This window comes from Micromonospora rhizosphaerae (assembly GCF_900091465.1).
Classification (GTDB): Bacteria; Actinomycetota; Actinomycetes; order Mycobacteriales; family Micromonosporaceae; genus Micromonospora; species Micromonospora rhizosphaerae.
The window spans coordinates 3,206,766-3,322,108 of record NZ_FMHV01000002.1 but is presented as its reverse complement, the minus strand read 5'-3'; the positions used below and the strand labels follow the sequence as shown (position 1 = coordinate 3,322,108).

The 115,343-nt window shown below is 70.7% G+C and carries 99 protein-coding genes, 1 tRNA gene, 3 rRNA genes and 2 pseudogenes (2 of these 105 cut by a window edge); 38 read left to right on the top strand and 67 right to left on the bottom strand.

Annotation, left to right across the window (positions count from 1 at the left end):
* The 13 genes and pseudogenes from GA0070624_RS34005 to GA0070624_RS36840 all read left to right on the top strand — a co-directional run.
* Nucleotides 1-824, top strand: partial view of a hypothetical protein gene (locus tag GA0070624_RS34005; RefSeq protein WP_141715033.1) — the 3' portion only. The gene continues 73 nt to the left of window position 1, outside the view; the window shows 824 of its 897 coding nt (coding positions 74-897); its start codon lies off the left edge, out of view; its stop codon occupies nucleotides 822-824.
* A gap of 13 nt (nucleotides 825-837) precedes the next feature.
* Nucleotides 838-1,494, top strand: a complete 657-nt coding sequence (locus GA0070624_RS15895) for an SAF domain-containing protein (RefSeq protein WP_091341898.1) — start codon at nucleotides 838-840, stop codon at nucleotides 1,492-1,494.
* Between the two features lie 67 nt (nucleotides 1,495-1,561).
* Entirely contained in the window at nucleotides 1,562-2,326 is a 765-nt protein-coding gene (locus GA0070624_RS34760) for a P-loop NTPase family protein (RefSeq protein ID WP_176731712.1), read from the top strand.
* A gap of 11 nt (nucleotides 2,327-2,337) precedes the next feature.
* Complete coding sequence (locus tag GA0070624_RS15890; protein ID WP_176731711.1) at nucleotides 2,338-3,615, top strand: TadA family conjugal transfer-associated ATPase; 1,278 nt, start codon at nucleotides 2,338-2,340, stop codon at nucleotides 3,613-3,615.
* A gap of 3 nt (nucleotides 3,616-3,618) precedes the next feature.
* Nucleotides 3,619-4,476, top strand: coding sequence for a type II secretion system F family protein (locus tag GA0070624_RS15885; protein ID WP_091341894.1), 858 nt, complete (start codon nucleotides 3,619-3,621; stop codon nucleotides 4,474-4,476).
* Entirely contained in the window at nucleotides 4,473-5,357 is an 885-nt protein-coding gene (locus tag GA0070624_RS15880; protein ID WP_091341891.1) for a type II secretion system F family protein, read from the top strand. The genes GA0070624_RS15885 and GA0070624_RS15880 overlap by 4 nt, the downstream gene beginning before the upstream one ends.
* 14 nt (nucleotides 5,358-5,371) lie before the next feature.
* Nucleotides 5,372-5,575 carry a hypothetical protein gene (locus tag GA0070624_RS15875; RefSeq protein WP_091341889.1) on the top strand — a complete coding sequence of 68 codons (204 nt, stop codon included), beginning with the start codon at nucleotides 5,372-5,374 and terminating at the stop codon, nucleotides 5,573-5,575.
* A gap of 77 nt (nucleotides 5,576-5,652) precedes the next feature.
* Nucleotides 5,653-5,964 (top strand): TadE family protein, encoded by a 312-nt coding sequence (locus tag GA0070624_RS15870; protein WP_245718809.1) that lies wholly within the window; start codon nucleotides 5,653-5,655, stop codon nucleotides 5,962-5,964.
* A complete protein-coding gene (locus GA0070624_RS15865) occupies nucleotides 5,965-6,471 on the top strand; it encodes a hypothetical protein (protein WP_091341883.1) in 507 nt (168 codons plus the stop codon).
* A complete protein-coding gene (locus tag GA0070624_RS15860) occupies nucleotides 6,468-8,255 on the top strand; it encodes an AfsR/SARP family transcriptional regulator (protein WP_091341881.1) in 1,788 nt (595 codons plus the stop codon). The genes GA0070624_RS15865 and GA0070624_RS15860 overlap by 4 nt, the downstream gene beginning before the upstream one ends.
* Complete coding sequence (locus GA0070624_RS15855) at nucleotides 8,252-8,683, top strand: pilus assembly protein TadG-related protein (protein WP_091341879.1); 432 nt, start codon at nucleotides 8,252-8,254, stop codon at nucleotides 8,681-8,683. The genes GA0070624_RS15860 and GA0070624_RS15855 overlap by 4 nt, the downstream gene beginning before the upstream one ends.
* A 14-nt stretch (nucleotides 8,684-8,697) precedes the next feature.
* Nucleotides 8,698-11,658 carry a LysM peptidoglycan-binding domain-containing protein gene (locus GA0070624_RS15850; protein WP_091341877.1) on the top strand — a complete coding sequence of 987 codons (2,961 nt, stop codon included), beginning with the start codon at nucleotides 8,698-8,700 and terminating at the stop codon, nucleotides 11,656-11,658.
* A 61-nt stretch (nucleotides 11,659-11,719) separates the two neighbouring features.
* A pseudogene (locus GA0070624_RS36840) lies at nucleotides 11,720-11,929 on the top strand (prepilin peptidase); the annotation flags it as partial.
* Here GA0070624_RS36840 and GA0070624_RS35745 read toward each other — a convergent pair.
* The gene (locus GA0070624_RS35745) at nucleotides 11,891-12,202 is read right to left on the bottom strand and encodes a hypothetical protein (RefSeq protein ID WP_245718807.1); all 312 of its coding nucleotides are present in this window, start codon (nucleotides 12,200-12,202) and stop codon (nucleotides 11,891-11,893) included. The pseudogene GA0070624_RS36840 and the gene GA0070624_RS35745 overlap by 39 nt on opposite strands.
* A 124-nt stretch (nucleotides 12,203-12,326) precedes the next feature.
* Here GA0070624_RS35745 and GA0070624_RS36415 point away from each other — a divergent pair, with 124 nt between their 5' ends.
* Complete coding sequence (locus GA0070624_RS36415; RefSeq protein WP_281180980.1) at nucleotides 12,327-12,458, top strand: hypothetical protein; 132 nt, start codon at nucleotides 12,327-12,329, stop codon at nucleotides 12,456-12,458.
* 717 nt (nucleotides 12,459-13,175) lie between these two features.
* Here the strand turns inward: GA0070624_RS36415 and GA0070624_RS15840 are convergent.
* Entirely contained in the window at nucleotides 13,176-14,021 is an 846-nt protein-coding gene (locus GA0070624_RS15840; protein ID WP_091341873.1) for an NYN domain-containing protein, read from the bottom strand.
* A gap of 110 nt (nucleotides 14,022-14,131) precedes the next feature.
* Between GA0070624_RS15840 and GA0070624_RS15835 the strand changes: the two genes are divergently transcribed.
* Nucleotides 14,132-18,712 carry an ATP-binding protein gene (locus GA0070624_RS15835; RefSeq protein ID WP_091341870.1) on the top strand — a complete coding sequence of 1,527 codons (4,581 nt, stop codon included), beginning with the start codon at nucleotides 14,132-14,134 and terminating at the stop codon, nucleotides 18,710-18,712.
* A 51-nt stretch (nucleotides 18,713-18,763) separates the two neighbouring features.
* Here the strand turns inward: GA0070624_RS15835 and GA0070624_RS15830 are convergent, their stop codons facing one another.
* The 10 genes from GA0070624_RS15830 to GA0070624_RS15785 all read right to left on the bottom strand — a co-directional run bounded on the left by GA0070624_RS15830 (nucleotide 18,764) and on the right by GA0070624_RS15785 (nucleotide 27,600).
* Nucleotides 18,764-19,804: a M23 family metallopeptidase gene (locus tag GA0070624_RS15830; protein ID WP_091341868.1), complete on the bottom strand. Its 1,041-nt coding sequence runs from the start codon at nucleotides 19,802-19,804 to the stop codon at nucleotides 18,764-18,766.
* A gap of 159 nt (nucleotides 19,805-19,963) precedes the next feature.
* Complete coding sequence (locus tag GA0070624_RS15825) at nucleotides 19,964-21,067, bottom strand: hypothetical protein (protein ID WP_091341866.1); 1,104 nt, start codon at nucleotides 21,065-21,067, stop codon at nucleotides 19,964-19,966.
* A 245-nt stretch (nucleotides 21,068-21,312) separates the two neighbouring features.
* Nucleotides 21,313-21,582 (bottom strand): hypothetical protein, encoded by a 270-nt coding sequence (locus GA0070624_RS15820; protein ID WP_141715032.1) that lies wholly within the window; start codon nucleotides 21,580-21,582, stop codon nucleotides 21,313-21,315.
* A complete protein-coding gene (locus tag GA0070624_RS15815) occupies nucleotides 21,582-22,100 on the bottom strand; it encodes a hypothetical protein (protein ID WP_091341861.1) in 519 nt (172 codons plus the stop codon). The genes GA0070624_RS15820 and GA0070624_RS15815 overlap by 1 nt, the downstream gene beginning before the upstream one ends.
* On the bottom strand, nucleotides 22,097-22,693 hold the full coding sequence (locus GA0070624_RS15810) for an RNA polymerase sigma factor (RefSeq protein WP_091341859.1): 597 nt from the start codon (nucleotides 22,691-22,693) through the stop codon (nucleotides 22,097-22,099). Before GA0070624_RS15810 ends, GA0070624_RS15815 begins: the two co-directional genes overlap by 4 nt.
* A gap of 418 nt (nucleotides 22,694-23,111) precedes the next feature.
* On the bottom strand, nucleotides 23,112-24,461 hold the full coding sequence (locus GA0070624_RS15805) for an FAD/NAD(P)-binding protein (protein ID WP_141715031.1): 1,350 nt from the start codon (nucleotides 24,459-24,461) through the stop codon (nucleotides 23,112-23,114).
* Nucleotides 24,462-24,595: 134 nt separating this feature from the next.
* On the bottom strand, nucleotides 24,596-25,117 hold the full coding sequence (locus GA0070624_RS15800; RefSeq protein ID WP_141715030.1) for a hypothetical protein: 522 nt from the start codon (nucleotides 25,115-25,117) through the stop codon (nucleotides 24,596-24,598).
* Nucleotides 25,101-26,036, bottom strand: a complete 936-nt coding sequence (locus GA0070624_RS15795; RefSeq protein WP_091341853.1) for a DNA-processing protein DprA — start codon at nucleotides 26,034-26,036, stop codon at nucleotides 25,101-25,103. Before GA0070624_RS15795 ends, GA0070624_RS15800 begins: the two co-directional genes overlap by 17 nt.
* A complete protein-coding gene (locus GA0070624_RS15790; protein ID WP_091341851.1) occupies nucleotides 26,036-27,166 on the bottom strand; it encodes an ArdC family protein in 1,131 nt (376 codons plus the stop codon). Before GA0070624_RS15790 ends, GA0070624_RS15795 begins: the two co-directional genes overlap by 1 nt.
* Nucleotides 27,167-27,297: 131 nt before the next feature.
* A complete protein-coding gene (locus tag GA0070624_RS15785; RefSeq protein ID WP_091341850.1) occupies nucleotides 27,298-27,600 on the bottom strand; it encodes a hypothetical protein in 303 nt (100 codons plus the stop codon).
* Nucleotides 27,601-27,904: 304 nt separating this feature from the next.
* Here GA0070624_RS15785 and GA0070624_RS15780 point away from each other — a divergent pair, with 304 nt between their 5' ends.
* Together GA0070624_RS15780 and GA0070624_RS34000 are read left to right on the top strand one after the other, a co-directional pair.
* Nucleotides 27,905-28,861: a gamma-glutamylcyclotransferase family protein gene (locus GA0070624_RS15780; protein ID WP_141715029.1), complete on the top strand. Its 957-nt coding sequence runs from the start codon at nucleotides 27,905-27,907 to the stop codon at nucleotides 28,859-28,861.
* The gene (locus GA0070624_RS34000; protein WP_141715028.1) at nucleotides 28,858-29,136 is read left to right on the top strand and encodes a hypothetical protein; all 279 of its coding nucleotides are present in this window, start codon (nucleotides 28,858-28,860) and stop codon (nucleotides 29,134-29,136) included. Before GA0070624_RS15780 ends, GA0070624_RS34000 begins: the two co-directional genes overlap by 4 nt.
* 18 nt (nucleotides 29,137-29,154) lie before the next feature.
* Here the strand turns inward: GA0070624_RS34000 and GA0070624_RS15770 are convergent, their stop codons facing one another.
* The 11 genes from GA0070624_RS15770 to GA0070624_RS15725 all read right to left on the bottom strand — a co-directional run bounded on the left by GA0070624_RS15770 (nucleotide 29,155) and on the right by GA0070624_RS15725 (nucleotide 38,001).
* Nucleotides 29,155-29,847, bottom strand: a complete 693-nt coding sequence (locus tag GA0070624_RS15770; RefSeq protein ID WP_176731710.1) for a GGDEF domain-containing protein — start codon at nucleotides 29,845-29,847, stop codon at nucleotides 29,155-29,157.
* A gap of 138 nt (nucleotides 29,848-29,985) precedes the next feature.
* Nucleotides 29,986-30,999, bottom strand: a complete 1,014-nt coding sequence (locus GA0070624_RS15765) for a DUF4192 domain-containing protein (protein WP_176731709.1) — start codon at nucleotides 30,997-30,999, stop codon at nucleotides 29,986-29,988.
* Between the two features lie 272 nt (nucleotides 31,000-31,271).
* A complete protein-coding gene (locus tag GA0070624_RS34755; protein WP_091341839.1) occupies nucleotides 31,272-31,961 on the bottom strand; it encodes a hypothetical protein in 690 nt (229 codons plus the stop codon).
* 164 nt (nucleotides 31,962-32,125) lie between these two features.
* A complete protein-coding gene (locus GA0070624_RS15755; RefSeq protein WP_091341837.1) occupies nucleotides 32,126-32,554 on the bottom strand; it encodes a hypothetical protein in 429 nt (142 codons plus the stop codon).
* A 132-nt stretch (nucleotides 32,555-32,686) separates the two neighbouring features.
* The gene (locus GA0070624_RS15750) at nucleotides 32,687-33,229 is read right to left on the bottom strand and encodes a hypothetical protein (protein WP_141715027.1); all 543 of its coding nucleotides are present in this window, start codon (nucleotides 33,227-33,229) and stop codon (nucleotides 32,687-32,689) included.
* Nucleotides 33,226-33,546 (bottom strand): hypothetical protein, encoded by a 321-nt coding sequence (locus GA0070624_RS15745; RefSeq protein WP_091341832.1) that lies wholly within the window; start codon nucleotides 33,544-33,546, stop codon nucleotides 33,226-33,228. Before GA0070624_RS15745 ends, GA0070624_RS15750 begins: the two co-directional genes overlap by 4 nt.
* A gap of 37 nt (nucleotides 33,547-33,583) precedes the next feature.
* Nucleotides 33,584-33,835: a hypothetical protein gene (locus GA0070624_RS15740; RefSeq protein WP_091341829.1), complete on the bottom strand. Its 252-nt coding sequence runs from the start codon at nucleotides 33,833-33,835 to the stop codon at nucleotides 33,584-33,586.
* Nucleotides 33,829-34,622 (bottom strand): IS5 family transposase gene (locus GA0070624_RS15735; RefSeq protein WP_218105384.1). Its coding sequence is split into 2 segments (ribosomal slippage): nucleotides 33,829-34,286 and nucleotides 34,286-34,622, totalling 795 coding nucleotides; the frame shifts between segments, so codons are not numbered across the junction. Before GA0070624_RS15735 ends, GA0070624_RS15740 begins: the two co-directional genes overlap by 7 nt.
* Before the next feature lie 93 nt (nucleotides 34,623-34,715).
* Nucleotides 34,716-35,483 carry a GGDEF domain-containing protein gene (locus GA0070624_RS34750; RefSeq protein WP_176731708.1) on the bottom strand — a complete coding sequence of 256 codons (768 nt, stop codon included), beginning with the start codon at nucleotides 35,481-35,483 and terminating at the stop codon, nucleotides 34,716-34,718.
* 107 nt (nucleotides 35,484-35,590) lie between these two features.
* Nucleotides 35,591-36,253 carry a hypothetical protein gene (locus tag GA0070624_RS34745; RefSeq protein WP_176731707.1) on the bottom strand — a complete coding sequence of 221 codons (663 nt, stop codon included), beginning with the start codon at nucleotides 36,251-36,253 and terminating at the stop codon, nucleotides 35,591-35,593.
* Nucleotides 36,254-37,023: 770 nt separating this feature from the next.
* Nucleotides 37,024-38,001 (bottom strand): replication-relaxation family protein, encoded by a 978-nt coding sequence (locus GA0070624_RS15725; protein ID WP_091341824.1) that lies wholly within the window; start codon nucleotides 37,999-38,001, stop codon nucleotides 37,024-37,026.
* 454 nt (nucleotides 38,002-38,455) lie between these two features.
* Here GA0070624_RS15725 and GA0070624_RS35740 point away from each other — a divergent pair.
* Nucleotides 38,456-38,536, top strand: a pseudogene (locus GA0070624_RS35740) (helix-turn-helix domain-containing protein); the annotation flags it as partial.
* 323 nt (nucleotides 38,537-38,859) lie between these two features.
* The gene (locus GA0070624_RS15715; protein WP_091341821.1) at nucleotides 38,860-42,222 is read left to right on the top strand and encodes a hypothetical protein; all 3,363 of its coding nucleotides are present in this window, start codon (nucleotides 38,860-38,862) and stop codon (nucleotides 42,220-42,222) included.
* A 649-nt stretch (nucleotides 42,223-42,871) separates the two neighbouring features.
* On the opposite strand, the gene GA0070624_RS15705 is transcribed toward GA0070624_RS15715, so the two are convergent.
* Complete coding sequence (locus GA0070624_RS15705) at nucleotides 42,872-44,170, bottom strand: IS701 family transposase (protein WP_091341815.1); 1,299 nt, start codon at nucleotides 44,168-44,170, stop codon at nucleotides 42,872-42,874.
* Between the two features lie 32 nt (nucleotides 44,171-44,202).
* Here GA0070624_RS15705 and GA0070624_RS15700 point away from each other — a divergent pair, with 32 nt between their 5' ends.
* The 5 genes from GA0070624_RS15700 (at nucleotide 44,203) to GA0070624_RS15680 (ending at nucleotide 51,151) form a co-directional block, all read left to right on the top strand.
* The gene (locus GA0070624_RS15700) at nucleotides 44,203-45,102 is read left to right on the top strand and encodes a Shedu anti-phage system protein SduA domain-containing protein (protein ID WP_091341813.1); all 900 of its coding nucleotides are present in this window, start codon (nucleotides 44,203-44,205) and stop codon (nucleotides 45,100-45,102) included.
* Nucleotides 45,103-45,182: 80 nt separating this feature from the next.
* On the top strand, nucleotides 45,183-46,046 hold the full coding sequence (locus tag GA0070624_RS15695) for an abortive infection family protein (RefSeq protein ID WP_218105157.1): 864 nt from the start codon (nucleotides 45,183-45,185) through the stop codon (nucleotides 46,044-46,046).
* Between the two features lie 198 nt (nucleotides 46,047-46,244).
* Nucleotides 46,245-49,262 carry a hypothetical protein gene (locus tag GA0070624_RS15690; RefSeq protein WP_141715025.1) on the top strand — a complete coding sequence of 1,006 codons (3,018 nt, stop codon included), beginning with the start codon at nucleotides 46,245-46,247 and terminating at the stop codon, nucleotides 49,260-49,262.
* A gap of 2 nt (nucleotides 49,263-49,264) precedes the next feature.
* On the top strand, nucleotides 49,265-49,636 hold the full coding sequence (locus GA0070624_RS36410; protein ID WP_176731705.1) for a VOC family protein: 372 nt from the start codon (nucleotides 49,265-49,267) through the stop codon (nucleotides 49,634-49,636).
* 507 nt (nucleotides 49,637-50,143) lie between these two features.
* Entirely contained in the window at nucleotides 50,144-51,151 is a 1,008-nt protein-coding gene (locus tag GA0070624_RS15680; RefSeq protein WP_176731704.1) for a hypothetical protein, read from the top strand.
* A gap of 225 nt (nucleotides 51,152-51,376) precedes the next feature.
* Here the strand turns inward: GA0070624_RS15680 and GA0070624_RS15675 are convergent, their stop codons facing one another.
* The 6 genes from GA0070624_RS15675 to GA0070624_RS15650 all read right to left on the bottom strand — a co-directional run bounded on the left by GA0070624_RS15675 (nucleotide 51,377) and on the right by GA0070624_RS15650 (nucleotide 59,240).
* Nucleotides 51,377-53,932: a type IV secretion system DNA-binding domain-containing protein gene (locus GA0070624_RS15675; protein WP_245718805.1), complete on the bottom strand. Its 2,556-nt coding sequence runs from the start codon at nucleotides 53,930-53,932 to the stop codon at nucleotides 51,377-51,379.
* Between the two features lie 119 nt (nucleotides 53,933-54,051).
* Nucleotides 54,052-55,836, bottom strand: a complete 1,785-nt coding sequence (locus GA0070624_RS15670; protein ID WP_091341803.1) for a VirB4 family type IV secretion system protein — start codon at nucleotides 55,834-55,836, stop codon at nucleotides 54,052-54,054.
* A 1-nt stretch (nucleotide 55,837) separates the two neighbouring features.
* Nucleotides 55,838-56,776 (bottom strand): PrgI family protein, encoded by a 939-nt coding sequence (locus tag GA0070624_RS15665; RefSeq protein WP_091341800.1) that lies wholly within the window; start codon nucleotides 56,774-56,776, stop codon nucleotides 55,838-55,840.
* A gap of 9 nt (nucleotides 56,777-56,785) precedes the next feature.
* Entirely contained in the window at nucleotides 56,786-57,787 is a 1,002-nt protein-coding gene (locus GA0070624_RS15660; RefSeq protein WP_091341798.1) for a hypothetical protein, read from the bottom strand.
* 1 nt (nucleotide 57,788) lies between these two features.
* Entirely contained in the window at nucleotides 57,789-58,127 is a 339-nt protein-coding gene (locus GA0070624_RS15655) for a pilin (RefSeq protein WP_245718804.1), read from the bottom strand.
* 126 nt (nucleotides 58,128-58,253) lie between these two features.
* Nucleotides 58,254-59,240 (bottom strand): sigma-70 RNA polymerase sigma factor region 4 domain-containing protein, encoded by a 987-nt coding sequence (locus tag GA0070624_RS15650; protein ID WP_091341796.1) that lies wholly within the window; start codon nucleotides 59,238-59,240, stop codon nucleotides 58,254-58,256.
* 1,013 nt (nucleotides 59,241-60,253) lie between these two features.
* Here GA0070624_RS15650 and GA0070624_RS15645 point away from each other — a divergent pair.
* The 3 genes from GA0070624_RS15645 to GA0070624_RS15640 all read left to right on the top strand — a co-directional run bounded on the left by GA0070624_RS15645 (nucleotide 60,254) and on the right by GA0070624_RS15640 (nucleotide 62,371).
* Nucleotides 60,254-60,667 carry a hypothetical protein gene (locus GA0070624_RS15645; protein ID WP_091341794.1) on the top strand — a complete coding sequence of 138 codons (414 nt, stop codon included), beginning with the start codon at nucleotides 60,254-60,256 and terminating at the stop codon, nucleotides 60,665-60,667.
* Between the two features lie 226 nt (nucleotides 60,668-60,893).
* A complete protein-coding gene (locus tag GA0070624_RS33985) occupies nucleotides 60,894-61,277 on the top strand; it encodes an AbrB/MazE/SpoVT family DNA-binding domain-containing protein (RefSeq protein ID WP_141715022.1) in 384 nt (127 codons plus the stop codon).
* Nucleotides 61,274-62,371: a tyrosine-type recombinase/integrase gene (locus tag GA0070624_RS15640; RefSeq protein ID WP_091341793.1), complete on the top strand. Its 1,098-nt coding sequence runs from the start codon at nucleotides 61,274-61,276 to the stop codon at nucleotides 62,369-62,371. Before GA0070624_RS33985 ends, GA0070624_RS15640 begins: the two co-directional genes overlap by 4 nt.
* 122 nt (nucleotides 62,372-62,493) lie before the next feature.
* Here the strand turns inward: GA0070624_RS15640 and GA0070624_RS15635 are convergent, their stop codons facing one another.
* The 13 genes from GA0070624_RS15635 to ald all read right to left on the bottom strand — a co-directional run bounded on the left by GA0070624_RS15635 (nucleotide 62,494) and on the right by ald (nucleotide 75,251).
* Nucleotides 62,494-63,519, bottom strand: coding sequence for a tyrosine-type recombinase/integrase (locus GA0070624_RS15635; RefSeq protein WP_091341790.1), 1,026 nt, complete (start codon nucleotides 63,517-63,519; stop codon nucleotides 62,494-62,496).
* Nucleotides 63,516-63,977 (bottom strand): AbrB/MazE/SpoVT family DNA-binding domain-containing protein, encoded by a 462-nt coding sequence (locus tag GA0070624_RS35730; protein WP_245718803.1) that lies wholly within the window; start codon nucleotides 63,975-63,977, stop codon nucleotides 63,516-63,518. The genes GA0070624_RS15635 and GA0070624_RS35730 overlap by 4 nt, the downstream gene beginning before the upstream one ends.
* Before the next feature lie 225 nt (nucleotides 63,978-64,202).
* Nucleotides 64,203-65,351 carry a hypothetical protein gene (locus GA0070624_RS15625; RefSeq protein ID WP_218105156.1) on the bottom strand — a complete coding sequence of 383 codons (1,149 nt, stop codon included), beginning with the start codon at nucleotides 65,349-65,351 and terminating at the stop codon, nucleotides 64,203-64,205.
* A 75-nt stretch (nucleotides 65,352-65,426) separates the two neighbouring features.
* On the bottom strand, nucleotides 65,427-66,398 hold the full coding sequence (locus tag GA0070624_RS15620; protein WP_245718802.1) for a tyrosine-type recombinase/integrase: 972 nt from the start codon (nucleotides 66,396-66,398) through the stop codon (nucleotides 65,427-65,429).
* A gap of 114 nt (nucleotides 66,399-66,512) precedes the next feature.
* Nucleotides 66,513-66,586: transfer RNA gene (locus GA0070624_RS15615), tRNA-Pro, on the bottom strand.
* Between the two features lie 163 nt (nucleotides 66,587-66,749).
* Nucleotides 66,750-68,153, bottom strand: coding sequence for a ribosome biogenesis GTPase Der (gene der, locus GA0070624_RS15610; RefSeq protein ID WP_091341786.1), 1,404 nt, complete (start codon nucleotides 68,151-68,153; stop codon nucleotides 66,750-66,752).
* Nucleotides 68,150-68,830, bottom strand: a complete 681-nt coding sequence (gene cmk, locus GA0070624_RS15605; protein WP_091341784.1) for a (d)CMP kinase — start codon at nucleotides 68,828-68,830, stop codon at nucleotides 68,150-68,152. Before cmk ends, der begins: the two co-directional genes overlap by 4 nt.
* Before the next feature lie 189 nt (nucleotides 68,831-69,019).
* Nucleotides 69,020-69,781 carry a pseudouridine synthase gene (locus GA0070624_RS15600; RefSeq protein WP_091341781.1) on the bottom strand — a complete coding sequence of 254 codons (762 nt, stop codon included), beginning with the start codon at nucleotides 69,779-69,781 and terminating at the stop codon, nucleotides 69,020-69,022.
* Nucleotides 69,768-70,640, bottom strand: coding sequence for an SMC-Scp complex subunit ScpB (gene scpB, locus GA0070624_RS15595; protein ID WP_091348907.1), 873 nt, complete (start codon nucleotides 70,638-70,640; stop codon nucleotides 69,768-69,770). Before scpB ends, GA0070624_RS15600 begins: the two co-directional genes overlap by 14 nt.
* A gap of 263 nt (nucleotides 70,641-70,903) precedes the next feature.
* Nucleotides 70,904-71,980, bottom strand: a complete 1,077-nt coding sequence (locus tag GA0070624_RS15590; protein WP_091341779.1) for a segregation and condensation protein A — start codon at nucleotides 71,978-71,980, stop codon at nucleotides 70,904-70,906.
* 52 nt (nucleotides 71,981-72,032) lie between these two features.
* Nucleotides 72,033-72,956 (bottom strand): ParA family protein, encoded by a 924-nt coding sequence (locus GA0070624_RS15585; RefSeq protein ID WP_091341776.1) that lies wholly within the window; start codon nucleotides 72,954-72,956, stop codon nucleotides 72,033-72,035.
* A 175-nt stretch (nucleotides 72,957-73,131) separates the two neighbouring features.
* Complete coding sequence (locus GA0070624_RS15580; protein ID WP_091341774.1) at nucleotides 73,132-74,124, bottom strand: site-specific tyrosine recombinase XerD; 993 nt, start codon at nucleotides 74,122-74,124, stop codon at nucleotides 73,132-73,134.
* Between the two features lie 11 nt (nucleotides 74,125-74,135).
* Nucleotides 74,136-75,251 (bottom strand): alanine dehydrogenase, encoded by a 1,116-nt coding sequence (gene ald, locus GA0070624_RS15575; RefSeq protein ID WP_091341772.1) that lies wholly within the window; start codon nucleotides 75,249-75,251, stop codon nucleotides 74,136-74,138.
* 290 nt (nucleotides 75,252-75,541) lie between these two features.
* Here ald and GA0070624_RS15570 point away from each other — a divergent pair, with 290 nt between their 5' ends.
* Entirely contained in the window at nucleotides 75,542-75,796 is a 255-nt protein-coding gene (locus tag GA0070624_RS15570; protein ID WP_091341770.1) for a TM2 domain-containing protein, read from the top strand.
* Nucleotides 75,797-75,859: 63 nt separating this feature from the next.
* Here GA0070624_RS15570 and GA0070624_RS15565 read toward each other — a convergent pair whose 3' ends face one another.
* The 9 genes from GA0070624_RS15565 to recN form a co-directional block, all read right to left on the bottom strand.
* Nucleotides 75,860-76,465, bottom strand: a complete 606-nt coding sequence (locus tag GA0070624_RS15565) for an NUDIX domain-containing protein (protein ID WP_091341768.1) — start codon at nucleotides 76,463-76,465, stop codon at nucleotides 75,860-75,862.
* Nucleotides 76,466-76,621: 156 nt separating this feature from the next.
* Nucleotides 76,622-78,379: a CTP synthase gene (locus GA0070624_RS15560; RefSeq protein WP_091341766.1), complete on the bottom strand. Its 1,758-nt coding sequence runs from the start codon at nucleotides 78,377-78,379 to the stop codon at nucleotides 76,622-76,624.
* A 150-nt stretch (nucleotides 78,380-78,529) separates the two neighbouring features.
* Entirely contained in the window at nucleotides 78,530-80,938 is a 2,409-nt protein-coding gene (locus GA0070624_RS15555; RefSeq protein ID WP_091341764.1) for a hypothetical protein, read from the bottom strand.
* Nucleotides 80,938-82,095, bottom strand: a complete 1,158-nt coding sequence (locus GA0070624_RS15550) for a glycosyltransferase family 4 protein (protein WP_091341762.1) — start codon at nucleotides 82,093-82,095, stop codon at nucleotides 80,938-80,940. The genes GA0070624_RS15555 and GA0070624_RS15550 overlap by 1 nt, the downstream gene beginning before the upstream one ends.
* Nucleotides 82,092-83,789, bottom strand: coding sequence for a murein biosynthesis integral membrane protein MurJ (gene murJ / locus GA0070624_RS15545; protein WP_091341760.1), 1,698 nt, complete (start codon nucleotides 83,787-83,789; stop codon nucleotides 82,092-82,094). The genes GA0070624_RS15550 and murJ overlap by 4 nt, the downstream gene beginning before the upstream one ends.
* A 1-nt stretch (nucleotide 83,790) precedes the next feature.
* Nucleotides 83,791-84,657 (bottom strand): hypothetical protein, encoded by an 867-nt coding sequence (locus tag GA0070624_RS15540; protein ID WP_091341758.1) that lies wholly within the window; start codon nucleotides 84,655-84,657, stop codon nucleotides 83,791-83,793.
* Between the two features lie 141 nt (nucleotides 84,658-84,798).
* Entirely contained in the window at nucleotides 84,799-85,740 is a 942-nt protein-coding gene (locus GA0070624_RS15535; protein WP_091341756.1) for a copper transporter, read from the bottom strand.
* A gap of 28 nt (nucleotides 85,741-85,768) precedes the next feature.
* Nucleotides 85,769-86,947, bottom strand: a complete 1,179-nt coding sequence (gene steA / locus GA0070624_RS15530) for a putative cytokinetic ring protein SteA (protein WP_091341754.1) — start codon at nucleotides 86,945-86,947, stop codon at nucleotides 85,769-85,771.
* Nucleotides 86,948-87,065: 118 nt separating this feature from the next.
* The gene (gene recN, locus GA0070624_RS15525; RefSeq protein ID WP_091341752.1) at nucleotides 87,066-88,823 is read right to left on the bottom strand and encodes a DNA repair protein RecN; all 1,758 of its coding nucleotides are present in this window, start codon (nucleotides 88,821-88,823) and stop codon (nucleotides 87,066-87,068) included.
* Between the two features lie 70 nt (nucleotides 88,824-88,893).
* Here recN and GA0070624_RS15520 point away from each other — a divergent pair, with 70 nt between their 5' ends.
* Complete coding sequence (locus GA0070624_RS15520; protein WP_091341750.1) at nucleotides 88,894-89,877, top strand: helix-turn-helix domain-containing protein; 984 nt, start codon at nucleotides 88,894-88,896, stop codon at nucleotides 89,875-89,877.
* Between the two features lie 100 nt (nucleotides 89,878-89,977).
* Here the strand turns inward: GA0070624_RS15520 and GA0070624_RS15515 are convergent, their stop codons facing one another.
* The 5 genes from GA0070624_RS15515 to GA0070624_RS15495 all read right to left on the bottom strand — a co-directional run bounded on the left by GA0070624_RS15515 (nucleotide 89,978) and on the right by GA0070624_RS15495 (nucleotide 96,690).
* Nucleotides 89,978-93,706, bottom strand: coding sequence for a S8 family serine peptidase (locus GA0070624_RS15515; RefSeq protein WP_091341748.1), 3,729 nt, complete (start codon nucleotides 93,704-93,706; stop codon nucleotides 89,978-89,980).
* Between the two features lie 285 nt (nucleotides 93,707-93,991).
* On the bottom strand, nucleotides 93,992-94,876 hold the full coding sequence (locus tag GA0070624_RS15510; RefSeq protein ID WP_091341746.1) for an NAD kinase: 885 nt from the start codon (nucleotides 94,874-94,876) through the stop codon (nucleotides 93,992-93,994).
* A 55-nt stretch (nucleotides 94,877-94,931) separates the two neighbouring features.
* Complete coding sequence (locus tag GA0070624_RS15505) at nucleotides 94,932-95,786, bottom strand: TlyA family RNA methyltransferase (RefSeq protein WP_091341744.1); 855 nt, start codon at nucleotides 95,784-95,786, stop codon at nucleotides 94,932-94,934.
* A 21-nt stretch (nucleotides 95,787-95,807) separates the two neighbouring features.
* The gene (locus GA0070624_RS15500; protein ID WP_245718800.1) at nucleotides 95,808-96,095 is read right to left on the bottom strand and encodes a hypothetical protein; all 288 of its coding nucleotides are present in this window, start codon (nucleotides 96,093-96,095) and stop codon (nucleotides 95,808-95,810) included.
* Between the two features lie 28 nt (nucleotides 96,096-96,123).
* Entirely contained in the window at nucleotides 96,124-96,690 is a 567-nt protein-coding gene (locus tag GA0070624_RS15495) for a phasin family protein (RefSeq protein WP_091341742.1), read from the bottom strand.
* A gap of 115 nt (nucleotides 96,691-96,805) precedes the next feature.
* On the opposite strand from GA0070624_RS15495, the gene GA0070624_RS15490 reads away from it, so the two are divergent.
* Entirely contained in the window at nucleotides 96,806-97,141 is a 336-nt protein-coding gene (locus GA0070624_RS15490) for an SCP2 sterol-binding domain-containing protein (RefSeq protein WP_091341739.1), read from the top strand.
* Nucleotides 97,142-97,159: 18 nt separating this feature from the next.
* On the opposite strand, the gene GA0070624_RS15485 is transcribed toward GA0070624_RS15490, so the two are convergent.
* Complete coding sequence (locus GA0070624_RS15485) at nucleotides 97,160-98,179, bottom strand: HAD-IIA family hydrolase (RefSeq protein ID WP_091341736.1); 1,020 nt, start codon at nucleotides 98,177-98,179, stop codon at nucleotides 97,160-97,162.
* Nucleotides 98,176-99,105 (bottom strand): tetratricopeptide repeat protein, encoded by a 930-nt coding sequence (locus GA0070624_RS15480; RefSeq protein WP_425413508.1) that lies wholly within the window; start codon nucleotides 99,103-99,105, stop codon nucleotides 98,176-98,178. Before GA0070624_RS15480 ends, GA0070624_RS15485 begins: the two co-directional genes overlap by 4 nt.
* On the opposite strand from GA0070624_RS15480, the gene GA0070624_RS15475 reads away from it, so the two are divergent.
* Nucleotides 99,064-100,503: a hypothetical protein gene (locus GA0070624_RS15475; protein ID WP_141715021.1), complete on the top strand. Its 1,440-nt coding sequence runs from the start codon at nucleotides 99,064-99,066 to the stop codon at nucleotides 100,501-100,503. The genes GA0070624_RS15480 and GA0070624_RS15475 overlap by 42 nt on opposite strands.
* Before the next feature lie 90 nt (nucleotides 100,504-100,593).
* Here GA0070624_RS15475 and rrf read toward each other — a convergent pair.
* From rrf to tyrS, 4 genes are all read right to left on the bottom strand, one after another.
* Nucleotides 100,594-100,710, bottom strand: a 5S ribosomal RNA gene (gene rrf / locus GA0070624_RS15470).
* An 84-nt stretch (nucleotides 100,711-100,794) separates the two neighbouring features.
* Nucleotides 100,795-103,902, bottom strand: a 23S ribosomal RNA gene (locus tag GA0070624_RS15465).
* A 370-nt stretch (nucleotides 103,903-104,272) separates the two neighbouring features.
* Nucleotides 104,273-105,788 (bottom strand): 16S ribosomal RNA (locus GA0070624_RS15460).
* Together the 16S, 23S and 5S rRNA genes form the textbook arrangement of a ribosomal RNA operon.
* Before the next feature lie 726 nt (nucleotides 105,789-106,514).
* The gene (tyrS, locus tag GA0070624_RS15455) at nucleotides 106,515-107,798 is read right to left on the bottom strand and encodes a tyrosine--tRNA ligase (RefSeq protein ID WP_091348904.1); all 1,284 of its coding nucleotides are present in this window, start codon (nucleotides 107,796-107,798) and stop codon (nucleotides 106,515-106,517) included.
* A gap of 107 nt (nucleotides 107,799-107,905) precedes the next feature.
* On the opposite strand from tyrS, the gene GA0070624_RS15450 reads away from it, so the two are divergent.
* The 4 genes from GA0070624_RS15450 (at nucleotide 107,906) to GA0070624_RS15435 (ending at nucleotide 110,298) form a co-directional block, all read left to right on the top strand.
* Nucleotides 107,906-108,289 carry a PaaI family thioesterase gene (locus GA0070624_RS15450; protein WP_176732023.1) on the top strand — a complete coding sequence of 128 codons (384 nt, stop codon included), beginning with the start codon at nucleotides 107,906-107,908 and terminating at the stop codon, nucleotides 108,287-108,289.
* Between the two features lie 101 nt (nucleotides 108,290-108,390).
* Nucleotides 108,391-109,617: an NRAMP family divalent metal transporter gene (locus tag GA0070624_RS15445; RefSeq protein ID WP_091341728.1), complete on the top strand. Its 1,227-nt coding sequence runs from the start codon at nucleotides 108,391-108,393 to the stop codon at nucleotides 109,615-109,617.
* Entirely contained in the window at nucleotides 109,614-109,994 is a 381-nt protein-coding gene (locus GA0070624_RS15440) for a hypothetical protein (RefSeq protein ID WP_091341725.1), read from the top strand. Before GA0070624_RS15445 ends, GA0070624_RS15440 begins: the two co-directional genes overlap by 4 nt.
* Nucleotides 109,981-110,298 (top strand): hypothetical protein, encoded by a 318-nt coding sequence (locus GA0070624_RS15435; RefSeq protein ID WP_091341722.1) that lies wholly within the window; start codon nucleotides 109,981-109,983, stop codon nucleotides 110,296-110,298. Before GA0070624_RS15440 ends, GA0070624_RS15435 begins: the two co-directional genes overlap by 14 nt.
* Nucleotides 110,299-110,306: 8 nt before the next feature.
* Here the strand turns inward: GA0070624_RS15435 and GA0070624_RS15430 are convergent, their stop codons facing one another.
* The 3 genes from GA0070624_RS15430 to GA0070624_RS15420 all read right to left on the bottom strand — a co-directional run bounded on the left by GA0070624_RS15430 (nucleotide 110,307) and on the right by GA0070624_RS15420 (nucleotide 112,971).
* Nucleotides 110,307-111,641, bottom strand: a complete 1,335-nt coding sequence (locus GA0070624_RS15430) for a hemolysin family protein (RefSeq protein WP_091341720.1) — start codon at nucleotides 111,639-111,641, stop codon at nucleotides 110,307-110,309.
* Between the two features lie 174 nt (nucleotides 111,642-111,815).
* Nucleotides 111,816-112,442 (bottom strand): hypothetical protein, encoded by a 627-nt coding sequence (locus GA0070624_RS15425; protein WP_091341718.1) that lies wholly within the window; start codon nucleotides 112,440-112,442, stop codon nucleotides 111,816-111,818.
* Nucleotides 112,443-112,452: 10 nt separating this feature from the next.
* On the bottom strand, nucleotides 112,453-112,971 hold the full coding sequence (locus GA0070624_RS15420; protein ID WP_091348902.1) for a GNAT family N-acetyltransferase: 519 nt from the start codon (nucleotides 112,969-112,971) through the stop codon (nucleotides 112,453-112,455).
* Between the two features lie 189 nt (nucleotides 112,972-113,160).
* Between GA0070624_RS15420 and GA0070624_RS15415 the strand changes: the two genes are divergently transcribed.
* The 3 genes from GA0070624_RS15415 to GA0070624_RS15410 are packed head-to-tail and all read left to right on the top strand — an operon-like array spanning nucleotide 113,161 to nucleotide 114,661.
* Nucleotides 113,161-113,469: a hypothetical protein gene (locus GA0070624_RS15415; RefSeq protein ID WP_245718799.1), complete on the top strand. Its 309-nt coding sequence runs from the start codon at nucleotides 113,161-113,163 to the stop codon at nucleotides 113,467-113,469.
* A gap of 4 nt (nucleotides 113,470-113,473) precedes the next feature.
* On the top strand, nucleotides 113,474-113,755 hold the full coding sequence (locus GA0070624_RS36835; protein WP_425413551.1) for a universal stress protein: 282 nt from the start codon (nucleotides 113,474-113,476) through the stop codon (nucleotides 113,753-113,755).
* 24 nt (nucleotides 113,756-113,779) lie between these two features.
* On the top strand, nucleotides 113,780-114,661 hold the full coding sequence (locus GA0070624_RS15410) for a universal stress protein (RefSeq protein WP_091341716.1): 882 nt from the start codon (nucleotides 113,780-113,782) through the stop codon (nucleotides 114,659-114,661).
* Between the two features lie 96 nt (nucleotides 114,662-114,757).
* On the opposite strand, the gene GA0070624_RS15405 is transcribed toward GA0070624_RS15410, so the two are convergent.
* On the bottom strand, nucleotides 114,758-115,343 hold the 3' portion of the coding sequence (locus GA0070624_RS15405) for an FMN reductase (protein ID WP_091341714.1). 41 nt of this gene lie beyond the right edge of the window; only the last 586 of its 627 coding nucleotides appear in the window; its start codon lies off the right edge, out of view; its stop codon occupies nucleotides 114,758-114,760.

The window sequence follows — 115,343 nt, the reverse complement described above, 5'->3', positions numbered from 1 at the left end:
CCGGTCTGGGCGATCCGGTGAACTGCACAGCGAATCCCACCAACCCGGCTTGCGTGATCCAGATCGGGACGCCGGGAGGGTCGGAAGGAGGCGGTGGCAGCGGGTCCTCGGGCTGCCGTAATGGGGCCGGTGAGACAATCCCCTGCTACGTCGAGGGCAAGGGCTGGCTGGGCGAGAGCTACTGCTATTGGCAGAAGGCTACCGGCGACGACCTGAAGTTCGCCGAGGCGTTGGGCGGCAAGGTCGATCCACCCGGGTACTGGTACGTCGGTTCCTGCGGTGATCCGATCACCAACTTCTGGCCGCCGGGGCTGATCCTTTACCGGGTCTACGACTCAAACCCCGGTTTACAGCGGCTTGCCCAGGAGGCGATCCGTCACCTGAACCTGCCGGCGCCGCGGATCCGGTTGAATCCGGCGCCGCCGGCCCCCCAGGTCGTGTACGTGCCGACGTGGCTGTGGATCGACGATGCGGTGTGGTCGCCGCGGTCCGCCACGGCGAGCCTGGCCGGTCTGTCGGTGACGGCGGTTGGCACGCCGACGACGGTGACCTGGTCCACCGGCGACGGCGGCACCAAGGAATGCGGCCAGGGAACTGCATGGAAGGCGGGCACGGACCCGAGGAAGGCGTCGCCGGATTGCGGCCACACCTACACCTCGCCGTCGCGGCGCAGTAGCGGCGGCACGTACACGGTGACCGCGACGATCACGTGGCGGATCACCTGGTCCGGCGGCGGCACGTCGGGCAGCGAACCGAATCTCACCTCGACCACAAGCGTCTCTGTCCAGGTGCTCGAGGCCTCGGCCGTCAATACGAAGTCATGAGGAGCGCGCGGCGATGAGCACAGCGACGTCTGCCAGGCCCACGGCCCGCAGGACACCACTCGAGACACGCACCGTCGTAGACGCACCCGGTACGCGCCGCCGGCGCTCGGTTCCCCGCCTGCTGGGCGGCGCGTTGCTGGTGGTGCTGGGCGCCGTGGCGTTCGGGGCGGTCGGGCTGCGCGTCGATCCGGGCATCGACGTCCTCGCCATGGCACGCCCGGTCGCGGCGGGGACGCAACTCAGCGACGAGGACATCCGGGTGGTGCACATCGTTCCCGATCAGGCGCTGCACGTGGTGCGCGTGAGCGAGCGGAGTGCGGTGGTGGGGCGAACCGCGGCTGTCCCGCTCGCCGCCGGCGCGCTGTTGACCTCCGATCAGCTCGGCGCGGTGACCGACCCACCGCCGGGCCAGTCGGTCATCGCCGTCGGGGTCAAGACGGGGCGGGCGCCGTCAGGGCTGACACCTGGCGCGTCGGTTCTCGTCGTCATCGTGCCCCAGGGCGGCGCGGTTGACCCGCCTCCGCAAGCGCCCGCGGTCGTCAGGGCCGTCGACCTGACCGACAGCTCCGGAATCACCGTGGTGTCGCTGCAGATGTCGGCCGAGTCGGCGGTGCGGATCGCCTCCGCGACCGGAGACGTCGCGCTGATCCTGCAGAGCCCAGGACGGTGAGCGCGGGATGCTGCTTTGTTTCGGGTCTGCGAAAGGGTCTCCCGGCGCGACCACGTTGGCGGTGGCGATGGCAGCCCGCTGGCCACACCCGGCGCCCCCGCCAGTGGTGGTGGAGGTCGACGCGGCCGGCGGGGATCTGGGCAGCCGCTGGGACACCTACGACGAGCCCGGGTTGGCGAGCCTGGCATCGAGCGTTCGTGGCGGCCCGATCGGTGACGGCGCCGACTTCGTGCAGCACCTGCGGGTCGGCGCCGATGTGATCGTGGCACCACCGAGCGATGCCGCGGCGGCGACGGTCGAGGAGCTGCGGATCAAGGGACCAAGCGTTCTGCGCGAGCTCGCTGCGGTCCGGCCGGTGTTCGCCGATCTTGGCCGCCTCGACCCGCAGTCGCGGGTGCTGACCTACCTCGACAAGGCCGACGAACTGCTGCTGGTCGGGCGGCCCGTGTCGGCGGAGCTGCGGCATCTACGGATGCGGGTACCGAGCCTGCGGCGGCGATGCCCCGTCGTGCGCCTGGTGCTTGTCGGCGACGGACCACACCAGCCCGAAGAGATCGCCGACTACCTGCAGATCGAGATCGCGGCCACGGTCCCGCACGACCCGGTGGCGGCCGACATCCTCGCCGGACGCAAGCGGCCCCGCCGGTGGCGACAGCCCGGAGCACGACGGGATGCGGGCTGGACCCGCCGTCCGCTGCTCGCCGCGGCCCGCAGCTTCGCGCTCACCTACCGTCCGCCCGCCGACCCTGCGGCGGATCCTGCCGAGGCCTTCGACGCCGGGCGGAACACCGCCGCGGAACCCGCGCGGGAGAGGCTGGAGGCCACGCCATGACAACGGGCCTCATGTCCGCACAGGTTGCCGTGCTGCGCGACGAACTGCACGCCGAGGTGTCCGATCGGCTGGCCGCCGCGGTGCGCCGCAGCGAGGTCGACGACCGGGCGGCATTCGTCGAGGACCTAGTGACCGACGTCGTGCGCGAGTACAACGTGAGGGCGCTGCGGCGCGGCCAGCAGGCCGTCCCGGACGAGGTTCGCGAGCAGCTGCGCCGGTCGCTGATGGACGCATTCACCGGTTTGGGCGACCTGCAGCCGTTGATCGACGACCCGGACATCGAGAACATCGACGTCAACGGGGCAGAGAACGTGTTCATCACCCATGCCGGCGGCAAGCGAGTCAGGGTCGGCCCCGTCGCGTCGTCGGATGAGGAGCTGGCCGACATGCTGCGCAAGGTCGCCGCGTCACTGGGGGTCCAAGAGCGGCGGTTCGATCCGGGCCTGCCCCGGCTGAACCTGCGCCTACCAGGCGGGGCGCGGCTGTTCGCGGTGATGTCGGTGACCGAGCGGGTGTGCGTGTCGATCCGCCGGCACCGGTTCATGCAGCTGACCCTGGCCGAGCTGGCCCGTCTGGGCACCATGACGCCGGCGATGGCGCAGCTGTTCGAGGCGATGGTCGCCGCTCGGCTCAACATCGTCGTGTCGGGCGGTATGGACACCGGCAAGACCACGATGGTGCGGGCGTTGTGCTCGGCGATCCGCCCGGACGAACGGATCATCACGATCGAAGACCCGTACGAGCTAAGCCTTGACACCGATCCCGCCCATCCGGACGTGGTGCCAATGCAGCCCCGCGACCCCAACATCGAGGGCTCCGGCGGCATCGACATGGTCGAGCTGGTCCGCTGGGCGACCCGGATGAACCCAAGCCGGGTGATCGTCGGCGAGGTCCGAGGGCCGGAGGTCATCCCGCTGCTCAACGCGCTGAACCAGGGCACCGACGGGTCGATGACCACCATTCACGCGTCCAGCACTCAGGAGGCGTTCAAAAAGATCGCCGGATACGCCCGCCAGTCCAAGGAACAGCTGCCGTTCGACGTCACCTACCAGCTCATCGGCGGCGGCGTGCACGTCGTGGTGCAGCTGGGCAAGACCGCCGACGGCGCCCGAGTGGTCACCGGTGTCCGGGAGGTCGTCGACGCCGATGCGACCCAGGTCCGCTCGAACGAGATCTACAGGCCCGGCCCGGACCGCCGCGCGGTACCGGCCAGCCGGTTCAGTGACATCACCATCGACAAGCTGCTCGACGTCGGATTCGACGCCACGCTGCTGGGCGGAGGGCGTTAGGGCATGACCGGCGTCAACGTCCTGTGTGGGCTCGCGGTGGGCTTCGGCGTGTGGCTGGTGGCCACCGGGATCCGCCGTACCGAACGCCCGGACCGGTCCGGCACCTCGGCGCGGCTGCGGAATCTCGTCACCGGCCGCAACGGCTACCGGCTGGCCGCGGCGGTCGCGGTCGGCGCGCTGGTCGCGGGGTTCACCCGCTGGCCGGTGGCCGCGCTGCTGGCGGCCATGTTCACCTACGCAGCTCCGTCGATGCTCGGCGGCGGCCGGGCCGAGGCGGCCTCACTGGCGAAGCTCGACGCGATCGCGTCGTGGACGGAGGCACTGCGCGGCAGCCTGCGCTCATACGCCGGAATCGAGCAGGCGATCCGGGACACCGCCGACCTGGCCAAGCCCTCGATCTACGCCCAGGCGACCGGTCTGGCTGCCGCGCTCGACGCGGGCATGCGGCTGCCGATGGCGATGACCGGGTTCAAACGCGACGTCGACAATCACGCCGCCGACCTGGTCGCGACGGCGCTGCGGAAGGCGTCCGGCAGCCACACCGGAAACCTCGCGGCCCAACTCGGTTGGCTAGCCCACGCCGTCCGCGAACGGGCCGCCGCGGTGCAGCGGGTCGAGACCGCCCGGACTGAGGCCAAGGCCAGTGCCCGCCTGGTGATCATAATCGTGGTCATCGTCGGTGTCGGCCTGTACCTGTTCAACCGGCCGCTGCTGGAACCGTTCGAGAGCCCCACCGGCCAGGTCGTCCTGCTCATCGTCGGCGCGATCTGGACGCTCGCGGCCGTGTGGCTGCAACGGCTGACCCGCATGCCGGAGGCCGTCCGGGTCCTGTGGGACGATCCGGAGGCGAGGACGCCATGAGCGACGCGCTGACCGTCATGGTCACCGCCGGTGGTTTGGTCGGCGCGGGCGTGGCCGTGTTCGCATCTGGGCTCAACCCGCCCCGCCCGGCGCTCGTGGATGCCCTGGACCGGCTGTCCCGGCCGCCGGTTGCCCCGCTCGGTCGACGCCGCCGGCTCGACGTCGCGCTCGCCGCGCCGCTGCGCCACCTCGGACTGCCCCGCGACCGCACACTGCGCGATCTCGCGATCCTCGACCGCGATTCCGCCGAATACCTGGCCCAGCAGATAGTCATCGCCGTCGCCGGCATGCTGGTCCTCGGCGCGCTGCCGGTGTTGTGGGGACTCGGCGGGCAACTGCCGCTGTGGCTGGCGTTGCTGGGTGCCGCGATCGCGGTGCGGCTGGCCCACAGCCGGCTGCACGCGGCGGCCGAGGTCCGCCGCGCCGAGATGCGCGAGACCCTGTCGACGCTGCTGGACCTCGTCGGCGGTGGCCTCTCGGGCGGGGCCGGCGTCGAGCAGGCCCTCGACGAAACCATGGACGAGCTGTCCGGCTGGGCCGCCACCCGGATCCGCCGCGAACTGGCCGCCGCGGCGCAGACGCGCGGCCGGCAGCGCATCCATGCCTGGACCGCGTTGCGGGACCTGGGCGCGCAGATCGGCGTCGACGAGCTCGCCGAGCTCGCCACCGCGATGGAACAGGCCGCGGCCGGGGCACCGGTCGCCGAGACCATGTCCGTCGTCGCCCAGACGATGCGGGCGCGGACGACCGCCGACATGGAACGCCGGGCACACGCTAACAGCGCCCAAATGGCCATCCCGATCATGCTGTTCGGCCTCGGCTACCTGATCTTTTTGTTGTACGCGGCGATGGGCGCGATCAGCGCCAGCCTGACCCGGTAAAGGAGGCACTTCCGATGAACCACGCCATCATCCGTCTGCTGGCCAAAGGCAGCGCAGCCATGCGTACCAGGCCCGAACGCGGTGCCCAGACCGTCGAGGTAATGCTCTGTATCGCGGCGGTCATCGTCATCGTCGGCGCGGTCGGTCTGATCCTGCGCGATGACCTCAAGGCGTTCTTCAACAACCTCTCGTACACCATCGGCTTCACCGGCAGCTGATGAAACGGCCACGCCTACGACGGCTCGGCGGTGACCGTGGTGCGGTCACCCCCGAGGTCGCCGGTTACACCGTGCTGATGCTGCTGGCGCTGATGATCGGCGTCCAGGCGGTCACATGGGGCCTGGCGGCCCTCGGCGCCCGCTACACCGCCAACCACGCCGCGCAGCAGACCCGCGTGCACGGTGGCACCGTCGCCGCCGGCGAGGCCGACGCTAACGCCATCCTGGCCTCAGCGGTCGGCAATGCTCTCAACGACCCCAGCGTCGATATCGATCGCAGCGCGACCGAGGTCACCGTCACCGTGCACGGCAGAGCCACCTCGATCATTCCCGGATTCCGTCCCCCGGTCACCGTCACCGTCCACGCGCCCGTCGAGAGGCTCAACTAGATGTCCAACCGGCCAACCACCGTCCGACGCCGCCGCAGCCTCGCGTCCGCAGTGCGCGGCGACCGCGGCGCGTGGTCGGTGGAGGTGGCCGGCTTCTTCCTCCCGTGCATGCTGCTGGCGATCGTCGTTGTCGCGGCAGCCTTCCAGCTGGCAATCTCGCGCCTGGACCTGGAATCCGCCTCAGCCGCGGCTGCCCGCGCCGCGTCCCTGCAACGCAGCTCCACCGCGGCGACCGCAGCCGCCCGGCAGGCCGCCGAGAACGACCTGGCCGGACGGTCGATCACCTGCGCCAGGCTTGTCGTGGCGGTCGACACCAGCCGGTGGCAGCGCGGCGGCTCGGTCACCGTCACCGTCACCTGCACCGTCAACCTCTCGACGCTGGCGATGATGAACGCCATCCCCGGGCAGATGACCGCCTCATCGACCTCCACCGCCCCCATCGACACCTACCGGTCAGTTGCGCTGGGAGCCGTCGGCGACCGTCCTGCGGCCGGAGCGCCGGCATGATCGTCTCGCTGGAGCCGGAGCTGCTGGAACTGCTTACCCGGCTCGACGACCCGCAGGCCACCGCTGTCGCGGAGGAGCTGGATGACAACCTTGCTGCGGCGGTGCGGCGCGCCGCGTTCATGCGTCGCCTCTTCTATGCCGCGGTCCTGATCGTTGCGCTGTATGGGACGGCCACCGGAGCGGTGGCCGCGTTCGACCTGCCGTGGTGGATCGCGATCGGCGGCATCTTCGCGTTGGAGCTCGGCGGTGTGACGTTCCTGTCCAACGCCGACGTGCGTCGCCGTCTCGGCGAGCACGCCGCCGCGTCGCGGCTGCTCGGCGGGATCATCGCCGCCGCTGCCGCCACGTTTAACGTCGTGACGCACGCCAACCGCCTGCTTGGCGGCTTCTACGCCCTGATGAGCGTGCTCGGGTTCGTCAGCTGGTGGGTCGACGTGGAGAACAAGCGCCGCGACCGGCTGCGCGCCCGAGGACTGCTGCCCGCACCAACACCGCGATACGAGCTGTGGGGCCACTGGATCCGCCACCCGATGATCACCGCGCAAGCCCGCGGCTTCGCCAAGGCGTACCCGCAGCTGGGCCTTTACGGCTCGCTGCAAGCCGCGCTCATCGTCCGCCGCCGGGAACGGCGCGACGCCGCCCTCGCCGATGTCCTGCGCGCCCGCATCCGCGCAGCGGCCGGCAAGAAGATGGCCGACATCGCCGTGCTCACCTACGACATGGACGAGGTCGCCCGCAGGCTGCGGGCCAACGCCGACTACGAAGGCCTGACCGCGCTGCTCGGTAGCGAACTGACCGCCGAGCACGTACTCCACGGCCGCGACGACGAGGCCGCAGTCGCGGCCCGCGCCTTCCTCGCCCGGCAGGCCCAGACTCGGCTGCCGCTCACCGGGACCGGCGCGGGCCCCGACGAGCCCGCACCGTCGGCCGACCACGCCGAGATCGCCGAAACCGACAACCCCTCGCCGCACAGCGTGCCCGACCGCCACACTATGGCTCCGGATGAAGCGTCGTGGCGGGCGCCCTTCACCGTCGAGGACCGGTTACCGGCGGAGGGCACAGCGGTCAACGGGCAAGCCGTACTCCCGCCCGCCGGCGCACGGCCAGGCGTGCTGCCGGCGCGGCCGACGACGGCCGGAGGCATCACCGTCACGCTCGCGGAGCCCGACGACAGCCGCGACCCCGACCAGGTGGACGCCCCGCCGCCTGATCCGCCGGCCAGCACCACAACCCGGTCATCCGGAGGTTCCGGTCCGCCGTCGGGTGGCCCGGTCCGCATCACCGTGATCGGCGAGCCAGCGGTGCTGGACGCCACCGGCCAGCCGATCCGTGGCCTGCGCGCGAAGAGCATGGAACTGCTGGTGTTCCTGGTCGTCCGCCGCAATGGTGCCCCGTTGACCGAGATCCTCCACACGGTGTGGCCGGACGTCACCATGCAGAAGGCGAACCAGCGGCTGTCAACCTGCCTGAGCAACCTACGCGGCATCATCCGCGGCGCGCTGGAAGCCATCGACCCGGCCGACCGCGACGAGACTGCCGACGGCCCACGACCAGAGCCCATCGTCAACACCGGCGGTCATTACCACCTCGACCCCGCCATTGTCACCGTCGACTGGTGGCAGCTGCTCGACGAGCGGCGAGCCTGCACACCGTCAGCCACCGACGCGGTCGTCAGCGCGGCACGTGCCCGGATCGCCGACGGCTACGACTATCCCTGGCTGGACATCGACCCAGACGGGCCACCCGCCGACCGGCACGACCCGCAGCCCTGGGAGGGCCGATGACCTCTCGTCGACTACGGACAGCGCTGCGACCTGCAGCGGGTAGAGACCGTGGCTCCGCCACCGCCTTCGGTCTTTTCCTCATCCTCGTCGTACTCGTCCTCGCCGGAGCCATCCTCGAAGGCGGCAACGCCATGAGCGCACGGGGCCACGCCACCGACATCGCCCAGCAGGCCGCCCGCGCCGGCGCCAACCAGCTCAACCTCGGCGCGCTGCGCCAGAACGGCGTGGTCCAGATCGACCCCGCCGCCGCACAGGCCGCAGCCACCGCCTTCCTCAACCAAATGGGCGAGCAGGGCAGCGTCACCGCAACCGCAGAGGAGGTCCGCGTCACTGTCACCGTCACCCGACCCGGGATCCTCGTGCCGATCCTCGGCCTCGACACACTCACCGTCCACGCCACCGCCACCGCCGCACCCATCACCGGATAGCCCAGGAGCGCGCCATGTGGACAGCAGCCGCCCGCGCCGGTCAGCGGCTCATCAACGCCGTCGGCCTGCTCGCCCTGCTGTTCGGCGTCCCCCTCGCGCAGCTGCGCTACATCGGCTCGCCCCTGCCCGACCATATGCCCACCCTGGCCGACGTCCGCACGGCCTTGACCAGCCGGGAGTGGCTCACCGACGCCACCTACCTCAACGGGCTCTCCGTCCTGCTGTGGCTGCTGTGGCTGTTGTTCGCGATGTCCGTCGTCATCGAAATCTGGGCCGCTGCCCGTGGCGTACGGGCACCCCGTTACCGGCTCCTCGCACCCACCCAGGGCCTGGCCGCCGCGCTCATCGCCGGGATCACCGCCAGCATCGTCGTCGCCGCACCCGCAGCATCACTGACCGCCTCGCTCACCAGCCCGCCCGCCCACGCCTCACCGGCCGCGGCGCTCGTCGTACACGCCGACACCCCGCACCACACCACTGCGCCGACGACCTCGGTTGCGGGTTCGGTCGGCGTGTCGGCCACGCCCGCGTTCAGACCGGTCGGCACGGTCACATTGCTGATCGCCGGCAAACCGGTCGAGCACACGGTTACCCGCGGCGAGTCGCTGTGGCGCATCGCCGACAAGTACCTCGGCGACGGCAACCGATGGACCGAGATCTGGCAACTGAACAAGGGCCGGTACTGGCCCCACATCTCCGGCCGCACCACCTTCAACGACCCCGACCTGATCTTCCCCGGGTGGGTGCTGACCATGCCGTCCACCAGCACACCGACTGCGACCGCACTACCGGACAACCCGGTTACCCAGAACCCGCCCAGCACATCCACCGCGCCACCGACGATAGATCCAACGACCGGACCGACAACGACCGCACCCACTCCACCAGCGGCGGCGCCGGGTGCGTCGGCCGCCGCCGGGCCCGAGACTTCGGTGAGCTCACCTGCACGCGGCGACGATGGGGTCTTCGTACCGCCCTCGGCGACGGTGACCGCCTCGCCGTCAGCCGCCGCACCTGGGCCGGTGGTCCCGACGACCACACCGGGCCCGTCCACCGTCCGCACCAGCGACGCGACACCCCGGCCGGGTATCCGCGACGACAGATCCTCGAACTCGTCGCCGGAATGGGTCATCATCGCCGGCGGCGCGATGGGTGCTGGGCTCGCCGCCGGGCTGATCTACGCCGTGGCGATGGTGTGGAAGCGACGCCGTCACCGGTACCGACCCACACCCATCACCAGTCCCGACCTGCGCGATGCGGACCTGACGCCACCCCTCGCGGCGCTGACCCGGCTACGGCAAGGCGTGCGCCGCGCCGCACCGCACCTCCTAGACCGCAGCCCCGACCGCGGTCCAACCGTCCGCGAGTACATCGCGGCGGAGGTCAAGCCGCCATTGCCGCCTAGCGGCCCCAGCGGCACCGAACTGGCCGGCGTCGGCGCACTCCCGGTCACCACCGGGCTCGGCCTGGACGGCCCCGCCGCTCTGGACGCCGCCCGCGCCCTGCTCGTGGCCACCCTCACCTCCGGAAGCGCCGACGACCCGGACGCGCAAGGCTGCGCCATCACCCCGGCCTCGACCCTGGCCACCCTGCTCGGCGTTGCCGCGGTCGACCTCAACGCGATGCACCGACTCACCGTCGCCCCGACCTTCGCGGCGGCGCTCACCCTGCTCGAAGAGGAGATCATCCGCCGCAGCCGGATCATCGCCGACCAAGAGGCCGCTACCGTCTTCGCAGTACGCGAGGAGTGCACGTTCGGCGAACCGCTGCCGCAACTGCTGCTCATCGCCGACGTCCCCGACGAGAGCTGGCACACCCGGCTGGCCACTGCGATCCGACTCGGCAAGAACGTCGACATCGGCACCGCCCTCATCGGCGTCTGGCCCGAAGGCACCACGCTGACCGTCGCCTCCGACGGCACCACCGAGGGCGGCGATGGCGAACGCGTCGCCGTGCTCGACACCGCCGCGACCACCGACATCATGACCATGCTCGCCGAAGCGCACGGCGATGCCGAACCCCCTACCGGCCGGCCCGTGCCCGCACCCGCCCGAACGCAACGGGTGACCGCCACGCCAGTCTCCGACGACGGCGCATCGGCCGAGACCGAACGCCTCGGCACCGCCCCCCAGCCCGCCGAGCCGCGAACCGAGTCAGGTACGGCCCCGAACGACGCAGCAGAGCCGACGCAGGGCGGCGCCGGTAGGCGCGTTCACGCCCGCGTGCTCGGCGTACCCGCGATCCTCGGCACCGACGGCAAGCCCGTACGCGGCCTGCGCGCCAAGAGCCTGGAACTGTTCGTGTACCTGGTCGTCCACCGCGGCGGCGCCGGCCTCGACGACATCATGGAGGCGATCTGGCCGGACGTGACCGTCTCCCGCGCCGCGGACCGCCTCTCCACCTGCGTGGCCAACCTCCGCACCACCATCCGCTCGGTCGCCCAAACCGGCACCGAACCCAGCGACGACGCACCCAAGATCGAACCAGTGGTCAATACTGGTGGCCACTACCACCTCAACTCGAACCTGCTGCAGGTCGACTGGTGGACCATCCAAGACGCCTACGCCCGAGTCGCCACCGCGGCCGACGACGACACCCGTCTCGCCCACCTGCGTACCGCGATCGCCGCCGCCAGCGGCGGGCTGGCCGACGGCAGCGGCTACGAGTGGATCGACACCGACCGCGAGAATGCTCGACGCCGCCTCGTGAAGATCTATGCCCAGGCCGCGGGCCTGCAGGCCGACAGCGACCCGGCCGCCGCGCTCGCCCTCTACGACACCGCCCGCGCGCTCGACCCGCTCTCCGACGAACTAGCCCGCCGGGCGATGCGTACCGCCGCGCGGCTCGGCGACGCCGCCGGCGTACGGGAACGCCTCACCGCGCTGCACCGCGAACTCGACGACGCCGGCATCGACATCGACCCGGACACCGAGGAACTCGCCACCAGCCTGCTCCGCGATCTGGCGAACCCATGAACGACCCATACCCGACGCAACTGCTGCCCCGCTCGCGAGCCCGCGCCCATCTGAGACGGGCATGAGCACCGGGTGGGCCATCGTCGCCGCGGCAGCCGCCGTCGCACTTGCCGGCACCGTCCGGACATGGATCCTGGCCTTCAGCGTCCCGTACGGCCACCCACCACAATCGGCCTGCCCCAACTGCCAGACCGCAGTCATCCCACCCGAAAGGATGGGGCTGCTCGGATGGTTACCGCCGAACGGCCGATGCCGCACCTGCACGTCGCGGATCGGGCCGGCGCCCGGAACCGTCGAAGCCGTCCTCGCCGCCGCAGCCGGCACGCTCGTACACACCACCACCACGCCGGCCGCGACGCCCGTCCTGGTCTGCCTCGCCGCGGCGGGCGTCACGCTCGCGTTCGTCGACCTGGCCGCTCGGCGTCTCCCCGACCCGTTCACCGCGGCGGCGTTCGCCACCGCCGTAGTTGTCATCCTGCTGCAGATGCTGACCGGCGGAGGCTGGAGCCAAGGGGCTGCGCGCCGCAACAGCTGCGGGAATCACCGGCGGCTGCTACTTCCTGCTGACCCTCATCGCCAACGGCGGCCTGGGCGACGTGAAACTCGGACTCACCACCGGCCTTCTGCTCGGCGCACACAGCTGGACAGCAGTCCTGATCGGAGGACTCGTGAGCGTGCTGATCACCGCTGTGATCGGCTCGACGCTGCGAGCCGCCGGACGTCGGAAACCAGGCGACGACATCGCGCACGGACCCTCGATGCTGGCCGGAGCGGTGATCGCCCTCGCCATGATCACTTAGCCGGTGTCTCTCAATATGCCAGCCACCCGCCGCACACCATCAGCAAGGCACTCGATACGAAGAGTAGCCGTACGGGTTACAGAAAAAGGACTGTCGCGCCTTGCGGGCGCGTCGGCGGGCCAGATGCCCGGGTTGGCTAGCTGCGGAATCCAGGAACAGGCTTAACTTTTGGGGCAGTGGGACAAGGGGTCTGTACCGCCGTGCCGACGCCATGATGCGGCGGTCTCGCTACCGGCCCTCGCGATCGAGTTAACAGCCCTCGCGACCGTGTTCACGGTCGTCGCGACCGAGTCGATGGCCCTTGAGCAGTCGCCGGCCGCCTCGCGCCAGGATTTGTGTACCGCAGGGTCCTGCAGAATACGGATTGCCAGGTTCCCGAGGGTGACGAGCGTGGTTGCGTTGAGCACCCGCCGAGCAGTGTTGATGTGAGTCATGGTGGACCTTTCTTCAGATGAGTAGCCGAGCCCGGTTAGTCGGCTTGAGCGAACGAGAATCGACCTTTGGTGTATCCGCCGAACTCATTGCTGGAGTCGGAGTTCTGGCGCAGTCGAGCAGAGCTCACGCCGCCAGAGTCCGATCCGGACTTGCCGGAGTTTCCGCAGCAGTTGTTCTTGGCCATGTCTTCACCTCGTTCTGTGCTCGTCTCGGGATGAGAGCCAGGGCGAAGTCGCCCGGCGGTTCCAGGGGACGGGTGCCGGGTGGGCTCCGCCTTGGCGCTCAGGCCGCGGCGGGCAGATCGTGGACGTGCTGACTGCTGAGACGCGCGGTGCGCCTGTTCGGCGTGACGTTTTCCGGCTTGGGCGTGCGGGGCTGGAGCCGGACGAGGGTGTGGGTGTCTGCGGCGGCAGCCAGTTCGCGCGAGAGCACTGAGCGCTGCTTTGGGTGCTCGGCCGTCACGACCTGGACGCTGAGGCCGGCCCACTTCGCCTGGCGGGCGAGATCGGCGAACGCGTGGTCGCCAGAAATGATGACCAGTTCGTCGTACTCGGCTGCCACGCGACGGAGGTCGATCGCGGCCAGGAGTGCACGATCGGCCCCGTCAGGGGCGTCGGCCCCAACGACCCACTTGACGTTTGCACCATGGATCGCGGCGCGGTACTTGCGGACGACGAGGCGGCTGGCGCCGACCACGACGTGGTCGTGTGGAGCGATGCCCGGGGCCTGCAGCTTCAGGATGTTCCAGAGACCGGCGGCCTCTTCGCGGGTGGCCCTCGCGCCGCGGGTCGGGTTCTCGATGTCGAGCAACACGTAGCGGCGCTTGCGTGAGGTCAGCGACGCGGTGAAGGCCTCGGCCGGTTCGATTGCGCCACCAACATTGATCGGCTGCCGCGCGTAGGTCTTCTCCAGGTGGTACCCGCGGCAGTCGGGGCACGCGAACGTGCTGCCCTCGAACTGGTGGGAGCCGGCGAGCATCGCCTTGGCGCCCTGCCGGGCCTGGTGGCGATCGCGGTAGCGCGCGAGCCCGGTGGCCTGGCAGAGCGCCAGCTTGTGCCGACGAGATTCTCCGCCGTGGCGGTGCGAGCGGGTGGTGAGTTCGGAGTTGATCCGGGTGTTGGTTTTCACTGTTACCTCCTTTGAGGTGATGCCGGTGTGGCGATGCCTCAAGCAAACCGCTAGGCACGCGAGGCATCACGCGGCCCCTTGCCTCGCCCTGCCTGACCGATCCCGCTGGCATGATGATCGCCATGGCGCACGAACCCGGACTTGAGCTCACGAAGGATCTCTCCGATGCGCTCAGCTCGGTCCTGGGTGCCGCGCCCACAACACCCGCGCCGGTCGTTGTCCTGGCGGCGTACCTGGACTCGCTGGCGAAGGGTTACGGGCTGTCGGAGAGCCTGGAGCTTGATGTGGGCCTACTTGAGCGGGTCGACCTTCCAGCGTCGGCTGTCGCGCTGATCAACCACTACCTGGCAAGCGGCGGTGCTTCCCTCGACGAGGACTCCCTGCGAGACCGGCTCTACTCCGTCTTCGCGGATCTCTCCCAGGACCGGCGCGCCCGCAGCATTCTCAACAAGAGCCAGCCCTTGAGCGAGTTGGGCCTGCTCCACTTGGGTCAGATCTACTGGAATCTCGAAGCTACCCAGGCACGGCCCAAGCTGCCGATCCGGCCGGGGCAGGTCGTCACTGTTGCGGGAAAGCAGGTTCGTGCTGACATCAAGGCTCCGAACGCGAACAAGGACTTCGCCACAATGAAGTGGGCGGCCCGCGTCAACGAGCAGGGGCCGTACAAGTCGTCAGGACAAGGGTTCCGAAAGCAGGGAGCCCGCCTGGCCGTACTGGCTGCAGAACACATCATCAAGTGCAACCCGCAGCGCCCGCCCACCCTGGTAGGCGCAGCCCTCCAGCTCACCCCATCCGATCGCGGCGAACATCGGATTTCGTCGATCATCTGGCGTGAAGACGAACCAGGCTTGGCGACACCCGCCACGATCGGTGCCGACCGTCATCGGCGTGGGCTCGACGCCGGGAAGCAGGGTGCGCCGGATCATCGATCGGTCGTCGAGCACAGCTTCGCTCGATTGAAGCTGGCTAGCGCGTTCGAGGGCCGCGAACCCGAGTTGGACGAGCTGGTGGAGTTCTGCACTACCGATGACGAGCAACGCTTGCTTGTCGTCGGTGAGCGCTACTCCGGCAAGTCAGCGCTGATGGCGGAGTTCTTCGTGAATGCCGAAGCTTCCGACGCCGTTCGGTTGGGCTACTTCGTGCCGCCAAATCAGCGGCAGGATGCACGATCCGAAGCGATGGTGCGCCACCTGGTCCGCCAGGCCTACCTGCTGACGACAGGCGAGGAGTTGCACACCGACTCCAGCAACCCGGGCAGGCTGAGGGAGCTGCTCGCCACGTGCGTCGGCCAAGCGAGACAGGATGGACGCAACGTTGTCCTGATCGTCGACGGCATCGACGAGGACGTATCGAATCGCCTGCAGGAGCAGACGATGATGAGCGTCCTGGGCGAGCTCTCGGTTCCCAGGCTCAAGGTGATCGTCTCGGCCTGGTCAGACCGGATTCCCGAGGCCGCCGCCGGCTGGCGGCAGCTGCCTGTTCGGCGTACCGAGTACGTCGCCGAATGCCTCAAACAGATGGAGGCCGAACTCGAGAGTCTGTTCGACCAGGCTCCCACCCGGGGGATCCTGCAGTACCTGACGTTCGGATTCGGCGCCTTCCAGGCCGACGAGCTGGCGCAACTCACCGGCGGCAGTGTCCGAGCCATCCGCAAGACGCTGACCGGTTCCGAAGAGCGCGTGTTCAGCGCGGTACGCGAACCCGGCGAAGCAGACGGCTGGGCCTTCGCGCATCCCAAATACGCCGAAGTGGCCCGAGCCTTGTTCGACGAGTCCGCGGGTGGCTGGCCGGCTGGAGAACTGACGTCGGCCGCTGCCGTATCGGCGGAGACTGAGACCGAGATTCGCGTTGAGGCCTGGGCAGGGTCGTTCCGAAACGCCGGGTGGCCAACCGAAACCCCCCGCTACCTGCTCACCAGCTACCCGGAGTCCTTGGCCGAGCGGGGCGACCTGGCCAGACTTTGCGGACTCTTGTTCGACCCTGGCTACCTCCGGGCTGTCGCTGGCAGGTTCGGCCCCGCCAACCCCATCCCCTTCCTCGTTGATCAGGCAATGCCGCTGGCGCTTCGCGCTGCGGAGACCGGCGGGTCCACGGCCAGCCTGGAGAGCATCGCGAAACTGGTAACGGTCCGCGACAACTACCAGGTGACCGCCGACACCCTCCCGCTGGTCCTTCTGGAAGCTGTCGGACGCGTGGAAGGGCCGGTCGCCGCGAAAGGACTCGCCACCCACATCGTCGGACGCAACATCGACTACGACCCCGGCGAGGTGAGCGGCCGATCCGGCCCGTTCGAGCCATTGAGCAGCTCCGCCGCCCAGACCATCAGCGCCCTCGTCGGTGCCGGGTTGACGGACATGGCGAAGGAGTACACCGTCACACGGGATGACCCGGACGTCCGCCGGGCGTACGTCCGAGCGCTCCTCCACCAAGGCGACCAAGCTGGTGCGACCGAGGCGGCCCGCGCCTGGCAAAGCTCGATGGAGGATGCAGCCAAAGACCACCAATCCGCGCTAGGCGACCTCTCCGCACTCATGGAGCGCGCGCTAGGACGCCTGGTGGAAGGCGAGATGGAGGACGCAGCCAAAGACGACCCGTCCACGCTAGGCGCACTCATGGAAAGCGTGCTAGCACTCCTGGCGGAAGGCGGGGACGAGACCCGGGCACTGGCACCCTCCCTAGTGGGTGTGCGCGATGGCTTCCGGAACCGATCCAGATGCGTGAGGCTATTCCGGGAGGCAGGCGATCATGTCGGCGCGTCCGGACTGGCGATGCGGCTTCTCGGGGAGTACCGCACGGTCGAGCACGTCGGCGGGGTTGTGGCGCTGGACGTCGCTGAAGCGCTGGTGTGGGGCGGTCATGTCCAGGAGGCTTGGGAACTGATCCGTACCATCCCGGAGGTTGTCGGCGAGCTGGCCACCACCCTTCTAGGCCGACCGGGCATCGCCGAGCACCCTTTCTTATTTCCGGGACCGAGAATCCTTGACTTGCTCAAGATGGTCCCAACGCTGCCCCTCATCGAAGCCTTCCTCGCCACCGGAAACCACGCCAGCGCGCGCCAGTTCCTGGCGGAGCACGTCCAGGGGAAGGAGTACGTGCAGATTCATGCCGCGCTCATGGTGAAAGCCGGCATGCCAGACGAAGCATTCACTGCCATCGACACCCTCGACACACTTCCAGACAACACCCGCGGACTTGAAGTGTCGCGGCCCTTCATGGTCACGCAGCACAAAGTCGTGCTGTTGGCCCTCCTCGCCTGCGAGCATCCCGAATCGGGAGCGGCTTCCCGAGCAGTGGACCAAATCAAGAAGCTGGTTGCCGACTCCCACCCGGAGGCCCAGCCCGTGCTGCTGAGCCAGCTTGCACTGGCCATGATTGCACTACGCCGCGATGATGAATTCGATTCGATCGCGGAGCAACTGGAAGACCCGGGCGATGTGCTTCTTCACGGAGTGGAAACCGCGGCCCGGCGTGGCGACCTCCAGGCCGTGCTGCGTTACGTCCACCACCAGCAATGGATGAACCCACGCACCTCTGTGAAGAACCGGATACCGGCGCTTGCCCTCGCGGCGATCTGTCACCTCGAGGCCAACGACCCGCAACAGGCCCGAAAGGCACTGGGCCAAGCCCTCACCCTCGCCGCAAGCCCGGCAGTGGCGACGAGGGTACGCCGTCAGGGAATCGTGGATGCAGGGGTGGGTCGTGAGTTCGACTGGGAGCACATGCTCCGCCAAGGCATCAAGACGGGACTGGAAACCGTGCGGGCCGCCGCGTACTGGCTAGAGAACCCGGAGGAACACCTCGACGCGCTAGCGGCTGCAATCGTTGCCGCGATGAAGCTCTGGAAAAGCTCGCAGGGAATTGGTGACCGCGATGAGGACGGCCAGAATGGCCCACCGGGCGAACTGCCGGAATCCGGTCTTGACCCGCTAGAGGCGGCCATAGGCGGCCGTGCGCCAGTCAGTTGGGGGGGCTGGCCGCAGGTCTTCGCGGCGCTGGCCGACGCCACGAACAGAGCTGGCGATGAGGGGGCCGCGGCAGGACTTGCCACCCTTGCTCTTCGCGCGGCGCTCGTGCAAAGACAGCACGACGACCCGGGAAGGCCAAGTCCCCCGGTTGTGCTTGGTTACCTGCTCATCGATCTCGTGCGCTTGGTAGGGGAACTAGAACCGGACGGGATACGCCAGACTCAGAAAGCCCTCGAGGACTCCCCCCAACGCCTGCGGCTGGCCTTCGCCCCTTTCGCGCCACCTCGTGAGTTTTCCGCCCTGTGGGCTGCCGCGGAATCAATGTCGCGGGCGGCGATCGGCCAGCGAGACGACGCCCGCGCGCTCGTCACCGAGGCCAGCAGCGCAGTCGCGACAGCCAAGTCGACAGATGCTCTTTCCAAGGCGCACGAGGGCGCTCTTGCGCTCTGTGTGGAGACCCTGGCGTTCTTGGGCGAGCCAGACCTAGCCGCCCCACTACTGGGCTACATCTCGGACGCCTCGGTCGCGGCCCAGGCAAATCTCTGCCTCGCCGATGGCTATCTTGACAAGGGCGACACCGTGGCGGCTTTCCAGTACGCCTCCCGTGGGCTTAGCGACTGCCTCGATCCGAGGATTCTGCGCCGTGTCGACCCAGATCTCGTCCCCAAGATCGCCGGATTCGAGGACCAGCTCTGGAAAGCCAACTCCGGCCGGTCCCTCGACTGACCTCAATCTTTCATGGCGCTGGTGAGGGCACTGCCCAAAAGACGACGCGCTTCATTCGGGTTGGGGTAGATCGGTGCCGCGCAGCGCGAAGAACCCAACGGGGTCGACGGCGTTGGACTCGGTCGCGGGATGGCTGGTGTGGGTTTCCAGGTGCAGGTGTGGTCCGGATGAGTGGCCGCTGCTGCCGACCTGGCCGATGATCTGGCCGACGGCCACCTGTTGGCCTACCTCGACGGACGGGCGGCGGACCATGTGGCAGTAGCGGGTGACGCTCGAGTCGGGGTGCAGGAGTTCGATGTACCAGCCGCAGCCGCGGACGGTGACCGGGTCGCCGTCCACGTCGCAGGAGTAGGGGTCTCCGTTGACCAGGTGGGCGTTGCAGACGACGCGGATGACCAGGCCGGACGCGGCGGCGTGGATCGGGGTTCTTTTGGGTGCGGCGATGTCGACGCCGTCGTGGCCGGGCCGGCTGTCGGTCCGGAACCTGGATACGAGGGGCCCCTGGACCGGTTTCATCCAGCCGCCGATACTGATGCACTGCTCACCAGTACCGTTAGAACCGACCGGTTGGCCGGAGACGAGCCCGACGAGGACGTTCGCGTCGCCCTCCCAGTTGGCGTAGGCGTCGGGGTAGGCGGAGCGCTGCACGGCTTGCGCGGCAACGGTCAGCGGCATGGTTTGCCAGCCCGGGATGGTGACGAGCTTGCGGTAGAACGCTCCCGCCGCGTACTCGGGGTCCATGATTTGCGCGGGGGTGCCCCAGCCCTGGCTGGGCCGTTGCTGGAACAGGCCGAGTGAGTCGTGGTCGTTGTTCTCGCCGAGGTGGCCGAGGTTGCGCAGTCCGGATTCCTGCAGTGCGGTGGCGACGGCGATGATCTGTCCGCGGACGGGGATGTCGTTCTGGACGCCGACGGTGACGATGACCTTGGCGTGGTGGAGTTGCTCGGCGTCGTATCGGCCGGTGGTGCCGCTCGGGGTGGTGATGACCGAGCAGGCCGACGCGGCGCCGGTGAGGGTGGCTACGCCGGCGATGCACAGGAAGGCGACGGCGAGGACGACGGCGCCGATGGTGGCGATGGCGCGCGTGGTCATGGCTGGCGCCGGAGGGTGAGTGCGGACATAGCGGTTTCCCTTCGAGGTGGTGCGCCGGCGGCGATCTGCCGCGGGTGCCGGATGGTTCCGGCACGGGCCTCGAAGGGGGTGCGCCGGTGGCGGGACATGGATGTGTCCCGCCACCGGCGGTGGATGGGTCTACGAGGCGGATGCCGGGTGGTGCGGTACGTGGCCGTTGGTGGTCGCCAGCTGGGCGATCCGGTCGATCAAGGTCAGCGGCGAGTCGAGCAGGCCGCTCATCCCGGTGCGGCGGATCCACTGGACCTGCCGCAGGGAGATGCCGTGCCGTTGCGCGAACTCGGCCGGCTCGATGGCGGGGTCGGCCTTGAGTTCGGCCCACAGTTGCCGCCACCGGTCGTAGGACGCCTGGTCTTGCGGCACGCGGCGGAGTACGTCGGCGGGCGGCATCGGCCCGGCCAAGGCACGCGGCGCCGCGGGTTCCCGTGCGGTGTCCGAGTCGGCTCCGCTGTCCGGTGGGGCCGGGGGTAGTAGGTCGGCGCCGATGACGCGGGCCCAGCCAGGCACGTCGGCCTGGGCTTCGAGGGCGGCGGCGACCGCGTCGAGGTCGAGGGTGGTGGCGGCGATGTCGGCGCGGACCGGGTCGTCGTGCCGGGACCGGATCAGCGTCTCGACGTGGGTGGCGAGGGCGGCGCGGCGCTTCTCGTCGCGTAGTTGCTGACGGGCGGCGTCGAGGGAGTCGTGCAGCGGGAGTCGGTGTGCGAGGGCGAGGGAGCGGGCGCGGCGGGTGGCGGCCGGCTCGCGCCACCATTGGGCGAGGCCGTAGACCGGCGCGGTGTCGGCGAGTTTCCCGGCGGCCCTCAGCGCGTCGCGGCGGCGGGCGGCGCTGTGCATCAGCCACACCGAGTAGGCGAAGACGCCGAGGCCGCCGAAGACGGCGGCCAGGTAGGGCACATCGTGGTGGCCGATGACGTTGATAGCGACACCGACGGTCACCGACACGGCGGACAGGACTCGCCACCCGTAGGCGGCCTCGCCGAGGCGCTGCCGCCAGTCGGCGAACGCGGCCGTGACGACACCGCCAAGGTCGATCACGGCGGCGAACGGGGCAACGAGGGCGGCTCGCCACCACCAATCGAGGCCGTCCGGCCAGGGCGGGGCCTGCACGCCGACCCAGATCTGGCCGATGGTGGAGCCGAGGGCGGCGATGACGTAGAAGATCCACGCGGCGTGCTCGGCGGCCCGGCCGTGCGGGCCGTCGCCGAGCTTGGCGGTGAGGTTCATCGCTCGCCCGCCGCCGGCGGGGTCGTCGTGGACGTGAGGGCCATGGGTTCCTCCTGCGTATGCGAAGTGGCCCAGCGCCACGGTGCGGGACGCTGGGCCACGTGGGCGTGTGCGTCCCGCCGGGGACGGTCACCAGCAGCCGGTGTCCGTCGACGAGCGGGGACGGTGGATCAGGTGTCCTTCGCTGGCCCGCATCGCGTCGATGTTGGCGATGACGGCGTCGTCGGACATGAAGGTGTGGGCGGTCACGACGGGTCCCGCCACGTCCAGTGCTCGCCGGTGCCGTTGTAGCCGCTGCGGAACCCGCGGCGCACCACCGTGCCGGCCTCGTCGACGATCTGGACCTGCCAGTACACGCCGAGACCGCGTAGTTCCCGAAGCACGAGTCGCTCGATCTGGTCAACGCTGATGAACGGGATGCCCACCCCGGCAGGGACGTCCGCGTCCGCGTCGAGACTCGGCCCGCCGTGCAGGCACTTGTGGCCCCGAACCGAGACGTACAGCAGGCGCAGCATCACGCCTCCCCTCGTGTCGGGCCGGGCTGTGACCTGCCGGCCGGGCACCGTTGGCGCCTCGGCGGTTCGTCGTGGGTGGTGCCGGTGGCGTGGTGGATGGTGTGGACATCGGCAGGGTCGACGACGTCCCACCTCCAGCCGAAGCCGACGCGGTAGCGGCCGTCCTCGTCCGGGGCGGTGACATCGACGAGCGCGGGGTCGCTGTGCAGGACGCGGCTGTCGACCACGACCAGGCTGCCCAGCCACGACACCGACGCCATGTCCTGTAGCGCGTCGAGCCACGCCTCGTCGAGATGGGCGCCGGCGGCACCCGACGCGGTGATCGCCGCCGTCATCTCGGCGTGGTGGCTGTCGACGATCGCGCGCATCACCTGCGGGGTCACCGTGAAGACCTTCCAGCCGTTCCACGTCCCGGCCGGGATGCCGGCGAACCCTTTGCGGTAGCGGTGCTGGCAGGACAGGTCGGTGTTCTCCAACCAGTCACCGCTGAAAATGTGCGTGGGGCGGCTCGTGCTCATCGCGCCACCGCCGTGGCTCCGGCCGACGAACGGGTCAGTGCGGCGTTGAGCCGGCGCAGCCCGCGCCGTTCCAAGTCCCGGATGGTCTGCGAGCTGCAGCCCATGACCGCGGCGGCGAGATCGCGGGGGTAGCCGTCGAGGTAGCGCAGCCGGATCGCCGTTCGCTGGTTGTTAGTCAGGCGGGCAATGCCGGCTACGAACGCCATCCTCCTGCCGACGGTGAGCGTGCGAGGCGCCGACGCCGGGGCGATGGCGGCTCGGTGGTGGATCTCGTGGGCGGCGCGCAGGTAGCGGCGGGCGGCCCAGCCGTGCCGGGTGCTGGCGCGAGCGGCCAGCCGGAGGATCCAGCCGGTCACGTCGTGCGGCGCGGACGCCAGTTCGGTGAGCGCGTCGGCGAACGCCTCGTGCACGGCGTCGGGGATCGCGTCGCGGTCACGCAGCCGGACGGCCACGTAGCGGGTGATCAGATCGAGGTGCTCGGCGTAGAGCCGCGCGAACGCGTCGCGGTCGCCGTTCTGGGCGCGGCGTAGCAGGTCGAGGGTGGCCGACGAGGTCTCGCGGCGGCGCCGCGTGGGGCGGCGGCTGTGTGCCATGACGGAGCTCCATTTCTCACGATCCAAGATTGGAGTCCGGGCACGGCCTGTTGGCCGTGCCCGGAGGTGGTGCCGGTGGCCGGGCGACGGCCAGGTGAAGCGGTGTCGAGATGACGGTGGGTGCCAGGGGCTCGGCGAGCCGACTGGTCGGGCCCCGGTTAGGTCCGCTGGGTGCGGTGGCCCGCATCAAGCGAGTGCCCGTTCGGCCTCGGCGGAGGTCGTCGGCGTTGACGGCGACGGCCCACCAGGCGCGTTGCTGGGTCACGGCTGTGCTGACGCCGGGTAGTCGGCGACCACGACCGCGACCGGCTGCGGGCTGATCGTTGTGCCAGTGGCGATGACGGCGTAGCCGTGAGGGCGAGCTGGTCTCCCTATCCGCGGCGAGTTCGGCGTTGGCGAGCCGGACGATGTCAGTGCGTTAGTCCCTCGTCACGGCAGGAAGCGTTGCCGCCAATGCGGCTGTCTTGGTCGCCGTTCGGAAGATCGAGACGGCGTTGGCGGCGATGTTCGCGACGCCGTCTACCCGCTCCCGCTGATTAAAGGGCAATCTTGCGTGCGGACCGACGCGGAACGCGGGCAGGTTGTAGTGCTCACGAGCAACGACGTTCCCGTCGGCAGTGGCGTACTCGTCGAAGGACCCGAGGTCGAGCCCGTCGATGTTCGTCTCCCGGTTGCCGGTGCAGACGACGACGAGGTCGTACGTGCGGCCATCGATGAGTCCTGCGCCGGGCAGCGCGACGGGCCGTGCCCGGCGACCCAGCACGTTGAGTCGCCGGACGCCGAACCCGTCCGGGCGCAGGTAGCGACCGATGGCCTGGTACCTGCCGCGGATGTCTTCCTGCCACTGGTCGCACGTCGTCGGCAGGTCGTCGGCGTACCAGTCGATCCGGTCCACTCGGTCCAGCGCGGCAGCGGCCATGAACGGCTGCGGCGCGATGCCCAGGCACGACTCGACGGCGCACTTGGCGGAGTCACCGCCACCGACAACCGCGACACGACGCACACCGCGCAGCGGCCACATGCCGGCCATGCGCTGCATGAATTGCGGGAAGGTGAGGATCGTGGTGCCGTTGGCGACGTCCTGGTCGTCAGGGTCACCCACGCCTCGGGCGTCGACGACCCGCCCGGCGGGCAGCGGGTCGCGATCCTCAATCTCGATCTGCACTCCTGTTCCGTCACGGGCGATCGACAGGACCTTGGCGTTGGTCACCACGTCGGCGAACTGCGCCAACGCGAGGCGAATCACGAACGCCATGTCCGTGTTCGTCTGGTACTCGATCATCGACACATTCGCTGCCTGGATCGGTGCGCCCGGCAGGTAGTTCAAGCTTGCCCCCTGGTCGCCTGCCAGTCCGGCGCTTCCCGGGCGGTTGCGGGAGTTGAGGTAGAACGTCGGCCGCTCGGTCGTGGCGAACGTGCCACCGACCCGCTCGTTGCGCTCCAGCACCAGTGGCTTCGGGTATCCACTGAGGACGCGTACGGCAGCGTACGTCGCTGCGTGGAATCCACTACCGATGATGACCTCACGGTCGGTGCTGCTGGAGCTCAGCGTGTCCTGCTGACGCGGCTCGTCTGACCAGTAAGCGTCCAAGACCTGGTCAGCGAAGCCGCGACCGTAGGGGTCCAGGGCAACACCGGTGAGCTTCGCCTGCCACGGGCTCGGGAACTCCGACTCCCGTTGCGTCATCGCCCGCATTCCCTCAGCGGCAGATTGCCTCAAGGCGACGGCGGTGAGAAGGGACTCGATCTGCGCGGATGGCTCGAACATGGCCCCGCATCCTTTCCTCGGTCACCGGGGAACCGCGCCGGGCCGCGTACCCACCCCGGGGCGTCCCCGGGGTTGCGGCACGCGGCCGGCACGATCCCCGGAACGGTCAAACGGGCGGGTAGCTGGGTCTGGCGTTACCAGTCCAGGGTGGGCAGGGGTCGGATGCGCAGTGGCGGGATCCGCCGCCACGACGCGGCGAGCGTGGTGGCCTGCGCCGGGTGCCGGATCACGTCGTAGTCGCGGACCCAGACCGCGTACCAGGGCTCCGCCGGTGCGGCATGCCGCAGCAGCTGATCGGCGCTGAGCGAGATCCCGGCCAGGACCGGGTGTTCGCTGGCCCGGTATCGAGAACGCCGGCCGGCGAGCATCGGGCAGGCCCGGCGGCTGTACGTCGCGCACGGCGGGCAGACCGCCGGCTCGGCCGTGCACTCGTAAAAGAGGTCCGATTCCCGGGCGAACAGCACCGCCCGCTCGCCCAGCCGATGGCCGCAGACCTGGCACAGGGTCCGGGTCAGGCACCGGTACTGCGACACGTCGGTGAGCTTGCCGAACAGATGCAGCCCAGTCGCGGTGGCCGGGGTGATCCACGGGGCGACGAGTCCGCCGGAGCGGGGCCGGTCGACCAGGTGCACCGGGATGCTAGGCGTCGCCGTCACCGGCACCACCACCTTCGTCCGGCTCGCTTCCGGGGTGCGGTGTGAGGTCGGCCAGGACATGGTCAACATGGGCGACCGGTCGGACTCGCGGATCGGTGCGCAGCAGCTCGTGGCAGCCGGCCGACACGGCGGACGTGACCGGACCAGGCACGACCATGCCGACGCGGCCCACGTCGACGGCCTGCCGGACCACCTGCAACGCCCGGCTGCGTAGCGACGCTTCGACCACGACCGTGCCGGCCGTGAGCGCCGCCAGCAGCATCTGGTTGGCCGCCGCACGCTGCAGGTGCGGCCGGGCGCCTGGGGGCCACGCGCTGAGCAGCAGGCCGTCCCCGGCGAGGCGTTCGAACAGCCCGCGATGCTGGTGGGGGTGGAGCTGGTTGAGGCCGCAGGGCAGGACCGCGACCGCGTCACCACTGACGGCCAGCGCGGCCCGCAGGACTGCGCCGTCGATCCCGAGCGCGCCGGAGGACACCACCGTCCAGCCTCTGCCCGCAAGCTGAGCGGCGAGGTCGGCTGCCACGTGGTTGCCGTAGTTGCTGCTGGCCCGCGACCCGACAATGGTGACCGAGGCCGCCTGCCGCGGGATCGGGGCCGGCCCGCGCGCCCACAGGCACACCGGCTCCCCGCCGTCCAGGTCACGCAGTCCGGTCGGCCAGTCGGGGTCGGTCGGGATCACCACCCGGCCGGCGCCGCGCTGGGCCTCCTCGACGGCGACGGCAGCCTCAGCCCACAGCCGTGACGCGGGCAGTTGCCGGATCTCCGACCGGGGAACGAACGGCACACCGCGCACCGAGAGCATGTCGAACGTCTCGACCGGGCCGTGCTCGGCCAGCAGCTTGCGCAGGCGGGAATCGCCCGGCTCACACAGCCATCCGAGCTTGGCCCGCGCGCTCCGCTCGTCGGAGTAGGTATCCATCACGCGGCCACCTGCTCGATAGCCGCAGCGCCAGCCAGGTCGATCATGGCCGGATCAAATTCGTCGGGTCCGGCCTGCGTCGGATCGGACTCATCAGTGCCGTCGGCCGGGGTGAGGTCGGTCAGGATCTGCTTGGCCACCCGCAGCACCGTTTCGGCGCATTCCTTGAGCAGGTCCATGTCGCCGCCTGCCCACCCGAACACGTAGGCATCGCTGTAGGCCGCACTGTCCATGCCCAGCGCCCGCAGCACGATGTGCGCGACACTCTCGGCCTCGGTCTCGTTGCGGCCGCGGTGCACGTTCTCGCCGACCGCGGCGGCGTCGAGGTGCCCGCAGCGGATGTGCGCCAGCTCGTGCAGGGTGGTCTTGGTCCGCTGGGCCGGGTCGACATCGTCGCGGACCTGCACGACCTGGACGCCCGGGCCGCGGACCGTGACCCCGTTCGCGCCGCCCAGGTAGCCGGTGCGCGGTGCGGCGAGTTCGAAGGTGTACCCCTCGTCCTTGATGAGCTTGACCAGGTCGTCGAAGACACCGGTCGGGTCGCCGCCGACGAGCAACTGCGGGCCGTTCCCGCGCCTCTGGACCCGTCGACGGGCCAACACGGTCGGCGGCTCGAACGGTTCACCGTCGGTCTGCGACAACTCGAAGGTGTTGGCCAGCCCGAAGCCGACCACCTGCACGGCGGGACGACCGGACGGCTCCCGCTTGACCGTGCGTCCGGCCGCCTCCCACTCGGCCGCCTGTTCCTCGGTCGGCCGCCGCTTGATCGGCGCCCAGATCTTGAACGCCTTCTCCCCGGCACGCACGTACCGCTTGTGAGCCTTCCATCCGGTCGACCCGTCCTTGCGTCCGTACGGCAGGAAGTAGCGGGGTTCGATGCCGCGCTCCTCGGCCTGGACCAGCAGCAGGATCTGGTTACCGAGGCTGTACCGGGCGCCGAACGTGGCCACATGGTCGATGAACTCGACCCACTGCGCCGGTTCGGCAGCCATCCGGGCCAGCCGGTCGTCGAAGTCGGCTTTGATCTTCGCCAGCAGTTCGGCGCGATCGTCGCCGCCGCGGCCAGGCCGCCCAGCCGTCGGGTTGTTCTTGGCCTTCGGCTTCTTGGCCCTTGGGTTGTTCTTGGCCATCAGTGTGGCTCTCCTATCCCCGCCTCGTGGCGGCGGACAGGTTGGGACCCCTGCGGCCCCAGCCTGCCCGTAGGCACGAGGTGAGGCCGCCGCCCGGCAAGGGCGGTCAGGCTTGTGGGAATGCGTTGGGGCTACGCGGTGCGCGTGTCGGGATCGGCGAGGAGTTCGGGGTGGCGGGCCGAGCCCGGCTCGACGATGTCGGGGCCGTGGGGTGCCTCGCCGGCCTGGAACTGCTCGGCGGGCCGCTGGCAGTACGCCGCGCGTTGGTCGGCGTCGTACACGTCGCCGAGTTGGCCGCAGTCGGATGCCCGGCAGGCGGTGAAGTCTTGGCATAGCGGCTCGCCGACGATCGCGCATTGGCCGTAGTAGACGAGGACGGCGACCGCCGGTACCTGCTCGTGGCCGTCGGTGACGCAGGAGGCAGCGGCGGTCATGGCTGCACCTCCTTGCGCAGTGCGGTGTGCACCCGGCCCTGCGTTGTGCGGTGTGGTGTCGGCATGCGGCTGATGGTTCATGCGCCGGCTTCGTCCTTGTGGACCAGGCGGGCGATCGCACCCTCCATGCGCGAGAACCGGGAGATCCCACGCTCGCCCATCAAGTTGATCAGTGGGCGGGCCGCTTGGGGAACACGACTGGCCGTGAATATCTTGAGCGCCATCCGGGCGCACGTGGTCAGAGGTTGGGTGAACCTGGGATTTGCGGGTTGACGGAAGTATCGGCGTCGGGATACTCGGTGCCGTGGGCGGAGACCATTGGTGGCAGAGCCGGTCGCTGCGTGACGGTTTGCTCGTCGCACTGGATTTGATCAACGATGCTCGAGCCGCGCCTCGACGTCGGCCCGGCTGGGAGCTGGCTGCATGCGCCGATTACTTCCGGGCGCTCAATCAGCTGGCGAACTGTCTCGACGGCACGATGCCCCCGCCTTCTCCGCATCCGGATCGCCCGAACGCGCCTGGCCGACGCACCGAATCGATCAAGCACCGGAACCTGCTTTTTGAGATGACTGCCGCGGACCAACGCGGTCTGCTTGGCCACCCAGCGGTGGCGGCGTTTGCCCGCTTCGATCCCCTGGTCCTCGACCATGGATCGCCGGGCATGAGTCAGCGGATCGCGGATCTGACCGAGCCGATCGTCCAGGGCGCGTCGAGGCAGCACCGGGAGTTTCGCGATTGCTGGCTGCGTTGGGAGGAGCGGAAATCTGGCACGGCGCAGACGCTGGACAAGTTGATCCGCGCGGTGCTGGTGGTCCGGAACAACATCCAGCATGGAGAGAAGACGCCGTCTGGACCTGACGTGCAGCGGCGCGAGCGGAACCAGGCGGTGGGGCAGGTCGTCCTTCCTGTCCTCGAGGCAATCGTCGACGCTGTGCTTGTTCGGCCTTCACACAGGCTCGCCGCCTACGGGACGCTGCGGCCGGGTCAGCCCAACCAGGACGAAGTCACCGTCGCCGGCGACTGGACCGAGATCACGCTGACCGGGTGGCTGCGCGACCAGTCCAGCTTTCCCGCCTTCGAGGCCGACGTGTCCGGGCAGAGGGTTCCGGCGGCGTTGTTCACCTCCGCCGAGCTGCCGACGATCTGGCCTCGCCTGGATGACGTCCAGGGCCGAAACTATGAGCGGCGCCTCGGCCTGTACGAGCGCGAGGGCATCGTCGGCGTGGCTAACGTCTACGAGTGGGTGGGAGAGAATTGGTGAACGATCTCGACGCTATCCGTGCTGGGCTGCGCGGCATCGACCAACGGGTCGCTGCCGGCCAGTACGCCCGGGCCCGTCCATGGGGCGGAGCGGGGGTGGTAGTCACGGAGACCGGGCTCCCGGCGGACCGGCACCGTGACTTCTACAGCAGCCCGCGTGCGATCGTTACGCCGTACGTCGAGACGCTGAGCTGGTTGTTCGAACAGCTGTGGGAGGTGTTCGCGCGTCCCCGCCGGCTGGGGTGGTCGCGGGCCGCCGCACCACCCGGCAGCTGATCAACCTGCGGCTCTTCATCACGCCTCCCCGAAGTCAACGGCTTCGGAGGCTGCCGTTGCGTCGGGACCGCGCATGGTCGCGGGGTCGAATACGGCCGTCTGGCCGCGGCCGGCCCGTTTCGCCACGCGCATCGCGCGGTCGGCGCGGATGAGCGCTAGTCGCCGATCGCCGTCGGCGTACGGCGAGAAGGAGGCGACGCCGGCGCAGGCGGTCACGGTGACCGTGACCGACGGGCCGAGGAGTTGGATCTCGGTCGGCTCGGCGACGGCCGCGACGAGGCGTGCGGCGTAGTCAGCGGCATCGACGCGGTCGTCGAGGATGACGGCGAACTCGTCGCGCCGCAGCCGGAACGCCGACCCGCCGGCGGCGGACGCGACGTGTCGGAGACGGCCGGCGGTCAGGACGAGCAGTTGGTCGAGCGCACGGTGGCCGAAGCGGCTCACGAACGCCCGGGTTCCGTCGAGGTTGATCAGGATCACGGAGACTGGGTGGCGCCGTCCGACGATGTCGGCCAGGGCCGCGTGGAAGCCGGTGCGGTTGTCCAGGCCGGTCAGGTCGTCGCGGCGGGCTTCGTTCACGGCGGCGGTTACCGCCGCGCGGTGGTAGGCGGCGGTGTGGCGCCGGGTCAGGTGGTAGGTGATGGCGGCGGTGATCGCTATCGCCAGGAGGACTGCGGTGATCTGAGCGGGGGTGGACACTGGTGCCCACACCTCCAATCCCTGGGGTGGGAGGTGTCGAGGGCAGCCGGGTACCACCGGCTGCCCTCACCTCAAGCGGTGCGCGAACCCCGTTCGTGGGGTTCGCGGGGATGCCGGCGGCGCCCGCGCGGGGCACCGGACGTGCGTGTGTTAGTCGGCGGTCTTGCCGGTAGTGGCGGCCTGCCACAGGTCCGGCGGCACGCCGGCCTGCAGGGCGTGGCCGAGCAGCTGCGCGAGGTGGTAGTTCGGGTCGGCGCGCAGGGACCGGTCCACGGCGATGTTCGCCAGCGCGCCGTCACCGGCGAGGTAGGCGGTGACGGCAAGCAGGCAGGCCGGGGCGGCGCTCGTTCCCGGCGTCGCCCGTCGGGTCACGTCGATCCACAGCCGCCGCTGCTCGTCGCTGCCGTCACAGGTGGTCCAGGCATGGTCGCGGACCTGCGGCACCATGAGCACGGCGGCCAGCCACGCCACGACGTCGTCGGACAAGGTCTCCCCGCGAGCAGCGGACTCGTATGCCTGCTGCACCGCCGCGATGCCGCTGCGCACGACGTGCTCAGGCGGGGATGGCTGCTGCTGGCTGCCAGCGGTCGAGACACCGCCGCTGTCGATCATGTCGGTGAGCCGGCGCAGCGCGGTGTAGGTCGCGGCGCGTATCCGGTCGCGCTCCGGTCCAGTCACTGGCGAGATCAGGCGCTCCAGCGCGGCGCGGTCGGGCAGCGGGGCGATGCCGAGATAGACCGCTTCCGCCGGGAAGTTGCTGGCCGCGGCGTTGTACGCGACTCCGTCGGCGCAGTTCGTGTCACCGCACAGGCACCAGTAGCGGCCCTCGTCCACTCGAAGGACTTCGAGCACGTCGACGTGGGCAGCGAGCAGTGCCGTGGTGAGCACCTCGGCGGCGGGTTCGACGCGATCGGCCGGGCCGTAGCCGACGAGGATCGCCGCCGATCCGTACTGAGAGATCATCGCGGCGGTCTGCGCGGCCGGCGCCGACAGCTGGTGGCCTTCGGACGGCTGCGGGAGGTCGAGCCGGGCGACGAACCGGATCCGCTGGTTGTCCAGGACGACGCAGACCAGGCTGTCCTGTGGGTGGAAGCCGAGAAGGTAGGGCACCGCGACGACGATGTCTTCGCGGCTGGTGAGCCGGAGCTTTCTGGGTGCGACCACAGTTGGTCCTCCTTCAATGAGCAAGGGATTGGGCCGGCGGCTTGCAGCCGCCGGTTGGGGATCAGCGGCAGTGAGTGAGTGCAGCCACCACCGCGTCGACCTGGGCGGTGATGAGGCTGATGCAGGTGGTGCCCCGACGGCCGGTGATGACGATCGGTCCGATCAGCAACTGCCGGCCGCCGCCGAGGCGGGCGACGAGCAGGCCGGCGAGGAGGCTGGGGCGGCGGCCGGCCCATGGTTGCTACATACGCCGGGCTGCTGGTCGCCGGCGTTCATTCGCCGCGGGCCTCGACGTCGTCGACCGTGACGTCGAACGTGAGGGTGTCCTCGTCGACACCGTCGACCTGATCGGTGTCGATCCGCAGGTACTCGCGAACGTCGTACTCGGTGTCTCCCGCGTCGCGGCCGTCTTCCGGGGTCACGTCGAAGCTGCCGCTGATGGTGAACCGGACCCGGTGGCGCGGATCGTATTGGTCGAGGTCGAAGTGGGCGAGGAACTTGTCGAGCCCGTCCCGGCAGATGTCGCCGTCGCGGTGCCGGTCGATGGCGTAGGACCGGATCTCCGCGAGCTGGCGAACGTGGCGCCGCCGCTGCTCGTCGAGCTCCTCGGCCAGAGCGCGGGCGCGGTCGGCGGCGGTGCGCTGGGCCGCCGAGGCCCAGGCGACGGCCTGCTGCGCCAACCCGAGCGCGGTGGCGGGGTCGGTCACCGGTACGGCGGCGATGTCGGCGCGAAGGCTGCGGGCGTGTCCGTCCACCAGGACACGGACCGTGCCCGTCTCGGCGGGCTGAGCCAGGACGACGGCATTCTCGCGGCGGTCGGTGTGGAGGATGGTGACCGCCTGGCCGGGCGACACGGCGAGCGCGGCGAGCGGCTCCGGGTGCCGGTGCGGGTGCGCGGTGAGGGCGAGTTGCGCGCTGGGGCGGCCGGAAGCCACGGCACACTGCTGCGTGGTGTTGGTCATGGCGTTGCCTTTCGGGGGGAAGGGCGGCCCGGTGGGCCGCCGGGGACGCGGGATGGGAGGTTCGCGCCGAACGGCGCCAGATGGGGGTTCGCGGGCTGGCCGCGTCGTTGAGCTCGGCGCTGGGTACGGCTCGGCGATGACGCCGGGCCCGCGGTGGGGTGGCGTCACAGGGGGATGCCGTTGACGCTGACCGTCGGCGTGGGATCGGTCAGTCGCAGGATCGCGTTCGGCGGCATGCTGGCGCGCTCGCCGTTGGTGTAGTCGATGACCCACCACCGGTCGCGGCCCTGCCACACTGCGGCGATCGTGAGCGTGGTGGCGTCAAAGGCGACCACGTCATCGCCGGTGCGCAGCTCGTGCACCGCTTGCAGACGGACCCCTTCGGCGGGCCGGACCACCCAGGGCGCGACGGCGTCTGCGAGGGGGCTGCTGGCCTGGAGTTGGGCGCCGTAGGCGACGCCGATACGGGTGTGCGTGATCGATGTGACGGTGGCCGGTACCCATGCCGTGCGGGCGTTGACGTGCACGGCCTGCCCGAGGTGCAGGTCTGTGGGCGGGACGACGGTGGCGCGGGGAGCGAACAGCTTGGTCATGCCGGACTCCTTTGTGGATGGGTTGGGAATCCGGGCACGGCGGTGGCCGTGCCCGGGGTGCGCAGGGGACGCGCGTGTGCAGGCCGGGCGGCGGCCTAGGAACGGATTGGTGGACGGCCGGTCAGTGGCCGGTCAGCGATGTGCGGTGCTGGCGATCTCGACGCGCAACGCGGGGATGGCGGCGTCGAGGGCGTCGCAGGCGGTGTCGAACGAGGCTGCTTGGGCGCCGCCGTCGCGGTACAGCGGGAAGTCGATCCGGTGGGTGCGGTTGTGGACTCGCACCTGCCATCCGCGGCATCCGCTGGTGGGTGGGATCAGGTAGGCGATCGCGTCGACGCCGGCCGGGGCCGGTTCGACGTCGAGGGTATGGAGGGCGCCGCTGATGTGCTGACGGGCGACAGCGTGCCAGCCGTCGGGCATCCGGCCGTGAACCGCCGACATCGCTCGGTGGACCTGGTCGGCGCTGGCGGCGATGCGCCGCTGGTTGTCGGCGGCACGCCGGCGGTGGTCGCGTTCGGCGAAGCTGACCCAGTCGCCGTGCTCGGGATCGTGGATCAGGTAGATGCCACACGCGCCGCACCACGGGTGGCCGCCGCGGACCGTGTCGTTGGGCGTCCCGCACCGCTGGCACACCGCCGTCGGTCGTGCGCTGGTGGTTCCAGGTTCACCGGTCACGCGGGCCTGCCCCCGGAGCGGTCGGCCGCGTCGCAGTCGCGGATGTGGTCGGTGATGAGTTCGGTCTGACGGGTATCGATGGCGGTGTCGCAGTCGGGGCACGACCAGGTGCCGCCGTGGTCGCGCAGCAGGTTGGCCAGGTGGTCGTCGGTGGGCCACGTGTCGAGGCAGCCGTCCTCGGTGAGGTCGGTGTCGGTGTCGGTGCGGCGAACCTCGAAGCTGCGACCACCGTCGTCCCAGACGAGTTCGGTCAGGTGCAGGTCGATGTCGTCGATCGTGCGGACACCGCGGTCGATGTCGCGGATAACTCTGCTCATCAGCGCTTACTCCCTTGGTCGAGAAACGGGGTCAGGCTCAGGCGCGGACGGTGACGGTGGTGATGGCCGGGCCGTCGCCCCAGGGGTGCAGCAGGCCGGCGGCGGCCCCGATCTGATTGGGCCAGGTGGCGGGCAGCCGGTCGGTGTCGTGGAAGATGTCCCAGGCGTCGTACGCCTCAGTGGGCCCGTCGAGGCCTGCGGAGCTGAGACCGCCGGTTTCGTAGGTGTCGATGCCTTCGTCGCCGGTGCCGGCTGGCCGGGTCGGTGGTGGACTTAGAGGTCCTAACAAAGCCGGGTGACGTGTCGGTACGTGATGATGCAGGTGGCCAGGGCGAGGAAGGCTTCGTGGATGTCGTCGCGGCGTTCCCAGCGGATGCGTAGCCGTTTCATGCCGTGGTACCAGGCAATCGTGCGTTCGACGACCCAGCGGATGACGCCGAGGCCAGAGCCGTGGGGTTGGCCCCGGCGGGCGATGCGGGGGCGGATGCCCTTGGCCCGTACCGCCCGGCGGTAGATGTCGTAGTCGTAGGCGCGGTCGGCGAACAGCTGGTCGGGGCGTCGGCGGGGCCGGCCACGGCGGCTTCGTACGGGTGGGATCTTGTCGATCAGCGGGAGCAGTTGGGTGACGTCGTGGCGGTTCCCGCCGGTCAGCGACACGGCCAGGGGGATGCCGGCGCCCTCGGTCAGGACGTGGTGCTTCGAGCCCGGGCGGGCGCGGTCGACCGGGCTCGGGCCGCTTTTGGGCCACGTCTGGCAGCCCGTACGTGTGAGGAGTCGATCACGGCGCGGGACCAGTCGAGCTTGCCGGCTGCCTGGAGTTCGGCCAGCAGCAGCTCGTGCAGCCGCTGCCACACCCCGGCCCGGTTCCACTCCTCCAGGCGCCGCCAGCAGGTCATCCCGGACCCGAACCCCAGCTGTTGGGGCAGGAACTCCCACTGGATGCCGGTGTGCAGCACGAACAGGATCCCGCACAGCACCTGCCGGTCCGGGATCCGCTTGCGTCCCGGGTGCCGTGGGTTGCGCTCAGGTTTAGGCAGCAACGGCTCGATGCGCTGCCATAGCCCGTCCGGCACGATCCACGGCGGCTGCTCGCCACGCCTCACGGCCCGAGATTCTAGATCGTCATCCACAAGGGACGAAAGACCCGGAGATCATTTTGTTAGGACCTCTTAGGCGTTGTCGGCGGTGTGCCGAGTGGCGCGCCGGGCGCGTCGCCGGACCGCCGGGCGCACGCCGTGTGAGAGCGGCTCGCCGTCGCGGACGGGGTCGTAGTGCTCGATTCCGCTGCCGCGGCGCTTCGCCGTGTACATGGCCCGGTCGGCCCGGCCGAGGGCGGTATGCGGGTCACCGCCGGGGGTGCGGCAGATGCCGATGCTGACGCGCATCGGCCGCGTGGTGCCGTCGATCGTGACCGGCGGCGCGACCGCGGCGGCCAGGGACCAGGCGAGGGCCTGCGGGTCCCGCGGCGTGACGACGACGAACTCGTCGCCGCCGAGGCGGGCGACCAGGTCACCGGGTTCGGCGGCGTGGAGAAGCCGTTCGGCGACCGCGGCGAGGTACAGGTCACCGCCGTCGTGGGTGTGAGCGGTGTTGATGTCGTGCATGCCGTCGACGTCGATCAGGGCGACGGTCACGTCGGTTCCGGCGGCGTCGAAGAGGTGCCGTTCCGCGACCCGGCGGACCGAGAGCCCGGTGACGGGGTCCGTGTCCGCGACCGCGAGGTCCTTCGCCAACTCGGCGATGCGGTACGTGGCGCGTACGGCGAGGTGGTGGTAGCCGGCCAGCAGGAACGCCTGCAGGGCGATGCCGAGCGCAGCGATGACGCCGGCCAGATCGCCGCGGCTGGTGACCAGTAGGGAGACAACGACGGATTGGACGAGCGTTGTGGCGGCGATCGCGATCCAGCGGATGGCCGTCACGAATGAGGCAAGGTGCACGACGGGGTCTCCTTCCGGGAATGGGCCGAAGGGATGGGTTGAGGCTGCAAGCGCCGGCAGGCGAACCGGATCGACCGGTTCGCCTGTGCGGGTGGGTGCTGTGGGGTTTAGCGGGTGCAGAGCGCGACGAGCATGTCCCGGTTGTGGAGCGCGGTGATGCGCCGGTTGGCTTCGGCCAGGTAGGCCATGCGGGTGGCGTACTGGTCGCTGGCGGTCGCCAGGTAGGTGCCGTCGAGGCAGAGCAGGCTGTTGCCCGGGACGGCGCAGAGCCAGCCGACGTGGGCGTAGCCGTGCGCGCCGGTCTGGAATGCCTCCAGGTGGCTGGTGGGCAGATCCGTGAGCCTGTTCGGCAGGGCGTTGTAGGTGAGCATGTTCGCGATGCGGGGTTGGGCGAGGTAGTGCTGCTGGGCCTTGGCGAGCGGGTACTTGGCCGGGTCGGCGCGGTGCCGTTCGAGAAAGGTCCAGTAGGGCTGGGCAGGCCTCGTGCGGTCGACGACCTGGTTCCAGATGTGCCAGCGGTACCAGTAGGTCCGCCGGGCGGTGGCGCGCATGACATCGAGGTTGAGGAGGCGGACGGGTCCGCCGGCGGCGGTGTCCTTCCAAGGCTGCAGAAGGCTTCTACGGCGGAAGCGGGTGTTGACGATGAAGTGCCCGGCGCTGCCGAGACTGGTCAGAGGCGTGGCCGCGAGGCAGGTTGCGGCGGTGGTGGCCAGCTGGTCGGTGGGGGTGCCGCGGGGCAGGCACACGATGGTCAGGGACGTGTTGGGCACGAGTTCCTCCTCAAGGCGTGTGCGAGGTGGGGATGGGCATGCCGAAGTCGGCTTCCCGGTGGGAAGGAAGGTGAGGGCTTGACCGCGACGCGGTCAGCGGCGCGCGGAAGATTCCGCGGCGGGGCGCGGAGGTGCTGTGGGGTGGGCGAGGCGCCTACGGGCGGGGCAGGCCGACCGGCCGAATGGCGGGTGGGCGGTTGCGACCGCGGTCGTGGGCGGCGTGGCCCGGATGGTGGTGCTTAAGGGGTTTCAGTAAATGAGCCCTCACCGTAGCCCGATCACCCAACAGGCCATCGATCGCCCGGATCAGGTGGAAACCCCTGCTGATCTGGGCTGTTGGGTACGGCCACTTGCCTGACGGCGCTGGCGGTCAAGGCCTGTTGGGCTGGCGCGACGCGCTGTTGGCCAACGCCACCGACCGCCGAGTGCCTGTTGGGTAACCCGACGTGACGTCGCGAGCCCACGGCGAGGCACTCGGCGCATCTCCTCGCGCCGCCATCGCGGCCGGCACCGCGCAGCCTGCGCGTCGCGGTCAGGTGGCTGGTTGGCCCGGTTCCTGCGGGTTGGGCCGCCCTGGAACTTGCCGGCGCGAAGCTCGATAATCATGCGGCTTCGCAGCCGTCTGCGGCGGTGTTCGGCCGCGTGGCGGTGTCCCGCCGAACGGCAGGGCACTCGGGCCCGTCTCCTGCCGCGCAGAGCCGCGGGACGGGCCCGAAGTCGGTTGAACGCGACGAGAGCAGCCACCGGTTGGCTGGGCCGTTGCCGGGGAGTCAGGCGGCGGAGCCGAGGACCGACCGGAGCGGGTGGTCGGCGGGCTGCGCCGGCCCGGGGGCGAGTGGGCCGGGCTGGCCGTGGCTGCTGGGCAGGTCGGCCAGGGTGAGCCGGTGGCGTCCGTTGCCGGCCAGCCGCCACACCGGGCCGGCCGGATCCGGCCCGAATTCCGGGGAGGTGGTGGCGACGATGAGGCTCGGTTCGGGCCGGTCGGCGAGCTTGCGGTGCAGATTCTGCTCCCGCAGCCGGCTGGGCAGGGCGAACAGGATCGGGTACTGCGGGCCGCCCTCGGCGCGCAGCTTGCGGTGGGAGGCGAGCTTGTCGACCAGGCGTCCGATCGGCTCGGTGCCGCGGTCGAGTTCGAGGAAGAAGCCGGTCTCTTGGTGGCCGTCGGTCCAGACGCCGTGGCCGTCGGGTTTGATGCGGTTGCCGAACGCCGCCGCGGTCGTGCGTTCGGACCACCAGCGGGTCAGCGCCGCACCGGGCTGGTGGCGGGCCCGCACGAGCAGGGAGACGAAGACGTCGTTGACGGCGAGGAGGTGTTCCAGTGTGGGGCTGGAGTAGATCCGGTCCTGGCGTTCCCGCAGCGCCCTGGCGGTTGGCGGACTGTCGTCGCGGGCCAGGGCGACGTACCGGGAGGAGAGCAGGCCGGGCAGCCAGCAGACTGGGTTGGGTGCGCCGGGCCGGTTGCGGATGAACCGGTCGATGAAGCCGAGGCGGCGCAGGAGCTGGAGGCGGTGACGGCAGGTGGTGGGGTTGAAGAACAGGATCGAGGTGAGGTGCTCGGTGGTCAGGGTGGTGTGCTCGTCGAGGAGCGAGGCGATGGTGTAGTCGCGAGGCCGAAGGCGGTGGGAGATGTCGATGAGGGTCCGCGGATAGGTTCGACGCGAGTCGGTAGTGCGGAGCACGACCAGGGGCGTGTCCCCCGCAGAGAGTTCCCCCTGGGGGAAGTGTCGGGATTCGGTGTGAGCGGACATGACGGCCTCCTAGCTGGGCTGTTGGGTGGACGGGGGCGGCCTGGCCCCGGCAGTACGGCGCCGGGTGCAGGCCGAGTCGGTGGCTGTTGCGGCGACCGGCTCCTGGCCGAGTCGGCAGACCCTGACCGGACTGATCCGCGAAGAGATGCTTCGATCTGGCGGCACGCCGGTGGCAGGCGTACGCTCGCGGTCTCCCTCACCGGCTTCCCCCGTTCTCTGGGGGTGATCGCGACGCGCAACGACGAACGGGCAGGTCAGGGCCTGGCCAGAGTGCTATCTGGGCCGAACAGCTGTGGCGCTGCGGCGAGCGCGGTCGTACGTTGCAGGCCACCGAGGTTGCCGTTCCCCCGTGCGGCAACCTCGGTCTCTGTCTGTAGAGGGAACAGCAGCGAGGCGGTGCTTCGAGTACGGATACGTCCGAGCACCGGTGCGGCAGGAACCGCGAGGGCATCGCCGGGTGCACCGGCTGGTCACCGGCACGCCGGAACGGCGGTCGCTGCCGGTGCTGGCCGCGCTGTGCGACATCCTGGAGCTGGCGAACGCCTAACGTTACCTGTACGCGGCGCCGCCGGCGCCCGTAGACGCGTTCGTCAACGCCAACCGTACGGCCTGGCGGCATCCACCGCAGATGCACACCGCCAAGGACGCGGTACGGCAGATGCTTCGCACGCTGCCCCGACCGCCGAACCGTAGGCTGCCAGCAGGCATTGAGAGCGCCGCACAAGGCAGCGGCACGACCCGGCCGACCACGGCGTAGCACTCCTGCTCGCCCACTGTGCCGGAGGCTGCCAACGACCAGGGTTGGAAGCGCCCCGCGCACGGGCGCGTAACGCACGACATCCCGGAGGAGTCAGGCTGATGGGGTTCGGATCCCAGGACAGCAGCGACGCGGCTGCCTTGTCGCCGAGGCAGGCGAGGATCGCCGCGCAGCTCGCCCGCCTGGTGAGCCACGGCGCCGCGGATTTCTTCCACGACGCATGCCGGATGCTGACCGAGACGCCGCCGCACCCGAGCGCCACACACCTGATCAGCCATGCCTTGCGCGAAACCGACAGCGCCTTGCGGTACGTCCTTGAGGCACACGCGGCACCGCAGCAGGCCGGCAAGGTGGCGAAGAGCGCGTGCGACGCCTGCGGACATGAGGCGGGCGGGCATCTTCACAGTGTCAGGGCCGCGTGCCAGGCACTCGACCTGGCCGACGACCACCCGACCGCCGTGTTCTGGCGCGAGCAGACCGTACGGGCGTCGTCGTCGAACCTCGCCGGCCGCGCGCACCGTCACGCCCTCGAACGGCCACGACCGGTCGACAGCGAGTTCCTGGCGTTCTTCACCCGGATGGAGGATCTCTTCGATCTTGCGTTGGATCGGTTCGAGTACCGCTATGCCGACGTCTTCGACCGGCTCGACCTGCTCCTCGCCGCTGGGCCGAGCGCCAAACGGGCCAGCGAACTTCGGCAGCGGTTTCCCGCCAACCCGGTCACCCGTCAGCGGTTCTTCAGTAGGGCATCGGCCGCGTGGATCGGGCCGCTGACGAAGAAGGGCTTCTTCCAGAACCCGCCCGTGCCACGCCACGACCCGATCGACGGCTCGCTGGACGTGCCGGCATGGCCGGAGTCGGAGTACCTGGTCCGAGTGGCAGCCGAAGTGCCTGACGCCGCGGTCGAGGCGGTGCTGGGAATGGAACCGACCCAGAACAGCCGTGTGCTGTGGGACCTGACCCGGCTCGCCCTGGCACTACCACCACACCATGCGGTACGGATCGCGCCGGTGCTGGTGGCGGCCCTTCCAGGTCCGTACGGTGTCATCGCCGCCGACCAGGTCGGTGACCTCGCGGTGCACCTGGCCAACGGCGGGCACCGGGCCGCCGCGATCGACCTGCTCCGCGCCGTGCTGTCCGAGATCCCTGGCCGGGACGCGGCCGGTGTTCGCGGCTTCGACTACGTGCGGGTGGTGCGGGAGTCGGTGCCCGCTGTCGCTCGGGTTGTTGGCGGTCCGATCGTGGATTTGCTCATCGATCGGCTCGTCACCGCCGCATCAGCCGACCGCTCCAATCGTTCCCAGCTGTGGCGCCCGGCGATCGAGCCCGACACCGACCGGCGCCGTGACACCGATGTGCGCAACGCGCTCGCCGATGTGCTGATCGAGGTCGGTATCGCACTGCATGACGCCGGTGTCCACCCAGTGCGGGACACCGTCGCAGCCCTTACCGGTGACACCCCGGACATCCTGCCCCGAGTTCGGCTGCACCTTCTGCGCTCCCGTGGCCAGGACGCGCCCGAGCTCGTCGGGGCCCAACTACGCACCCTCGCCGCACGGGGCGACGACGCCGTCGACCGGGAGTACCTGCTGCTGGCCGCCGCCGGGCACCAGTGGCTGCCGCCGTCGGATGTGGACGGCCTGCTCGAGTTGTTCGACCACGACCCGGACACGACGGCATGGCAACAGCGCTTGGCCCGACCTGCCGACGGGGCCGGCTCGGGTGAGGATCTGCTGCGCAGCCGCGTCGACCGGTGGCGTCGTAACCGATACGCCGCGCTCGCCTCGCGGCTTGACGACGCCCGCCGCGCCCGGTACGAGGCCCTCGTCGCCGAGTACGGCCCTGCCCCGGACCTGTCGGTGCCACCGCCGGCGGCGTTCGCAGTCTGGTCCGGGGAGGACGTTGAGGCTCCCGAACTGCAGGCGTTGACGGCCGATGCGGCGGCGCAACTGCTGCGCGGCTGGCAACCGCCGCAGGACTGGCGGCAGCTGGGCCGTACCTCGATCCGACCGGCGCTCGCCGTGGCGGCGAAGACCGAAGCGGCATGCTGGTCGGCGGAGGCCGCCGCGTTCATCGGTCTCCCGCACGAGTTCGTCACGCCGATCCTGGACGGGTTCTGGCAGGCGGCCTCGGCCGACGTGCGTCTCGACTGGACCGCGCTCGGGACGTTCCTGGCCTGGGTTGACGAGCAGGCCGCCGCCGAACTCGCCGCCGGTGCGACACGACGGCAGGAGCGGCCGTGGCGCACCGCCCGGTACGCTGCGATGCGGTTGTGCACGGTCTACCCGGACGCCGACCCAGACCGTATCCCGGCCGACGTCGAACCGGCCTTGTGGTCGATCATCACAGCCGCGTGCACCGATCCCGACCCGTGCGCGGCCGACGGCCAGGACGACGGACAAGCCGACCTGGCGTCGCTGGACGCGGTCCGGCCAGAGGCGCTACGCGCGGCGATCCTCTACGGGCTCCGTGCCCAGCGGCGCTCCGGCAGCAGTGATGTCCCCGAGGTGATGGAGGTTCTCGACGCGCACATCAGCCCTGCCACGGATCCGGCCCTGGCGGTCCGTGCCATGTTCGGCCAGCAGCTGCAGGCGCTGCTGCGCCTGAACCCCGACTGGACAGCCACCAACCTTGACAGATTCCTGCCCACCGACGCCGAGCACCGCACGGTGTGGCGGGCAGCCTGGCACGGACACCTCAGCAACCCCGTGCTTACCGATGATGCATGGACACTGCTGCAACCGCACTATCACCGCGCAGTAGATCTGCTTGACGCGGGCACGACCGACGAGTGGGAATCGCACCGGGCCCAGCAGCTCGCCATGCACCTGGGCAACCGGTACTGGTTCGGGCAGCTTAGCCTGGACGACCCCGACAGGCTCCTTCGCCGCTTTTACGAGCGGGCACCGACCGCCGCAGCCGGCACGATCGTCGACGCCGCAGGGCGAAGCTTCCGCCGCGACGAACCCCTCGATCCTCAGCACCGCGAGCGACTCGTCCAGCTGTGGCAGTACCGCATCGACGCCGTTCGTCACGGCGGTGATCCGGTGGAACTGGCTGGCTTCGATGCCTGGTTCGTCAACGGCGGCTTCGATGAGGCATGGCTACTGGAGCAGCTCCACGACGCTCTGGGACTCGTTCCCGACCTTGACCTCGGCGTGCACGTACTGCGTCGCCTACGCACCCTCGCCGCACGGCACCCGCACGCCTGCCTGCGCGTAGTCAGGCACCTCGCCGGCAGCCGCGAGCGGTACTGGAACGTCGCACGTCACGACACGATCATCCGCGACATCATCAGTACGGCAGCCACCGAGGACAGTGCCGCCGCGGAGGCTCGGCGGCTCGTCAGCGCCTTCGCCGCCGACGGCTTCGACTTCCGCGACGCCCTCAACGGCGCCATCCCGTTCGGGTCACCGCAGCACAAGGATTCGCCGTTGGACGCATCGCCGACGACTCAACCCTGAGCGGCACACCCCGTCGCCCGAGGCCGAGCGGACTTGTCCGGGCCTGCCTTTCGCTCCGGCGGCGCAGTGTCGTGTGGGTGGACGACCGGATCTGCAGCCGACCGCGTGTGGCAGGTCATCCAACGTTGAGGTTGAGGGGGTCCCAGTTCCGGGCCAAGATGCGGGTCGTGTTGTCGGACAGCGATAGCCTCGGCTCGTGCACCGTCGAGCTGACCGCGAGGCAGTGGCAGATCATCGACGACACCTTGGACAACGAGGTCAGCGTCGACACGGAGAACGGAGACCCGAGGGGGGACGTCGAGTGTCGCACGATACGCGATCACGTGGGATCCTTTCTGGTGGTGACCTTTTGTCGTGAAATCTCATTACCGGAGGACCCACGCCATGCCAACGCCGTCCACAATGCACCTTATGAGCAATCGTTACCCGTCAAACACCATTTCTTGTTGAGAACCTCAATGCATGAGGGGTACCACGCGGCGTGCGTCAAACTTTGAAAGGGGCTCGTCTTCGAAGCCTTCGCTGGGTGGGCTGAACTTGAAGGTGGATTAATGGAATCGCTAGTACCCGACCTTGCCACTGACCGTCCCCGGGCGATGAGCTGGATCGACTATGAGACCTGGCTTAGTACTCCAGCCGGGGATCGTGATCACGGCTCGATGAGGGCTTGTCGGGCGTAATGGCTTTTCATGGCGCGGGCTTGGTGGCGGCGTCGGCGGACCGACCAGAGCAAGGGATCGGTGTGGCGGCGGGTGGGCTCGATGATCAGGACGTTGAACAGGTGGCGTAGCTCGTTGACGGTTAGCGGGATCAGCCCGGCCGGGTCGGGCCGGTCGCGGTGAGCGGTGGCAGCGGCGAGGAAGGCGTGGGCGAGGATCGCCAGGGTGGTCCAGCGGTGCCAGGACGTCCAGCGGCGGTTCTGGTGCTGGTCGAGGCCGAGGCCGGTCTTCGCGGCTTGGAACGACTCTTCAATTTTCCAGCGGCGCCCGGCCACTGTGACGAGGGTGTGCAGCGGGACGGGTTCGGGTGACCAGCAGCGGTAGAAGGCCAGCTCGCCGGTTGTCCGGTTGCGGCGGATCAGGAGCCAGTGGTGTCCTCCGTGCTGGTCGCGGTGGGCGGGTAGGGCGGTGAAGGACCAGTCGTAGTAGCGGTGTCCCTTGGCGCCTCGACCGGCGGACACGCGCTGCCAGGCAGAAGCGGGCAGTCCCGTGGCCAGCGCGTCTACGCGGTAGACACCGAGGCTGGTGGTCACCTGATGTGAGCAGGCCACCGCCAGGACGTAGCCCAGTTGCAACTGACGAAGCTGGGCGGCCAGGCGCGGGTCTCCGCCGTAGGCTTCGTCGCCGGCCACCCAGCGGCAGGGCAGCCCGGCGGTGACCGCGGTCTCGATCATCCGGGACGCCAGCTGTGGCTTGGTCGCGAACCGCACCTGCTCCGGGACACCCGCCTCAGCCCGGCGTTGCGGGTCGTCGCACCACGATTTCGGGAGGTAGAGGGCCGCGTCGAGCATCGCGTGAACCACCTCGGTGGCGTAGACCAGATGCACGGCGAGCTGGCAGTTCTCGATCTTCCCGGCGGTGCCGGAGTACTGCCGTTGAACGCCGACGGTGTGCCGGCCCTTCTTCAGATCACCGGTCTCGTCGATGACCAGTACCGCTTCGGTGTCGCCGAACTGCTCGCAGATGAACTCACGCACGTCGGCGCGGACCGCCACGTCGTCCCACTTCACCCGGGTCAGTAGGTCCTGCATCCCGTCCGGACCGGCGTCGCCGGCGTGCTCAGCGATCGTCCAGCAGTTCTTACGCGGTAGCGGCGCCAGCAGGCCTCGGACAAAGTCCCGTACCCGCCGCCGGGGCTCCGGCCTGCGGAAACGTTGGCCGACAGTGAACAGCAGGTCGTCGAACAACATCCGCCATCGCTGGGCGTCTACCCTGTATCCGGCAGCCACCGCTGCGTCATGGTCAGTCCACACAACCGTCCATGATCGACGGTGGCTGCCCTCGTTCCCGCGCCGCATCACGCCACAGCTCAGCCAAGGTCAACATCCCCGGCTGGAGTATTAGCCGGGAGTGGAAAGTACTTTTGGCATCTGACCCCGAGGAGGGTGCCGTTCATCGGTTCCTCGAAGATCACCCCGTGCTCCTTCCTGGCGGATTGGGTGACATTGGCCCTGGCGGGCATCACGGTCCCGAGCTTGGGGGAGTTTTTAGCGAGCCACCGTTGCACGGGCTGGCAAGAGACCGTCGGCCAGACTTCATGTGGGTTACACGATCGACTTCATTGATCACACCGGTTTGCATCGAGATCGAGAAGCCTTCGAAGCGTTGGTTCACGAAGGACGGACGTCCCACCAGCGAGCTGACCCAGGCTCTCGATCAGCTAACTGACTGGAAAGTGTGGTTCTCGGAACCGGAGAATCAATCGATATTCCGCAAGACCTACCTGCGCGGGCAATACGACGACAGGCAGCTCTTGCCGCAGTATGTCCTGATCTATGGCCGCGCGAAGGAGTTCGATAGCTTCGAGTACCACACCCGACCCGATCGGTTGCGTAAGAAGCGAGACTATATGCGCCGGCCCGACGAGAGTTTTATGACGTTCGACTCCCTTGAGCCCAAGCAGGAGCGAGCGGAGTTGACGACCTTGGCGATGACCTCCGACGGGCCTGAGCTTCTGGCAATACCACCGACGCTTACTACAGGTCCCTTCACCGGATACGTGGCCACGGAGCTGCGCAGTCCGCACGCCGCAGTCGCTCGCAACAAGCTATTGTCCGACCAGCGCAAGGGGCACGTCGTCGAAAGGTGGCTTCACTGGCAGTCCGTGCATGAGGCTCCCGCGCATGGTCTGCGGACGTATTCGAATCGCAAGGGCGAGTAGCCACCCACCGCCGTCCATCGACAGGCGCACCGCAGGTAACCGTTCGCGGCCAGCGCGGCAGCTCGATACCCTGGATCGCTGTGACCACTCGCAGCCTCGTCCCTGCCCCTGTGCGCCGGCATTTCCGGGATCTCGCCTCCCAGACGTCCGTGCTGCGGCTGATCAAAGGGATGTGGGAAGACCAGGGATTCGTACCCTCCGGTGACCCGAACGAAGAGACGGGCGAGCGGCGGTCCTTGTGGCACGAGTACGAAGACAACGTCGACTGGTCTGACCCTGGCCATGTCAGCCGGGTGCTGCGGGTCTATGAGACGGTGCTCGATGGCGTCCACGAAGGCCCGATCGAGGACACCCGCAAACTGCTGCGGCGCCACGGGTTCAACTTCGACGCTAAGGGACAAATCAGGCCACGCATCGAATTCGCCATCAGCTCCGCGAAGATCCCGACATCGCTGAAGTCCCTCCGCGACCCTGCCGTCATCCTCGATTCATTCGTGCGCATCGACCGCGCCCTGCAGAACGATCCCGCCCAGGCGATCGGCTCGGCGAAGGAACTGGTCGAGGCGACGGCCAAGACAGTCCTGCTGGAACTCGGTGAGCCGTTCGACGACAAGACCGCGAAGCTACCCGCGCTCATCGACCAGGCACAGCGTGCGTTGCAGGTGCATCCGCAGTCGGTCGCACCGGGCCCGGATAGCAGTCACGCGATCAAACGCATCCTCGGTGGCCTGACCAGCATCGCCATCGGCTTGGGCGAACTCCGCAACGAGGGATGGGGCACCGGGCACGCACCCGCCACGCCACGAGTTGGTCTGCTCCCTCGCCACGCCCACCTGGCTGTAGGTGCAGCTCAAACCTGGTGCCACCTCATGCTCGACACCCTCGCCGATCCAACCGCACCATGGCGAGCGGCAGCGCGGCGTCACTCGCACAGCCCGGTCTGACCACCGACTCAGATCACTCGGCGCCCAGAGGCAAGGCGGCGGACTGTCCCGAGGCGGCGCGCCTGAAAGCTCACATCCGGACCTACCACTGACAATGTTCTGGTCGACCGGATGAGTCCGCCGGACCAGCGGAGGTTGGATCAACACCAGGCTGGCGGCTCATGAAGCGGCCAACGGAGAGGGGTGTCGGTGTCTGGCATGGTCGAGCAGACCAGGGCGGAGATCCGCTTTGCGCTGAACCAGTTGGCCGCCCGGAATGGGCAGCACGAGTTCGAGACTCTTTCGCGCATGCTGGCCCGAGCTACCGTGACCCGCAGCCTGCTCCCGGCCACCGGGCCCGTCGCCGCGGGCGGTGATCAGGGGCGCGACTTCGAGACGTACCACACCGAGATGGCCGGGCAGACGCAGCGGCTTGGACGCGAGCTTGGGATGCGCGATGGCGACGGAGTCAGCTTCACCTGCACACTGCAGCAGGACAACATCGGATCCAAGATTCGCGGGGACGTAGAAAGTGCCCTGGCGGACGGCACGGCGGTCAGGTTCATCCTCGCGTACTGCGAGGTCAACATTCCGGTCGCCCGCCGGCACGACCTGCAGCGCCAGGTGCTCGATAAGCACGGCGTCCGCCTGGAGATCTTCGACGGGAACGGGATCGCAGAACTGCTGGCACACCATGCCACGTTCTGGATCGCTGAGCAATATCTGCACCTGCCGGGCCGTGCGCTTCCTCCGCCGCCGAACCGGCCGGGCTGGTACGAGGCGGACCTGGCCCGGTGGCGCACGACCACCGAACCGGTCCTCAGTTGGGGACACTATGTCGATCTCACGGGCTGTCTGCGGTATGCCTATCTGACGCGGGAAGGCCGCGAGGACATCCCGTTCTGGTTGGAGAGGCTCGCGCCTCTCTTGGACGAGGACGCCCCCGGGCTGCTACGGCATGCCGCGCGGCACCAAACCATCATCGCCCATCACCTCGGCTTGGGATCGATGCGCCCAGTCGATCATCTGACCGCCGCCGAGATCGACAGCGCGGCGACCTCAACCGATCCGAACCTCATCGCGGACGCAGTGGTGATACTCCTGCTTACCTGCGCTGCCCGCGCGCGAGGCGAGACGAGCCATACTGCCGACCGGATCATGAAGTGGAACCGAACGCTGACAGCCCATATTGACGAACTCCTCGCCGGCCACCCGTACCCGGGTGAGACTTGCTCGCTTCTTGAGTCGCTCGCCGCCCTGAAGATGCAGCCCGACCTGGACCAGGTCGGGACCGATGGCTACCAGTACCAGAGCGTGGACGCCACCACCGATTTCACCCTCAACGAACGGTTGCAAGCCATCGCAGAGAATGGCCTGGCACCTTTCGACGTACCCAGTGTCGACCGGTCCGGCGCAATGGATGCATTCGCCCGGCTCGCCGAGACCCTGCCGGACGCCCCGCTCTACCCCGCCGAGCACGCCAGTAGGTTCCTCACCCTCCATACGCCGTTACTGGTTGACGAGCCGCAGTTCGATGCCCTCGTGGACGTCCTCGACCGCCAGTTGGCGGTGTCGATGGGCGGCGACGCCGCAGCGGACAAGGCACTCGATCGAGCCAACGCTCTTTTTAAGGCCGACCGATGGCTGGACGGACTCCGTCACCTACACCGAGCCCGACTCAGCCTGGTTCATGGCGAGGCCGGGGCCCGACTCGTCGAGGCAACTTTGGCGACCGCTGAGGCGTACCAGCGGCTGCGCCTCTACGCAGCGGCCAAGTACTACGGCCTGGTCGCCGCAGCACTAACACAACGCGACAACCCCGACCTGCACCCGCAGGGACTCTTCAAGGCCGCCGCCGCCGACTACCACCAGGCCAACTGGGTCAGCTCCACCCAACTGACCCGCACCGCCCTCACCGCTCACGGTCTGCTGGCTGAGCAGGCTTTCGACTTCGAACGGCACCCGTGGCTGGCCGCCGCCCTGTTCGAACTCGCCAACACCAGGGCGCTCGCCAACAAGCTCGGTGCCCCCTACACGGACCTGGTCGACGAGGCCATCGCCGATGCCGGTGTCTCCGGACTCATCGACTCCTTCGTTGAGGACCTGTCTCGCAGTGGGCCGCCGTGGTGGCAGCGCATGGACGCCGAGCAGCACGTCGCGCATGCTGCCAAGCAGTTGGGCGATCCGCCCTTCGCCGATGCCGGTCCACACCGACGGATACGGTTCCAGTGCTTGGGCGTGATCTGGACAGTCGAGTTCGACAACCAGGAGCCCGATGTCGCGGTGGGCGAGCGGTTCGCCGCAACCTTGCAGATCACGCTCGCCCACCTTGCGTCTGCGGACCCGGCCCTCCTTCCGACAAGAGTCCGAGTGTTCGTCACCGCCGGCGCGCCCGACTCCGACCTCGCCACCGAGCAAGTCGACGGAACGCCGACTGAGACGTGCTTCCGCTGCACCCTGGCGGTCATCGACCATCGCGGCCCTGAGGTCTTCAACGCGGTCGCGCAGCAAACCCTCGCGGCCGTGACCACCGTCATCGTCACTGTCTCGGCGCTGCCCGACGACCGGTGGAAAGTCTTGCTCGACCAGGTCTTCGAGCAGGGCCTGCCGTCGATCACCACATTCGCCATGCCGTACGACGTCGCGTTCCATGGCGCCACCCGCAACCACCGTCTCCACCTGTCGCTCGACGACCCGCAACCGTTTACCAGCGACATCGCTACCTGCCCCGACGCCGGCCCAGGCCTTGATTTCCCTGACACTCCGGGGCCCGGGTACGCCCCATCCCACAGCTACGAGGAGGTGCGGTTCAGATACGAGGACATCCCCCGGCGGATGCGGCCAACCCTGGCGGCCCTGCGGCAGTCGCCGGCCTTTGCTGACACGGTCGCGGCCCTACGTGACCGCGGCTGGCTGGACTGGCACATCCTCTTGGCGGTCCACAGTGTGGCGAAGAACGCGCGCTTTCGCTACAGGTCGACGTGCTCGCCGGACGATGTCGAGGCCGTCCGCGACCTTTTCCTGGCGCCGGAGCCCGATGATGACCCTGTCCCGCCGAGGTTCTTCTCGGTGAGCGCCCTTGAACAGGCACTGGAGGTAACCCTCCCCGCGAGCGCCAGAACGATGTGGAAGCTCGCGCTGCGGCAGCGCCCCCTAGACATTCACGCGGTCAAGCGTCTGACGATCACTCGCTACGGCTGGGCTCGCGACGACATCGAGCATGAGGACCCGTTCTGAGCATGATCCCTTACGGGGTGGATGCATCCACCACCGAGGAATCACCCCGACCGACGAAGGCTGGCACAACGGCGCCACAACCAGACGGTGATCTGAGTCTGGCCAGGTCAGGCGGCACGTCGACCCCGCGTTTCGGGCCGCGTTTGCTCCCGCGTCTCAATGAGGGCAAGCCTGCCAAGAACCCTATGCATATCGATATCCGCGTGGCCGGTCCAGGCCCCTGGGACATGGCCGAGCGCGCCCCACTGATCCGGCAGAAAGTGCCCGAGCTGGTTGCCGCCGGCGCGACGGTGGTCTCCGAGGAGTGGTACGGCGACGTCCTTGGGCACGTCGTCATGAATGACCCCGAGGGCAACGAGTTCTGCGTCGCTTGATGCCATGATCAGTGCCGCATCCCGACATCGGATCTGCCGCAGGCCAGGCAGAGCATGCTTTGGCTTGGGCGACGAGGACGGCGTCGACGACAGCCGGTTGATCGTTGCGGGGTAGGCCACGTCGTGCATGCCTCGGTCCCGACCGGATGATGACGGGATGAGTACCGAAAGCCCGTCATCTGCTCACCTCCTGTACGCCGCTGCCGTCAGAATCTAGATCAAGATCCACAAAAGTCCTGGAACCGGCGCCACCCTCAACTTTCATGCCTCGTCCGCCCTCACACGCCGGACGAGGCTCGTGTTGCTCGGACGCCGTGTCCGCCGAACCTTCGCCTGGCGCTGATAGCGCTTGTTCGGGAAGCCGCCCGGCCACCATGGCGGCGGGAGCCATCTGGGAGGCGGAACGTGGCAGTCAATCTAGCGAAGACCGACGCTTTCACGGTCCAGGCGCCCAACGGGGTGTTGTGGACGCGGAAGCCTGGGGGGCGAAGCAGCGCCGGCGACCTGTTGCGGGAGCTGGCCGATCTCGTCAAGGACCACATCGAGCGCGAGTGGGACTGGTGGGAGGACGGCCGCCGGGACAAGGAGCACGAGCGCCAGTGGGCGGTGCTCGCCGAGTGGGACAACGGGGCGAAAGATCCTCCCGGATTCGATCCCGACGCGGCGGCAACGGCATGCATGGAGGACTTCGACCGCCGCATGGAGGAGCAGCGTCGTGAGCGGAAGGCGCTTGCCGCCGAGCGGTACGACAAGGAGCGCGAGAGCATGCGGCTGCGGATGCTGGCCGTCGAGGCCGACGCCGCGTTCTTCGGCCACGTGTTGGAGCGGCCAGCCACCACAGTGCAGCGGGACAAGGCCGAGCAGCGTATGGAGCAACAACGCGCGGTCGCCGTCACGATGCGCGAGCAGCTCGGGGACCCAGAGGCCGTTGTCGACCGCTACGGCTTCTTCCCTGAGCAGCGCCGCGAGATGAACTTGAGCTCCCACATGAGCGTCTGGCGGCACCCGATGCTGCGCGGGCTGCACGAGAGCAAGCAGCGCAAGCGGTTCAACGCTCTGCTGGCGATGCGTCCGGTCAACTCTGCCGCGATGTGCTCGGAGTGCCAGGCACCCTCACATTGGCATTCATACGCGTTGTCGCTGTGCCTGTTCCGGGGACAGCCGGAGCCAGGCTCTCAGGCGGAAACGATCGCCAGGCTGATGCCTGGATGGTGGGACCGCTGCTTCGCCTGCACCGCCTACCAGATTGAACATGTCTGGGGAGCCTCGTCCGCCCTGCCCGACTTCGACGGGGAGCAGTGGGCAGCGATGCTGCCGCCGACGTTGAAGGCCATCTTCGCCCCGGACCCGCCGAAGCCGCGCCAGCCCGTCGTCCGGCCCAAGCCGCTGGCGGTCATCAAAGCTGGCGCGATCGAAGAAGTCATGGCGAAGCTGGCCGAGGCGAAGGCGCAGTTCCCGGATGCTGTCGTCCGCAGCGGTCGGCACGGTAGCTGGGAGCTATGGCCACCCGCCTGACTGCCGCCCACACGGTGTCCCCGCCGTCGCAATCAATCATCGGTCGAGTGGCGACGAGATGCGGCATGTCCACATGATCGCAGGGAGGCCGCTGACATGGCGCCCAAGGCCATCCCCTGTCTGCTGAGGGACATTGCGTTCACATGCCCTTGCGCGGAAGGCCTTCCCGGGGTTGCGGTCCTCGACCGGCCGCCGCCAGCATCGTTGCTTGGGGTGTCTGTTGGATTACACGCCGTCCTGTTGGGTGGCTGTTGGGTTGCCCGGATTAGGGTCATCGCCTTCCGGCGGGTCGGCCACGCCGGCGAGATGGGCGATCGCCGACTGGTTTCCGGACGGGCCGGATGCGGCCGCGGCGGCCTGCCGGACCGCCGTGGACTCCCCGATCGGCGCCCGCGGTGGGTTGGTGCGCAGGGTGAACGCCGCGGTCTCGCGGCTGTTGACGACCAGCCGGCACGCCGCACGATAGGCGTCCAGGTGCGACAGGTCGTGCTCGTCGAGCTCGGGCATCGTGTGCCGAGCCAACTGGTGGGCGTCCTCGGGAGCGCAGGAGAAGAACACCTTGTTGCGGGCGTTGGCGGAGATGGCCAGCTGCGTGTCCCGCGGCATCTGCGACAGATTTTGATGGGCCAACACGAGGCCGAAGTGGTAGCCGCGGGCCTCGGCGAGCATGTCACCCACCGAGCCGGGCAGGTTGAGAAAGTTGTGTGCCTCGTCGATATATGCGAAGGAGTCCCGCCGGTCCGGCTCGGGCAGCCGGGCCCGTCCGGTCGCGGTCTGCCAGGCGGAGGCGAGAACGAAGCTGCCCATGAGTCGGGCGGTCTCCTCGCCGATCTGCCCTTTCGGCAGGCGGGCGAGCAGGATGCCGCCGTCGAGGACGCGGCACATGTCGAAGCTCGACTGCGGCGCGCCGAGGGTGCGGCGGACGAAGTCGCGCAACAGGAAAGCGCGCAGGCGGGAGAGCACCGGGCCGATCACCTGGGCCCGCAGCGGCGGTGGGGTGGACTCGAACCATTCCCAGTAGCCGCGCAGGCCCTCGGGGTCGTCGAGATCCCGGGTGAACGCGTACCGGAACTTCTTGTCGTTGAGCAGCGGCGGGATCAGCGTCAGCGTGGCGTTGGCCTTGCGCAGCAGGGTCAGACACGCGACCCGGAGCGTGTCGTCGATACGCGGCCCCCAGTGCTTGGCGAAGATCCGCCCGAAAATCGAAACGATGTTGTCCACGACCAGGTCGTGGTCGTGGCCCTGCAGGGGGTTGAGGGTGGTGCCGGCGGGCTGGTCCGGGTCGATGATCGTGAGTCGTTTGGCGTGGCTGGTCGGGATCCGGTCGAGTAGGTCGAGGACCAGGTCGCCTTTGGGGTCGATGACAATGACGCCGCGCCGGGAGTGGATGTCGTCGAGGATCATGTTCAGCAGCAGCGTCGACTTGCCGGAGCCGGTGGAGCCGAGCACGTGCAGGTGCTGGCGGGCGTCGGCGACATTGAGGGCGACGGAATGGCCGCCGACGTCGGCCTTGCCGAGGACCTTTGTGCCGCGTCCGCCGGAGGCGACGGCGACGGGTGCGGGCATCGGCTTGGCACGTGCCCGGTCCAGGCCCGGGACGGCGATGTCCTGCGGCAGTGCCGCGATCGTGGCGAGTTCGGTGGTGGACAGCAGGAATCCGCAACGCAGCATCCGGGCGGCCAGGACGCGGGCCGGATGCTTGATGGTCAGCCGGCGTAGGCGGTTGCGGCCGGTCCAGGACCCGAACGCGGTGGCGATGCCTTGGGCGTGGGTGACCAGCCGGGGCTTGAGGTCGTCGGGGTCGCTGCGGCGGGGGTTGGTGTGCGCGACGCCGAAGCGCAGCGCGACCTCCCATTGGGTGCCGGTGAGTTTGTCGACGCCGGCGCGGCCGTCGCGTTCTCGCTGCGGGTCGGCGCCGGGAACCGGGGTGTGGCGGGCGGCCGGATGCGTACGCTGCCCCCTGCTGAACAACTCCAGGCCGAGGTCGAGAGCGACCCGCAGCCAGGTGGCGGGGTCGAGCAGGTCACGCGGCGGCCGGCCCGTGCGCAGGCTTTGCACGCCGCGGCGCAACCGTCGGATCTGCCGGTTGGTGGCGGGGCGGGCCAGGACCTGCACGCAGGCCGACTCGGCGGCGTGCAGCCCGGACGCCGCGGCGATCAGGGTGCGCATCGGGTCGTTGTCGTGGTCGGTCTGCAGCGGGTACCAGGCCGGCAGGGTGGGGACGAGCGCGCCGCCGACGTCGAGCGCGTCCAGCGGGAGCGGCGGGTCGGCGTCGGTGACGGTGCAGGCCGCGCCGGGCCAGGCGCCGCGGATCGCGGCTTGGATCGGACCGGTGCGGACCGTGCGCGGCACCCAGACCGCGATGGTCAGTTCCCGGCCGCCCCACCGGTACTCGACGGCGATGTGCGAGCGGCCGTCCCGCAGGCGGCGCCGCCACGCGGCGTGCAGGATCTCTGCGAGGGTGGCCCAGAACGTGGCGGCACCGGCGGCGTCGACCTCCGGCGGCGGCGACACGGTGATCAGCTGCGCGTGCCGGGCCATCCGGCGGTGTCGGCGGGCGGCCACGACGGCGCCTGCCGTGTAGCCGGCGGCGATGAGCAGGACGGCGACGACCGCGAGCCAGGGACGGTCCAGGCACCACCTGCTAGCGGCGGTGATGGTGTCGAGCAGCCATTGCGAAAGGCCGGGCAGCGGCGGTGCCGACGTTGTCGGCGGTGGTGGCGGTGGTGGTGTGGACGTGGGAACGAGCGCGGGGATGAGCGCGAAAACACTGCTGATCACGGTTTTGCCCTTCAGAAAGACGAAAAGGGCCATGCGCCGCCATTGCTGGCGGCCCACGGCCCTCGGGTGGCGTGCTTAAGTCACGGCCGGTTCAAGGCCGGGTCGGTGTAGTGGTGGGTTCACTCGTCGGCAGGCAGCTCCAGGTCTCCGATGCACAGCCGGTGTTCTTTCTTGGAGGCCACGGCCTGGAAACCGACCCGGTGGGTGCCCGACATGAGTAGGCCCTCGCCGCGGCGTGCGCCGAGCAGCACCCGTGCCTCGCCGGCGGTCAGGCCGAACACGTCGGCGACGATGTCGATCGCCTGCGGTGCCTGCCGTAGCAGGATCTGTGTAGCGGCGTTGGCGATGACGACCTGTCCGAGGTCGGAGCCGAGGAGGTCCCCGACGTCCTGGGTAATGACCGCCAGCCCAGCGCGCCGCTTGCGGGCGGACTTCGCGAGGCGGGAGAGGAACTTAACGCCCTCGCCGTCGCGTAGCAGGGTCCAGGCTTCGTCGACGACGACCAGCCGCTTCGGTGTGTGCGCCGACCGGATGGCCGGGGTGTCCACCTCGCGCCAGATCGCGTCGAGCGCGAGGAGCATGCCGGGGGCGCGGAGCTCGTCGGCGAGCTGCCGCGTGGACCAGCACACCAGCTGCCCCGTGGGGACGGTTGTGGTGGGCCCGTCGAAGAGGTCCTTGAATGACCCGGCGGTCCACGGTGTCAGCCGCGCGGCAAGGGTGTCGGCGGCTTGCGTGTGCTGGGCGGTGAGCGCGGCGGCGACGTCGCGCAGCAGGGGTGCCTGTCGGCGCCAGGTGTCGGGGTCGTTGGATATTCCGGCTTGGTCGTAGGCGTCGTTGATCGCCTTATCGAGGGCGGCCCGCTCCGACGGCGGCGGCTGCCCTAACAGCACCGAAATCAAGGTGTGGAGGAACAGGGCCCGGTAGGTGCGGGCCTGCGGTCGGCGGTCTCCGGGTGGGATGTCGAGCGGGTTGAGTCGTACCCCGCCGGCGCCGAGCGCGATGGTGACGCCGCCGACGGCGTCGGCGAGGCGGATGTACTCGTTGTCGGGGTCGATCACCGCGACGTGCACGCCGTCGGCGAGGGAGCGGAGCACTTCAAGCTTGACGAAGTAGCTTTTCCCGGCGCCGGAGCGGGCGAGGACGACGCTGTTGGCGTTGTGTTGTGCCCATCGGTCCCACCACACGATGCCGTTGCTGTCGGGGTTGAGGCCGTAGAGCATGCCGCCGGTGGCGCCGGGCTCACCGGGCAGCGGCGCCGGCAGGTCGGACGAGGCGAGCGGGAACGCCGACGCGATCGCGTCGGTGTCCATCACCCGTCGCATGCCGAGCCCATCGCACGCGAGGGGCAGTGTGGCCGTCCAGCCCTGCATCTGCCGCCACGTCGCCGGCTGGGTGTCCAGCAGGACGGACGCGGCGGTGGCCCGCACATGCGCGACCGCCTCGTCCAGCTCGTCGAGGGTGGTCGCGTGCACGCACAGGTACAGGCCGACCCGGAACAGCTTCGACTGGCCGCGGGCGATCCGGTCGGCCAACTCGGCGCCGTCGTCGGCGGCGGCCTCGGTGATCGGGTCGACGAGGCGGCCCTTCTCCGCGTCGGTGCGCCGGTTGGACTCCAACCGTGCCCGCTGCTTGCGCAGCCGGGCGGCGGCGATCTGCGGCGGCAGCGGGTCGATGTAGACGACGACGTCGAGCCGGCCCGGCCAGGCCAGCAGCGGGTCCAACCAGGCCGGGCCAACCTCGGCCGGGTAGCCGGTCACGATCAGCGTCGCCGCGTACCCGTTGCCGACACGCAGGTAGCGGGGGGTGTTCTCGATCGCGGCCGGGCCCAGAACGGCGGCGAGCCCGGCCGAATCGGCCGGGGTCGCGTCGGGGCTGGCGGTCTTGTGCCGTCGCAGTATGGGCATGTCAGTCTCCTGGCCTCGTGATGGCCGCGTCGGGCAGGGCACGGGCCCAGGTGACGTCGGCCGGGGTGTACGGGTCGGTGGCGCAGGTCAACATCGCGGCGGCCCGGCCACCGTCGAGGACGGCGGTCTGCGCCCCGAGCGCGGACAACGCGGACGCGGCGTGCTCGGCCCGGCGCAGAACTTCGGTGGCGCGGCCCTTGTCCCCGGTGGCGGTGACCGCGACGGTGACGGTGCGCCACAGCGGGTCCCGCCGTGCCGCGAGGTCGTCGAGGAAGTCGGCGTAGTCGCGGGCGGCGTCGGCCAAGGCTGGGTTGGCGATGGTCTCGGCGTTGTCGGCGATGCGTTGGGCGTGGCTGGACAGGTCGACCCGCTGGGCGGAGATCACGATCTGCACCGGCCCGGACAGGGAGTTGAGCCACCGTCCGTAGCTGCCGATCAGGGCGGCCTGCTCGTCGCCGGTGCGCAGCCCGATGTTCACGGTGGTGCAGGCGACGAGGGCCACTGCGTGGGAGCCGATGTCGACGACGCCGGTGTCGCTGATCGCCTTGGCTGGCAGCCGCAGCACTGGCACTGTCGCATTGGGCGTCTCGGTGGCCGGCGCCCAGGCCGGTGCCGCTGTGGGCCGGCCGGCAGCGGCCGGGGCCATCCGCTTGGGGCTGCGGGTGTGCCGCACCGCCGACAGCAGCCAGGCGTCCATGGACAGGCCGTCGCGGCGGCCGAGCGCCAGCACGATCGCCGCCCCTGCGAGGGGGGTGAGGATCGCGATGAGCACCGGCTGCGGCAGCAGCGTGCCGACCGCCCGGAAGATGCCGTAGCCGATCACGCCGGCCACGGCGAGGATGGCCAGCTGCCGGGCGGTCAACCCGTAGACGATCTTGTCGGGGGTGTCGACGTCGGCTGGGATTCGTGCTGTCGGTCTGGAATCAGGTTCGTGGCGCATCAATGCTCCTTACGGTCTGACCGGCCAACCGGTTGGCCGTGGCGTACCCGGCCGTGCGCGAGCGGGGATCGTGCGACCGCCACGACCGACGCCCAGCCCGCGGCGCAGTCCTTGGGTGATCTGCTGGATCAGCACGACCCGCAGGATCATCCCGAGCGCGTTCGGCTTGGACTGGGTGACGTAGCGGCGCATCAGCCCGGGGATCTTGACGACGCCCCACAGCAGGCAGACGACGATGAGCAGGTTCATGACCGCCGCGGGTTCGCCGCCTGGTATCGGCAGACCCAGCACGCGCAGGTTGCTGTCCGGGTTGAGGAAGACCCTCAGCGTGGTGTGCAGGGCGACCGCCTGAATGACCACCGTGCCGAGCGTCCCGAGCATGGTGCGCCACCACAGTTTGGCGGCACCCTCGGTCTGCAGTGTGCCGTGCAGGGCCAAGGCGATGGGTGAGATACCGACGGCGACGACGAGCACCCCGAGCCGGATGATCCACTGCACGAGGAGGGCGCCGGTGAGCACCGCGATCAGCAGGCCGATGAGCAGCAGCAGAAAGCTGACCGCCGTGGCGCCGGTCTGGCCGTTCAACGCGCTGACCGTGGTGGCGCGAAGCTGCTGCATCGAGCCGGGCGCGGTGATGTCCTGGCTGGTCAACGCGGCCGTGAACGCGTTGGCCAGCCCGATGACGGTGGAGCACAACGGGATGGCGAAGTTGGCGGCGATCAGGCCGATGACCAGGCGAGGGATCAGCTCGCCTGGCCCGACCTGGGACTGGATGGTGTCGCGGCCCATCACCAGGATGGCCGTCCACAGGAACGCCAGCACGTAGCAGACATTCACGATGCCCAGCGATGTGCTAGCGAACGCGGTGACCTGCGGCAGCCCGGTCACGTCCGGGCTGACGAACGCGGTGACCGACAACAAGTCCCACAAGGCGTTCAGCGCGCCGATCACCATCTCGGCGAACCAGGTGAAGATGGGGCCGATGATCTGATCGGCGAGCCAGTCACCCATCTCAGCCCCCGATCCAGCCCTGCACGACCGCGAGCAGGATCGGCGCGAGGACCGCCAGGGCGTAGCCGATGAGGGCGTTTTTGAACGCGGAGTTCGACTTCTCGATCTCGGTCGGATCGCCGCCGGCGGCCAGCCGGCGCAGGCCACCGATGGTCAAGAACAGGGTGGCGACGCCGACCAGCAGCCCGACGATCCAGGTCGTGATATTGCCGATGATCACAGGCAGCGGGTAAGCGGCCAGGATCTGCGGCTCGGCCGCGTACGCCGGAGCCGAGCTGGCCACGGTCGCCAGGACCGCGACGGCGACGGCAGTGGTGCGGTAGATGATGCGGCGGAACATGATGGGCACCTCCCGCCCCGCGTACGGGGCTCGAATCGGATTTGAGGTGCGCCACCGGGGACCGGGGCCGGCCGTGGGAGCGTCGCTCCTTCCAGCCATGAAGTGATCGGGTGCGAACACGGCCACTCAGGCCGGCCGCGCCCCGATCCCCGGGGCGCCGACACCGGCCGCTTCTCGGTCCGATGTCTTGCCCACGAAGGCCTGCTGTTGGGTGGCCAACACGACGTCCGCCGCCGCGGTGCGACCCAACAGTGACCCAACAGCGACGCGCTGTTGGGCCACGCCCGCGGGGCCGACTCGCTGTTGGGCGGATGCCATTCTCTGTTGGGTCGCGGCGACCCGTTGTTGGGTCGCACCGCCGCGGCGGCGTCGGCGGGGACGCAGCGGCACGAACGCGAGGTCCCCGACCGCGATGGCCTCGGCGAGGCGCCGCTCGGCGCGAAGCCGCCACGCGCTAGCCGTGCTGGTTGCGATGCCCAACTTGTCGGCGACCTGGGCGACGGTGGCGCCCTCCAGCCGGGTAGCGGCTATCAGGTTCGCCTCCTCGGCGTCGATGACGCCAGCCGCGACCGCACGGGCGAGCACCAGGTCAGGGTGGTCCCACGGGTGGATCGGGGCGATCGGACCGGTGGCCTCGGCGTGGATGAGCTGGGCGTCGGAGTCCGTGTCGCGAGCCTTCCGCGCGGCGCGCAGACCGGCATCGATGAGTCGGCCGCAGATGCGCGGTTCGTCCAGGTCAATGGTCTTCAGCCGGGCGACGAACCCCGTGATCAGCTCCGAGTCCAGGTCATCGGTGTCGCCGCGCCACCCGGCGGCCAGCATCCCGGCGACGCGACGCAGCCCGGGCATGGCCACTCCGACCGCGGCGACCACCCACGCGGGGCCGTCCCGGCGGGCCCGTACGACCAGCTCCCGCCACACCGCGTCGCGGACCTCGACGCTCGTCGCCGACAACAGCAGCAGGTCGCGCAGGTCGTTCAGGGGCAGGATCTCGTCGGGCAAGCCGTCAAAGCCACGGCCGTCGAACCCGACGTGGGTGGGTGGCTGAACCAGAAGGGTGAAGGCGCGTTGCGCTGCGTCCAGCGGCGACGACGGCCAGTCCGAAGCAGACATGTCAGCCTCGCGATGGGGCCGGGTACCGCTCGGCTGCGGTACGAGACCCCCATCCGCGCACGTCAACCCAACAGCACCCACTAACAAGATCAGCCCGAGGTGACTGTTGGGCCAGGTCAGGCCGCTACGCGCCCAACACCCATCGGCAGTCCACTGTCGCGGTTCACTGCCGAGCCGGATCGCCAACAGCGCAGGTGAGCGGGCTGTTGGGCGCTGTTGGACGGCAGGATCGCCGCAAGGCCAGGAAGCGGGGACACGCCCGCCGGGCGGCGTACAAGTCCGGCGGCACGCCGCCCGTGTTTGCCGCCCCGGCCGCGCGCGTCCGCCACGCTTCCGCCGGCTGGCCCCGCACGCTGATCGTCGCGTAGCGCAGGGCGTTCCGGTCCCCTTCGCCGTTCATGCGCGTTGACGGTGCTGTTGTCCACCCAACAGACCGGCCACCATAGCTGTTGGGCGCGACGGTGATCACCCGTTGGGCGCGGGCACCAACAGCCGCGCCGACCGTCGGAAGGTCTGGGCAACCGCCGCGGCCAACGCCGGAGCGGAGTCCCGGTGTTGGGCATGGCTCCTATCAACGCGCGGCAGGTGTTGGGCTGTGTTGGGCACAGGCTCCGCCAACACCGAGCGGACGCGGCTGTTGTTGGGCATTTGGTAGATGCGAACACGGCCAGTCGGGCGCGGGAGCCAACCGCCCCATGACTGCATACTCGAATCCCAGCCCCCAGGCACCAGACCACCGGCCCACCCCCACCGGCGAGCGCGCCGCGACCCGCGACGACTCACCTCGAGTCGCCGCCGCCGTACCCATCACCGTCTGGCGACTCGACGACCACGGCGACGACCAACCGACGACTGACCCGGCTGCTGGCTTTGCGTCTCGACTCGCCCGGCGACTCGTCCTCGTCTACACATCCCGCGGCGAGGCAGTCGTCGATTTTGATCACGACCTACACCTGCATCAGGCGGCGACGACAACCGGTCGGCGTTACCTCCCAATCACCGATGCCGCTGATGTGACGGAGCTCCGCGAGCTCGACCGGCCGATCGGCCTGATCACGCTACGGTGGCCGCGGCAGAACCCGACGAGCTCCGCCGAGCTTACGGCTGACATGTTCACCGGTTGTCGGCTGATGATGAGCCAGGGCGCGAGCATCATTGCAGCCGTCCGTCCCGCCTACCCGGACGAACCTGGCTTCACCTTCGCCAACCAGGAGCACACGCTGCGCGCCGCAGCGGAGAAAGCGGGGCTGGCTCACGTGCTCCAGATCGTGGCGGTCAGCGCGCCCGGCCACGGCGACGAGTTTCTGTACTACGCGAGCCAAGCCGAAGCCAGCCTGGCTACCACGAGAGGCGCCCCGGTGGGCTCCGCCCTGCACATCGACCTGTTGGTCTTCGAGAGGGACGCGAATCGTGATGACCGGCCCTGACATTGTCCCCCGCGAGTCCGGTGACCCAGTCTTGGGTCATCGCGACTCGCGCGCTACCCCAGACGACGCATCGCGAGTCGGCTACGCCGCGCCGCACGACAGCTCCAGCCCGGGTCGGGCAGCGGCTGACCGAGGCTCCTCGACCGGGCTGCGACAAGATGCCTCATTCGTAGATCAACTTTGGTCAGCGCTGCGCCCCGAGGCTGGGTCCGAGCAAAAGCCGCGCTTGGGCCTGCCGGTTCCCCGTCTGGCAACGCCACCGAACCGCGGTTCGATCTACTACACGGTGACGGCGATTGACGTGTGGGGCCGCCTCGCTGACCGCTCGCCGCTGCACAGATTGCATTGGCGACCTGGGCTTTCCCTTGCCGTTTCCATCACCCAGGGCGCCGTTCTCGTCATCCCACACCGCGACGGACGACACAGCGTTACCCGCCAAGGGCACCTTCGCCTGCCCGCCGCTGTGCGACGGGTGTTCCGCCTGGAAGCAGGCGACCGCCTGCTCCTGGCGGCATGCCCAGCCCGGAATTTCCTGGTTGCCTACCCGATGATCGTCGTGGACGCCATGCTGCTGGCCCATCACGCTGCTTTCCACAGGACATCGCGATGACCGCACGCGACAACGTCGTCGTCAGCGGTGCTGAACTGGAAGCGGCGCGGTTCCTGCTCGCGCGGATGGGCATCACGCCTGAGCAGCTTCTCGCCGAACCGTCTACTCCCCCGCCAACCAGGTCTATGCCCACCTTCGCCGAATACATCGACCGAGTCTCTGGCGTCGTGACCGCCGGAACACGGCGCGTCTACGACACCTATTGGAAACGGGTACGGCACGTCTGGGGTGACCGACGCATCGACGAACCCACACCTCTGGAAATCAAGCAACTCGCCGAGCAAACGAAGAGAACAGCAGTGGCGAGGAGGAACTCGCGTGGCGGCAGAACGGCAGCGGAACACCTGATCTCGTCCCTGCGGTGCCTCTACAAGTACGCGGCGGCGGACGGCCTGATCGCCGAAGGCGACAACCCTGCAACGCGCGTCGGCAAGCCACGCCGGCTCGCCAGCACCCGCAGGGCGATTCCCGAGGCCCGGATAGCGGAGATCATCGCCGTGGCCCAGACGACCGGCAACGACCCCGACCTCGACTCGTTGTTGCTGAGACTCCACATGGAGACGGCATGCCGCCGTGGCGGCGCCCTGGCGCTTCGTCCCTGCGACCTTGACTCGGCGCAATGCCTGGTGCGGCTGCGCGAGAAGGGCGAGACCGTGCGCTGGCAGCCGGTGTCGCCGGCCTTGATGCGGCAGCTCCTGAGGCACGGCGAAGAGCGCGGAACTGGCGATCCACGGGATCAGTTGTTGCGGTACCGCAACGGCCAACCGATCACGGCTCGCCGCTACGACTACCTGTGGCGGCGCATCGGCAAGCAGCTGTCCTGGGTCGCTGTACAACAGGTCAGCACCCATTGGCTGCGGCACACGACACTGACGTGGGTGGAACGGCACTTCGGCTACGCGGTCGCGCGGGCGTACGCCGGCCACGAGGGGAAGAACGACGCCGGTACGACCTCGACTTACGTTCGGGCAGATGTCTACGAGGTCGCGGCCGCGTTGGCCGCCCTTACCGGCGAACCACACCCGCTCGCGGTGCCAACGGCCAGTGTCGGCATGGCGGGGCGCCAAACCCGAGATCCGCACGCCGATGCATGATCCCATGCGCAATGGTGCGGTGGCCCTGGTCGGTGCCCGTCAGTGTGACGTCGACGCCGACCAGGGACCTCTGCGACCGCTGGGATGCCCGGCCGCCCGTCCGAGATGGTGGCCGGGCTGGCTCAGGCCAAAGGATGCGGCTCGCCCGTGAGGGCAGCCAACGCAGCCGCTACCTCATGGACGCTCGCCCGCACGTACGTTGCCGTGACGCCGCCTCCCCCGCTGTCCGTATGACCGGCGTAGGCGCGGGCCAGGGCGTAGCCGAAGTTTCTTTCGACCCACGTCAGCGTCGTGTGCCGCAGCCAGTGGGTGCTGATCTGCTGGGCTGCCACCCAGGGCAGATGCTTGCCGATGCGCTGCCACAGGTGGTCGTACCGGCGGTAGGTGATCGGTTGACCACTGCGGTAGCGCAGCAGCGGCGTCGCCGGTGGCGCTGGTCGGTCATCCACGTGCTGGTGCAGGTGGCGCATCAAGGTGGGCGAGATCGGCTGCCAGCGCACCGTGTCGCCCTTTTCGCGCAACAGGACGAGGCACTGGTCCGGGTCGAGATCGGCTGGCCGAAGCGCCAAGGCACCGCCCCGGCGGCAGGCGGTTTCGGTGTGCAGCCGCAGCAGCAGAGTGTCCAGTGCCGGATCGTCGCCGGTGCTGGCCGCGATCCGGTTGATCTCCGCCAGGCGGTCGTCCGGCACCGCCCGGCGGGTGCTGGGCAGCCGCCGGGGCTTGGCTACTTTCCTCGCCGGGTTGTCCGCCTCGGCCAGATGGCCGTCGGCGACAGCGTGGTTGTACAGACAGCGCAGGGCGGCGATGAGATGCTCGGCCGCGCTGCGACCACCGCGGGCGTTACGGCGGGCGATCACGTGCGTCCTGACATGCTCGGCCAGCCGCTCGATATCCGAGGGGGTGGGTTCGTCCAACCGGCGCTGCGCCCACTGTTCAAGGACGCGGTTCCAGTACGGGCCGTAGACCCGGCGGGTGCCGGCACTGACCGCATCGGAGACCACCGGGATGTAGTCGGCGAATGTTGGCGCCGGCGCACGGGCCGCACCAGCGTGCACCAGGTCGTCGGGGGAGATGCCCAGCCGCGACAGCAACACCAGCGCCGCGTCCAGGTCGGCCTGGCTGGGTGCGGAAGTCCTCTGCCCTGTCATACGGCCTCACCACCCAGCACGGCGGTGTGAAACGCCGTGATCATGGCATGGAGTGCGGCCGGTGGGTGAACCACGAGGAGCCCAGCGGCGGCGTCGGCGACCAGCAGCACCCGAGTGCCGGGCACGAGCCCGCACCAGTGCCGAACCGTCGCCGGCAGCCGCACCTGACCCGGCCGGGTCACCCGGAACACAGCGTGCGGATCCGCGGTGAGCAGGACAAGACCGCCGCTGACCCGGATGTCCAAGTGGGTACCCGCGACCCAACCCAGCGATGGGATGACGGTGCCGTCAGCCAGGCGACCGTTGCAGTCGATCGCCGCCATCCCGTAGACCGGCGACGGTCCGCCCTGTGAGGCAAGCTGCGCGACCGGCAACGCCCGCCGAGGGTTCGCTGCCCCGGCCTGCCGGCTGCCATGCACCGTAGGCGGGACGACCGGAGACACGACGCGGGCGGTCACGATGGCCACCCCCGCCCGCGGACGGAGATCGACAGGGCCGATAGGCCAGCAGTGGAGTGGTCAAGCGCGCTTGACCACCAGTACGTCAAATCACGCAGATATGCTGGGAAATTGTGTCCGAGGGGGGACTTGAACACCGGTTGCCCAGGCGATGGCCCCGTGTCATTGCCGGTGGCCGATGTTCTAGCACTCGGGCAAGTCCGCCTGACTCGCCCGGCCGGGACATCAATCGCGATCTTCCAGATTGAGCCGGCGCCGGTCAGCGGATGCTCGGGCGCGCACCTCGTTGCGGAACGCGGTGTCGATCTCATCGTCCAGTTTGTCATCGGACACGTCATCCTCCGGACCGGCGGGCCGCTCGGCGTACTCCTGGTAGACAAGCCAACAGCCGCGAATTCCGGCCAGAAGATCTTCCAGCATGTCGCGGGCGGGACGACGAGGGTCCAGAGTGGTCAACCGAATCGTCATGAACTCGGTGTCGGCCTCGGGGTCGTTCCCCTCGTACCGTTCGGCCTTCTCGTCGGCCTCTTCGAGCTTGTCCCGTAGGTCATCAACGTCGGGCGCCTCGCCCTCGGCCACCGCCATGGCGTAACGGATCATGCCGGTCACCGCGTCTGTTGGCGACAGACCGATCTCCATCAGCTCCAGCACTGCGGCGGGCGTCGCGTGCGGAAGCGCCTCGATGTCGTCCGCTTCCACCACGATCTCGGTCACGGCGGTCCCCGACATCTCCGACACCACTTCGGCGGCCGCCAGCAGCCAGTGCGCGGCTGCCACGCACGCCGAGGTCGGGTCGAGGTTAAGAAACAGCTCGTCCGCGCCGAGCGGGTCGTCCGTCAGAATCTGGTTGGCGGCGGCGACCTGGACTGGCGAGGCGTCTTGCCGCGTGAGTTGCACGGCCTGCGCCGAGCGTCCCGACAGGTCCCCCAGTTCGGCACCCTCAACCGCCGCAATCTCGGCCTCCACATCGGCGACCACGGCAGCAGTAAGAACCGCGTCCGCAGCCGCGTGCAGGCAACGGCCCACTCGATGGGCGTACTCCTCCACAGGGTCGTACGAGACCATCAGCAAGCCATCGCCGTCGGGCAGGTTCGGCTTGCTGATGTTTGCGGTCACCGAGGCGAACTCGTTCCGAGCCTGCTCTCGCCGCCACCCTTCCGTGTTGATCTCCAGGCTGTCGGCGGCGCTCGCCGGGTGCGTGTAGCAGCGCCAGAGCGCCTCGGACAGGCCCGACAACTCGGCCGCCAGCGCCAGTCGCTGTCGCGGCGGGATGCTCGCCGCCAGCGGCGCGACCCGAATCGCAACAGACCCGTAGCCGGTCTCCCAGGTCGCCACCAGCTCGCTGCGAGTCTCGTCGATCGCGTACCGCGTCATCGCCACCCCTCCCCGACAGCCCGCCGCAGCCTACCGGTGACGACGCGATCACGCACGGCTGCCGGCGTGATCGCGTCAGCCAGCCGACCTACACGCGCTCCCCGATACCCAGTCGCGCCTGCGTCTCCTGCGCCCGCTGGCCGCCGCGCTCGCGCCGTAGTGACGGGGCATGTCCTCCGATGTCCAGCCCAGCACGAGCATCAGGTCACCGGTGTCGCCGCCGGCGCGCTTCCATTCGTGGGCGAAGCTGTGCCGCCACCGGTGCGCGTGCACGTCCGCCACCCCGGCTGCTTTGCCAAGCCGCTTGAGGAGGATCTTGATGCCGTTCGGAGTCAAGGGTGCGGTACCTCGTTCCGCCAGCCACAGGTTCGGCAGGGCGGCGCCCTTGTGCTTGTCCCGGGCCCGCAGATACCGGCTCAGCGCCCGAGCGGTCTTGGGCCCGAACCGTACCCGCCGGTCCTTGGCGCCCTTGCCGTGGAAGTGCACCGACTCCGTGTTCAGGTCCACGTCGGCGACCAGGAGGTTGCCGACGTCCGACAGCCGGGCGCCGGTGTTGCAGTACAGCCGAATCAGCGCCTCGTCGCGCAGGTTCGCGAAGCCCTTGCCCTTACACGCGTCGAGGAGTTTGCCGGTGTCCTCGTCGCGCATGACGGGGATCAGCTTGCGGGGTGTCTTCGGTTGCCGCACCCGATCCATCGGCGTCCGGTCGATGGCCTGTTCGTCGACGAGCAGCCACTTGAAGAACTGCTGCAATCCCTTGTGCTTGTTTAACGCCGTCGACGCGGACCTGGTCTCAATCATCCAGCCCTGAAACGCCTCCACATGCGCCCGCGTCACCGCACACGGGTCCTCGGCCGCCTCCTCGGCGTCCGGATCCGGCGAGTGCTCCCCCACATAGCGGCCAAGCTGGGCAGCAGCGAGCAGGTAGTTGTAGCGGGTCGTCTCCGGGTCGTTCCCGGCACGCAGCGACCGGTCCCAGTCCCGGAGGAACCCGGCCCAGGTCCGGGACAGTCCGACGGTGAGCTTCTGAAGATCGAGGAGTGGCATTCGGCACCTGCCCGAGTCAAGGAGTCCAACAGCGGCGTGCTAGACCAGGCATCCATGCCGAGCAATGAAAAGAGGGCTCCCGCAAGTCTCTGACCTGCGGGAACCCTCTCGCTGTCGGGACGGCCGGATTTGAACCGACGACCCCTTGACCCCCAGTCAAGTGCGCTACCAAGCTGCGCCACGTCCCGATGCCCCCGCGCGGTTTCCCCCGCGACAGCCGGTACAGCTTAGCGCAGGATCTACTTGATCCGCGCATGCCCCCTCCCGTGCCGGGAAGGCATCCCGTCACACCCCCTGAAGCGTCCTAGGAAGGGATGCGGTGCCGGCCGGAGGCAGGACCCGAGAACGAGGTCAGCCGTGGGCTTTGCCGCGGCCGCCGGGGCCGACCTTCTTCCGCGGGCGTACCGAAATCTCGATCGGCGTACCCTCGAAGCCGAACTCCTCGCGGAGCTTGCGCTCGACGAAGCGCTGGTAGCCGGCGTCCAGCGGACCGGTGGTGAAGAGCACGAACCGCGGCGGCGCCGCCCCGGCCTGGGTGGCGAAGAGGATCCGCGGCGCCCGGCCACCCCGCACCGGGTGCGGGGTCGCCTGGACCAGCGCGGTCAGCCACTGGTTCAGCTGTGCGGTCGGCACCCGGGTCTCCCAGCTCGCCAGGGCCTGGCGCAGCGCCGGGGCGAGCTTGTCCACCGCCCGGCCGGTCTTCGCGGAGAGGTTGAGCCGGATCGCCCAGGGGATGCGGCGCAGCTCCCGCTCGATCTCCTTGTCCAGGTAGTACCGGCGGTCGGCGTCGACCATGTCCCACTTGTTGAAGGCGATCACCAGGGCCCGGCCGGCCTCGGTGACCATGGAGAGGATGCGCTGGTCCTGCTCGCTGATCGGCTCGCTGGCGTCGAGCAGCACCACCGCCACCTCGGCCGCCTCGATCGCCGAGGCGGTCCGCAGGCTCGCGTAGTACTCGGTGCCGCTGGCCTTGCCCACCCGCTTGCGCAGGCCGGCGGTGTCCACCAGCTGCCAGGTCTCCCCGCCGATCTCCACCAGGCTGTCGACCGGGTCGACGGTGGTGCCGGCGACCGAGTCGACCACCGCCCGCTCCTCGCCGGAGAAGCGGTTGAGCAGGCTGGACTTGCCGACGTTGGGACGGCCGACCAGGGCCACCCGGCGCGGGCCGCGCGGCCGGTGCTCGACGATCTTCGGGGCCTCGGGCAGGGCGTCCATGATGGCGTCGAGCAGGTCGCCCGCGCCGCGCCCGTGCAGGGCGGAGACCGGGAACGGCTCGCCGAGGCCGAGCGACCAGAGTGAGGTGGCCTCCATCTCGATGGTGGCGTTGTCGGCCTTGTTGGCCACCAGGATCACCGGCTTGGCGCTGCGGCGCAGCATCCGCACCGCGGCCTCGTCCACATCGGTCGAGCCGACCATGGCGTCGACCACGAAGAGCACCGCGTCGGCGGTGGCGACCGCCGCCTCGGCCTGCGCCGCGATGGCGGCGGCCCGGTCCTTGGCGTCGGGCTCCCAGCCGCCGGTGTCCACCACGGTGAAGGCCCGTCCGGACCACTGCGCGTCGTAGGGAACCCGGTCCCGGGTCACCCCGGGGATGTCCTCGACGACCGCCTGCCGCCGGCCGATGATCCGGTTGACCAGGGTCGACTTGCCGACGTTGGGGCGGCCGACCACGGCCACCACGGGCTGCGGGCCGGACGGCTCCTCGACGTCGAGGTCCGGCTCGCGCAGCTCCACCCAACCTTCCGGTTCGCTCATGCCACCCCCCGCTCATTGAGCAGCTCACGCAGGCGGACGACCACCTCGTCGATGCCCAGCTCGGTGGTGTCCAGCACGACCGCGTCGGGTGCCTGCTGCAGCGGGTTCACCTTGCGGGTCGAGTCGAGCCGGTCCCGGCGGGCGAGATCGGCGGCGGTAACGGTGACGTCGGCGGCGTCCTCGGCGCTGCGCCGCTGCGCGCGGGCGGCCTCGGAGGCGGTGAGGTACACCTTCAGATCGGCGTCGGGCGCCACCACCGCGCCGATGTCGCGCCCCTCGATCACGATCCGCTCGGAGTTGGCGATCATCTCCCGCTGCCGGGCGACGAGCAGCTCCCGTACCGCCGGCACCGCGGCCACGGCGGAGACCGCCCGGGTCACCTCGGGGCCCCGGATCTCCCGGTCCACCGAGACGCCGTCGGCCGTCACGCCGTACCCCCTGGGGTCGGTGCCGATGCGCAGGTCCACCTCGCCGGCGACCTTGGCCACCGACTCGGCGTCGGTCAGATCGACGCCGGAGCGCAGCACGGCCCAGGTGATGGCCCGGTACATCGCGCCGGTGTCCAGGTAGCGGGCGCCGAGGTCGACCGCGAGGCGCCGCGAGACGGTGGACTTACCCGAACCGGATGGCCCGTCCACCGCGACCACGCACCGCCCGGCCCGTTCGTTCTGCCCCACCGTTGTCCTCCTCAGCCCGTACCTCTCGGGTCACCGGCGCTCCGGTGCCGTTGAGCGGTTGTCCACCGTCAATGATGCCCCGCGGCCCCGTCGGGTTCGCGCGCGACGCCGCCGGGCGCGACCGACGCCACTGCGGCCCGCCCGGGCAGGCACGAAGCCTACCGGCACCGGTACCCGGTACGACCCGGGTCAGTCCCCCACGGCCTTGAACAGGGCGGCGACCTCCGCGTTGGTCAGCCGTCGGGTCCGCCCGGAGCGCAGGTCGCCCAGCCGGATCGGCCCGATCGAGGTACGCACCAGCCGGGACACCGGGTGCCCCACCTCGGCCAGCAGTCGCCGGACGATGTGCTTGCGCCCCTCGTGCAGCGTCACCTCCACCTGGGCGGTCTTGCCCAGCGTGTCCACCACCTTGAAGGAGTCGACCTTCACCGGGCCGTCCTCCAGCTCGACACCGGCCATCAGCCGCTTGCCGAGATTGCGCGGGATCGGCCCGGCCACCTCGCAGAGGTAGGTCTTCAGCACCCCGTACGAGGGGTGCATCAGCCGGTGGGCCAGGTTGCCGTCGTTGGTGAGCAGCAGCAGCCCCTCGCTGTCCGCGTCGAGCCGCCCGACGTGGTAGACCCGCTGCTCGACCCGGCTACCGAGCAGGTCGGCCAGCGCGGTGCGCCCTTTCTCGTCCGCCATGGTGGATACGACGCCGCGGGGCTTGTTCATGGCCAGGTAGACCAGCCGGGTGTCGACGACCAGCCGTTCGCCGTCGACGTGGATGACGGCGGTGGCCGGGTCCACCCGGTCGCCGAGCTGCGCCACCCGCCCGTTGACCGTGACCCGCCGCCGGAAGATCAGGTCCTCGCAGGCACGACGGGAGCCCAGGCCGGCGGCGGCCATCACCTTCTGCAGGCGCTCACCGCCCGGCGTCTCGGAACGAACGGTGCTGTCATCGCGTGGCATCGGCAAGGTCTTCCACATCGTCGGGGAGGAACGGGGCGAGCGGCGGCAGGTCGTCCACCGAGTTCAGCCCGAGCTTCTCCAGGAACATCGTGGTCGTCCGGTAGAGGAACGCCCCACTGTCCGGTTCGGTGCCGCACTCCTCGACCAGGCCGCGGGAGACCAGGGTACGGATCACGCCGTCGCAGTTGACGCCGCGGATGGCGGAGATCCGCGATCGGGTGACCGGCTGCTTGTAGGCGACCACCGCGAGCGTCTCCAGCGCGGCCTGGGTCAGCCGTACCGACTGCCCGTCCAGCACGAACCGTTCCACGTAGCTGGCGTATTCCGGCCGGGTGTAGAGCCGCCAGCCGCCCGCCGCCCGGCGCAGTTCGAAGCCGTGCCCGGCGGCGGTGTAGCCGGCTGCGATCTCGTCCAGCATCGGACCGATCCGCTCGGCCGGCTGCTCCAGCACCTGGGCGAGGGTCAGCTCGCTGACCGGCTCGTCCACCACCAGCAGGATCGCCTCGAGCGCGCCGCGCAGCTCGGCGTCGTCCAGCTCCGGCGCCGGCTCGGGGGCGGGCGTCGCCCGCCGCCGCCCCGCCGGCTGCCGCGAGGGTACGCCCGCAGCCGCGCCCTCTCCCGCCGGCGCGGCGTCGGCCAGGCTCTCCCCCGGCGTAGCCGCCGACTCCGCGCCGTCACCCGGCCCAGCCGCCGGCTCCGCGCCGTCACCCGGCCCAGCCGCCGGCTCCGCGCCCTCGCCCGGCCCAGCCGCCGGCTCCGCGCTGTCACCCGGCGGCCCCGCCGGTTCCGCACTCGCCGCCGGCGCGGCCGCCGGTTCCGTCCTCTCCCCCGGCACCGGTGCCGGTGCCACGCTCTCCATCTGCGCAGGCGCCGATACCGGGCTCTCCGCGGGCTGCTCCGGGATCGCTCCCGACACTTCCACCGGCCGCATGGCAGCAGGAGCGGCGTCGAAGGCCGAGGCGGCTGGGATCTCGGCAGGGTCGGCCCCCTCCAGGGACCGCTCGGCGCCAAGATCCGAGGGGTCCGCCGGCTCGCCGGCGGGAGCGGGGCGTTCCCACGGGGGGACCCACGCGGCGGCCTGGTCGGCCAGGGAATCCCGGCGCTCCTCGTTGCTCATCGCGCTCACTCCTCCGTCGTTCCCGTGTCGCCGCCGCCCGCCCCCGGCCCCGACGCGCTGGCGGCGTCACCGCCGTCGGCCCCGCCCAACTCGGCCGGCGCCGCCACTGCCGCCGCCGGCGTGGACCGTGCCGCCTCGGCCGCCGCCGGCTCCGCCGATGCCGACTGAGCCGGCGCCGCCGGCTCCGGGGAGCCGGAGTACTCGTCGATGTGCAGGTCGGTGTCGCCCTCGGCGGGTCCGGTCCAGCGGACGGTCAACTCCTCGAGGGCCTGCTCCTGGACGAAGGCGACCAGGCCCTCCCGGTAAAGCTCCAGCAGGGCCAGGAAGCGGGCCACCACCTCCAGGGTGATCTCGCAGTCGGCGCAGAGCAGCGAGAAGGTGGCCGTCCCGGCGCGGCGCAGCCGGTCGGTGAGGATCGCGGCGTGCTCCCGGACGCTGACCCGGACCATGTGCACGTGGGCGATCGAGACCTCGGGCGTCGGCTTCGGGGTCATCGCCTTGATCGCCAACTTGAGCAGCCGCTCCGGACCGATGCCGAGCACCAGGTCCGGCAACGCCTCGGCGTACCGGGGTTCGAGGGTGACCGCCCGGGGATGGCGACGCCCACCGACCGCCTCCAGCTCGGCGATGTGCGCCGCCGCTTCCTTGAACGCCTTGTACTGCAGCAGCCGGGCGAAGAGCAGGTCGCGCGCCTCCAGCAGGGCGAGGTCCTCCTCGTCCTCCACCTCGGCGGCGGGCAGCAGCCGGGCCGCCTTGAGGTCGAGCAGGGTGGCGGCGATCAGCAGGAACTCGCTCGCCTCGTCCAGGTCCCACTGGTCGCCCATCGCCCGGATGTACGCGATGAACTCGTCGGTGACCCGGTGCAAGGCCACCTCGGTGACATCGAGCTTGTGCTTGCCGATCAGCTGCAGCAGCAGGTCGAACGGGCCGGTGAAGTTGTCCAGCCGGACGGTGAAGCCGCTCGTCTCCTCGGTCGGGGCGACCGGCACGACGCCGTCGACCTCCGCGGCCGGCTCGGCGGCGACCGCCGGCTCGGCGGCCCCGTGTGGCGCGGCGGGTGGGTCGAGGGGCGGTGCGGTCACCTGACGACAGTAGTGGACGGGCCCGGCGGGCCGGCGAGCTGGTGCACCGGGTCTACCGCTCCGCCTGTGCGGCGATCACCTCACGGGCCAGCTGCCGGTAGTTGCGCGCGCCGGAGGAGGCCGGGTCGAGCGAGGTGATCGGGGCGCCGGCGACGGTCGACTCGGGGAACTTCACCGTCTTGGTGATGACCGTCTGGTAGACCTTGTCGCCGAAGGCCTCCACCACCCGCTGGAGCACCTGCCGGCAGTGGGTGGTCCGGCTGTCGTACATGGTGGCGAGGATGCCCTCGAGCTCGAGGTCGAAGTTGAGCCGCTCGCGGACCTTGTCGATGGTGTCGAGCAGCAGCGCCACTCCGCGCAGGCTGAAGAACTCGCACTCCAGCGGGATGAGCACGCCGTGCGCGACGGTCAGCGCGTTGATCGCCAGCAGGCCGAGCGAGGGCTGGCAGTCGATCAGGATGAAGTCGTACTCCTTGCGGATGCTGCGCAGCACCCGCGCGAGCGCCATCTCGCGGGCGACCTCGTTGACCAGCTGAATCTCGGCGGCGGAGAGGTCGATGTTGGCCGGCAGCAGGTGCAGCCCGGCCACGTCGGTCTTGATCAGGACGTCCTCGGCGGTGATGTCGTCCTGCATGAGCAGGTTGTAGACCGACAGGTCGAGGTTGTGCGGGTTGACCCCCAGCCCGACCGAGAGGGCGCCCTGCGGGTCGAAGTCGACCAGCAGCACCTTGCGGCCGTACTCGGCGAGCGCGGCACCCAGGTTGATGGTGGTCGTGGTCTTGCCGACGCCACCCTTCTGGTTGGCCATCGCGATGATCCGGGCCGGCCCGTGCCGGTCGGTCGGCATCGGCTCCGGGATGGGCTTGCGCATGGTGTACGCCGCGGGATCGGCCGGGCCGAGATCCGTGCCGAGCGTCGCCTGCTGCTCACGGAGCTCCGACGTCCAGGTCTCGGCACGGTCCTCGTTGCCTGCCATGTCCTCGTTGCCCCCTCCCGACGACCACCCGGCGTCGGAGCCGTCCGACGTCCCTCGCGGCGCCGCTGCGCACCCGGTGCGTCGCCCCGCCAGGTCCGCGCCGATGCCGACTGTACGCCACCGACCAGCAGCGCGTTCGGTAGCCGGTCGGCGTGTCGGCCGTCCCTGCGACAGGTCAGCCGCGGGCGCGCGGGTGGGCGGTGGCGTACACCTCGCGCAGCCGTTCCACGGTGACCAACGTGTAGACCTGGGTGGTGGTCACCGAGGCGTGCCCGAGCAGTTCCTGCACCACCCGGACGTCGGCGCCGCCGTCGAGCAGGTGGGTGGCGTACGAGTGCCGCAGGGTGTGCGGGGACACCGCGCCGGGCCCGTCCACCGGCAGGCCGGCCCGCTCGGCGGCCCGGCGCAGGATGGTCCAGGCGCCCTGTCGGGACAGCGCGCCGCCGCGGGCGTTGACGAAGATCGCCGGGGTGCCGCGGCCGGCGGCCACCAACGCCGGGCGACCGCGGACCAACCAGGCACGCAGCGCCTCGACCGCGTACCCGCCGATCGGGACCAGCCGGGTGCGGCCGCCCTTGCCGCGCAGCAGCACCGTGCCCTCGTCGGTGTCCAGGTCGTCCACGACGGCGCCGACCGCCTCGGAGATGCGCGCCCCGGTGCCGTACAGGAACTCCAGCAGCGCCCGGTCGCGGAGCGCGAGGGGCGCCTGGTCGCCGGTGGCGGTGACCGCGCCGGCGGTCTCCAGCAGCCGGACCACGTCGTCGACCGGCAGCGCCCGGGGCAGCCGGCGCGGCGGTGTGGGCGGGCGGACGTCCCGGCTGGGGTCGGCGGCGGCCATCCCCTCGCGCAGCGCGAAGCGGTGCAGGCCGCGCACCGCGCTGGCGGCCCGCGCCGCCGACGAGACCGCGAGCGGCGGGTGGGCGTCGTCCCCGGCGCGCAGCCGGGCCAGGTGGGCCTCGACCTCGGCGGCGCCGACGGCGGCCAGGTCGGCCACCCCGGCCGCGGCCAGGGTGGCGAGGTAGCGGTCCAGGTCCCGGCGGTACGACGAGAGCGTGTTCGCCGCCAGTCCACGCTCGACGGTGAGGTGGTCGAGGTAGCCGCGGACGGCACGGCGCAGGGCCGGCGCGGGCTCCGCGCCCGTGCCGGCCCCGGCCGGTGTTCCGGTCAGCCCGTTGCCCTTCAGGCCAGCACGTCGGCCAGCGGCAGGCTGCTCATGCCGTGCGCCTCGGCGACCGGGCCGTAGACGACCTGGCCGTCGTGGGTGTTCAGGCCCAGCGCCAGCGCCGGGTCACGGCGCAGCGCCTCGCGCCAGCCGTGGTTGGCCAGCTCCAGGGCGTACGGCAGGGTGACGTTGGTCAGCGCATGCGTGCTGGTGTTGGGCACCGCGCCCGGCATGTTCGCCACGCAGTAGAAAATCGACTCGTGCACCTTGTAGACCGGGTCGGCGTGCGTGGTGGGACGCGAGTCCTCGAAGCAGCCGCCCTGGTCGATGGCGATGTCGACCAGCACGCTGCCCGGCTTCATCCGGGAGACCAGCTCGTTGGAGACCAGCTTCGGAGCCTTCGCACCCGGCACCAGCACCGCGCCGATCACCAGGTCCGCGTCGAGCACGGCCTTCTCGATCTCGTACGCGTTGGAGGCGACCGTCTGCAGGTGGCCACGGTAGATGGCGTCGGCCTGGCGCAGCCGGTTGATGTTCTTGTCCAGCAGCAGCACCTCGGACTGCAGGCCGAGCGCGATGGCGGCGGCGTTCATGCCGGAGACGCCAGCGCCGATGACCACCGTCTTGGCCGCGTAGACGCCGGAGACGCCGCCCGGCAGCACGCCCCGGCCACCGCCGGTGCGCATCAGGTAGAACGCGCCGACCTGCGGGGCGAGCCGGCCGGCCACCTCGGACATCGGCGCCAGCAGCGGCAGCGACCGGTCCGGCAGCTCGACGGTCTCGTACGCGATGCCGGTGACCTTGCGGTCGAGAAGCGCGTCGGTGCACTCCTTCGAGGCGGCCAGGTGCAGGTAGGTGAAGAGCACCTGCCCCGCACGCATCCGGTGGTACTCCTCGGCGATCGGCTCCTTGACCTTGAGCACCAGCTCGGCGGCGTCCCACACCTCGTCGGCGGTGGACAGGATCTTGGCGCCGGCCGCCGCGAACTCATCGTCGCTGATGCTGGAACCGACTCCGGCGCCGGACTCGACGAAGACCTCGTGGCCGTGGCGGGTGAACTCGTTGACGCCCGCCGGTGTGATCGCCACGCGGTACTCGTGGTTCTTGACCTCGCGTGGGATTCCGACCTTCACGATGCAGACACCTCTCTTCGGGGCTGCTTGCCCCCGACTGCTCGGCGCCGCGACGGCCCCTTTGCCGGCGCGGTCCACCGGTCCCGCCGGCGGCAGTCTAGGCGCGTGGGCGCTTCCCGGGGGCCAACACAGTGACATCCGGTGGCGGGTCGTGCTGACGAAGTGTCAGGCATCAACCGGGCCGGCGGTGGAGACCGCCTCAGCCGTCAGGACAGTGTTCTCGCTTAATCGTCCCACCGCCGGGGCCACGCTGCCGACAGGATGGCAGTCGATCACTATTGTGTCGCACCATGACCACTCCTCCTTACTCGCAGTACCCGCAGGGCGTCTCGGACAAGAGCAAGGTCGTCGCGGGCATCCTGCAGATCCTGCTCGGCGGCTTCGGCGTCGGCCGGTTCTACATGGGCGACACCAAGACCGGCGTGATCCAGCTCGTGGTGACGCTGGTGACCTGCGGCCTCGGCAGCATCTGGGGCCTGATCGACGGCATCCTGATCCTGGTCAACGGTGGCGTCGACGGTCAGGGGCGCCCGCTGCGCGACTGATCCTCCAGAAGGCCAGGGGCCGCGCGGTGTCACCGCGCGGCCCCTTGTTCGTCGTGCTTCCGCTCAGCCTGGCAGCGGCGCGTCCGGCCGGCGCAGCACCGACCAGCCGGTGTCCCGGGCCCGGGCGGCGGCGAGCAGCCCGGCCACGCAGGAGGCGTTGGTGATCTCCCCGGCCAGCACCATCCCGACGGCCTCGTCCAGGTCGACCCGGACGACCTGGAGGTCGGCCTCCTCGTCGCGGCGTTCGTGCCGCTGCTCCGCCGGCACGTCGGCCAGGTCCCGGGCCAGGAAGACCCGCACCAGCTCGTCGGAGAAGCCGGGCGAGCTGTGCAGGTCGACCAGGACGTCGATGGCGCCGGCGGTCAGGTCGGCCTCCTCGGCCAGCTCCCGGGCCGCCGCGGCGGCCAGGTCCTCACCGCTGACGTCGATCAGGCCGGCGGGCAGCTCCCAGAGGTGCCGGCCGACGGGGTGCCGGTACTGCCGGATCAGCACCACCTGGCCGGCGTCGTCCAGCGCCACCACGGCCACCGCGCCGACGTGCTTGACGTACTCGCGCCGGGCGGTGCCACCGCCCGGCATGGTCACCTCATCGCTGACCACGGAGAAGATCCGGCCGCTCCAGATCTCCCGCCGGTCGGTCACCTCGTAGCGGTGCTCGACGGCGCTCACGACGCCGCCTCGCTCCGCTCCACGGCGGCGCGAGGCGCCGCGCTACTGAGCCCGATGGCTCGCTCGCTCCGCTCGCTCACACCGCCGCCTCGCTCCGCTCCACGGCGGCGCGAGGCGCCGCGCTACTGAGCCCGATGGCTCGCTCGCTCCGCTCGCTCACGACGCGGACGCCGCCTTCGCCGCGCGGGCGCCACCGTTGCGGCTCGCCTTCGCGGCCGCGGCCTCCGGCGGTGCGGCGTCCAGGTCGACCGGGAGCTGGTCGGCCTGGGAGTACGCGATCGCCGCCTTCACGAACCCGGCGAAGAGCGGGTGCGGCCGGGTCGGCCGGCTCTTCAGCTCGGGGTGCGCCTGGGTGGCCACGAAGAACGGGTGCAGGTCCCGGTCCAGCTCGATGAACTCGACCAGCCGGCCGTCCGGCGAGGTGCCGGAGATGTGCAGCCCGGCCTTGGTGAGCTGGTCCCGGTAGGCGTTGTTCACCTCGTACCGGTGCCGGTGCCGCTCGCTGACCTCGGTGCTGCCGTACGCCTCGGCGACGAGCGAGCCCTCGGCCAGCTTCGCCGGGTACGCCCCGAGCCGCATGGTGCCGCCCAGGTCGCCCTTGCCGGCGACGATGTCCTCCTGGTCGGCCATGGTGGCGATGACCGGGTGCTTGGCCTCCTCGTCGAACTCCAGCGAGTTCGCGCCGTCGAGGCCGGCCAGGTGGCGGGCCACCTCGATGGTCATGCACTGCAGGCCGAGGCAGAGGCCGAGCAGCGGGATGCCGTTCTCCCGGGCGTACCGGGCGGTGCCGATCTTGCCCTCGATGCCGCGCACGCCGAAGCCGCCAGGGATGACGATGCCGTCCACGCCGGCCAGGGCGGCCGCCGCGCCGGCCGGGGTGACGCAGTCGTCGCTCGGCACCCAGCGCAGCTGCACCCGGGCCCGGTGGCCGAAGCCGGCGGCCCGGATCGCCTCGCTGACCGACAGGTACGCATCGGGCAGGTCGACGTACTTGCCGACCAGCGCGACGGTGACCGTGTGCTGCGGCTGGTGCACCCGGTCGAGCAGGTCGTCCCAGCGGGTCCAGTCGACGTCGCGGAAGGAGAGGCCGAGTCGGCGCACCACGTACGCGTCCAGTCCCTCGCGGTGCAGCACCTTCGGGATGTCGTAGATGCTCGGCGCGTCCGGGGCGGCGACGACGGCCTCGGCGTCGACGTCGCAGTAGAGCGAGACCTTGCGCTTGAGCTTCTCCGGGATGTCCCGGTCGGAGCGGCAGACGATCGCGTCCGGCTGGATACCGATGCTGCGCAGCTGGGCCACCGAGTGCTGGGTGGGCTTGGTCTTCAGCTCGCCCGACGGCGCCAGGTAGGGCACCAGCGAGACGTGCAGGTAGAAGCAGTTGTCCCGGCCCAGGTCGTGGCGGACCTGGCGGATCGCCTCCAGGAACGGCAGCGACTCGATGTCGCCGACGGTGCCGCCCACCTCGGTGATCACCACGTCCGGCACCTGGCCGTCGGCGTCCGGGTCGGCCATGCCGAGGATCCGGGACTTGATCTCGTTGGTGATGTGCGGGATGACCTGGACCGTGTCGCCCAGGTACTCGCCGCGCCGCTCCTTGGCGATGACGTCCGAGTAGATCTGCCCGGTGGTGACGTTCGCCTTGCCGGAGAGGGCCCGGTCGAGGAACCGCTCGTAGTGCCCGACGTCGAGGTCGGTCTCGGCGCCGTCCTCGGTGACGAAGACCTCGCCGTGCTGGAAGGGGTTCATCGTCCCCGGGTCGACGTTGAGGTAGGGGTCGAGCTTCTGCATCACCACGCGCAGCCCGCGCGCGGTCAGCAGATTGCCGAGGCTGGAGGCGGTGAGGCCCTTACCCAGCGAGGAGGCGACGCCCCCGGTGACGAAAATGTGCCTGGTCGTCCGTGCTGAAGGGGCCAACGCCTGCTCCCGTGTCGTCCGTAGCGGTCGTGCGAACCGCCGTGCCGATCAGCCAACTGATCACGCGATCCACGGGACTCCACGGTAACACGTTTCCCGCCCCGTACCGGCGTCGCACCCGCCGTCGGCGCACGTCGTGCCGGGTGCGGGTCAGGTGGAGGTGGCCTCGGTCGATGCCGGCCCGGGCTGAGCGGGCACGGTGACCGTACGACCCGCGCGGGGGGACGGACCGGAGTTCTCGCCGCCGGCACGGTCCGCCGCCGCGACCCCCGACCGGGCTCCCGCGGCATCCGTGGGCCCGCCCGGTCGCGCCGGCTCGGCGGCGACCCCGTCCGACTCCACGGCCCGCCGCTCCCCCGGCGCGCGGCCGCCGTCCGGGGCGCGGCCGCCGTCCGGGGCGCCGCCGTCGTCCGGGCCGCCCGCCGTGCCCCCCGGTCCCTCCTCGCCCGGCCGGCCCGCGCCGGGCAGCGTCCGGTCCGTGGAGTGGTCGAGCACCCGCAGCGAGGCCAGCGCCGCCATCGGCACCACCAGCGCACCCGCCGCCCCGGCCACGTCCAGCGCCGAGCCGCCCAGCACCCCGCCGATGCCGGCGGCCACCGCGGTGCCCGCCATTGCCGCACGGACCGCGGGGTAGATGCCGAACAGCCGCATCAGGCCGCCCCAGGGCTGCAGCAGGGCGAACCAGACCAGCGCCGCGCCCGCCAGGGCCAGGATGGTCAGCGGGCTGTTGACCAGGGTCTCCACGTTCGCCGTGCTGGACCGGTGCACGGTGAGGCCGCCGGTGCCGTCGCCGAGGGCGGCCAGGAACCGGCCCAGGCTGGCCCGCTCGGTCGCCGGGCGACGCAGGTCCACCACCGCGAAGCCGATGGTCACCGCCAGCCCCGCCATGGTCGCCCAGGCCAGCCGGCTGAGGGTCAGCCAGCCGCCGGTGCTGATCGCCGCGGCGACGCTCACCCCGGCGGTCAACGCGATCGCGCCGATCGAGTCGGACCCAAGGTAGGGGCTGCCGACGATCACCACGGCGGTGCCACCGACCGCCACCATCACCATCGGGCGCCAGGTCCGGCGGACCCGCTGGGCCAGCCAGCCCGCGCCGAGCAACGAACCGGCGATGAACACCCCGAGCCCGACCGTGCCCAACCCGGCGTACCGGCCGCCCTCCAGCGCGGAGTAGCCGACCACGCCGTTGAGCTGCAACCGGGACCCGGTGAGCACGTCCACGCCGACCACCAGGGCGGCCAGGCCGGCGACCGCGCCGAGCGGGCCGAGGGTGCTGTCGTGCCGGGGGGAGAACCGCACCGCCGCCGTCCCGCCCACCACCAGCAGCGCGGTCACCACGCCGAACCACCAGCCGGCGTGCTCGCCCCGCCACCAGGGCGCCGCGTCGGCGAGCAGGGCGGCCGGCACGGCCAGCGCGGCGGCGATCAGCAGCAGCTCGACGGCCGCCACCACCCGCCGGGAGACCGGCTCCGGACCATGCGGGCCGGCATGCCGGCGGGCCCGCCGCAGCAGCGGAAGCACGCCGACCGCGAGCGCCACCTGGGCGGCGGCGAGCAGGGCGAAGAACCAGCCCGCCACCCGGCGCTGGGCGCCGGCCTCCCGGTCGGCGTCGGCCGGCTGGTCGATGGCGGCGCGCAGGTCCGCCGGGCGATCGCCGACCGAGACGGCGGGACGGCCGAGGAAGAGCCGCTCGGGCATCGGCCGGCCGAGCGCGGCCAGCGCGGTCGGGGCCAGGTCGACCAGTTGGAGGTACCCCTCCCGGGCGGTGCTCGGCGAGGTCAGCCAGCCCCCCTCCCAGCCGGGACCGTCGGCGACCGCCACGTGCAGCCGGGACGGCAGGTCGGTGTCGGAGACGCCGGCGACCATGACCAGGGAGCGGGGTGGGCGGGCGGCGAGCACCCGGGCCAGCTGCGCGTCGGCCTGCCGGGCCTGCGCCGCCCGGGAGGCCGGGTCCTCGCCGTCGACGCTGCCCAGGTCGACGATGCTCAACACGCAGGAGCCGAGCAGCGGCGCCGGGTCGGCGGGCAGCACCGGCGCGTAGCGGTCGACCCGGCCGAAGGGGCGGGCGGCGGCCACCGCCGCGCCCGGCCCGACCGCCACTGAGCAGCGGACCGACTCCGACAGCGAGCCGGGCATGGCGCCCCAGGAGAGCCGCTCCTGGTTGTACTGGACGACGCTCTCCTGGCCGGGCAGGTTGGCCCCGATGCCGTCCGGCTGCTCCACGCTCACCCCGGCCGGCGGGCAGCCACCCTGCTGCCGGCTGCCGTTCCAGGCGGCGAAGTTGCCCGCGCCGAGGGTGAGCCAGCCGTCGACCGGGCAGGTGGGGCGGTGCGCGGAGCGCACCGAGAGCGAGCCGATCGACCCCTGCTCGGCCATCCGCCACAGGGTCGGGGTGGTCTCCGGGCCCACGTCGTCCCAGCGCAGCCCGGCGACTCCGGCCAGCACCACGAAGTCGGCGGTGCGGCCGGGCGTGCCGTTGTCCGGACGAGGGGCCAGGGCGGTGATGCCGAGGGCCACCACCATCAGGGTCAGCAGGACCGGGGCCAGTCTGCGGAGCATCACCGGCGTCCCGTCGACGGGTCGGTCGCGGCGGTACCGGGGGCGGCCGGGGCCAGCTCGGCGTAGACGGCGACCAGCGCGGCGACGGTGTCCGCCTCGGTGGGCCAGGTCGCGGCCCGGCCGGCGCCCCGGCGCGCCAGCTCGGCCCGGCGGGCCTCATCGTCGAGCAGCTCGCGTACCGCGCTGTCCACCGCGTCGACGTCGCCGGCCGGGACCAGCACCGCCGCGTCGCCGACCAGCTCCGGCAGGCCGCCCACCGCGGTCGCCACCAGGGGTACGCCGGCGCGCAGCGCCTCCTGGGCGAAGAGTTGACGCGCCTCCCAGTCGCTGGTGACCACCGCCAGGTCGGCGCCGGCGAGCAGGTCGGCCACGTCGGTGCGATGCCCGAGCAGGGTCACCGGCGCCCGGGCGGCCGAGATCCGGGCGGCGAGCTGGAGGTACGCGGGGCCGCTGCCGGCGATCACCACAGCGGGCGCCGGGTTCCGGGTACGCCACCGGGCGGCGGCGTCGACCAGCACGTCGTACCGCTTCTGCGGGTGCAGTCGACCCACCGAGAGGATCAGCGGCCGGTCGGGGGACACGCCGAACTCGGCGCGGACGGCGGCCCGGCGGCGGCGCGGCGCGGGCAGGGCGGGCGCGGCGACCGGGGCCAGCCGGGCGTCGGTCGCGCCGAGCGCGGCGGCCCGCTCGACCAGGTCGGCGGAGGCGCCCAGCGCCACCCGGGCGGAGCGCGCCACGGCCCGCTCGGCGAGCCGGGAGAGCTGGCCGCGCAGGCCGCCGGCGAGCACGGCGTTGTGCCAGGTGACCACCAGCGGGGCGGCCGGGCGGGCGAGGACGGCGACCAGACCGGCCCGCAGCCCGTGCGCGTGGACGACCTGGACGGGTGTGTCGGCGAGGGCCCGGCGCAGCGCGGCGACGGCCCGCGCGTCGGCCGGGGTCGGACTGGCCGGGATCTCCACCGCCGCGAACCGGGCGCCGACCGCGGTGAAGTCGAACTGGTCCTGGGTGGCGGCCGGGCCGCAGACCAGCACGGAGGCACCGGCCGCGGTCAGGCCCCGGGCCACCGAGCGGATATGCTGCCCCACCCCGCCGGTGCTGGAGGCGAGCACCAGGGCGACGGAGCCGGGCCAGCGGGATGCCGACGTCGCGTCGGTCATGGGGAAACCGTCTCCTTCCCGTCACCCCGGTCCGGGGGAATCTGGTCCTGCTGCGTGCCGCCGGCACCGGTCGGCGGGCGTCGTCGGCCTCCCACCCGGCGGAGCACGGCGGTGAGCAGCGGCCGCACGTCCCGTTCGTCGATCAGCCAGGCGACGGCGATGAACAGGGCGCCGACCACGACCCCGGACAGCATGCCCTGAACGAGCGCCTCGGATGTCGTCGGGGTCCCGTCGCCCAGCCCGGCGAGCCAGCGGGAGGTGGCGGCCCCGCCGAGCCCGGCGAGCGCGCCGGCGAGCAGACCGGCCGCCGTGGCCCGGCCAATGCCGGACAGTACCGCGCGACCGGCCGACCGGACCACCGCCGCGATCAGCAGGGCGCCGAGGAGCAGCATGCCGACGGAGGTGGCGAGGGTCACCGCGAGTACCCGGTCGGCCAGCGGCAGGAGGTGCCCGAGGAGCACCGCCGCCACCGGTACGGTCAGCCAGCCGACCGCCGTGGCGAGAGTCGCCGTCCGGGTCTCGCCACGGGCGTAGAGGGCCCGGGTGAGCACGGCGAAGAGGCCGTAGCCGAGCAGGCCGGGCGCGAACCCGGCGATCGCGGCGGCCGCCGTCGAGGCCGCCGCCGGTTCGAAGAAGAAGTGCCCCACCGGAACTGCGGTGCCGATCAGGGCGGCGGCGCCCAACAGGCTGAACAGGACCACGCCGCGGACCGCCGGGGCGAGGGTCTCCCGGTACGTGCGCTCGTCCCCGGCCGCGCGGGCGGCGGCCAGCGTCGGGTACGCGGCCACGGCCAGCGGCACGGCCAGCACCGCCCACGGCAGGAAGTAGATGGTCTGCGCGAGGTTGTAGACCCCCGGGTTGGCGACCGGGCCGTAGGTGACCTGGTTGAGGCTGACGATGAGGGCGATCTGCTGCGCGGTGACGGTCACCACGCCGGCGACCGCCAGCGCGCCGACCCGGGCCCGGGCGTCGGCGGGGAACCGGTAGCCCGGCCGCAGCCGCAGCCCCAGCCGGCGCAGCGGGACGAGCAGGCAGAGCGAGAGCACCACCACGCCCAGCGTGGTGCCACCGGAGAGCAGCAGCTCGCCGGCGCGGCTGACCTCGCCGACGCTGGCCAGCCGCCCCTCGGCGGCGGTGAAGCCCAGGTACACCGCGATGACGGTGACGCTGGAGAGCAGCGGCGCGATGACCGGCCAGGCGAACCGCCGGTGCGCCTGGAGGACCCCGGTGAGCACGATGCCGACGCCGTAGAGCGGCAGTTGCGGCGCGAAGACCCGCAGCATCCGGACGCCGGCCTGCTGCTGCTCGGCGCTGAGGCCGGGGCCGAGCAGCCCGATCAGCGGGTCGGCGAGCAGTCCCACGAGCAGCGCCAGCGGCACCAGCAGGCTGAGCGTCCAGGTCAGCAGCGCGCCCGCGGTGGCGGCCACCGCGCGCCGGTCACCGGCCTCCACGGCACCCGCCAGCAGCGGTACGACCAGGCTGGCCAGCGCCCCGCCGGCGACGATCTCGAAGATGAAGTTCGGGAGGTTGTTCGCCACCACGTAGGCGCCGCCGAGGTCCGTCTGCGCCAGCGTCCAGGTGAAGACGGCGGTACGACCGAAGCCGGCGAGCCGGCTGACCACGGTGAGTACGGCGATGAGGGCGGCCGCCCCGGCCACGCGGCCGGCGCCGGCGAGGGGTGCCGGGTTCTTCACGTCAGTCGGCGCGTCGGCCCAGCGCGTCGAGTTCCCGCAGCCCCGGGGTCCGCTGGATCACCTGGGTGAAGCTGACCTTCTCGCTGGCCGCGGTGAGCGCGGCGAGCGCGGCGAGGATGCCGGCCCGGCCGAGCGGGCCGGTCCGTGCGGCCATGCTCACGCCGAGCAACGCGCCGAGGGCGTTGGCGCCACTGTCGCCGAGCATGACCCGCTCGTCGAGGTCGTCGCGGATCAGCCCGGCGGCGGCGCCGACCGCGCCGCCGGCGATGCCGCCGTGCGGTCCGCCGGCCAGCGGCGCGCCGAGCAGCATCCCGGACTTCAGCGCCCGGCCGGGGCGCAGGTCGAGCAGGTTGAGCAGGTTGGCCGTGCCGGCCACCACGCCGGCGCCGAGCAGCACGTCGAGCCCGCGACCGAGGGTGCCGTGGCGCTGCCGGCTCGGGTGGGCGGCGACCCGGGGGTCCGCGGCGAGCAGCGCCGCCGCGCCGAGGCCGGCGGCGCCGACCGCGACGATCTTCACCAGGCCGGCGGTGACCCGCCCCTCGCGGAGTGCGGCGAGGTGCCCGGTGAAGCCCTTGGCGGTCTTCTGCTCGGGGCGCGCGCCGACCACGTCGTCGTAGAGCCCGACCGCCCCCGCGCCGAGCCCGGCGAGCAGCGCGGCGGCGCCGGAGGGGACGCTGGAGGCGCCGAGCGCGCTCGCCCCGGCGGCGCCCACGGCCAGGGCGGGACCGGCGGCCAGGGTCACCGTCCGGCCGCGGAAGTTGGTCCGTTCCAGCGCCGGCCCGACCGGGGCGGTACGCACCTCGCGCAGCACGTACCGGGCGGCGACCGCCCCCGCGCCGGCGGCCAGCAGCCGACCCAACCTGCTCACGCGACCCCTCCAACCCGGATGCCGTACGTGATGCGGTGCAGACCGGACAGCGGTCGGCCGCTCACGCCGCCGCCTCGCTCCGCTCCCTGGCGGCGCGACGCGCCACGCTACTGCGCCCGATGGCTCGCTCGCTCCGCTCGCTCACTGGGGCAGTTTAGGCAGCAGCCCGGCAGCGTTGTCGCCCACGCCGTACTGGCCGGCCTTCTTCTCGGTCAGCTGCTGCACCAGCGCGAGCGCGGTGACCAGCTGACCCTGGACGGTGTTGGCGTTGTCGACCGTGGAGATGGTCTGGGAGAGCACCGCGTCGCCGCGAACCACGGCGACCACGTTGCCGCCGGCCGAGCCGTTGCCGCCGACCACGATCGCGCCGCTGCGGTCGAACTGCTCGGCGACCTTCACCACCGACTCGTCCTTCTTCGCCGAGTCCTTGTCCACGTACGGCTGGCCGCTGACCAGGACGACCGCCTCGGCCGCCCCGGTGACCTTGTCCTCGGTGGTGAGGTATCCGGAGTTGGAGTACGCCGACATTACAGCCCTGCGGTCCGCGTCGGAGACCGGCGGCGTGCCCTGCGCCCGGTCGAGCAGAATGCTGGCCAGCAGCGCGCTGGAGGTCTCCACGCCGTGCCCGTTGCCGGGCAGCCCGGCGGTGGGGGCGCTGTTCGGGCGGGCGGCCGTGACGGCCAGCTCCAGCAGGTTGTTGTTGCTGTCCGGGTTGATGAACTTGTCCTGCAGGTCGACCCGGCCGGTCACGTTCGCCCCGGCCAGCTGGAGCATCTTCAGCACGCCCTCGGTTTGCTCCCGGCCGCTGGGCAGGGTGATCACCAGCACGCGCCGCCCGGTGAGCTTGCCGGGCAGGACGACCTGCGCCATCTCCGCCGCGAAGTCCTCTTCGCCCTCCAGCTCCTTCTGCATGGCGTTGACCGACTGGCGCATCTGCTGGTTGTCCTTGCGCAGCGCGTTGACGTTCTCCTTGAGCGAGTCGGCGACCGGCCCGTTCAGGGCAGCCGTGCCGACCACCAGGCCGATCGCCAACGCCAGGAAGACCGCGGTCAGGGACACCACGTGGTAGCGGAAATTGATCACGCTTGCAGCCTCTTGATCAGTCGGGGAGCTAGAAGAGCTGGCCGAGTTGGAACACGAAATTGTCCCACCATTCGGAGACCACGCCCAAATACGCCTTGCCGACGGTGGAGACCGCCACCGCGGAGGCCATCGCGGCCACCGCCGAGAGGACCAGCAGCAGCAGCGAGGAGCCGGAGATGCTCTGCCGGTAGAGCCGGCTCACCCCCTTGGCGTCGACCAGCTTGCCGCCGACCTTCAACCGGGTCAGGAAGGTCGAGGCCATGCCGCCCCGGCCCTTGTCGAGGAACTCGACCAGCGTGGCGTGGGTGCCGACGGCCACCAGCAGCGAGGCGCCCTTCTCGTCGGCCAGCAGCATGGCCAGGTCCTCGCTGGTCGCCGCGGCGGGGAAGGTGATGGCCGGCACACCCAGCTCGTTGACCCGGGCGAGTCCGGGCGCCCGCCCGTCCGGGTAGGCGTGCACGATCACCTCGGCGCCGCAGCGCAGCACGTCGTCGGTGACCGAGTCCATGTCGCCGATGATCATGTCGGGCGTGTAGCCCGCCTCGACCAGGGCGTCCGCGCCGCCGTCCACGCCGACGAGCACCGGCTTGAACTCCCGGATGTACGGGCGCAGCACGTCCAGGTCGGCCTTGTAGTCGTAGCCCCGGACCACGATCAGGCAGTGCCGGCCCTGGAGCTGGGTCTGGATCTCCGGTACGCCGACGCCGTCCAGCAGCAGGTCGCGTTCCTGCTTGAGGTAGTCCATGGTGTTGGCGGCGAACGCCTCCAGCTGGACCGAGAGCCCCTCCCGGGCGTCCGCCATCGCCTTGGCCACCGTCTCGGCGTCCTGGAGGGTGCCGTGCGCCACCGGCTCCTCGCCGACGAAGACCGTGTTGCCCTCGATCCGGACGAAATCGCCCTCGCGGATCTGCTCGAAGACGCACTCCCCGAGGTCGTCGAGGAGCGGGATCCCGGCCGCGACCAGCACCTCGGGACCGAGGTTTGGGTAGCGCCCGGAGACGGAGGGCTTGGCGTTCAGCACCGCGGCGACGCCGACGGCCACCAGCGAGTCCGCCGCGACCCGGTCCAGGTCGACGTGGTCGATGACTGCGATGTCGCCGGGTCGGAGCCGACCGACGAGCCGCTTGGTGCGGCGGTCGAGGCGCGCGGTGCCGAGGACTGAGCCCGGTACCGCGTTCCGGGTCCGGCGCAACGTGGGTAGACGCATCGTGACCATCCTGGCATGTGAGGCAGGTATTGCTGTCGCGACATGCCTGAGCAGGGCCGCCTACCCAGGGAAGCACACGGGAGGGCGTGCCGGTGTGCTTGCGCTCACAAACCCGGCGTCACGGACGCCTTTCCTTGGCCGCCACGGCCAGGAGTTCCTCCGCATGCGCGATACCCAGGTCAGAATCGGGCAAACCCGCCAGCATCCGGGCCAGCTCCCGGGCCCGCTCAGTGTCCTCCACCACACGCACCCCGCTGGTGGTTACGGCTCCCCCGGTGTCCTTCGCCACCACCAGGTGCCGGTCGGCGAACGCGGCCACCTGCGGCAGGTGGGTGACCACCAACACCTGGTGGCTGCGGGCCAGCCGGGCCAGCCGGCGGCCGATCTCCACCGCCGCCTGCCCGCCGACGCCCGCGTCCACCTCGTCGAAGACCAGGGTGGGCGGGCCGCCGGAGCCGGCGAAGACCACCTCGATGGCGAGCATCACCCGGGACAGCTCGCCGCCGGAGGCGCCGCGCTGCAACGGCAGCGACGGCGCGCCGGGGTGGGCCAGCAGGCGCAGCTCCACCTCGTCCGCGCCGTCCGGGCCGACGCCGGCCTCGACGCCGTTGACCGGCAGGCTCGGCTCGGCCCGGCCGACCGGCCGGGGCAGCACCGCCACCTCGATCCGGGCGTGCGGCATGGCCAGCCCGGCCAGCTCGACGGTGACCTGCTCGGCGAAGCGGACCGCCGCCTCCTGCCGGGAGGTGGAGACCCGCCCGGCCAGCTCGGCCACCTCACCGGCCAGCCGGGCCGCCTCCCGGTCCAGCTCGTCCAGCAGCTCGTCGGAGGTGTCGAGGTCGGACAGCCGGGTGCGGGCCCGCTCGGCCCAGGCGATCACCCCGTCGACGTCGTCCGCGTACTTGCGGGTCAGCCCGCGCAGCGCGGCCCGCCGCTCGTAGATGGCCTGCAACCGGGCCGGGTCGGCGTCCAGCGCGGCCAGGTACGCGGACAGCTCGGCGGAGACGTCGGTGACCAGCGTGGCCGCCTCCTCCAGCCGGAGCGCCAGCTCACCGAGGGCGGGATCGGTGCCGGCCTGCGCCTCCAGGGTGCGCCGCGCGGTGCCCAGCAGCGCGGTGGCGTCGGGGGTCTCCTCGGCCGCCTCCACCCCGCTCGCGACGCACTGGTGCGCCAGCTGCGCCGCGGTGCGCAGCCCCTCGGCGTGCTCCAGGCGCTGCGCCTCCGCCTTCAGTTCGTCGTCCTCGCCGGGCTGCGGGTCGACCCTGGTGATCTCGTCCAGGCCGAGCCGGAGCAGATCGGCCTCCTGGTTGCGCTCGCGCGCGTTGCGCCGCCGGTCGGCCAGGTCGTCCACCACCGCCCGCCACCGGGTGTACGCCTCGCGCAGTGCGTCGAGCAGCTTCTCGTGCTCGGAGCCGGCGAAGCGGTCCAGCGCGGCCCGCTGCTCAGCCGGCCGCAGCAACCGGAGCTGGTCGGACTGCCCGTGCACGGCCACCACCTGCTCGCCGACCTCGCCGAGCATCGACACCGGCATGCTCCGGCCGCCCAGGTGCGCCCGGGAGCGACCCTCCACGGTGACGGTACGGCTCAGCAGCAGGGAGCCGTCCTCGTCCGGCTCGCCGCCGGCGTCGGTGATCCGGGCGTGCACGGTCTCCGCCACCCGGCCGTCGAGGCGCAGTCGGCCCTCCACCACCGCCCGGCCCGGCTCGGCACGGACCCGCCCGGCGTCGGCCCGTCCGCCGAAGAGCAGGCCGAGGCCGGTCACCACCATGGTCTTGCCCGCACCGGTCTCGCCGGTGATGACGTTCATCCCGCCGGTCAACGGCAGCGTGGTGTCCTCGATGACGCCCAGTCCGGTGATGCGCAGCTCTTCCAGCACAGCACCTGACAGTAGACGCGGGGCCTGACAGTTGACCAGCCGGCGATGCCGCGTCGTACAGTTCTGCCCCGTGTTGGACGTGATCGGCCTGACCCCGGGCGAGGCGGAGCTCTACCGCTCCCTCGTCCAGCTCACCACGGCCCGGGTCGAGGAACTCGTCGAGCGGCTGCGCCGGCCGCGCGCGGAGGTCGTCGCGCAGCTCGACGCCCTGCGCGGCAAGGGGCTGGTGCTGCCGACCGGGCCGGAGCCGGACGCGCCGCTGCGGCCGCTGGCGCCCGACGTTCCGCTCGGCGAGGCGCTGCTGCGCCGCCAGGAGGCGCTGGAGGCGGCCCGCTCGGCGGTCACCCAGCTGACCGAGGAGTACCGGGCCGGGATGCGGCGGCGCGACGCCGCCCACCTGGTGGAGGTGATCACCGGCGCCCCGGTGCTCCGCGAGCGCCTGCGCGACCTGCAGAACGCCGCCCGGGTCGAGGTGCTGTGGTTCTGCCGGGCGAACCCGCTGGCCATGGCCGGGCCGGAGAACGTCGAGGAGTTCGACGCGCTGGCCCGTGGGGTCCGCTACCGCGCCATCTACGAACGCGAGATGCTCCTCGAACCGGGCGCGCTGGAGGACATCGAGCAGGGCGTACGCGCCGGCGAGCAGGCCCGGGTGCTCGACCGGCTGCCGGTCCGGCTGACCATCGTGGACGGCCGGATTGCGGTCTGCCCGCTGGTGCCGGACCGGGACAGCGGCGAAGCGAGCGCCGCGGTGATCGGCCGCAGCCAACTGCTCGACGCGCTGCTCGCCCTCTTCGAGAGCTACTGGCGGATAGCGACGCCGCTGCGCTCCACCGCCCCACCCGCAGAGCAGGCGGGTGACGGCTACCGGCCAGACGCCGACGAGGTTCGGCTGCTCTCGCTGTTCGTGGCCGGCGTACCGGACAAGTCGATCGCCTCCCAGCTCGGGGTGAGCCGCCGTACGGTCCAGCGGCGGCTGGCAGACCTGATGACGGTCGCCGGCGTGGACACCCGGCCCGGGCTGGCCTTCCAGGCCGCCCGGCGGGGCTGGATCTGAGGTTCCCGGGCGCCCCGGCTCACCATCGGCCCGCCGTTACCCCAAGGGCCGCCACGGCGACGGGGTGGGACGGCGTCACCGCCGTCCCACCCCGCCCGCATCAGCGCAGCCCGTACGCGTCGACCACGGTCTGGTCGACGGTGTTCCCGGCGCGGTCGCCGGCGTGCACCCGCAGCGACACCGTGCCGCGTCCGGCCGGCACCGTGGCGGTGAACCGGGCACCCGTGCCGCGCACCGGCACGGTCCGCCAGCTGTGCCCGCCGTCGAACGACACCTCGACCCGCACCCCGACGCCGGTCGGCGCCGGTACGCCGGCCGGCTGACGCAGGGTCAGCCCCACCTCGTGCGGCCGGCCACCGGGCACCTCGCCCCGCAGGTCCGCCGGGACCTGGTAGTCCACCTGCAGCAGCGACAGCGGCTGGGCGGCGTCACCGGCGGGCCGGGCCGAGGTGAACTGCCAGGCCGTCTCGGTACGCGTGGCCCACCGCCACTCGTCCGAGGAGCGCTGGGTGTTGACGTCCAGCCGGTACCGGGCCGCACCCGGGGTGGTCGGCACCGGTGCCCAGCCGCCGGAGAGGTCGGCGATCTGCTGCCCGTCCCGGCTCAGCCGGCGCTCGACGGTGTCCTGCTCCTCGCTGAACCCGGCCGGGCTGTAGTGGCCGTCGGCGTCGACGAACTCGGCCACCCGCAGGTCGAGGGTGTCCCCGGTGCGCGTGGGCACCGGCACCCCGGAACCCGCCGGCACGGCCGGCCGGGCCACCGGCGCGTGCCAGGTCTCGGTGACCCGGTCGTCGGCGGCGTACTGCCGGGGCTGCTGGATGGCGCCCCCGACCAGCCGGCCCCAGGACCATTGGAGCCGGTGCAGCACCCGCTGCTGCCACCAGTTGTCCCCGGCGCTGACGAACTCCTGCCGCACGGTGCCGGTACGCACCAACCGCTTTTCGTCAAACCAGGAGTACTCCTGCCAGGGCCGCCAGCCGAACCGCTGCTCCTCGGCCCAGTCGAACCCGCCGGTGTCGGCGTAACGGGCGGTCACCTCGGCGGTGTTGTCCGCGGTCACCTGGTGCACGATGCGATCCGGGACCCGCCCCTTCGACACCTGCCAGACGTCGTACAGGTAGGGGCTGTTCGGGGTCAACGTCAGGTCCAGCGTCACGCGTCCGGCCTTCGCCGCCGCGATCATCCGCTGCCCGTCGTCGTACGCGACCACCATCGACGGGATCGGCAGGCGGTCCCCGTCGGGAGCCCAGTCCGTCCACGCGCTCCAATTCGCCGGCCGGACGATGAGCACCATCGCGGCGCCGGCCGCGGTGGCGTCGGCGACCATCTGGTCCTCCGCAACGCGCTCGGGATTGCCGGTGACCAGCGCGGCCGCACCTTCGACCCCGGCTCGGGACAGCTCGGCGGGGGTGCCGTCGCCCGCCCACACCAGCGGCAGCTTCCGCCGGCCGTCCGGAGCCGGCGACTGGCGCAGCAGATTGATGTCCAGCGGACCGGAGACGTTGCTGACCTTGGCGTCCACCATGGGAGCGACCAGCTGCCAGCGGGAGGCGAACTCGAACTCGCCCTGGCGCACCGGCCGGGTCGGCGTGACGTTCACCTGCTGGATCGTGCTGAACTCCATCACGCCGTGGTCGACCTGCCGGCCGTTGCCGAACACCCGGTGCTCGAAGAAGCTGATCACCGCCCGCTGCTCGGTCGGCTTCGGCGTCTCGATCCGCACCGGCGTGCCCTTGCGCGGGTCGAGCACCACGGTGAGGTCGCGGTCCACCATGAGCTCGGGGTCGGTGACCAGGGTGATCTGCTCGTCCAACGGGGCGCCGTGCTCGATCAGCCCCTCGAGCAGGTACGGGCCCTCCTCGACCTGCACCTGCGCCTCGCCGGGGATCCAACCGATGTGGTCCGACTCGGGGTGCTCGCCGAAGAGGGTGACCACGGACGCCAGGCCGGGCTGCCCGGCCATGTTCAGCGCGCGCAGCGTGACGGTGTGCAGCGGGCCCTTGAGAGTGAGTCCGACGGCGGTGCGCACCGCCACGCCGTCCGCGCCGGTCGCCACCAGCCACCCTCCGTACACCCCGCGGTCCAGCTTCGCCGGGTCGGCGCGCAGCGGCACGGCCACGCTGCCACCGGTGGGCACCGTCACCTCGGAACCGACGGAGACGCCGTCGGCCTCGGCGGCGCCGCTGTCCAGGTTGCGCAGCTCCAGGGCCAGCCGCAGGGTCTGCGGGGACGAGGTGCCGTTGGTGTACGTCACGGTCCGCTCCGCCACCGCACCACCGGTGTTCATCCGGCCGAAGTCGGCGGTGGCCGAGCCGTACACCCGCTGGCTCAGCGCGCGGGCCACGTCCACTCGGCCGCCGCCCTGCTCGAAGACGGTCAGCGCGGGGTTCGCCTTCGTCGTGCTGACCAGCGCGTCCTTGAGCTTCCCGGCGGTCCAGTCCGGGTGTTCCTGGGCGAGGATCGCCGCCGCGCCGGCCACGTGCGGGGTCGCCATCGACGTCCCGGACGCCCGCGTGTACGCGTCGTCCACCGGCGTACCCATGGTGGTGCCGGCGGCGCGGGCGGCGACGATGCCGACGCCCGGCGCGGTGATCTCCGGCTTCAGGCCGTTGTCGCCGATCCGGGGGCCGCGACTGGAGAAGTCGGCCAGGTTGTCGTCGCGGTCCACCGCGCCGACGGTGAGCGCGGCGGTGGCCGCGCCCGGCGTCCCGACGGTGCCCGCCTCGCCCGAGTTACCGGCTGCGATCACGAAGAGCGTGCCGGTCTCGGCGGTGAGATCGTTGACCGCCTGGCTCATCGGGTCGGTGCCGTCGGTGGCCGGGCCGCCGAGGCTCATGCTGACCACCTTCGCGCCGGAGTGGGCGGCCCACTCCATGCCCGCGATGATGTCCGAGCCGTAACCGCTGCCGTTGTTGTCGAGCACCTTGCCGATCAGCAGCTGTGCGCCGGGGGCGACGCCCTTGCGCAGCCCGTTGGAGGCGGCGCCGCTGCCGGCGATGGTGGAGGCCACGTGGGTGCCGTGGCCGTGCCCGTCCCGGGCACTGCCGCTGCCGGTGAAGTCCTGCGTCTCGGCGATCCGGCCGGCCAGGTCGGCGTGGGTGGCGTCGACCCCGGTGTCGAGCACCGCGACCCGGACGCCGTTGCCGTCGCGGCCGGCCGCCCAGGCCGCCGGGGCGCCGATCTGCGGCACGCTGTGCTCCAGATCCGCGTGGACCCGCCCGTCCAGCCAGACCCGGGCGATGCCGGCGCCGAGCCGAGGCGCGCCGGCGGTGGTCCGGGCCTCCGGCGTGCCGCGCAGCGTTGTCCACAGGCCGCCGAGGTCGGCCTTGCCGACCCGCAGTGCCGCGCCGTTGATGCTCTCCAGCGGCCGGGCGGCGGTGGCGCCGGCGAGCGGCCGCACCCGCCCGGCGGCCGGTGCCTGGTAGCGCACGATCAGCGGCAGCGCGCCCTGCGCGGCGTCGCCGTAGCCCTCGGCGGCCAGCTCCTCCACGTCGAACAGGTTGGGGTCGAGCACCCCGGCGGCGACGTACGGCACGACGTCGCTGGGCAGCACCCGCATCCGGCCGTCGGCCTCCACGGTGTGGAAGGTGATCCGCTCGCGGCCGGGGCCGGGGTGGACGGTGGCGGCGACCCGGCCGGGCGCGGCCTGGACCAGGTCGACCTGGTCGCCGGTGATCAGGGTGATGCGGACGGGCACGCCGCCCGGAGTGGACGCGGCCGGGCTCGGGCCGGCCGGCGGGGCGGGCGGGGCGGCGGACGCCGGTACGGCGAGTCCGACCACCATCGCGCCGACCGCGCCGGCGGCGAGCCAGCGTGGGGGCCAGTTCATGCGATGTGCTCCTCTTCTCCGATGGCCGGTCCCAAAAGATCGACCGATCGGAGTCTGCGACGGAGATCATCGATGGTCACTAGCTGCGGCCCGCCGCATCGGCGACATGTCGCCAGGTGGACAACGGACGGCCGGAGCCGGACCGCCGGATGTCCGGCGGGTTGCTGCGGACGGTGGCAGACGATGACGACCCCGGGTGCGGTCCCGGGTCGCCGGACGTTCCTGTGCTCGGCCGGCTCAACCCGATAGCTCGCTTCCCCGCCCCGGTGCCGCCGAGCCGCGCGGTCAGCGGCGGCCGCCCCGCCAGCCGTGCACGGGCAGCCCAAACTTGGCCACCAGCCGGTCGGTGAAGGGGCGCGCCCGCAGCCGGACGATCCGCACCGGCAGCGCGCCGCGGCGCACGGTCACCCTGGCGCCCGGAGGCAGGTCGTAGACCCGACGCCCGTCGCACGAGAGCACGGCCAGGGTGGTGAACGGGTCGACGGTGATGGAGAAGGTGGAGGTGGGCGCGGTCACCAGCGGCCGGCTGAACAGCGCATGCGCGCTGATCGGCACCAGCAGCAGCGCCTCCACCTCGGGCCAGACCACCGGCCCGCCGCCGGAGAACGCGTACGCGGTGGAGCCGGTGGGGGTCGCGCAGACCACCCCGTCGCAGCCGTACCGGGACAGCGGACGGCCGTCGACGTCAACGAGGAGCTCCAGCATCTGGGCCCGCTCACCCTTCTCGACGCTGATCTCGTTGAGCGCCCACGATTCGATGGTCGGGCCGCCCTCGAACTCGGCGGTCACGTCGAGGGTGAGCCGCTCGTCCACCGTGTAGTTGCGCCCGACCACGTCGCGCACCGCGAGGTCGAGGTCGTCGATCTCGGCCTCGGCGAGGAAGCCGACCTTGCCGAGGTTGATGCCGAGCAGCGGCGCCTTCGCCGGCCGGGCCAGCTCGGCGGCGCGCAGGAAGGTGCCGTCCCCGCCGAGCGCGAAGACGATCTCGGCGCCCTCGGCCGCCTCCGGACCGGTCACCGGGACCACGCCGGGCAGATCGAGGTCGTCGGCCTCCTCGGCCACCACCCGCACCTCGAAGCCGGCGGCGATCAGGTCGGCCGCCACCGCCCGGGCGTGCTCGGTGCTGCGTCGGCGGCCGGTGTGCGTCACCAGCAGAGCGGTCCGGCTCACCGCACTCCTCCTCCGTTCGCGACCGCGGGGCTCCGCTCCGCCGCACTCCTCGCGCTCACCCAGCTGTCTCCTCGCTGTCCGGCGAGTCAGCGGAGGGCGGGGAGCCCTCCGGTCCGGCCGCCACCACCGCACGTACCCGCTCCGGGTCCGCCGGCGGCGCGCCCCGGCGTAACCATACGAAGAACTCCACGTTGCCGCTCGGCCCCGGCAGCGGGCTGGCGGCGACACCCGCCAGGCCCAGGCCGAGCTGCGCCGCCGCGGCCGCCACCTCGAGCACCGCCTCGGCCCGCAGCGCCGGGTCGCGTACCACCCCGCCCGCGCCGACCCGCTCCTTGCCGACCTCGAACTGCGGCTTCACCATCAGCGCCAGGTCGCCGTCGGCCCTGGTGCAGCCGGCGAGCGCGGGCATTACCAGCCGCAGCGAGATGAACGACAGGTCGGCCACCGTGAGGTCGACCTCGCCGCCGATGGCCTCCGGGGTCAGCGTACGGACGTTGGTGCGTTCGAAGACGCGCACGCGGTCGTCGTTGCGCAGTGGCCAGGCCAGCTGGCCGTAGCCGACGTCGACCGCCACCACCTCGGCCGCGCCGGCGCGCAGCAGCACGTCGGTGAAGCCGCCGGTCGACGCGCCCGCGTCCAGGCACCGCCGGCCGGCCACGGTCAGCCCCCGCGGGCCGAACGCGGCCAGCGCGCCGGCCAGTTTGTGGCCGCCGCGGGAGGCGTACTCGGCGGTGGGGTCCTCCCCGGTGACCAGCAGCGGATCGGCGGGGTCGACCATCGCGGCGGGCTTGCGGGCCGGCACCCCGCGCAGCTGGACCCGGCCGGCCGCCACCAGCGCGGCGGCCTGCTCGCGGGAGCGGGCCAGGCCGCGGCGGACGAGTTCGGCATCCAGCCGGTTGCGACGCGCCATGGGTGGTTCTTCTCCGGTCGGTCAGGCCTGGTCGATGCTGGCCAGGGTCTCGCGCAGCGTCTCGTACGCCGCCTCGTACTGAGCGATCTGGTCCGCCGGGGACAGCGCGGCGGCGTTGATCATGGCTTGGACGGCGGCGTCGACCGCCGGGTGGCGGGCGTCGTCGACGTCCTCCGCCGAGGGTGGCGGAACGGGCCGGGCCCCGGGCGGCGCGCCGGGGCGTGCGCCGAGCGGCGGCCCCGGACGGGGACCGGGCGGCGGCACGGGTCGATCACCGGACGGCGGGCCGGGGCGGAACGGGGCGGTCACGACGCGGTCCGGTGGCTGGTCCGAACGTTCACTCGGCACCGCCCTGCTTCTGCGCGCGGGCCTTCTTGGCCGGCCGGACCGGCGTTGCCGGCGACTCCTCGGTGCGCGACACCGTGGCCGGAGGCTTCGTCGCGACCGCCTTCTTCGCCACGGTCTTCTTCGCCACCGCCTTCCCGCGGGCGGGAGCGGGGCCGACGGGCGCGGCGGAGGCCGGCGCCGCAGGGGTCCTGCCCGGTGCGGCCGGGGTGGTGGCCGGGCCCGGCGGGATGGTGTCCGGGGCGGCACCCGGGGCGGCCTTCGCCTCCCGGAGCTGCCGTTCCAGCTCGTGCACCCGGCGGGTCAGCTCGGCGACCTCGTCGGCGGTGGCCAGCCCCACCGCGCCCAGGGCCCGGTCCACCTCGAAGCGGACCAGCTTGGTCAGCGCCTCGCGGTTGGCCATGCCTGTCGAGACGAGTTCCTCGGCGAGCGCCTGGAGCTGGGCGGCGGTGGCGCCGCCCTGGCCGACCACGCGCCGCACGGCGTCCTGGGCCTTCTTCCGGGGCGCCTCCGTCAGGCCCATGGCCAGCTCGAGGTAGGCGCGCCACGCGTCCTGCATGCCTGAGAGTCCTTCCGCGGGGCGGGGGTGTGCAGGTGTCACGCTACCGGGCCCCTCGGACCACCCATTGCGGTACGGTGCCGGGGAACGGCGTGGCGTGCGGTGAGGAGACGATGTGGCCAGCGTGGACGAGTGCCGGCAAGCATTGCAGGAGCTGGCCGCCCGGCTGGAACGGCACGCCGACATGCAGGAGCGGATCGACCTGGACCGGACATTGGCCTGCCGGATCACCGACCTGGACACCGCGTTCCACGGCCGGCTCGAGGGCGGCCGGCTGGTCGACCTGGCCGACGGCGACGACCCGAAGGCCAAGATCGCGCTGAGCTCGAGCAGCGACGACCTGGTCGCGCTCGTGCACGGTCAGCTCGACGTCGCCAAGGCGGTGGGCTCGCGCCGGGTGTCCATCAAGGCCAACCCGTTCGACCTGATGAAGCTCCGCAAGCTGCTCTGAGCGCGGGGCGGCGGGCGGTCAGGCCGGGAGGCCAAGCGCCCACAGCGCCTCCTCCGCCGCCGGTGACGCCGCCCGTACGACCGGGCCGACCGACGCCGACCAGGCGACCGCGCAGAGCGCCGCGAGGGCGTCCAGCGGGCGTCCGGCGCCGCTCAGCACCAGGCCGGCGGCCGTCAGATCGACGGACCAGCCGCCGAGCTCCGGCTCGCCGGGCACCCGCGCCACGGCCGCCGGCTCGAAGAGCCCGGCCAGGTCGAAGGAGACGTGCGTCGGCCGCCGCCGCTCGGGGGCCGCCAGCAGCTCGGGTACGTCGCTGACGCCGGTGAGCACCAGCAGACTGTCCAGGCCGGCGCGGCGGGCGCCCTCGATGTCGGTGTCCAGCCGATCGCCGACCACCAGGGTCCGTCCGGAGCCCGCCCGCCGGGCGGCGGTGGCGAAGAGCGCCGGTTCCGGCTTGCCCACCACCACGTCCGGTTCCCGGTCCAGCGCGGTCCGCAGGACGGCGACCAGCGACCCGTTGCCGGGCAACGGGCCGCGGCCGCTGGGCAGCGTGCGGTCAGTGTTGGTGGCGTACCAGGGCGCGCCGGCCCGGACCGCCACCGTCGCCTCCGCCAGGTCCACCCAGCCGACCTCCGGGCCGTACCCCTGCACCACCGCGGCGGGCTCCTCGTCGGCGGTGGAGACCGGCCGCAGACCGACGGCTCGGATCTCGGCACGCAGCGCCTCGGCCCCGACCACCAGCACCGCGGCGTCGTCGGGGAGCCGGTCGCGGAGCAGCTCGGCGGTGGCCGCGGCCGAGGTGAGCACCTCTTCCGGTCGGGCCGGCACGCCCATGCCGGTCAGCAGGGCGGTGACCTCGCTGGACCGGCGCGAGGCGTTGTTGGTCGCGTATGCCACCGCGCGGCCCTCGGCGTGCAGCCGAGCGACCGCCTCGACCGCGCCGGGGATCGGCCGGTCGATCAGGTAGATCACCCCGTCGAGGTCGAAGACGACCAGGGCGTACCCGTCGACCAGCCGTTTCCCGGCGACGGTGGTCACCGCCCGTCCGACCCCGACTCGCGGGCCGCCTCCTCGCCACCGGCCGCCTCGGCGGACCCGGTGGCGCCGGACCGGACGTCGTCGGCGAGCCCACGCGCCTCGTCGTCGGTCAGCTCGTCCTCGGCGAGGTCGTCCCCCTCGCCGTAGCGGGCGTCGTCCTCGTCGTGGTACCGGGCATCGCCGTCGTCCTCGTCGTCCGCGCGGTCGTCCTCGTCGTCGGAGTCGGTCTCGTCGTCCGGCTCGGTGTCACCGCCGGTGAGGTCCGGCCGGGCCGGCACGGCGCCGGGGGCGCCGGGGCCGGTGGTCTCCTCGACCGCCAGCTCCTCGTCCTCGTCGTCGCCCTCGATCACCACACCCTCGAGCTCGAGCAGCCGCTCCGCGGCGTCGGTCTCCCCCTCGGGGTCCAGTTCGGCGGCCCGGGAGAACCACTCCCGTGCCTCCTCGCGCCGGCCCACCGCGAGCAACGCGTCGGCGTACGCGTAGCGCAGCCGCGCCGCCCACGGCTCGGAGTCGCTGGTCAGCTCGGGGACCTGGAGCATCGCCACGGCCGCGTCCTTCTGGCCGAGGTCACCACGCGCCCCGGCGGCCACGATCAGCAGCTCGATCGCGGCGGCCTTGTCGAGCTTCGCCCGATCGGCGCCCCGGAACAGGTCGATCGCCCGCTCCGGACGCCCCAGCGCCCGCTCGCAGTCGGCCAGCACCGCCAGGTGGCTCTGCGACCCGGTCATCCGGTGGTACGTGCGCAGCTCGGCGATCGCCGTCTGCCACTCCCCCGCGTGGTACGCGGCCAGCCCGACCGCCTCCCGCACCGCGGCGATCCGGGAGGCCAGCCGACGGGCGGCCAGCGCGTGCGCCAGCGCCTCCGCCGGGTTCTCGTCGATCAGGTGACCGGTGGCGACCAGGTGCCGGGCGACGGTCTCCGCCACCGGCCTGGCCAGCGAGAGCAGCTCGGCGCGGACGGTCGGGTCGAGTTCGCTCGCGACGATCTCGTCCGGCAGCGCCGGCGCGGCGACGCGCTCGGCCTCGCCGCCCTCGGCACGCTCCCGCCGTGGGCCGGCCGGGCGACCACGCTCCTCGAAGCCCCGCCGCTCCTCCCGACGCGGCCGGCCGCCGCGGCGGTCGCCCTCGCGCTCGGCACGCCCCCGGTCCGGGCCGCCACGGAAACCGCCCTCGCGACGCTCACCACCACGGAAGCCGCCCTCGCGACGCTCACCGCCGCGGAAGCCGCCCTCGCGACGCTCGCCACCGCGGAAGCCACCCTCACGGTCTTCACGCCGGAAGCCGCCCTCACGACGCTCACCGCCGCGGAAGCCACCCTCACGGTCTTCACGCCGGAAGCCGCCCTCGCGACGCTCACCGCCGCGGAAGCCGCCCTCGCGACGCTCGCCACCGCGGAAGCCACCCTCACGGTCTTCACGCCGGAAGCCGCCCTCGCGACGCTCGCCACCCCGGAAGCCACCCTCGCGGTCGTCCCGCCGGAAGCCACCCTCACGGTCTTCACGCCGGAAGCCGCCCTCGCGACGCTCGCCACCCCGGAAGCCACCCTCGCGGTCGTCCCGCCGGAAGCCACCCTCGCGACGCTCACCGCCGCGGGAACCGCCCTCGCGGTCGTCCCGCCGGAAGCCACCCTCTCGGCGTTCGCCACCGCGGAAACCGCCCTCGCGGCGTTCGCCACCGCGGAAACCGCCCTCGCGGTCGTCACGGCGGAAGCCCTCACGTCGGTCGCCGGCGCGGAAACCAGCCTCGCGGTCTTCACGCCGGAAGCCACCCTCGCGACGCTCGCCACCGCGGGAACCGCCCTCGCGGTCGTCACGGCGGAAGCCCTCGCGGCGTTCGCCACCGCGGAAGCCGCCCTCGCGGTCGTCGCGCCGGAAGCCACCCTCGCGGCGCTCACCGCCACGGAAGCCACCCTCGCGACGCTCGCCACCGCGGAAACCGCCCTCGCGGTCGTCACGGCGGAAGCCCTCACGTCGGTCGCCGGCGCGGAAACCAGCCTCGCGGTCGTCACGACGGAAGCCACCCTCACGGGCTCCGGCACCATCGCGGCGGAAGCCGCCCTCACGCTCGCCACCGCGGAAGCCACCCTCGCGGTCGTCGCGGCGGAAGCCGCCCTCGCGGCGCTCGCCACCCCGGAAGCCGCCCTCACGGGAACGGAAATCCCCCTCGCGGCGGTCACCGCCGTAGCCGCCGCGCTGCCCGCTCGAGCGGTCGTCACGGCTGCCCCGGTACGGGGAGCGGTCGTCGCGGCGGGCGTCACCGCGCCCCTGCTGACGGTCGGCGCGGTCCTCGTAACGTCGGGGGCGATCGCCGCCCTGCGGTCCTGAACTCACAGGTACATCCTTCCTGATTGCGCCACCAAGGGCGCTACGCAATCGAGGGCCGACCCGGATGGGGCGGCCCTCGATTGGAAGTTTGTCCGGCGGTGTCCTACTCTCCCACACCCTCCCGAGTGCAGTACCATCGGCGCTGGAGGGCTTAGCTTCCGGGTTCGGAATGTTTCCGGGCGTTTCCCCTCCGCCATGACCGCCGTAACTCTATCGACATGTCAAACAACACCAACCACTTGGGTGTGTTGTTCGTTTGTCGGGAGTTGCACAGTGGACGCGTAGCACTTTGTTGTCAAGTCCTCGGCCTATTAGTACCGGTCAACTGAACCCGTTACCGGGCTTACATTTCCGGCCTATCAACCCAGTCGTCTAGCTGGGGGCCTTACCCACCCGAAGGTGGTGGGATACCTCATCTTGAAGCGAGCTTCCCGCTTAGATGCTTTCAGCGGTTATCCCTTCCGAACGTAGCTAACCAGCCGTGCCCCTGGCGGGACAACTGGCACACCAGAGGTTCGTCCGTCCCGGTCCTCTCGTACTAGGGACAGCCCTTCTCAAGTATCCTACGCGCGCGGCGGATAGGGACCGAACTGTCTCACGACGTTCTAAACCCAGCTCGCGTACCGCTTTAATGGGCGAACAGCCCAACCCTTGGGACCTGCTACAGCCCCAGGATGCGACGAGCCGACATCGAGGTGCCAAACCATCCCGTCGATATGGACTCTTGGGGAAGATCAGCCTGTTATCCCCGGGGTACCTTTTATCCGTTGAGCGACACCGCTTCCACATGCCAGTGCCGGATCACTAGTCCCGACTTTCGTCCCTGCTCGACCTGTCAGTCTCACAGTCAAGCTCCCTTGTGCACTTGCACTCAACACCTGATTGCCAACCAGGCTGAGGGAACCTTTGGGCGCCTCCGTTACCCTTTAGGAGGCAACCGCCCCAGTTAAACTACCCACCAGACACTGTCCCTGAACCGGATAACGGTCCGAAGTTAGATACCCAAATCAACCAGAGTGGTATTTCAAGATTGCCTCCACCCATACTGGCGTATGGGCTTCACCGGCTCCCACCTATCCTACACAAGCTAATTCAGATACCAATGTCAAGCTATAGTAAAGGTCCCGGGGTCTTTCCGTCCTGCCGCGCGTAACGAGCATCTTTACTCGTAGTGCAATTTCGCCGGGCCTGTGGTTGAGACAGTGGGGAAGTCGTTACGCCATTCGTGCAGGTCGGAACTTACCCGACAAGGAATTTCGCTACCTTAGGATGGTTATAGTTACCACCGCCGTTTACTGGCGCTTAAGTTCTCCGCTTCGCCGTTACCAGCTAACAGGTCCCCTTAACGTTCCAGCACCGGGCAGGCGTCAGTCCATATACATCGAATTACTTCTTCGCATGGACCTGTGTTTTTAGTAAACAGTCGCTTCCCCCTGCTCTCTGCGGCCATACAACGCTCCACCCGCGCGGGGCTTCACGTCTCCGGCCCCCCTTCTCCCTAAGTTACGGGGGCAATTTGCCGAGTTCCTTAACCACAGTTCGCCCGATCGCCTCGGTATTCTCTACCTGACCACCTGTGTCGGTTTGGGGTACGGGCCGCTAAGAACTCGCTAGAGGCTTTTCTCGGCAGCATAGGATCACTGACTTCACCTGAATCGGCTCGGCATCACGTCTCAGCCTGTTGCACCACGGATTTGCCTATGGTGCGGCCTACACGCTTACCCCGGCACAACCACCGGCCGGGCTCAGCTACCTTCCTGCGTCACCCCATCGCTTGACTACTACCCGCCGGGGTCCCACGCTCCCCAGCTTTGACCCGAAGGTCGCCGCCGGCTTGGGTGGTTAGCACAACGAGGTTCGTCAGGGTCGCTCTTTCGCGGGTACGGGAATATCAACCCGTTGTCCATCGACTACGCCTCTCGGCCTCGCCTTAGGTCCCGACTTACCCAGGGCGGATTAGCCTGGCCCTGGAACCCTTGGTCATCCGGCGGAAGGGTTTCTCACCCTTCTTTCGCTACTCATGCCTGCATTCTCACTCGTGCCGCGTCCACAACTAGGTCACCCCGTTGCTTCACCCACGGCACGACGCTCCCCTACCCACCCACACACCTGCACAAGAAATCACGTTCTTGCGAAGTTACAGTGTGAGTGCCACAGCTTCGGCGGTGTACTTGAGCCCCGCTACATTGTCGGCGCGGAACCACTTGACCAGTGAGCTATTACGCACTCTTTAAAGGGTGGCTGCTTCTAAGCCAACCTCCTGGTTGTCTATGCGACCCCACATCCTTTTCCACTTAGCACACGCTTAGGGGCCTTAGCTGGTGATCTGGGCTGTTTCCCTCTCGACTACGAAGCTTATCCCCCGCAGTCTCACTGCCGCGCTCTCACTTACCGGCATTCGGAGTTTGGCTGATTTCGGTAAGCTTGTGGGCCCCCTAGACCATCCAGTGCTCTACCTCCGGCAAGAAACACGCGACGCTGCACCTAAATGCATTTCGGGGAGAACCAGCTATCACGGAGTTTGATTGGCCTTTCACCCCTAACCACAGGTCATCCCCCAACTTTTCAACGTTGGTGGGTTCGGCCCTCCACGCGGTCTTACCCGCGCTTCAGCCTGCCCATGGCTAGATCACTCCGCTTCGGGTCTAGGACACGCGACTGAATCGCCCTATTCAGACTCGCTTTCGCTACGGCTCCCCCACACGGGTTAACCTCGCCACATGCCACTAACTCGCAGGCTCATTCTTCAAAAGGCACGCCGTCACCCCGCAAGGCTCCGACGGATTGTAGGCGAACGGTTTCAGGTACTATTTCACTCCCCTCCCGGGGTACTTTTCACCATTCCCTCACGGTACTCGTCCGCTATCGGTCACCAGGAAGTATTTAGGCTTACCAGGTGGTCCTGGCAGATTCACGGCAGATTTCAGGAGTCCGCCGCTACTCGGGAACACCCACAGGAGATCAGCAACTTTCACCTACCGGACTCTCACCGTCTACGGTCAGCCTTTCCAGACTGTTCGACTAGCCACTGACTTTGTAACTCCTCCAACAGTTGTCAGCCTGTTGAGCAGGGTCCCACAACCCCGACCACGCAACCCCTGACAGGTATCACACGCGGCCGGTTTAGCCTCCATCCGCTTTCGCTCGCCACTACTCACGGAATCACTCTTTGTTTTCTCTTCCTACGGGTACTGAGATGTTTCACTTCCCCGCGTTCCCTCCACGTACCCTATGTGTTCAGGTACGGGTGACACCACATGACTGGTGCCGGGTTCCCCCATTCGGACACCCTGGGATCACAGCTCGGTTGACAGCTCCCCCAGGCCTATCGCGGCCTCCCACGTCCTTCATCGGCTCCTGGTGCCAAGGCATCCACCGTTCGCCCTTGACAACTTGACCACAAAGATGCTCGCGTCCACTGTGCAATTCTCAACAAACGACCAACCCACAACCCGATCCGTGTAACACCAGACCCGACCACCGCCGGCGGTATGCCACACCAGGCCATGCCTGGCAGCCCGACGAGCAATCCCGCTCGCCTACGGCTCTGAAAGACAACCCACGGTTGTTCTTTCAGGACCCAACAGGGTGCTTACCATCCCGCTCCAGCCGCACCAACCAGTCGTTCCTGCACCCCATAGGGGCGTGTACTAGACGTCGTGGCCGTTGCCGGAGCCGAACTCACCAGTGTCTCCGCCATCGAGCACCCCGACCCGACACTCGCGGGCCGCGGGCTCCATACCGCCTTTCGACGGATGGTGCTCCTTAGAAAGGAGGTGATCCAGCCGCACCTTCCGGTACGGCTACCTTGTTACGACTTCGTCCCAATCGCCAGCCCCACCTTCGACGGCTCCCTCCCCGAGGGGTTGGGCCACCGGCTTCGGGTGTTGCCGACTTTCGTGACGTGACGGGCGGTGTGTACAAGGCCCGGGAACGTATTCACCGCAGCGTTGCTGATCTGCGATTACTAGCGACTCCGACTTCACGGGGTCGAGTTGCAGACCCCGATCCGAACTGAGACCGGCTTTTTGGGATTCGCTCCACCTCACGGTATCGCAGCCCATTGTACCGGCCATTGTAGCATGCGTGAAGCCCTGGACATAAGGGGCATGATGACTTGACGTCATCCCCACCTTCCTCCGAGTTGACCCCGGCAGTCTCCGATGAGTCCCCGCCATTACGCGCTGGCAACATCGGACGAGGGTTGCGCTCGTTGCGGGACTTAACCCAACATCTCACGACACGAGCTGACGACAGCCATGCACCACCTGTCACCGGCCCCGAAGGACCCCCCATCTCTGAGGGATTTCCGGTGATGTCAAACCCAGGTAAGGTTCTTCGCGTTGCATCGAATTAATCCGCATGCTCCGCCGCTTGTGCGGGCCCCCGTCAATTCCTTTGAGTTTTAGCCTTGCGGCCGTACTCCCCAGGCGGGGCGCTTAATGCGTTAGCTGCGGCACAGGGAACCGGAGAGGCCCCCCACACCTAGCGCCCAACGTTTACAGCGTGGACTACCAGGGTATCTAATCCTGTTCGCTCCCCACGCTTTCGCTCCTCAGCGTCAGTATCGGCCCAGAGACCCGCCTTCGCCACCGGTGTTCCTCCTGATATCTGCGCATTTCACCGCTACACCAGGAATTCCAGTCTCCCCTACCGAACTCTAGCCTGCCCGTATCGACTGCAGGCCCGCAGTTGAGCTGCGGGTTTTCACAGTCGACGCGACAAGCCGCCTACGAGCTCTTTACGCCCAATAAATCCGGACAACGCTCGCGCCCTACGTCTTACCGCGGCTGCTGGCACGTAGTTGGCCGGCGCTTCTTCTGCAGGTACCGTCACTTACGCTTCGTCCCTGCTGAAAGAGGTTTACAACCCGAAGGCCGTCATCCCTCACGCGGCGTCGCTGCATCAGGCTTGCGCCCATTGTGCAATATTCCCCACTGCTGCCTCCCGTAGGAGTCTGGGCCGTGTCTCAGTCCCAGTGTGGCCGGTCGCCCTCTCAGGCCGGCTACCCGTCGTCGCCTTGGTAGGCCATCACCCCACCAACAAGCTGATAGGCCGCGAGCCCATCCCAGGCCGAAAAACTTTCCACCACCAGCCATGCGGCCAGCAGTCCTATCCGGTATTAGCCCCGGTTTCCCGGGGTTATCCCAAAGCCTAGGGCAGGTTGCTCACGTGTTACTCACCCGTTCGCCGCTCGAGTACCCCGAAGGGCCTTTCCGCTCGACTTGCATGTGTTAAGCACGCCGCCAGCGTTCGTCCTGAGCCAGGATCAAACTCTCCAACAAAAATCAGAGAAAATCCTGACAACAAAAGTGTTGCCAAAGGAATCCCAAACCAACAGACCCAAAGACCTGCCAGAACGGGGCATCAAACAATTTGGCACTGGCTTATCAAGCACCCTGTTGAGTTCTCAAAGAACAACCACACACCATCCGGAAACCCCCCAAAAAGGGGCCCCATCCGGGGCATTTCGTTCAACCGCACCCGCCGCTCCCGCGCCGGGCACTTTTACCACGTTACCTCGCCGTTTCCACCGTGTCAAACCGGTGTTTCGCGATCTGACCTGCTTCCACCCGTTTCCGGGCACCACGATCGGACCGGCTCACGCCAGGCGTCTCGTGGATTCTCGGCAGGACGGCCGCTGCGGTCTCCCGCACACTCGCCCGTTTCCCTGCCGGCGGACTACCTTACCCGGTCGGTTCCGCCTCGCCAAATCCGCCTCTCAGCGGATCCGGGGCACCGCCCGGTCCAGGTTCACATGGGGTTCAACCCATCCGAGCCCGGGGTCATTCCCGCGGTTCCGGCCGGCCTCGCGACCCAGTGGATCGCACCGCCCGGTCCAGGCTCGTACCGGTTACAACCCGGCGGACCCTGGAGCCATTCCCGCGGTCCGGCCTCCGGGGCTTTCGCCTGTTTCGTCCGTTCCGCGCTGGCAGAGAGAAAGTTACGCGCCCAGCGGTTTGATCGTCAAATCCGCTGGGCGCGTCCCGCGTCACACTGTCGACGTACTGCTATTTGTCCAGCTCAACCCCGGCGAACGAGCGCTTGCCGCGGCGCAGCACGAGGTATCGCCCGTGCAGCAGATCCTCCGGGGAGAAACTCGCGTCCGCCTCGGTGACCCGCGCGTTGTTGACGTAGGCGCCGCCCTCGGCGATCACCCGGCGGGCCTCCTTGAGGCTCGGCACCAGACCGGACTCCTTGAGCAGGCCCACGATGTCCGGCAGCTCCTTCAGGTGGACCAGTCCGGCCTCCGTGAGCGCGGCGCGCAAGGTCTCCGGAGAGAGTTCCTCCAACGAGCCCCGGCCGAAGAGCGCCTGGCTGGCGGCGACCGCCTGGGCCATCTCCCGCTCGCCGTGCACCAGTGCGGTCAGCTCCTCGGCGAGGGCGCGCTGCGCGAGCCGGGCCGCCGGTCGCTCGGCGGTGGCCTTCTCCAGCTCCTCCAGCTCCTGCCGGGAGCGGAAGCTGAAGTACCGCAGGTAGCGGCCCACGTCCCGGTCGTCCACGTTGACCCAGAACTGGTAGAAGGCGTACGGGCTGGTCAGCTCCGGGTCGAGCCAGATCGCGCCGCCCTCGGTCTTGCCGAACTTCGTCCCGTCCGACTTGGTGACCAACGGCGTGGTGAAGGCCTGCACGGGACCGGCACCCCGGCGGCGGACGTAGTCGACGCCGGCGGTGATGTTGCCCCACTGGTCGGAGCCGCCGTACTGGAGCTGGCAGCCGTACCTACGGTGCAGCTCGAAGAAGTCGTTGGCCTGCAGGAGCTGGTAGCTGAACTCGGTGAAGCTGATGCCGCTCTCCAGCCGGGCCTTGACCACCTCACGGGCCAGCATCTTGTTCACCGGGAAATGCTTGCCGACGTCGCGGAGGAACTCGACCACCGACATCTCGCCGGTCCAGTCCAGGTTGTTGACCACCTGGGCGGCGTTCTCCCCGGTGTACGACACGAACGGCGCGAGCTGGTCGTGGATCCGCCGCACCCAGCCGGCCACCACCTCGGGCGGATTGAGCGTGCGCTCCGCGCTCTCCTTCGGGTCACCGATCTGACCGGTCGCGCCGCCGACCAGCAGCAGCGGCCGATGCCCGGCAAGCTGGAGCCGACGGGCCGTGGTGACCTGCATGAGGTGGCCGACGTGCAGGCTCGGGGCGGTCGGATCGAAGCCCACATAGAAGGTGGCCAGCGGGCCGTCGAGCAGCTCACGCAGCTCGTCGAGGCCGGTCGAGTCCTGGATCAGGCCCCGCCACAGCAGGTCGTCGGTCAGGGAGTCCCGCCCGTGCGGGAGGTTGCTGTCGGTCACGGTCACCGATTCTCCCCCATGACGGCCCCCGGACCGTACCGGGTTTGCCAACGGTGGGCCGACTAGGCTGGCGCCTCGGCACGAGCTGAGGAGGGGCTGCCGTGGAGATGCCGGACCCGACCGGGGGCTTTGTCGCCCTGCTGGGCCTGAAGTTCGACGAGGTCAGCGGCGAGAAGGTGGTGATCCGCTGGGAGGTGCGTCCGGAGCTGCACCAACCGTTCGGGATCCAGCACGGCGGGGTCTACTGCTCGGTGGTCGAGACGGCGGCCAGCATCGGGGGCGCCCTCTGGCTCGGCGACAAGGGCCAGGTGGTCGGCGTGTCGAACCAGACCGACTTCCTCCGAGCGGTTCGCGAGGGCGAGCTGACCGCGGTGGGTACCCCGATCCACCGGGGCCGCAGCCAGCAGCTCTGGCAGGTGGAGATCACCGACGCCGACGGGCGGCTGGTGTCCCGCGGGCAGGTCCGCCTGCAGAACCTCACCGCCGCCTGACCGATGCCGGACGGGACTCGGTCGGCTGACCGATTTGGGCTAGGAGGGGCGGCTGACGCCGATATCGTCGCGTCGATGAGACCGCCCGATCCGTACCCGACGTGAGGAAGCTCCTCGCCGCCGCCCTGGGCGTCCTCTCCGCCATCGGCGGTTTCGTCGACATCGGCGACCTGGTGGCGGCGAGCCAGGCCGGTGCCCGGTTCGGCATGGGCCACGCCTGGGTGCTGCTCGTCGGCGTGCTCGCCATCTGCGCGTACGCCGAGATGGCCGGGCGGATTGCGGCGGTGAGCGGCCGGGCGGTGTTCGATCTGGTCCGGGAGCGGCTGGGGCCACGGGTGGCGCTGCTGAACCTGGTGGCGTCCTACCTGGTCACCGTCGTCACCCTGGCCGCGGAGCTCGGCGGGGTCGCGCTGGCGCTGCAGCTGGCCTCCAGGGTGAGCTATCTGCTCTGGGTGCCGGTCACCGCGCTCGCCGTCTGGTTGGTGCTGTGGCGGATGCGGTTCGAGCTGATGGAACGGCTCTGGGGCGTGGCCGGGCTGGCGCTGCTGGTATTCGCGGTGGCGCTGTTCGCGCTGCCCACCGACTGGGCGGAGCTGGGACAGGAGGCCCTGCACCTCGGCCCGCTGGGGCAGGGCTGGGGCGACTACTGGTTCATCGCGGTGGCGCTCTTCGCCTCCACCGTCAGCCCGTACGAGGTCTTCTTCTTCTCCTCCGGCGGGGTGGAGGAGAAGTGGAGCGCGGCCGACCTGGCCCACGCGCGGTCGAACGTGCTGATCGGGTTCCCGGTCGGCGGGTTCCTCGCGTTGTCGCTGGTCGCCACCGCGGCGGTGGTCCACCACCCGCGCGGGACCTCGGTGGACACCCTCGACCAGGTGGCGCAGCCGGTGGTTGTCGCGTTCGGCGAGATCGGGCTGGCGGTGGCCGTCCTGGCGTTCTTCGCGGTGACCTTCGGCGCGGCGCTGGAGACCGGCCTGTCGGCGGCGTACGCGGCGTCGCAGTACTTCGGCTGGCAGTGGGGCAAGCGGGTCAGCCCCCGGGAGGCGGCCCGGTTCCACAGCGTGCTGCTGGTCAGCGTGCTCTTCGGGGTGCTGGCGCTGATGACCACGATCGACCCGGTCCGGCTGACCGAGTACATGCTGATCATCACCGCGGTGGCGCTCCCGCTGACGTACCTGCCGATCCTGGTCGTGGCGAACGACCGGACGTACCTGGGCGACCGGGTGAACGGGCGGCTGAACAACCTGCTCGGCACGCTGTTCCTGCTGCTCATCATCGCCGCGTCGATAGCGGCGATCCCGTTGGCCATCGTGACGAGGATGGGACAGTGAGGGTCCAGCTCGCCAAACAGCTGCTCGACCAGCAGATCGTCGACCGGGACGGCCGGCTGGTCGGCCGGGTCGACGACATCGCCTTCGCCGCGGACGCCGACGGCTACCCGTACGTGGACACACTGCTCACCGGGCAGGCGGCGCTCGGGCAGCGGGTCGGCGGCCGGCTCGGGCGGATCCTCGTCGCGATCACCAACCGGTTCGTCGACGAGCCGCCCGTGCTCCCGGTACGCATCCCGTTCACGCTGGTCGAGCGGGTGGACAGCGCGGTCCGGCTGCGAGTCCGGGCGGCCGACCTGCCGCCGCCCCCGGTGGAGAGCTGGCTGCGCCGGCACCTGATCGACCGGATTCCGGGAGCCCACCGTGCGAGCGGGTGAGCTGCTCGGGCGGGCCGCGTACGACCTGCACGGGCGGCGGCTGGGCCGGGTGGTGGACGTGGTGGTCCGGGGCGGCTTCCCGCCCCACCGGCTGCGGCTGACCGATGTGATCATCGCCGGCCACTGGTGGACCCGGGTCACCGGTCGGCTGATCGGCCCGGAGCTGCACCCGTCCGGTCCGTGGCTGCTCCGGGCGGTCGCCCGGGTGCTCGGGCGCCGCACCCGGCAGTTCCCCGCCGACCAGGTGCAGCTGTACCCGCCGGTGCCCGGTTTCCCGTTCGGACCACCCGGCGGGGACGGGTGAGCTGCGCGTCAGTTGTGGGCCTCGTCCAGCACCGGGGCCTCGACGTCGCCGCCCCGGTCGGGTGCCGTGTTCCCGGCAACCTTGTGGACCCGCACCTCGGTGATCGCGTGGTGTTCGACATCAGCCACCACCAGCTCCCAGCCGTCGACCGTGACGCTCTCCCCCGCCACCGTGGGGATGTGCCCGAGGCAGGTCAGCACCAGCCCGGCAATGGTGGTGTAATCGCCGGCCGGCCGGCCGGGCAGCTCGACGCCGAGGTCGGTGAGGTCGTGCACGGGGAAGGTGCCGGGCAGCACGAGGCTCCCGTCCTCCTCGGTGCGGACCGAGCTGAGATCCCGATCGGTCTCGTCGTAGATCTCGCCGACAATCTCCTCGAGGATGTCCTCCAGGGTGACGATCCCGTCGACCGCGCCGCGCTCGTCGACCACCAGTGCGATGTGCTGGCGTTCGGCCTTGAACTGGCGTAGCGCGTCGACCACCGGCAGCGAGTCCGGCAGCAGCATCGGCGGGCGGGCGCACTCGTCGACCGGCCGGTCGTCCGGCACGCCGACCAGGTCCCGCAGGTGGATCACGCCGACCGCGTCGTCCAGGCCGCCGTGCCGCACCACCGGGGCCCGGGAGTGGCCGGTGGCGGCCAGCACCAGCCGGGCGGCCTCCGCGGTGGTCCCGCTGTCGAGGGTGAAGACCTGTAACCGGGGTACGAGCACGGCCCGCAGCCGCCGGTCGGCGATCTCCACCGCGCCGGCGATGATGGTCCGCTGCTCCTTGGTGAAGCCGTGGTTACCGGCGACGATCTCGCGCAGCTCGTCCGGGCCGATCTCGTCGGGCTGGTGCTTCGGGTCCACCCCGGCGAGGCGGACCACGAGGTCGCTGGTGACGCCGAGCGCCCAGACCGCCGGCCGGGTGAGGCTGGCCAGCAGGTCCAGCGGGCGGGCCACGACCAGCGCCCAGCGCTCGGCCCGCTGCATGGCGATCCGCTTCGGGGCCAGCTCGCCGAAGACCAGGGTGACGAAGGTCAGGGCCAGGGTGACCGCCACGATGGCGACCGTCTCGGCGGCGTCGCCGAGCACCCCGAGCAGCGGTACGAGCGGCCTGGCCAGGGAGACCGCCGCGGCGGCCGAGGCGAGGAAGCCGGCCAGGGTGATGCCGATCTGAATGGTGGCCAGGAAGCGGTTCGGATCCTTGGCCAGCCGGGCCAGCGTCCGGCCGGCGCGGCTGCTCCGTTCCAGCCGCTGGAGCTGGCTGTCCCGCAGCGAGACCAGGGCCATCTCGCTGCCGGCGAAGGCCGCGTTGAGGATGATCAGAACTCCGACCAGGGCCAGTTGGCTCCAGTAGCTCTGCACGCCCGGATCTCTCCCTCACGCGACCGGCGTCGGCCGCAATGCCCGACGCCGCCGGCCGGGTGACCCGGTCGGCGTAGGCCTGTCTGTGCCCAGCGGAGGCGCCGCTGAATCCTCCGCCGCCCGGCCGGGTGGCGCGGTCCTGCGCCACGCCACCCGCGCGGTTGACGCGGTCGGCTACGCGGGGGCGGGCAGGTCCAGCACGTACGCGTCGCCGTCGCGGCGGAAACCGAGCCGGTGGTAGTACGGGGCCACCATGCCGGGCGGGCTGACCACCTTGCGGAAGCCGCGGTCGGTGAAGAGGCGGCTGCGCCGGTAGACGAACTCGCCCGGGGTGAAGTCGCGGAACCGCTGGGTGACGTAGTCGAGGTCGATCTGCGCGACGCCGCCTTCCTCGGCGTGGGCCAGCACCACCCCGACCACCTCGTCGCCGCGCACCACCAGAAACGCCGAACGCCGGCCGTCCGAGGGGTCCCAACGGAAGTCCGGGTTGAACCGGGCGATGTCGGCGCCATGCACCCGCAGGGTGTGCGCCAGGAACTCGTCGCCCACCCCCACCTCGACCACCTGGTAGGTCTGCTCGTCGTGCCGGGTGGCCAGCATCTTGCGCAGATACCAGAGGTTGATCAGCGCGAGCACCACGTTGAGCCCGACCATCGGCCAGACCCGCACCGCGGCGTTGTAGCCGATCAGGATCAGGCAGCCGAGCAGGTTGAAGATGCGCAGCCGGAGGATCCGGGTCTGCAGCAGCGACCAGACCAGCAGCGCGGAGCCGGCCCAGCCGACGAGTTCCAGCCAGTTCACCCCGGGGAGACTAGTCGTCGCCCGGCTCGGGACCAGCGACGGGCGGCGGCGTGGCGGGCAGCTCCAGCACGTACTCCTCGACCTCGGTGCCGCGGCCGTTGGCGTACCCCTTGTCCTCGCCGATGAGGACGAAGCCGCACTTGCGCAGCACGGCGAGCGAGGCGACGTTGTCCTTGGCGGCGCGGGCGTGGACCGGCCGCTGCGGCAGCTCCCGCAGGAGCGCGGCCAGCGCGGCCGTGGCATGGCCACGGCCCCAGCGGCGCGGGTCGATCCAGTAGCTGACCTCGGTCCGGTCGCCGACCGGGAAGGCGTTCACGTGACCGACCACCTCGCCGTCGACCGTGACGGTGCGCGGGACGATCCGCGGGTCGGCGCGGACCCGGCGCCAGTGCGCGTCGAACGCGGCCCGGTCGGCGGGGTCGGCGGGGCCGAAGGCGGCCATCCAGTTGGCCTGCGGGTCCTGCTCGTAAGCGAAGAAGGCGGGCAGGTCCTCGTCCCGCACCGGGCGGATCCGTACATCACTGGTCACCCGCCGCAGGATACGCACGCCCTCCGACACCTCGGGGGCCGCTGGCGCGATGAGCGGTCCCCTTCACGTTCGTCGACCAGCGGCGGCGCCCGTGGCGACCACGCGGACCGGGGTGGAAGTTCTCACCCGCCCGGTGGATCCGGCACCCGGACCGGCCCGAGCGGACCCGGCAGGTCGGAGGATCACGACGTGACGAGACTGGCTACCCGCCTGCGCCGATCCGGCGCGGCTTCCTCCGGCACTCAGACGGTCGGAGCGTCCGCCACCGGCGCGCTCGCCACCGGTGCGCGGGCGCTGGGCGCCACCGCGGCCGGCTCGCTGGCGCTCTCCGCGGCGGCGCTCGGCGCCGTGGCGGTGGGCGCGCTGGCGATCGCGCGGCTCGCGGTCCGCCGGGCGGCCATCCGGGAACTGCGCATCGGCCGCCTCGAGGTGGACGAGCTGGTCGTCCGCAGGTACGCCCTGCCGGGCCCGACCGTCGGCGGCACGGACGGGAGATAGCCGGCTGCCGCCGGGTCGCACTCTCGGTCGGCGGCTGCTCGGCTCGGTCGGCCACGCCGTGCTGCACCACGCCCCCGGCCCGGTGGCCGTCGTCCGGCGGGGCAGCGACCGCGCCTCACCGCCCGGCGCCGCCATGTCGGCCGCTCCCCCGGCCGGCGCAGCGAGCTCTCTGGCATTGTCCGGATCGGCTGCTCCAGGCCCCCGCGGAACGGCTCACCGGCGGAGGTGTTCGCGCCACGGTGTCCGGGCAAATGAACAGCGGTGGCGGCGGACGCATCGACAATGACCTGATCGACCTCTGGGGGAGCTGATGAACCGACCTGTCGTGGTGGGCGTCGACGGATCGCCGTCCAGCCTCGTCGCCGCCGAGCACGCGGCGCGGAGCGCGGTCCAGCGGTCCCGGCCGCTGCACCTGGTGCACGGCTACCTGCACCCGCTCGGCTACGGCGTGCCGCTCAACCCGTACGACCTCGGGGTGCCGGCGCCCACCGAGGAGGCGCAGAAGATGCTCGAGCAGGCCGCCGCCGACCTGACCGACCGCCATCCAGGGCTGACCGTCGAGGTGCGCCAGGTGGCCGGCGGGCCGGGCGCCGCCCTGATCGAGGAGTCCCGCCGGGCCGAGCTGGTGGTGGTCGGCAGTCGGGGCCATGGCGGGTTCGCCGGGCTGCTGCTCGGCTCGGTCAGCACCCAGGTCGCCCAGCACGGGCACTGCCCGGTGCTGGTGGTCCGCCCCGCCGAGCAGCCGATCCCGATGGACGGGCCGGTGGTGGTCGGGGTGGACGGCTCGGAGTCGGCGGCGCTCGCCGTCCGGCTGGCCGCCGACGAGGCGGTACGCCGCGACACCGCCCTGGTTCTCCTGCACGTACGCCCGGCGGACCGGGCCCGGATGGTGCCGGAGGAGGTCGCGGAGTCCGCGGCGGCGGGAGACGCCGAGTCGGCCGACCTGCTGGCCGCGGCGGCGGGCCGGGTCCGGGCCGACCAGCCCGGGCTGTCCGTGACGGAACGGCCGGTACAGGCGGCCAAGCCGGAGCAGGCGCTGATCGAGGCGAGCGGGGACGCCGCGCTGGTGGTGGTCGGCTCGCGCGGCCGGGGCGGCTTCGCCGGGCTGTTGCTGGGCTCGGTCAGCCAGGCGCTGGTGCAGCATGCTCACTGCGCGGTGCTGGTCGCGCACCCGTACGAGCAGGCGGACTGACCGCCCGGGCCTGGAGCTGCGGAAGATCCGCACGACGTCAGCGAAACCGTCCGCGGGTCTTGGAAGGGGTGGGCGGGCGCGACTCGAAGATCGGCGTCAGGCGGGGTCGCGACCGGCGAGCAGGTCCTCGAAGCTGGTGGTGAGGGCGAACGGGTCGGCCACGCCCGTGCCCGCCGGGCGGCGGTCGACCTGCTCGGCGAGTTCGGCGCCGGCCCGCCGGATCCGGGCGCGCAGCGCGCCGTCGGCAGCCTCGCCGGACCAGTCCTCGGGTGCGGCGAAGACCGCCGTCGGCACGACCGGCGCGCGCAGGTGAACGAACATCGGCCGGACCGCGTGCTCCAGGGCGAGCGAGTGCCGGGCGGTGCCGCCGGTCGCGCCGATCAGCACCGGGCGATCGACCAGGGCACCCTTGTCCACCACGTCGAAGAACGACTTGAACAGCCCGTTGTAGGAGGCGTTGAAGATCGGCGTGACGGCGATGAGCCCGTCCGCGCCGGCCACCGTGTCCAGCGCCTCCCGCAGTGCCGGCGAGGGAAAGCCGGTGAGCAGGTGGTTCACCACGTCGTGGGCGTACTCGCGCAGCTCCACCGTGCGGATCTCCACGTCGGCGCCGCGCCGGACCAGCTCGTCGCGGGTGGCCGCGGCGAGCTGATCGGCGAGCAGCCGGGTCGAGGAGGGCTGG

Excerpts from the sequence above, each read along its gene's own strand:
- GA0070624_RS15895 (WP_091341898.1), top strand. The coding sequence starts at position 838 with ATGAGCACAGCGACGTCTGCCAGGCCCACGGCCCGCAGGACACCACTC.
- GA0070624_RS34760 (WP_176731712.1), top strand. The coding sequence starts at position 1,562 with ATGGCAGCCCGCTGGCCACACCCGGCGCCCCCGCCAGTGGTGGTGGAG.
- GA0070624_RS15890 (WP_176731711.1), top strand. The coding sequence starts at position 2,338 with ATGTCCGCACAGGTTGCCGTGCTGCGCGACGAACTGCACGCCGAGGTG.
- GA0070624_RS15885 (WP_091341894.1), top strand. The coding sequence starts at position 3,619 with ATGACCGGCGTCAACGTCCTGTGTGGGCTCGCGGTGGGCTTCGGCGTG.
- GA0070624_RS15880 (WP_091341891.1), top strand. The coding sequence starts at position 4,473 with ATGAGCGACGCGCTGACCGTCATGGTCACCGCCGGTGGTTTGGTCGGC.
- GA0070624_RS15875 (WP_091341889.1), top strand. The coding sequence starts at position 5,372 with ATGAACCACGCCATCATCCGTCTGCTGGCCAAAGGCAGCGCAGCCATG.
- GA0070624_RS15870 (WP_245718809.1), top strand. The coding sequence starts at position 5,653 with ATGCTGCTGGCGCTGATGATCGGCGTCCAGGCGGTCACATGGGGCCTG.
- GA0070624_RS15865 (WP_091341883.1), top strand. The coding sequence starts at position 5,965 with ATGTCCAACCGGCCAACCACCGTCCGACGCCGCCGCAGCCTCGCGTCC.
- GA0070624_RS15860 (WP_091341881.1), top strand. The coding sequence starts at position 6,468 with ATGATCGTCTCGCTGGAGCCGGAGCTGCTGGAACTGCTTACCCGGCTC.
- GA0070624_RS15855 (WP_091341879.1), top strand. The coding sequence starts at position 8,252 with ATGACCTCTCGTCGACTACGGACAGCGCTGCGACCTGCAGCGGGTAGA.
- GA0070624_RS15850 (WP_091341877.1), top strand. The coding sequence starts at position 8,698 with ATGTGGACAGCAGCCGCCCGCGCCGGTCAGCGGCTCATCAACGCCGTC.
- GA0070624_RS15835 (WP_091341870.1), top strand. The coding sequence starts at position 14,132 with ATGATGATCGCCATGGCGCACGAACCCGGACTTGAGCTCACGAAGGAT.
- GA0070624_RS15830 (WP_091341868.1), bottom strand. The coding sequence starts at position 19,804 with ATGACCACGCGCGCCATCGCCACCATCGGCGCCGTCGTCCTCGCCGTC.
- GA0070624_RS15825 (WP_091341866.1), bottom strand. The coding sequence starts at position 21,067 with ATGAACCTCACCGCCAAGCTCGGCGACGGCCCGCACGGCCGGGCCGCC.
- GA0070624_RS15820 (WP_141715032.1), bottom strand. The coding sequence starts at position 21,582 with ATGCTGCGCCTGCTGTACGTCTCGGTTCGGGGCCACAAGTGCCTGCAC.
- GA0070624_RS15815 (WP_091341861.1), bottom strand. The coding sequence starts at position 22,100 with ATGAGCACGAGCCGCCCCACGCACATTTTCAGCGGTGACTGGTTGGAG.
- GA0070624_RS15810 (WP_091341859.1), bottom strand. The coding sequence starts at position 22,693 with ATGGCACACAGCCGCCGCCCCACGCGGCGCCGCCGCGAGACCTCGTCG.
- GA0070624_RS15805 (WP_141715031.1), bottom strand. The coding sequence starts at position 24,461 with ATGTTCGAGCCATCCGCGCAGATCGAGTCCCTTCTCACCGCCGTCGCC.
- GA0070624_RS15795 (WP_091341853.1), bottom strand. The coding sequence starts at position 26,036 with ATGGATACCTACTCCGACGAGCGGAGCGCGCGGGCCAAGCTCGGATGG.
- GA0070624_RS15790 (WP_091341851.1), bottom strand. The coding sequence starts at position 27,166 with ATGGCCAAGAACAACCCAAGGGCCAAGAAGCCGAAGGCCAAGAACAAC.
- GA0070624_RS15785 (WP_091341850.1), bottom strand. The coding sequence starts at position 27,600 with ATGACCGCCGCTGCCTCCTGCGTCACCGACGGCCACGAGCAGGTACCG.
- GA0070624_RS34755 (WP_091341839.1), bottom strand. The coding sequence starts at position 31,961 with ATGACCAACACCACGCAGCAGTGTGCCGTGGCTTCCGGCCGCCCCAGC.
- GA0070624_RS15755 (WP_091341837.1), bottom strand. The coding sequence starts at position 32,554 with ATGACCAAGCTGTTCGCTCCCCGCGCCACCGTCGTCCCGCCCACAGAC.
- GA0070624_RS15745 (WP_091341832.1), bottom strand. The coding sequence starts at position 33,546 with ATGAGCAGAGTTATCCGCGACATCGACCGCGGTGTCCGCACGATCGAC.
- GA0070624_RS15725 (WP_091341824.1), bottom strand. The coding sequence starts at position 38,001 with ATGTCCGCTCACACCGAATCCCGACACTTCCCCCAGGGGGAACTCTCT.
- GA0070624_RS15715 (WP_091341821.1), top strand. The coding sequence starts at position 38,860 with ATGGGGTTCGGATCCCAGGACAGCAGCGACGCGGCTGCCTTGTCGCCG.
- GA0070624_RS15700 (WP_091341813.1), top strand. The coding sequence starts at position 44,203 with ATGATCGACGGTGGCTGCCCTCGTTCCCGCGCCGCATCACGCCACAGC.
- GA0070624_RS15690 (WP_141715025.1), top strand. The coding sequence starts at position 46,245 with ATGGTCGAGCAGACCAGGGCGGAGATCCGCTTTGCGCTGAACCAGTTG.
- GA0070624_RS36410 (WP_176731705.1), top strand. The coding sequence starts at position 49,265 with ATGATCCCTTACGGGGTGGATGCATCCACCACCGAGGAATCACCCCGA.
- GA0070624_RS15670 (WP_091341803.1), bottom strand. The coding sequence starts at position 55,836 with ATGCCCATACTGCGACGGCACAAGACCGCCAGCCCCGACGCGACCCCG.
- GA0070624_RS15665 (WP_091341800.1), bottom strand. The coding sequence starts at position 56,776 with ATGCGCCACGAACCTGATTCCAGACCGACAGCACGAATCCCAGCCGAC.
- GA0070624_RS15660 (WP_091341798.1), bottom strand. The coding sequence starts at position 57,787 with ATGGGTGACTGGCTCGCCGATCAGATCATCGGCCCCATCTTCACCTGG.
- GA0070624_RS15655 (WP_245718804.1), bottom strand. The coding sequence starts at position 58,127 with ATGTTCCGCCGCATCATCTACCGCACCACTGCCGTCGCCGTCGCGGTC.
- GA0070624_RS15650 (WP_091341796.1), bottom strand. The coding sequence starts at position 59,240 with ATGTCTGCTTCGGACTGGCCGTCGTCGCCGCTGGACGCAGCGCAACGC.
- GA0070624_RS15640 (WP_091341793.1), top strand. The coding sequence starts at position 61,274 with ATGACCGCACGCGACAACGTCGTCGTCAGCGGTGCTGAACTGGAAGCG.
- GA0070624_RS15635 (WP_091341790.1), bottom strand. The coding sequence starts at position 63,519 with ATGACAGGGCAGAGGACTTCCGCACCCAGCCAGGCCGACCTGGACGCG.
- GA0070624_RS15625 (WP_218105156.1), bottom strand. The coding sequence starts at position 65,351 with ATGACGCGGTACGCGATCGACGAGACTCGCAGCGAGCTGGTGGCGACC.
- GA0070624_RS15620 (WP_245718802.1), bottom strand. The coding sequence starts at position 66,398 with ATGCCACTCCTCGATCTTCAGAAGCTCACCGTCGGACTGTCCCGGACC.
- der (WP_091341786.1), bottom strand. The coding sequence starts at position 68,153 with ATGAGCGAACCGGAAGGTTGGGTGGAGCTGCGCGAGCCGGACCTCGAC.
- GA0070624_RS15600 (WP_091341781.1), bottom strand. The coding sequence starts at position 69,781 with ATGCCACGCGATGACAGCACCGTTCGTTCCGAGACGCCGGGCGGTGAG.
- scpB (WP_091348907.1), bottom strand. The coding sequence starts at position 70,640 with ATGGAGAGCGTGGCACCGGCACCGGTGCCGGGGGAGAGGACGGAACCG.
- GA0070624_RS15585 (WP_091341776.1), bottom strand. The coding sequence starts at position 72,956 with ATGGCAGGCAACGAGGACCGTGCCGAGACCTGGACGTCGGAGCTCCGT.
- GA0070624_RS15570 (WP_091341770.1), top strand. The coding sequence starts at position 75,542 with ATGACCACTCCTCCTTACTCGCAGTACCCGCAGGGCGTCTCGGACAAG.
- GA0070624_RS15555 (WP_091341764.1), bottom strand. The coding sequence starts at position 80,938 with ATGCTCCGCAGACTGGCCCCGGTCCTGCTGACCCTGATGGTGGTGGCC.
- GA0070624_RS15550 (WP_091341762.1), bottom strand. The coding sequence starts at position 82,095 with ATGACCGACGCGACGTCGGCATCCCGCTGGCCCGGCTCCGTCGCCCTG.
- steA (WP_091341754.1), bottom strand. The coding sequence starts at position 86,947 with ATGCGTCTACCCACGTTGCGCCGGACCCGGAACGCGGTACCGGGCTCA.
- GA0070624_RS15515 (WP_091341748.1), bottom strand. The coding sequence starts at position 93,706 with ATGAACTGGCCCCCACGCTGGCTCGCCGCCGGCGCGGTCGGCGCGATG.
- GA0070624_RS15505 (WP_091341744.1), bottom strand. The coding sequence starts at position 95,786 with ATGGCGCGTCGCAACCGGCTGGATGCCGAACTCGTCCGCCGCGGCCTG.
- GA0070624_RS15495 (WP_091341742.1), bottom strand. The coding sequence starts at position 96,690 with ATGCAGGACGCGTGGCGCGCCTACCTCGAGCTGGCCATGGGCCTGACG.
- GA0070624_RS15450 (WP_176732023.1), top strand. The coding sequence starts at position 107,906 with ATGCCGGACCCGACCGGGGGCTTTGTCGCCCTGCTGGGCCTGAAGTTC.
- GA0070624_RS15410 (WP_091341716.1), top strand. The coding sequence starts at position 113,780 with ATGAACCGACCTGTCGTGGTGGGCGTCGACGGATCGCCGTCCAGCCTC.